Genomic DNA, 115,343 nt, shown 5'->3' on the forward strand with positions numbered 1-115,343 from the left:
AAGGGCTTGAGCGGCACAATTGACGCGACAAGACAAGCTGTCAAAATTGCTGGTAAGGATGACCAAGTTAGTTTGGTCGATTCAGAATTGACTGATCGTGCTGAAGGGTTGCAAGTTTTAGAAGCTGCCCGTGGGGCTTTGAAAGGACAGACTGTCCAAGAAATCTTAGAGCATCTAGAACATATTAAACAGACGCAGCGCCTGCGCATGATGATTGTTAATTTAGAAAATATCGTCAAGGGTGGACGACTGGGACCTGTTTCTGGTAAAATTGCTACTCTGCTGAACATTCGCCTTGAGCTGCAAATGCCAGGCGGTCATTTAAAGGTAGCTAAAAAAGGCCGCGGTAAAAAATTCTCATCAGCCTTTGATAATCGGGTGTTAGCTGATATCGAAGCTAACAAGGATAAGATTAAGGAAGTAGGTATTTCTTACGTTTCCCTTGATGGTGTGCCGCAAAAGTTAAAGGATTTTGCCCAAAAAATCAAGGAAATTAATCCTGAAATTGACGTGTTGGTACGAGAGACTAGTCCAGTGATTGCGACACATGCGGGACTGGGCGCTTATGCAATTTTGTACTATACGGAGTAATCATGGCTTATCGAGAAAGTTTTTATCGTTATTTAATGACGCAGCGCGACAGTGATTCGAATGATGAAATCGCACAATTTGCAAACAATGCTCAGAATGATCAAACTTTTCCTAAACAGGAACAAGATTACGAAAAGCTATCCGATTATCTTGAATTAAATGCCGGTTATTTATCCAGCATGAGTATTTTTGATCGGGCCTATGAGATGTATCAAGAAAAGATGGCGTATTAAGTAAAGCTCCTAACCTTTGGGGCTTTTTTAGTGTTAAAGAGGAAAAAAGATGGCGACAATTCAATGGTATCCGGGACATATGAACAAGGCGCGCAACCAGCTTGAAGATAAGATGGGGTTGATTGACGTTTTAGTTGAAGTCTTGGATGCCCGTATCCCGCAATCATCAAGAAATCCAATGATTGAGGAATTAGTGGGTAATAAACCTCACTTAATAATTTTAAATAAGGCAGACTTAGCTGATCCGGTATTAACGAAAATTTGGCAAAAGAAATTGACCGGTAAAGGCAAATTTGTCATGGCGATGGACTCACTGCATAATACCAACATGCAGGTGCTGGTTCGCATGGTCAAAAAAGCTGCTGCGGCTAAAGTTGAAAAGCTTGAAGCCAAGGGGGCTTCTAATCCGGTGATTAGAATTGCTTTAGCTGGCATCCCTAACTGTGGTAAGTCGACAATTATTAATCGTTTGGTTGGCCGCAATGTGGCTGCAGTCGGCAATAAGCCAGGCGTAACTAAGGGACAAACTTGGCTTAAAACCCAGACTAATATTCAAATTTTAGATACACCGGGAATTTTATGGCCTAAATTTGACGACCAAGAGGTTGGCTACAAGTTAGCTGCCTTTGGTGCTATTAAGGATAGTATCTTTCATGCCGATGATGTGGCGCTGTTTTTAATGAAGAATTTGCGTAAATATTATTTGGCTAATTTGGCAAAATTTGCCCGTACACCTAAGGACGAAATTGCTAAGATTAACGATACTGACCTATTGCTGGCAATGACCGAATCTTACGGGATGCGGGATGATTATGATCGCTTTTCACTTTACTTACTGCAGCGGCTGCGTAAAGGTAAAGTAGGTCGAATTACGCTGGATCGCCCATGACAATTAAAGAAATAAAAGAGCTGCTTACAACTGAGGTTAGTGAAGCAGAATTAGCTTCGTTAAGTGCTGATCCACGTGCAGGGGTCCAAAAGTTATTATCCAGTTATTACCGCCGTAAAGAAAAGCTGGCGCAAAAAAAGGCCGACTTTTTAACTAGAATGCAGTATGAACAGGAATTTTGGGCTAAAGGACAAATAGTTGCCGGTGTAGATGAAGTTGGTCGTGGCCCTTTAGCGGGACCAGTAGTTACGGCTGCCGTGATTATCGATGCCAATTTTGATCTGCTTGATGTCAATGACTCTAAAAAGCTGACGCCGCAAAAGCGCCTAGAACTATACCCGAAGATCTTGCAGGAAGCAGTCAGTGTTGCCGTGGGTGTTAAAAGTGCCCAGGTAATTGACGAAATTAATATTTATGAAGCTGACCGGCTGGCAATGGCGCAGGCAGTTATGGATCTTGACCGTAAGCCAGATGCGTTGTTGGTTGATGCGATGGATGTCCCGGTTGACTTGCCGCAGGTGCGTCTAATTAAGGGGGATGCGAAATCTAATTCTATCGCCGCTGCTTCCATTGTCGCCAAGGTCTTTCGTGATAAGTTAATGGCTGATTATGGCAAGATTTACCCGCAATACCAATTTGACCATAATTCTGGTTATGGCACTAGCGCACATCTTGCTGCGCTAAAGGAATACGGGCCAACCCCAATTCACCGTAAGACTTTTGCTCCAGTCAGCGATTTTTTTAAGTAAAAATAGAATATTTCCTCCTTTTTTACGTATTTGTAATTAGGAGGCTTTTTTTAATGGAAAAAACAAATTTTTTGTTACGCCTAAAGTTACAAAAGGGACTGGGTTACGTCAAAATGCTGCAGATTGCCAGTCAATTGGACGATGAGCAGGTAAATCTGCAAACGTTGAAAGAGATGACCTTGCCACTGGGAGTGAAAGAAGCCAGTATAGCTGCTTTTAAGTCAGAAAAATTTGGCAAAGTGATTAAACGAATTAAAAAGCAGTGTCAGGTAATCAGCTTCTTTGATGATAATTATCCTGAACAATTGCGGCAGATATATCAGCCGCCTCTAATTTTGTTTGCTCGCGGAAACATTGCCTTGCTCCAAAAAAGAATTGTGACTATTGTTGGCTCACGGCAGGCAACGGTCTATAGTCAGCAAGTTTTGGCGCAACTTGTGCCTGATTTGGTTAAGCATGACATTGTAATTGCTAGTGGCTTAGCTAAAGGCGTTGATGTTTTAGCACATCAGGCAACTTTGCAAAATCAGGGCCAGACAATTGCCGTTGTCGGTAACGGCTTGAATCATTATTACCCGATGATTAACCACAACACGCAAGAAAAAATTGTCCAGCAGGGGCTAATTTTGAGTGAATATTTACCTGACACACCGCCGCGGCCCTTTCGCTTTCCTGAGCGCAATCGCATTTTAGCTGGTATAGCCGAAAGTGTCGTAGTCACGGAGGCAAAGGAAAAGTCAGGTTCCCTGATTACGGCTAATTTGGCTTTGCAAGAAAATCGCAATGTTTATGCGGTGCCAGGTCCGATTACTAGTCCATTATCGGCAGGTCCCAACAAGCTGATTGCAGTTGGCGCTAACCCAATTACTGACTTTAAATTAAATGAAAGATTTGACAACTAGCCATTAAATATTCTATTCTCAGAATAGTATTTTTTAAAAATAGAATTTTAATGAGGAGGCATTTGATGCCTACTAAGTCAAAGAAACGTAAAAGTAAAAAAACATTAGTTATAGTAGAATCGCCGGCAAAGGCCAAGACGATTGAAAAATATTTAGGTCGTAATTATCGTGTAATTGCTTCTAAAGGACATATTCGCGATTTGCCCAAGTCACAAATGGGCATTGATTTTGACAATGATTACAAGCCAAAATATATTTCGATTCGCGGCAAAGGCGACACAATTAAGGAATTAAAGTCGGAAGCTAAGAAGGCCAAAGATGTGTATCTGGCATCCGACCCCGATCGTGAAGGAGAAGCAATCGCGTGGCATGTTGCTCATGCGTTAAACTTAGACGATACGGCCAAGAACCGGGTAACTTTTAATGAGGTTACCAAGGATGCCGTTAAGGAAAGCTTTAAGCATCCCCGGGCAATTGATATGGATACGGTTAATGCCCAGCAGGCACGGCGGATTCTTGACCGAATAGTGGGTTATTCACTATCCCCGATTTTATGGGATAAGGTTAAGAAGGGCTTGAGTGCTGGCCGGGTACAGTCAGTTGCCTTAAAATTGGTAATTGACCGCGAAAAGGAAATCAAGAACTTCAAGCCGGAAGAGTATTGGACAATTGATGCCGAATTTAAAAAGGATCAGAAAGCTTTCAAGTCACAATTTTGGGGTGTTGACGGCAAAAAGAAGGAACTGCCAAATAATGAGGCCGTTCAGGACGTTTTAGCCAAAATCGATAAGAAACAGCCGTTTAATGTCATTAAAGTCGTTGCCCGTGAACGGCGCCGGCAGCCTGCTGCACCATTTACAACTTCGACAATGCAGCAGGAAGCCAATAAGCGGCTTAATTACCGGACAAGACGGACAATGAGTATTGCCCAACAGCTCTATGAAGGAATTAGCTTGGGTAAAGAAGGAACAGTTGGTTTAATTACCTATATGAGAACCGACTCTAAGCGGACATCACCGATTGCGCAAGCTGAGGCATCCAAGTTTTTAAATGAAAAATATGGTAAGGAATATGCCGCAAAGGGTCAGCGGCACTTCAAGAATGCTCAAGATGCCCAAGATGCCCATGAGGCAATTAGACCTACCAGTATTTATCGGACACCGGAATCGCTTAAAGATGTTTTAACCACTGAGCAATACCGGCTGTATAAGTTAATTTGGTCACGCTTTTTGGCTAGTGAAATGACACCAGCTGTTTATGACACAGTCAGAGCTGATATTGAGCAAAATGGTGTTACTTTCAGAACAACTGGTTCGAAGATGAAGTTTCCTGGATTTACCAAGGTTTACGATAATCAACAGGAAAACAATGTCGAATTGCCAGATTTAAATGAAGGCGATCAAGTTAAGTTAGTTAAGTCGGATAACAAGCAGCACTTTACGTTGCCGCCAGCACGATACACTGAAGCTAGCTTGGTTCGTTCACTTGAAGAGAATGGCGTCGGCCGGCCATCGACATACGCACCAACCATTGATACGATTCAAAGACGCTATTATGTCAAACTTGAGGGTAAGGCAATTGTCCCAACAGAATTAGGTGAAATTGTTGATGACTTAATTGAGAAGTTCTTCCCTGACATTGTTAACGTTGATTTTACCGCGCAATTGGAAAATGACCTCGATAGTGTCGAAGAGGGTAAGAAAGATTGGGTCAAGGTCATTGACGAGTATTACCACCCATTCAAAAAGGAGCTTGATAAGGCAGATGCCGATATTAAGAAGGTTCAGATTAAGGATGAACCGGCTGGTTTTAACTGCGACATCTGCGGGGCACCAATGGTCATTAAGATGGGCCGGTACGGTAAGTTCTATGCTTGCTCGCGCTTCCCTGATTGCCGTAATACCAAGGCAATTGTGAAGAAGATTGGTGTCACTTGTCCGAAATGTGGCAAGGGGGATGTTGTCGAAAAGAAATCTAAGCGTAACCGTAAATTCTTTGGCTGTTCCCGTTATCCAGAATGTGACTTTGTCTCATGGGATAAACCGATAAACCGCAATTGTCCTAATGATGGTCACTTTTTGGTTGAAAAGAAAAACAAAAAAGGCCTGGTTGTTCTTTGTCCTAACGGCGACTATAAGGAAGAGCCTAAGGATGAAGGCGCTGTAAAAGAAAGTTAAATTTAAGTTAATATCATCAAGTCAGACATGGTTTGATGATATTCTTGTATTTAGAAAAATATTTTTTAGAAAAGGAATATCTTAGAATGCCTAAAAATGTAACAGTAATTGGTGGTGGACTTGCCGGTAGTGAGGCAACCTGGCAGTTAGCAAAGCGTGGAATCCAGGTTGACCTGTACGAAATGCGACCTACAAAGTTAACGCCAGCACATAAGACTGGCAACTTTGCGGAATTAGTCTGCACCAACTCGATGCGGTCCAACCAGTTGTCAAATGCCGTTGGCTTGTTAAAAGAAGAAATGCGGCAGTTAGACTCACTTATTTTGGAAGCTGCTGACAAGACACAGGTTCCTGCTGGCGGTGCATTAGCCGTTGATCGGGATAAATTTAGCGAGTATGTCACTGAAAAGTTACACTCACTGCCTAATGTGACCTTTCATGATGAAGAAATCACGGCTATTCCTCAAGATGGAATTACAGTGATTGCAACAGGACCACTAACAAGTGATGCTTTAGCTGGTCAAATTCAGCAATTTTCTGGAACTGACAGCCTGCACTTTTTTGATGCGGCAGCACCAATTGTGGCTGCTGATTCGATCGATCAAGACATTGTTTATAAAAAGTCACGCTATGACCGCGGGGAAGCTGCTTATCTGAACTGCCCAATGACTAAAGAAGAATATGATCGCTTTGCTCAAGAATTGGTTAATGCGGAAACTGCGGAAATGCACGGCTTTGAAAATAGTGATGTGTTTGAGGGCTGTATGCCAATAGAGGTTATGGCTGCTCGGGGAAGCAAAACCATGTTGTTCGGTCCTTTGAAGCCAGTTGGTCTGGAAGACCCGCATACTGGTAAGACACCATATGCTGTTGTTCAATTGCGGCAAGATAATGCTTCTGCTTCGATGTATAATATTGTTGGCTTTCAAACTCACTTAAAATACGGTGAGCAAAAGCGGGTCTTTTCAATGATTCCGGGATTAGCCGATGCGCGGTTTGTCCGTTATGGTAAAATGCACCGCAATACTTATATGGCTTCACCAGAGGTCTTAACTGCCAGTTACGAAGCTAAAAAGCAACCGGGGTTGTTCTTTGCCGGTCAAATGACTGGGGTTGAAGGCTATGTTGAAAGTGCCGGCAGTGGTTTGGTTGCTGGAATTAATGCCGCTAGACGGGCGATGAGTGAAGATACTGTTGCCTTTCCTAAAGTGACAGCACTTGGTTCAATGGCTAATTACGTCACTACAACTAGTGCGAAGCATTTTCAGCCAATGAATGCCAGCTTTGCCCTTATTCCGGGGCTTGAAGGTAAAAAAATCCGGAATAAGCGTGAACGGCACGAAAAGATTAGTGAACGTGGTTTAGCAAGTTTGGCTAAATTTAAAGAGGAAGTCTTGGGTTAAATGTCAACGCAGGATCAAGAATTGCAAAGCTTTATTTCTTATTTGCAAAATGAGCGGCATTACAGCAGCAAAACGATTAAGTCTTACCAAACTGATTTGCTTGAGGCAAAGGCATTTTGGCAGGCTAATGGTGGTTTTGTGTCGTGGCAAAAGATTAGTGAACGTGATGTTGAGATTTTTTTACAAAGTCTTGCAGAGCGAAACTTAACGCGAACGACACAAGCGCGGAAGATGTCTAGCTTACGGTCATTTTATCGTTTTTTAGTGCGACGTAAGGTTGTCAAGGTTAATCCAACACAGACGATTACGCTGCGCAAAAAGAACCGTAAGCTGCCACAATTTTTCTATACTCCGGAAATGAAGCAGGTTTTTGCGACTTTAACGGCGACTGATCCACTAACGGAGCGCAACCTTGCAATGTTTGAATTGTTTTATACAACTGGCATGCGGGTAAGCGAAGTTAGTGAATTAAAAATCGGGCAGCTGGATTTGGACCTAAAAGTTATTCTGGTTCATGGTAAAGGCAATAAGGATCGTTATGTGGCCTTTGATGAGCAAACCAAAACAGCTTTGGTGCAGTATCTCACAGATGCACGGCCGCAGCTTCTTGGTCAGCAAGATGATACCCAGACAGTCTTTTTAAATAATCAGGGTCACCCAATTACGCCGCGGGGAATTGAATATGTCATGCAAAAAGTATTTAATAAGGCGGGGGTTAGCGGTAAGGTGCATCCCCACGAATTGCGGCACTCATTTGCGACGGCAATGCTTAATAATGGCGCCGACTTACGCAGTGTGCAAGAATTACTGGGGCATGCCAATTTATCGACAACTCAAATATATACCCATGTTACAATGAGCCACTTACAGGCTAATTACGAGCAGTTTTTTACTCGTAATAATCAGAAAGATGAGGCAAAATAATGACAACAATTTGTTCAGTAAAATTTAATGGTAAAACAGCAATTGCCGGTGACGGTCAAGTTACCTTGGGTGAAAAGGTAATCGCCAAGGCAACAGCTAAAAAGATTCGCCGGATCTATCATGACCGCGTTGTAATCGGCTTTGCCGGCGGTGTAGCTGATGCCGTTAGTCTGCAGGACATGTTGGAAGGCAAACTCGAAGCTTTTGGCGGTGATCTGCGCCGGGCAGCTGTTGAGATGGCACAATCATGGCGTAAGGATGCAACATTGCAAAAGTTAGATGCGATGCTCATTGCGTTTGATGAAAAAGACTTATTATTGATTTCTGGAAACGGTGAAGTGCTGGAACCAGATGAAAACGTTGTTGCCATCGGTTCTGGTGGTAACTTTGCGCAAGCTGCCGCAATTGCTTTAACGAGACATTCGTCGGGGATGTCAGCAGAAGAAATTGCCCATGAAGCCGTTGAAATTGCTTCGGGAATTGATATTTTTACTGATAATCAAATTATTACGGATGAACTCTAATTAGGAGAAAAATTCATGGAAATAAAAACGCCAAAGCAAATTGTAAATTTGCTAAATGAATACATTATTGGGCAAGATGAAGCTAAAAAGTCGGTTGCGATTGCACTTTATAACCGTTACCGCCGCATGCAATTGCCAAAGAAAATGCAGGAGGATATTACTCCGAAGAACTTGCTGATGGCTGGTCCAACTGGTGTTGGTAAGACCGAAATTGCACGGCGGCTAGCCGCAATTGTCGATGCACCTTTTGTTAAGGTTGAAGCAACTAAGTTTACCGAAGTTGGTTATGTCGGCCGCGATGTTGAATCAATGGTGCGTGACTTAGTTAATGAAGCTGTGCGGATGGAAGAAAAAGATCAATTTGACCATGTGCGCGCTCAAGCAGCTAAAGAAGTTAATAAGACTTTGGTACGGTTATTAGTACCCGGCATTAAGCATGAAAAACATCAAAATCAGATGCAGGAAATGCAAAATATGATGTCAATGTTAATGGGCAGCGGACAAGACGATCAGCATTCTAAAGATGCCGACCAAGAAGAAGTAACTGATGAAATTCGCAACCAACGGTTAACGGTCGCTGAACAATTAAGCAAGGGGCTATTAGAAGACCGTGAAGTTACGATTGAGGTCGAACAGGCACCAAAAGTTAACCCAATGGGTGACATGATGGGACAAATGGGTATTGATATGAGTTCCATGCTAAGCGATTTGGTACCTAAGAAGAAGGTTAAGCGAACTTTACCGGTAAAAGATGCCCGTGAAGTCTTAATTCAAGAAGAATCACATAAGTTGATTGACTACGACACGCTTTACCAAAAGGCCATTGAGCGGACTACCAACAACGGGATTATCTTTATTGATGAAATTGATAAGATTACTTCCGGTAATAAGAAAAATTCTGGTGAAGTTTCCCGTGAAGGTGTCCAACGTGACATTCTGCCAATAGTTGAAGGTTCAACCGTGCAGACAAAGTATGGCCCAGTTTCAACCGACCATATTCTCTTTATTGCCGCAGGAGCATTCGCTGAAACTAAGCCAAGCGATTTAATTCCTGAATTGCAAGGACGGTTTCCAATTAGAGTGGAACTGAATGCTTTGTCTAAGGATGACTTCGTTAAAATTCTTAAGGATCCGGAAGACTCGCTCTTAGAGCAGTATGTAGCTTTATTAAAGGCTGACGGAATTAAATTAATCTTTACACAAGAAGCTGTTGAACGGATTGCCCAGATTGCCTTCGATGTTAACCAAGGTACAGATAATATTGGTGCTAGACGACTGTCGACAATCCTTGAAAAATTGCTTGAAGACGTTTTGTATGAAGGCCCAGACATGGAAATGGGTGAAATTACGGTAACTGAAGCATATGTTAATGGAAAACTTAGTGATATAATAACAAATAAAGATTTAACTAAGTTTATTCTTTAACAAAGGATGATGAGTGAGATGGACTACATTATCAAAAATACAATTTTAAAAGTTGTTATTTCAAGTAAGGGTGCTGAACTGCAAAGCGTTAAGAGCCAGCATAGCGGCTATGAATACCTCTGGCAGGCAGATCCTAATGTCTGGGGACGCCATGCGCCGGTATTATTTCCAATCGTTGGCCGGCTTAAAAATGATGAGTATACCTACCAGGGTAAGACTTATCATATGACGCAGCATGGCTTTGCTCGTGACATGGAGTTTAGCGTTGAACAGCAGACGGCAGAGAGTATTACCTTTTTGCTTAAGGATACTCCCGAAACAAGAAAGATTTATCCGTTTAAGTTTGAATTGCGGGTCAATTACAATTTGTTAAATAACTTGCTTGAAGAGAACTTTAGCGTGACGAATAAGTCAGCTGGAGAAATGATTTTTGGTATTGGTGGCCATCCGGGATTTAATATTCCAACGACTAACTCAATTACTAAAGAAGATTACTACTTTAGTACCAAGCCTTCGATTGCAAGAGTGCAAATTCCGTTAAAGGGTTCCTATTTAGACTGGGATAATCGCTCGCTAGCCTCAACCAACAGTCTGATTACGTTAAGCGATCACTTATTTAAGAATGACGCGTTGATTTTTCAGATGAAGGGCCATGACAATAAGGTCTCACTTAGAACGGAGACGAGTGATTTTCATGTTAATGTCTGGCTGCGGGATGCACCATTTGTCGGTGTTTGGTCACAATATCCGCAAACAGCCGACTATGTTTGTATTGAACCCTGGTGGGGAATTGCGGATCTAAGTGATACGAATGGTAAGTTAGAAGAAAAGTACGGCATGAACCATCTGGCTCAAGAAGATACTTTTACAGCAGGTTTTGGCATGGCTTTTCATGATCAAAATTAAGCAAAAAAGAGACACTAACGTGTCTCTTTTTACTTATAATTAACGCTTGCGAACAATTGTTCGAATAGCTATAATATAAAAGCCAGTAAACTAAGGTTTAACTGGCTGTATTTATTTCTAGTTTATAATTTGTGGTGCCGCTTTTTATACCAATAAAGCAAACCGAACGGGATGATATTCTCACTGTGGTGCTCAAGGCGCTTAATGTTATCGCGATGTCTTGTAAAAAGAATAATGAGCATCACGCCCGCAATAATGGTTAAGAAAATATCGTGAAAGAAAAATGACGCGATAAATATTGCTGTAATTGCGATTAGGCTTGATAAGCTAACGTACGATGTGATAAAGACAAGCGGTAAAAAGATTGCCGCACAAACACCAAAGAATTGGAGATTGTAGCCTAAGAAGACACCGGCGCTGGTGGCTACTGCCTTTCCGCCCTTAAATTTAAGGAAGATCGAGAAGGTATGGCCTAAAACGGCTAACCCACCGCAAATTAGTAAAACATACTTAGGGTACGGTAAATGAAAGATGCGTGGCAGACAGGTTGCAAGTGTTCCCTTGAGAACATCGACAACTAGTACGAAGCTGCCCGCAACCGGTCCAAACACTCGAAATGAGTTGGTGGTACCGATATTTCCCGACCCGTATTTACGGATGTCCTCATGGAAGAATAATTTGCCGACAATTACCCCCGTCGGGAAGGATCCTATTAAGTATGCTAGAATAAATACCAGTAATAATTTCAAATTTATCATTTAAATCCTGCTCTCTTAGTGTATTAAAGCTATTTTAGCAAAAATTATCCAAGTTGGCGGTGAATTTTTAAATGATTTAATAACTGGAGGAGTTTATTTGGTTAAAACAAATAAAAAAACAAGTTCTTACGATGACTCGTCAATTCAGATTCTTCACGGTTTAGAAGCAGTCAGAAAACGGCCGGGGATGTATATCGGGTCAACTGACATCCATGGTCTAAATCAATTGGTTTACGAAATTGTCGATAACTCAGTTGATGAGGCAATGGCTGGCTATGGTAAAGAAATTGATGTGACAATTCATCAGGATAATAGCGTGACTGTGCGCGATTTTGGTCGAGGAATGCCAACAGGGATGCATAAGTCAGGAAAGCCGACGATTGAGGTTATCCTGACTGTTTTGCATGCCGGTGGTAAGTTTACTGAACAAAATTATAAGACATCAGGTGGTCTTCACGGTGTTGGTTCTTCTGTTGTTAATGCTTTATCCAGTTATCTAAAAGTTAGGGTTGTCCGTGACGGTAAAGCTTATGAAGAAGAGTTTGCTGACGGCGGTCATCCAGTAGGAACTTTGAAGTCACTGGGTAAGACTAAGGAAAAAACTGGAACAACAATTACGTTTAAGCCTGATGAAACTATTTTTTCAACGGTTAAGTATAAGTATGAAACGATTCAGGAACGTATTCGTGAGTCGGCATTCTTGTTAAAGGGTGTTCGGTTTGTTTTGACTGACGAACGTGAGCCGGAACATCATGATGATTTTAAGTACGATGACGGGATTAAGTCTTTTGTGTCTTATCTGAATGAAGGTAAAGACACTCTGAATGATGTTTTTTATTTTGAAGGCAAGCAAGACGGGATGGAAGTTGAGTTTAGTGGTCAATATAGTGACAGCTATTCAGAAAACCTAGTTTCGTTTGTTAATAATGTTCGCACCGCTGATGGTGGTACTCATGAAGTGGGTGCACGAAGTGGTTTTACGCGGGCGTTTAACGATTATGCCAAAAAGCAGGGTCTGCTGGGTAAAAAAGATAAAAATATTGATGGGTCTGACTATCGTGAAGGTCTTAGTGCCGTTCTTTCAGTAAAGATTCCGGAAGAATTGCTTGAGTTTGAAGGTCAAACTAAGGGTAAATTGGGCACACCGCAGGCACGTTCAGTGGTTGATACACTCGTTTACGAGAAGATGTCATATTACTTAATGGAAAATGGGGAGTTAGCCCAGGACTTGGTTAAGAAGGCGCAACGGGCGAGGGATGCTCGTGAAGCAGCCAAAAAGGCACGTAATGAAAGCCGTAATGGCAAAAAGCGCCGCAAGAAAGAAGTTTTGTCTGGGAAGTTAACGCCAGCGCAATCGCGTAATCCTAAAAAGAATGAATTATTCTTGGTTGAGGGTGATTCTGCCGGTGGTTCTGCTAAGCAAGGCCGAGACCGAAAGTTTCAAGCAATTTTGCCGCTGCGGGGTAAAGTTCTAAATACCCAAAAGGCTAAATTACAAGATATCTTCAAAAATGAAGAAATCAACACCATGATTTATACCATTGGTGCTGGAGTTGGTGCCGAATTTAAGGCAGAAGATTCTAATTATGACAAAGTAATTATCATGACGGATGCCGATGACGATGGTGCGCACATTCAAATTTTGCTGCTGACGTTTTTCTACCGGTACATGCGGCCAATGATTGAGCAAGGCAAGGTTTATATTGCCTTGCCGCCGCTTTATCGCCTGCAAAAGGGCCGCGGAAAAAAGGCACAAGTTAAGTATTCCTGGACCGATGAAGAATTAGCAACTGACGAAAAGAATATGGGTCGGGGCTATATGCTGCAAAGATTTAAGGGTCTGGGTGAAATGAATGCCGAACAGTTATGGCAGACAACCATGAATCCAGAATCCAGAATATTAATTCGGGTGAAGATAGATGATGCTGCCCTGGCTGAACGCCGCGTTACGACACTGATGGGTGACAAGGTTGCTGCTAGACGGAAATGGATTGAACAGAACGTTAAATTTAGAATGGGCGAGAACGCGTCAATCTTAGAAGAAGAAAATGAGTAAAGAGGTTTTTAATTAATGGCGATACAAGAACGAATTCGTGAAATGCCGCTTGAGCAGGTCATGGGTGAACGATTTGGACGATATTCCAAATACATCATTCAAGAACGGGCTCTACCGGATATTCGTGATGGCTTAAAGCCAGTGCAAAGAAGAATCCTTTACGCAATGTATCAGGATAATAACACTTACGACAAGCCGTTTAAAAAAGCAGCCAAGGCTGTAGGAAATATCATGGGTAACTTTCACCCACATGGCGACAGTTCGATTTATGGGGCGCTAGTTCACTTATCACAAGACTGGAAAATGCGCGAGCCGCTAGTTGAAATGCACGGTAACAATGGTTCAATGGATGGCGATGGTCCCGCAGCTATGCGTTATACGGAATCACGACTGAATAAGATTTCCAACATGCTGCTCCAGGATATTGATAAAGAAACCGTCAATATGGTGCTGAACTTCGATGACACGGAATATGAACCGACAGTTTTGCCAGCTAGATTTCCTAATTTACTGGTTAATGGTTCAACAGGAATTTCTTCAGGTTATGCGACTGATATTCCGCCACACAACTTGTCTGAAGTGATTGATGCCACGATATATTTATTGAAACATCCAGATGCTACGCTTGACGACCTGATGAAGTATGTTCAAGGCCCAGATTTTCCTACAGGGGCAATTGTCATGGGGCAAAAGGGACTGCGTGAAGCTTATGAAACTGGTCGCGGCCGGATCCAGGTTCGGGCTAAGACTTCAATTCAAGAAATCCGTGGCCACCGCCAAGAAATTGTGATTACCGAAATTCCATTTGCTGTCAATAAGGCCTTAATGGTTAAGAAAATGGATGAAATCCGCCTTAATAAGGAGATTGACGGGATTGCAGAAGTTCGTGATGAAACTGACCGTCACGGATTATCAATCGTTGTTGAACTTAAAAAGGATGCTGACGCGCAAAATATTTTGAATTATCTATTCAAGAATACTGAACTGCAAGTTTCTTATAACTTCAACATGGTTGCAATTGATAATATGACACCAGTTCAAGTGGGATTGAAGCATATTTTGGCTTCTTATCTTGACCACGAAAAAGATGTTGTCATCAAGCGAACTAAGTTTGACTTGAATAAGGCACAAAATCGTTTAGAAATCATTCAAGGATTAATCCACGCAATGGATATCTTAGATCAAGTGATTAAGGTTATTCGTGGATCGAAGAATAAAACTGACGCTAAGAAGAACTTGACTGCTAATTTTGACTTTACCTCAAGACAGGCAGAAGCGATTGTTTCCCTGCAACTGTATCGTATGACTAACACCGATGTTGATGCATTAGTTGCAGAACAGACGGACTTAAACGAAAAGGTCGACCAGTATCAACAATTGTTGTCTGATCCCAAGGTTTTGGACAAAGAAATTATTCGTGAATTATCAGCTGTTAAGCGTGAATTTGGCAATCCGCGGCGAACAGAAATTTCTACTGCCACTGCCAAAATTCAAATTGATGAACAAGCATTAGTGACTGATGAACAAGTTCGCGTTTTAATCAGTCGTGACGGCTATTTGAAGCGCTCGTCATTACGCTCATGGCAATCAAGTGACGATGCCGAAAACGGCTTACCAGATGGCGATGATGTTGTTTTTGAGAAGACAATCTCAACATTAGCTAGTCTGTACTTGTTTACCAACCGTGGTAATGTCATTTACCGCCCAGTCCATGAATTAGTTGAGGCCAAATGGAAAGAAACAGGGCAGCACTTGTCTCAGGAAATCGGCTTACCAAGTGATGAACAAGTAATTCGGGTTTTTGCGTTTGATAAGTTAGATAAAGAAGTCAACTTCTTGCTGGCTACCAATGATGGTTATATTAAGCAACTAGAGCTGGCTAATTTACAGCCAACGAGAACATATCGCTCTAGGGCAATGACTGCCATGAAAATGAAGTCAACAGAAAGCCAAGTGGTTCGCGTTGATGTTGTTCAGCCGGATACAAAAGCAGAAATCATTTTGTTCACGCGTGATGCTTATGCCGTTCGTTATGATGTAAGTGAAGTACCGACATCTGGCGCCAAGGCCATTGGGGTTAAATCAGTTAATTTGAAAGATGATGACTTTATCGTGTCTTACATTTTAATTGAGCCTGAATACCTGGGCTTAATTAAAGTTGGATTGATTACACAGCGTGGAGCTTTTAAGCAATTCAAGGCAGAACTAATTAACAAGGTATCACGGGCTAAGCGTGGAGTACTTGTCTTACGTGAATTAAAGACAAAGCCACACAGAATTTCTGCACTGGTATCTTATGGGCAAAATCACACTTTAAGTATTATTACTAGCAGTAAAAGAAAAGTAACATTACAAACTAATGAATATCCAGTGGGCGACCGTTATTCAAATGGTTCGTTTGTAATTGATACAATCAGTGATGGCGAGCCTGTCAGTTTACTGCTGGGTCAACCTTTATCTAATAATAATTAAAAGGCTTACAATTTATAAGCAGATTTTTAATAAAATATGTTTATAGTTGGGTTAAAAGTTTTTGAATTATACTTTGACATGAGCGTAATTTTATTTGATAATAGCATGTAAATATAAATATATTCTTGCTATGATAGAGGAAATTATTACATGCCTAAAACAGATACAATACTTTCAACTAAGTCCTTACATTATTTTTTACAATTAATTGATACGATGAATTACACGCAGGCTGCGCAAATATTGGGAATTACACAGCCGGCGTTGACGCAACAGATTAAAAAAATTGAACATGCAATTGGTACACCCTTGTTTGGTCAAATGGGTAAAAAGCTTTATTTAACTGAAGCTGGTAAGGAACTGCAGACTGGGGCAATTAAGTTATTGAACACAATTAACTCAGTTGTCAGCGGTATCCAAGAGTTTACTCAAGCTGACAAGGGTCAAGTCTCAATCGGTATCTTAGATAGCATTAACTCTGAAGTTTTGCGGCAGTTCTTGGTTGCTTTTAACCAAAAGAATCCTGATGTTACGCTTAATGTGACGTATTATGACCGCAAGAATTTGTGGTATAACTTGGACAATAACTTAATTGATATTGCAGTTATGTTCTTACCTGACAGTACCAAGAAGAGTCAGGCTGAATTACAACACCAATATGAACACTGCACGATTTATGAAGATCAATTGACGGTGTTAACTCATAAAGATACAGTTGAGGCAGGGCAGTCATACCCAATTTCTCGCTTTGCTCATCGCGAATGGGTTGCTTATCCAGATGATTTCTACTTAACACAATTAATGAAGAAAAAGCTTGGCGCTAAGACCAACGTCAAAGACTGCCTGACTGTTCCAATTAGTTTTTCAGCAACTGAGCAGTTAGTTAAGACAGCACAAGAGACTGATTACGATACGTTTGTCAGTGATGCATATTATCAAGCTCATAAAGATGAGATTACATTGACGCCAGTTCACTTAAAAGAAGTTAAACCATTTGCTGTGTCGTTAGTTTATCGTAAAGGCAAAAAAGATGTTCCGCGGATCAATAATATTTTGACCGAATTTAAAAATTTCTTGGATAAATAACGTCTATTAGCTAAAATAGAATAGAACGATTATTTTATAAAAGAAGAAAGAGGAAGATTAATGGAAAAAGAGTTAGTTTTTGGCCACCAAAATCCTGATACTGATGCGATTGGGACTGCGATAGCTTACGCATACTTACAAAACAAGTTGGGCTTTAACACCGAAGCTGTAGCATTGGGTGAACCTAACGATGAAACTGCCTATGCTTTAAAGAAGTTTGGCTTTGAAGCACCACGGGTAATTAAAACCGCTGCTAATGAAGTTGATAAGGTAATGCTTGTTGACCATAATGAGCCGCAACAGAGTGTTTCTGATATCGACCAGGTAACAGTAACTCACGTTGTTGACCACCACCGGATTATGAACTTTGACACTAGTTCACCACTGTTTTACTTAGCAGAACCTGTTGGTTGTACAAGTACAATTATGTGGAAGTTGTACAAGCACTTTGGTGTTGAAATTCCGCAAAACATTGCCGGAATTATGCTTTCCGCAATCATTTCTGACACTTTGCTGCTCAAGTCACCAACGACTACAGATGATGACAAAGAAGCTGTCGAAGCTTTGGCTAAGATTGCTGATGTTGACTACCAGACTTATGGTCTTGAAGAGTTAAAAGCTGGTACAAACATCGCTGCTAAGTCAGAAGAAGACTTAATTGATTTGGATGCTAAGAGTTTTGCTCTTAACGGCAAAAACGTCCGTGTTGCACAAATTAATGTTGTTGACTTGCCAGAAGCAATGGAACGTAAAGATGCCTTCTTAAAGACAATGCAAGAAGCATCAGCTGCTAACGGCTATGACATGTTTATGCTCTTGATTACTAATGTTCTTGATTCCGATTCAAAAGCTCTTGTAGTGGGCTCAGATGAGGCTCAAGCAGCATTTGAAAAGGCATTTGGTAAGGTTACCGATTCAGAAATCAGTTTACCAGGAGTTGTTTCGCGTAAGAAGCAAGTTGTCCCACCATTGACTGAAGCTTTTAATTAAACTTAAATATCAAAAAAGACGAAGTAGGGAATTAATCCTACTTCGTCTTTTTTGATATTTAAGTTTAAAAATTAATCTTTGTTAATTTCTTTGGCTAAAATGATGAAAGACTTGCATACGCGTTCAGCCTTTTCAGGAGCCATTTTTCTTAATTCGTTAAGAACCTTCTTGATGAATACTGGAGTATTATCTTGATGATTTTCCGCTTTAACTTCCTTAAAGCGGTAAGCGTTCATGATAATGTCCGGTGTAGTTGTGTTCAAAGCTCTGGCAATTGAGTCAAGCTTTTGAATACTAATGTTTTGGTTCTTAGTACGTTCAAGACGTGAGATAAAGTTAACTGACAAATCACTTAATTCAGCGAGATCCTCCTGTGTCAGCTTCTGTTCACGTCGACGACGGCATATTTCTTTTCCTAAATTTATACTCATGGAATAAACAACCCTTTCAAAAAATAAACTCTATCCTATATATTATAAAATAAATATATTACAAAATAAAACAATAAAATTAATAAGTGTAAGCTTTAAGTTTAACTAATAAATGTAAAACTTAAAACTCACTTTTAAAAACCCCAGATAGTATTGTAGGACATTTTGCTGAAAATTCAAATAAAAATGCACCTAGAAAAAGTCAACTTAAAATAAAAAAGGCAAAAAGTGGCAAATATTATCTTAAATGGGTAAATGGCTTGTTATATGGGAGTGTAGGATAGCAAGATTAAAGGATAGTTAATTATTAAATGTTATATATTTAAATTTAGTCAAGTAAGTGCTTTAAATTTAAATTTTTAAAGATAATTTTTATTAAATAGATAGATAAATTAAATAATTACTTGATTTAAGTGAATATTTATTAATTTTTAGTAGCCGAATTTTTCTTTCGGCAGCAATTATTTTATGAAGTTGTTTAGTGCAAATCCTTTTTTAGTGTTGTTATGTGGTGCAAGAAAAAATTAAGAGGAAAGAACTTGGGAAGGAGAATATAAAAGAGTAATTGGTAGAATTACGTAAGTAATAACTTCGTATAATATATATTATGTAAAGTAATATTGAAAAATCACTATAATTTGGAAGAGTCGCTGTTAATTGCTAGTAGTATGACAAATTGTTACTAATAAGATTATTTAGTTAATAAGCGGCAGCAAAATTAATTTTGTGAGCAGTAATCATTATTATTTATTGCTGAGATTGTAATTCTACGGTCAAATTAACTGGTTTTGCCCGATAACTGTCAAACTTAATTACCTAGTTTGGATTATTATTAAGAGTTTAAAGGCTAATAACAATAATTAATTGTAAGAGATTGGCAATTTGAAGATTGATGTTTGGTTGCTGATTGAAGCGACATATTCATGAGAGGAGTACTTGATCGAGTTTGGTGTTTGGTTAAGCTGGGTTTACTTAATAATTTTCGTATGCTATCATTAAAACTATAATTTTAATGATAGGTATAAATGGCTACATGACAGTGTTTTTAGCTAAATTAGTTTGATTAATTGAATTTATTTAATGACTTGTAGACGAATTTTATGAAATACAATTTTTGAAATTTATAGAAAATTAACTGTAAATATTGAACGTATTTTTGACAAAATCTATTTGCTGCAAAACTTATTTCATTAGCAAGAATAAGAGTTTATAGCCTTAGAATATTGATTTTTGTGACTCTTCAAGCCTGCTAGTCTCCCTCCTCTGCTCGTTTATAATACTTGCATAATCAAAAAACGAACATACATTCTAGTTTTGCTTTATAATTATTAAATGTAATCAACCTTTTAAGGAGAACAGATTTGTGGAAACTAAAAAGTATTTAGACTTAATTGAAACCGAACTTAAGGGCATGCCGGATTTTGTTAAAGAGTATAATTTCGGCACTACCCATTCTTTAACGACAACATACCAATATTTAACCGAAATTCGGCGCTTTTTTGACTGGCTGCGTCAAGAAGGAATTTCATCTGCACCAGATAATAGTCAGATTAGCGTTGACACGCTGGCTAATTTACGGCGCAATGACATTATGCTGTACATTAACTATTTGGGGCACGTGAAAAATCAACAGGGACATTTGAACTCACCGACAACGATTAATCGGTCAATTAATGCCCTACGCTCTCTATTCAAGTTTTTAACGATTACAGCTGACAATAATGATGGTCAGCCCTACTTTGAACGCAATGTCATGCTTAAAATCGACTCGCTTAATAATACTAAAACGCTGAATTACCGAGCTCATATTCTTGAGTCGCACATGTACATTGGTAAATTAAAATATCAGTTTCTTGATTTTATTGAAAATGAGTACGAGCAGCACTGCAATAAGCAGGCATTGCCAGCCTTCAAAATCAATAAAGAACGTGATATGGCAATTATTGCCTTGATTTTAGGTACAGGAATTAGAGTTTCTGAATGTGCCGGCGTTAATTTAGCAGATTTAAACCTTAAAAAAGCTACACTTGATGTAACTCGTAAAGGTGGCCAGCGTGATAGTGTTCCAATTGCCGAATGGACTTTAGACTATATCACTGAATATCAAAAAGTTAGACGTGAACGTTATTCTGCTACTAAGAAAGAAACGGCATTTTTCTTAACGCGGTGGCACCAGCAAACAAAAAGAATGACCACTAACGCAATTGAAAAAATGGTCAACAAGTATTCTGCTAGCTTCGGTCACCCGTTAACGCCACATAAATTGCGTCATACGCTTGCTTCTGAGCTCTATGGCGTGACTAAAGACCAGGTGCTTGTAGCACAGCAGCTTGGACAAAAAGGCACCTCAGCGACTGATTTGTATACGCATGTCGATCAAAAGAAACAGCGTGACGCATTAAACGAAATTTCTGAAACCGAAAATAAATAGAAATAGACAAAAAGCCCAGTTATTTGACAATAACTGGGCTTTTGATATAAAACTGCGATATTTTTTATTGATGTTTATCAAACCATTCTTTAATATCATACATTCTGTGGATTCTAAGAGACGGCAAGCCATTACGTGACACGCCGTGGAATGATTGCGGGTAGCGAATCATGTCGGTCTCTGCCCCTGCCAGTTTAACGGCAGTAAAGAACTCCTCACTTTGTGAAATTGGACAACGCATATCCCATTCACCATGGAGTAATCTAATCGGCGTTGTTACGTTTTTGGCATAAGCTAACGGAGACATTCGCCAATATTTTTCAAGGGCTTCGTCGTCGCTGAATAAGTCTGCCTGCAGTTCTTGACGGTCGAACCAATAACCGATATCTGAGGTGCCATTCATGCTGATCCAATCACTAACACAGCGCTGGGCAACCGCTGCTTTAAACCGTTTGGTGTGCCCTACAGCCCAAGTTGTCATGAAGCCGCCGTAAGAACCACCAGCGATGTATTGATGGTTCTTATCTAATTCAGGGAAATGTTCCAAGGCATAATCTAGACCAGCTAAGACGTCAGAAAAGTCGTTTTCGCCATAATGGCCGTCAACATCATTACAGAATTTTTGACCGTACGTGGTTGAGCCACGCGGGTTAACGTAAACTATTCCGTAGCCCCAACTAGCTAAAACTTGAAATTCATGGAAAAAGGTTTCACCATAAGCTGCATGTGGACCACCGTGAACATACAACAATACTGGAGACTGTTTAGGCTGGTTTGCTGCAGGCAAGTACCAGCCTTCCAGTTCTTGTGTTTTGTCTTTGGACAGATAAGTGAATTTTTGCGCCTTAAGATAACTATGAGTTTGTTCGAAGTCATGATTAGGATTATACAACTGGCTTGTGGTTTTAGTTTCAAGGTCAAAAAGTAATAATTCACTTGGCAATGCCTGTTTTGAAATTGTCAGAAGTAATTGCTGAGGACCAGCTGCACAAAAGTCAGTAATATCTTCAGCTTCATCACGAATTAATTGCACAGTATCCCGATTACCTAGGTACAATTGACTGTGACCGTGATGTAAAGCAGTAAAAGCATACTGTTCATTATCTAACCAAACTACACTGTTGCTGCATAAATTTTGGGTAAAGTCTGCAGTTAGAGCTGCTTCGTATCCTACATCAACGTCGGGCAACTGCTGAGTTAAATTAGTCAATTGTTTAGTTGCTAAAGAATACAGCCACAGATCGTTAACGGTTTGCCCTGGATAACTGTTATCATTGCCGACCAATGCTAAAGTTGTCCCGTCCGGTGAAAATGCCGCGGCAGAAAAACTCCCTTGAGCAACTTTACTAGTAATTAATTCGGTAGTACCCATCTTTTCGTTATAAAGATACACTGCCTTGGTGTAATCAATATCGGTATCAAGTTCAGGCTGGCGCCCCCTGATATAAGCAATAGTCCCTGCTTTGGCTGCTGCTAATTCAAAATCGTCCTTAGTTGTAAATAAAACTGTTGCTTCTTGCGTTAGTTTATCTACCTTAATCAGTGAAAATTCGGCATCATTTTCAAACCAGCCATAACCATCTAATCGCCCATTTAGCTTGGTTACGTGTCTAACTTCTGGGAATTTTTCCGTTTTGAATTTAGGTTTTTCTTTAGTTTTCTTAGTCTTCACATACAAAGCTTGCGTGTCATCTGAAACAACTAATTCTTGAACGGAAACGTCATCACTATCAGTTAACAAGAACGGCTGTGCACTACCGCCATCAATTGGCATCCTGTAAAGTTGCGGCTTTTCGCTGTCTTCTTGATGAAGATAATAGAGAAAATCGCCCAATACTCGCGGACTACTATTTAGCCCTCCCTGACTCCAAACGCGATAGTTTTTATCTTGATCGAGACTAACCAAATTGGCCAAATAACTGTTGCTGTCTTTTTTAATGAAATTTTCAGTAAAAAATATTTTATCATCGTAAAATCGTACTTGCGAAACTGATCTTAACTGATAAAGGTCTTCTGGTGCGATGTTTTTCGTCATAGATCTGTACTCCTTTGATTAATTATATTAAATATTATTTCATTATTTATTAATTTAATTAATCTTACTATTCTGACCTTTTTTGTCAATCCTTTTTCTAACTAATAAAAATACCCGATTGACAGTAATTTCCCGCCAATCGAGTATTTGAAGTTTTATTCAAAAGTTGTCTGCCAGTTAGGATCATGATATGCATCAAAACATGTCTTGATTTCGGCTTCACTATTGCGCTCAATTGATAACTCAGGCAAGTTTTCAAGGCTAAAATAGCGGCAGTCGCTTGTTTCAGTATTTTTAACAAACTCCCCGCCAATTTCACGACACAAGAAGAACACATTAACGACATTAATTGCTCGTTCACCGCGAATTGTATGGTTATGGTCGCAAATTGTAATCACGCGTTCAGCTTCGACATCACGTCCTGATTCCTCTTTGGCTTCCTTAATACAATTTTGGGTAACAGACATATTGGGTTCACACCAGCCGCCTGGCATTGACCAAGCGCCGTCGATAGTTTCTCTGACCAGCAAGATTTGATCGTCCTTAAAAATTGCGGCCCGTGTCCCTAATTTAGGGGTTTGGTAGCCGTCATCACTACTAAACAATGATTTGACCTGCTTTAATGGCAAGCCGGTTTTAGCAGCCATCATTTCGGTTGCGATAGCTCTAATTCGTTCATAGCGTTCCCGGTCGAATTTATCATGACCATATTCTAACCCATTTTGTGCTAAACTTTGTAATTCAATTGCCCAATTAGTAAACTGATCTTTTTTATCCATAACTTTTTCCTTTGAATACTACAGAAAAAGCAGCTATAGCAGCTGCTTTTTATTTTGTTAAATCAATTTTGTCAATATCAATCATCCAGCCAATGGCAAGTGATTTTTCACCTAAGTGTGTCGCAATTCCGGGACTAAATTTGGTGATTGAAATTGTCTTGTCTGGAAATTCTTTTAGCAAGAATTCATTGGCTTCCTTAACTTGACTTTCATCGTTTGAATCAATGATAAATAACTTGATTTTATCTTTGTATGGCAATTGACTAATTTTTTCAACCGTCAAATTTTCCATTTTGGTAAAAGCACGTTTCATTGACCGAATTTTGTCAAATGCAACAATGTCACCGTCTTTGAAAGTTAACAGTGGCTTGATATTGAGCATTGAGCCGATAAATGCACCAGCGTTACTTAACCGACCGCCGCGACTTAGATTCTTAAGGTCATTAACAACAAAAACTTCATCAATTGTTGCTCTAATCTTATCTAAATGGTCAAGGATTGTTGTTAAATCTAAACCGTTTTTAATCATCTTAGCAGCAGCCAATACTAAATTGCCTTGCAAACGCACAGTCATCTTAGTGTCAACAGGATGAAGATTGTATGCTGGATGATTTTGAGCAATATTACATAAAGTCTGATAAAAACCAGAAATACCACTAGAAAGTGTGATTGCAATAATTGCCTCGTATCCCTCATCATGCAGCTTGTCAAAAAGTGTAATCATGTCACCCATACTTGGCTGTGAGGTCTTAGGAAAATCTGCGCCCTCTCTCTGCAGCTCAAAAAGCTTGTCGGAAGTAATATCAATGCCCTCTAAGTATTCCTGATTACCAATAATAACTGGAATTGGTACAACAATAATATTATTGTCTTCAGCTTCTTGTTTAGTTATAACGCTAGTACTATCGGTAACTAATGCAATTTTCATCTAATTAACCTTTCGCTTATTAATATGTGATACAGAGAAATTATAGCATAAAAATAGGCGGTCATTCTACTACCTAGAGAGACTTTGCAGTTTCTAACTTAGTTAATAGCTGGTTAATGATAGCATTCAACTGGCTGATTTCACCTTGTGATAGGTCTTCAAAGAGCATTTGTTCAATCTGCTTTAAAGTAGCCTTTAATTCATCTGCTTTACGAACGCCAGCATCATTTAAAACAACTGACTTACTAGAATCACTCTCTGAACGAATGATTTTTACTAATGTTAACGTCTTTTTCTGCTGCAATTGCCTACTTAAAGTTGATAAAGAAATATTTAGCTTATTTGCTAAACTCCCCATTTTTAATGGCTGATTACCATTTTTATCAAAATATAGTAAAATCCTAGTTTGCGATAAGTTTAACCCACATGTACGACTGATTTCATTTTTTATTTGCGCGGCAATCGTGCTAAAAGATAAAATATCCATTCAACTAACCCTTTTCCTCTGAATAACTAAAAGATAAAATTATTTTTCATACTATAATTTTTAACAATTAAAAAGCTAAATAACATTGTTAAATGAGGTTTTATCATATCAGATAGAGTGTGAAACAACAATGGCTAGTATGCAAATAATTTTATTGTGAAACATTTTAGTATTAATTTTAACTTATAACTAATAAATACAAGTATCCATTAATATATATTACTAGTATAGCATCTTTTTGCAATGATTTGTTTAGTTAAAATTAATTTAATTAATATATTGTTAATATACGTTATTTTAAGAAAATTGCTTAAAGGACATCTTATACTTATTACGAAATAATTGGTATAATAGAGTTCGTATTTTGAGGTGATATATATGGCATTTGACGGCTTATTCATTCATAGTCTATTAAACAGTGTGACCCCTGCCCTTGTTGGCGGGCGCTTATCAAAGATTTACCAGCCTTTCAGTCAGGATTTAATTTTGACTTTTAGAAAAGAGCGTAAAAATCAGCAGTTGCTGATTTCGGCTAACGCACAATATCCACGATTTTATTTAACTAAGCAAGCGATCAGTAATCCGGATAAGGCACCCACTTTTGTAATGGTGCTGCGAAAGTATCTTGAAGGGTCAGTTTTGCAATCGATTAATCAAGTTGGTGTTGATCGCATTATCAATCTTTGCTTCAGTAATCGCAACGAACTTGGCGATCAAGTACAACTTATTCTGTCAGTTGAGTTAATGGGTCGCCACAGTAATGTGATTTTGTACGACCAGACAAGTGGCCATATTATTGATTTGTTAAAGCGCATTAATCCGGATGAAAACCGGGCACGAATTTTACTGCCAAAGGCAAAATATGAACTGCCCCCACTTAATCCGGGTTTAAATGGCTTTGACCTAACAGAAAATGACTTTAAGCAGGAAATAACTGGGTGCGAACCGGCTATTTTTGCTAAAAAGATTGGCGGCTTGGATAAAGATGACCGTAATGAATTGACTGGTTATTTGGAAGATGATTACACTTATTCATCCTTTACCACTTTTATGCAGCAATTTGATAAATCTGGTGCCTTTATTTTAAAAACGCCAAACAACAAGCGCAAAATCTTCCCTTACCTTCCCTACCACTTAGATTTGGTTCAGGAAAGTACAGATTCTGACTTGAATCATGCTCTAGATGAATTTTACCAATATCAAGCTAACCGTGATTGGGTTAAGCAAAAGGCAAGCCAAGTTGAGCGAATTGTCAAAAATGAACAAAAAAAGTTAAGCAAAAAAATTGTTAAGCTTAATAAGCAGCTCGACCAAGCAGAAAATTCCGAAGGGTATCGTATTCGGGGTGAAATTCTAAATGCGAATTTAGGTCAAGTTAAACCTGGAATGACAAAAATATCTTTACCTAATTATTATGACAATAACGAGCCGATTGAGATCAAACTTGATGCGGCTCTATCCCCAGCACGTAATGGTCAAAAATATTTTACTCGTTATAAAAAATTACGCGATTCAATTAAGCATGTTAAGCAGCAGATTGAAATCGCGCAAAATAACCTAACCTACTTTGATTCAATTCAAACGGCAATTGATAATGCGGAGCCGCAAGACATTGACCAAATTACTGATGAATTAATCAGTCAGGGTTATCTTCGCCGGCCGCAAAAGCAAAAGCGCCGTAAGAAAATTACCGAACATAATTTAAATAAGTTCAAACTTACTTCTGGCAAAACGGTTCTGGTTGGGAAAAATAATTATCAAAATGATTGGTTAACGCTAAAAAAGGCTAATAAAACTGATCTTTGGTTCCATGTCAAGAACATTCCTGGATCACATGTTATCCTGCAGGATGATTCACCAACTGAGACGGATATTGCCGAAGCCGCTGAAATTGCCGCCTACTTTTCTAAGGCAAAAGATTCAGCACACGTGCAAGTTGATTATGTTCAAGATAAGCGGGTTAAGAAACCTAATGGTGCCAAACCTGGCTTTGTTATCTATACTGGTCAGAATTCTATTGAAGTTACACCAGAAAAAGACAGTGTTTTGAATAAAAGAATCGATTAAAAAAAGCGAGAATGCAATGCATTCTCGCTTTTGCGCCTTTTAATTCAATTTTTTAAATTGGCTGTGTGGTTAGAGATAGTGATTCTAAGACATGCAGAATTAATTCCGTAGTTTCAATACTGGAAAAGACAGGAATATGCGTGTTCAAAGCCTCGTCCCTAATCTTAATTGCATCACCGCTTGCTGTATCAGAAAGATTAGTAATATTAATTACCATGACAATCTTGTGCTGGCTGATTTTTTCCAATAAATTATTTGGATCTGAATGAACCTTGCTCACCACACCAGTTGTAATTCCGGCTTCAGCGAAGGCATTGGCGGTTCCTTCAGTGGCAACAATTTTAAAGCCTAAGCGGTCAAATCGCTGTGCTAACTCTGTCACTTTTTTCTTGTCTTCATCACGAACAGAAATAAAGATTGTCCCAAAGCTTGGGATGTGTAAGCCGCTGGCTTCATAACCCTTGTAAAGAGCTTTGGCAAGTTCCGTGTCACGGCCCATTACCGAACCAGAAGATTTCATTTTCGAATCAAAAGTATTGCCACTATTGTAGTCAACATACGAAAAGACAGGCATTTTAACGTGAATAAAGTTATTTGAATGCCACAAACCCATTTTGCAGTCTAGGTCAGCTAAATCTTTGCCAGTTAATACTTCTGTGGCACAAGCTGTAATATCCTTACCCAAGGATTGTGATAAGAACGCAACATTGTGCCCGGCATACGGCTTAATTTGCAATAGATAAATGCTTTTATCAACAATTAAAAAGTGCAATGTAAAGATGCCCCGCATCTTTAACCGTTTAATTAATTCGGATGCATATTCGATTAACAGCTTCTTGCCTTGCTTAGATAAGTTTTGGGGTTTAAAGACCGCAATTGAATCCGAAGCATGTGAGCCAGATTGTTCTAGGTGCTCAATAATTCCGGGAATAGAAACATCTTTACCATCAGAAATTGCCGTAATCTCGTACTTGTTGCCTTCAATGAAATGCGACAAAGTTACTTTTGATAGTTGAGTTTCCGCGACATATTTGTCTAAAGCTGGCTGATCGTAAACAACGGCCGACTTTTGCTTAACACCTTGATTATTAAAGCCACCAATTAAAATCGGGAAATTATGTTCACTAACAAATTCTTCTGCTTCTTTTGCATCAGTAGTTGTTAACAGTGAATTTTGCTTGAGTGATTTGACTGGTGTTGCCGAAAGCTGCTTGATTTTATCAACGGGATTTTCACTATGATTGCCTAAGACGTTTAACCCACGTTGAACCAGCTTCTCCCCCATGGCATTAATTTTTTTGCCAGAGAATTGAAGCAGAACATTCTTAATGTTTTCTTTGTGAGCAACCTGAACGATGTTCTCAACCGTGACCGGTTCAAAGTAGATGCGATCGGTGTACTTATAACTGGTAGCTACCGATTCATCATTATTGGAAATCAACACAGTAGCATAATTATTTTTATGTAAAGTTTCTACCGCATGACTAACCATGTAGTCAAATTCACTGGTAACCGATACCTGTGCTGGCAGCATGCCGATAACTAATACCTTCTTATCAGCTATTAGAGGCTGAACCTCATCTTGAACGCCAAAGGAACTGTAATATGCTTGAACTTTCGGCTGATAAACACCTGCTGACCCGTCAATCTGTAAGTAAGACGGCGTCAGGTGCAATTTTTTAAGATGTTTTTGCAAGGCATCAAGATTAATACCAGTTAAGGTGGCTATCAACTCATCACGAAAGCCGCGTCTTTTTGCTTCAATTAGTAACTCATCACTTGGCTTAGTGTCATTTAACTTACGGCCGATTTCGGCAATATTCTGCAATTTTTGAAAATAAACGGGATGCAGCTGCACCAATTGCTGCAATTCTTGATAAGAAAAACCTTTGGCAATAGCTGCCAATAATCTAATCAGGTGCAGTTCATCAGGATGAAGTAGATCTTGTTTAATTTCTTCCTCGTCTTTGTCTTTTTCAGAAATGAATAGCTGTACAGCTGTATTGAGATTAACAGTTGAGGCTAGTCCTTTCAAAAATGCTGTTTCGAAATTACGGCCAATTCCGATAGCTTCACCGCCTGACTGCATCCTTTTGCCTAAAGAATAATGATTGGTTCCTAATTGTGTTAGTGACCAATACGGCATGCGGACAGCAACCTTATCTTGGGTTGGCTCGATTGCCGCATTTAATCCTGACATTGGATCAGTAATTTCATTTAAGCGATAGCCAATTGCAATTTTACAAACAACGTAACCAATACTATAAAGGTCAATTCGTTGCGACCAAATTGCACTCCTAGTTAAGCGCGGCTTAATTGTTAGAATCTTGACATCAAATTTTGTACCTTGATGCTTGACGGCAAAATGAATATTTAAAATGCCAACAATCTTTAAACTTGCCGCGATTTTCTGTGCGATTTGTCTAATCCGTTGAACTTGGTCGTTATTTAACGTTAATGCTGGCATGACCATTGCGGAATCACCAGCGTTAACTGCAACTGGTTCAATTGAATCCGCAAAGCTGGTAAACAAGACATTACCGTCATTGTCGCGAATAATGTTAACGATAACCTCTTCCCATGAAGATAAATCCTCAATTAAACGGTAATTATCACAGGAAAAGCCCTCACACTGCCGCTCTTTTTTGATATAAGTAACTAAGTCTTGGCACTTTTGAAAAATGATTTGCTTATTGGACAAGTAACGTTCTCTCTTAACCATTAAAATCGGAAAAGTAACTTTAGTATCCAATTCATGAGCTAAGTTATCACTAGAAAAGTCCGATAATTTCCAATTTTGATTAATTTCAAGACCGTTTTGCTTAAGAAAAGCAGTCATCTTCTGTTGGGAATTAATCATCAACGTTTCTTTATTTAACGTGAGCAGCTTAATACCCATCTGCTGTAAAATACCGTCATTAACCAGGTCAAGAGTTACCGATAAGCCAGTTGTTGAACCGTACGCAGGAATAATTGCATCTGGTTCTTCCATGCGAATAATTCGCTTGAGAAAGTCCAGGGTCATTGGTTCTAAATAAACAGTTACTCCTGGTCTTTTATCAGTTGAGATTGTAGCCGGATTGGGATTAACAAGAACCACATGGATGTCTTCTTCTAACAGTGCCCTGATGGCATCTGAAGTAAGTAAATCGGTCTCTGCCACACTTCCTACTAATGTCGGCCCTGACCCAATGATTAAAATTTTACCTAAATCATTTTCTAAAGGCATACTTCTACCCCATCATCTTTACAAAATCGTCAAAAATAGATAGTGCATCAAGACTGCCAGGTGCACCTTCAGCGTTGAAAGCTGTGCCGATTATCTTTTTCTGTGGATTGCAAAATCCTGCTAATAAGTCACTGTGCAGGTCAAAATATTCCTGCTTCATTTCCATTTGCACACTATCAGCTAACACCAATTGTGAGATGTTCATTGCTGTCTGCCAAATGTGATTACAATTTTGTTCGATAACCGGATAATTAGTCCCATTAAATTCTTCAGGCAGGTCAACTAATTCAAAATTGAGATAATCGCTGAGTGCTAAAAAGCCCAAACCAATACCCCAAATTGGATATTTCCCATAAAAATGGGAGAATACTGGTTCTAAAGTAGCCTTGAGTTCAGCAGCTTTTCCAGGTCCACCTGAGATAATAATGCCATCCGGTCGCAAATTATCAATGTCTGTTACGGAAGCATCAAATGGTAGTACGGTCGCATTAATCTTTCTTAAAGATAATTCGCGCAGCATTGAGTGCTTGAGCCCCAAATCCAAAACGGCAACGGTTTTGCCAACATTTGGCGCCGCATAGGCGTTCTTAGTTGAAACTGCGGCCGACTTATTTTTGGGTAAAACAAGCGCCTTAATTTGGTCAAAAGCGTGTGCATCACTGGCGTCCATAATTGACGCCTTAATTGTCTTTTCTGTAATTAATAGGTGCACTAATGCCCGTGTATCAACTGCATATAGTGCAGGGATGTTCTTTTCCTGCAAAAAAGAATTTAAATCTTGAAAGTTTTCGCTATCAGAGATGTTACGGGCAACATCGTTGGCAATAATGCCTTTAACAGTGGGGTTAATACTTTCGTAATCAATTGCATTAATCCCGTTGCCGCCAATCATTGGTGCTGTAAAGACAAGAATTTTGCCAGCATTAGTTGGATCGGTTAATGCCTCTTGATACCCAAAATTACCGGTCTGAATTGCTAATTCGCCAGTTGAAATGATTGAGGCACCAAAACTCTCACCTTCAAATGAACTGCCGTCTTCAAGAATTAAATATCGTTTCATCTAATCACTTAGTTTCTCTTAATTCGGATAGCCGCTCTAGAAAGATCTGAGGTGGGTCTACCTGAAACTCAAGCCATTTGCCACTAGATGGTTGTGAAAAGCCTAGAACTTGGGCATGTAAAAACTGACCATGACCTTCCAGAGTATGGTGTGGCCCGTATAGCGGATCGCCAGCAACGGGATGACCAATATAAGACAAATGGACACGAATTTGGTGCGTCCGACCGGTTTCTAGTTGACAGCGGATTAAACTGTAGTCCTTAAATTGTTCTAAAACTGTAAAGTGCGTGACAGCATCTTTGCCATTTTCAACAACGGCCATCTTCTTGCGGTTATAATGATTGCGTCCAATTGGCGCGTCAATCACACCGCTATTCTCACTGAAGTTGCCATGAACAATGGCTAAATATTGACGCTTGTTGGTCTTGTGGGCTAATTGATCTTCTAAACTTTCGCGAGCATTGGCATTTTTGGCAATCATTAATAGGCCTGATGTATCCTTGTCAATGCGATGGACAATTCCCGGGCGAAAACCTTCAGGGCTATCTGCCAAATCTTTTGTATGATATAAAAGTGCATTAACTAAGGTATGGTCGGGATGTCCAGCTGCTGGATGCACCACCATTCCCTGCGGTTTATTAACGACAATAACATCTCGATCTTCGTAAACAATATCTAGCGGAATATTTTCCGGAGTAACAGCCAAGGGTTTAAGTGCTGGAACAGTTACTGAAATTTGATCGCCATTCTGGACTTTATAGGACACTTTTTCAAGTTTGTTGTTAACCAATATTTGTTTATCTTGAATTAACTCTTTGATCCGTGTACGCGATAAGGTTGCAATTTGAGCTGCAATAAATTTGTCGAGCCGTCCTTGCTCACTCTTAACTTCAAGCTGATAGGTTTCAGTCATTCACGTTACCACTTTCATCAAAAAACAATAGATAAATAAAAATCAAAATAATACCAACAGTAATTGCCGAATCAGCAATATTAAAAATATTGAAATGGATAAAATCCACTTGTAACATGTCAATGACATATTTGAGGTGAATCCGGTCAACTAAATTACCGATAATTCCGCCTAAAACAAGGGCTAATCCACAATCAAACAAGCCATTTTTGTATTTGGGCTTGAATAAATAATAAAGACAAACACCAATTGCAAAGATGCTAATTAAATAAAACAGCCACATTTGTCCAGTGAGAATGTTCCAAGCAGCACCATTGTTTTGGACATAAGTAAATGATAAAACATGCGGGATAACTTGGTGAACCTCACCCAGGCTATAATTATTGCTAATAAAGGATTTAAGTCCCTGATCCGCAAAAACAATTACGAAAGAAATAATTAAATATAAAAATTGCATAAATAAATTTTAGAATAAACCGCTGATCTTACCATCGTTATCAACGTCAATATCAAGTGCTGCTGGATGCTTAGGCAAGCCTGGCATGTCTAAAACATGTCCGGTTGTAATTACGATAAAGCCAGCGCCATTTCTTAAACTTGCACCCTTAACATGTAAAGTAAAATCAGTTGGTGCTCCCAGCAATTTGGCGTTATCAGTGAATGAATATTGGGTTTTAGCAATGATAACTGGTAATTTATCTTTTCCAATCTTCTCTAATTCATGAATATCTTGCTCGGCCTTTTCGCTGTATTCAACACTTGTTGCGTGATAAATCTTTTCGGCAACTTTGCTAATTTTAGTTTTGATGTCGTCATTTTCCTGATAAGTTGGCGTTAAGTCAGCCTTTCCGGAATTGGCCAAATCAACAACAGCTTGAGCAGCTTCAATACCACCCTTGGAACCTAATTCATGGTAATCAACAACCATGGCTTCAATTCCTTGTTCGTTAACCAATTGCTTTAATAGGTCAAGTTCTGCTGGAGTATCAGTCGCAAACCGATTAATTAATACGATTACAGGAACATTATAATTACGCATGTTATTCATGTGACGTTCTAAGTTCTTAAAACCGCTGCGTAAAGCAGACAGATTTTCGGTACCTAGATTGTCAGTTGAACCTTCAGCCTGATATTTTAATGCACGAACAGTTGCCACAACAACACTGGCATCTGGCTTTTTATCAAGTTTAGTAGAGACAAAGTCCATAAACTTTTGACCGCCAAGGTCACTACCAAAGCCGGCTTCAGTTAAAGTATAGTCGCTGAGGTGTAAGGCAAGATTAGTTGCCATAATTGTGTTAGCCCCATGAGCGATATTGGCAAATGGTCCACCGTGAACTAATGCAGGTGTATGTTCAATTGTTTGCACCAAATTAGGCTTGAGTGCATTAGAAAGGAGAGCAGCAATTGCCCCTTGAAAACCAAGTTGTTTAACGTAAACGGGTTCATCATCTGTTGTATAACCAACTAGCATTTCTCCAACCCGCTTTTTCAAGTCATTAATATCTGTAGCTAAGCACAAAATGGCCATTAGTTCATTGGCAACTGTAATCGCAAAACTTGATTCGTGCTCAATACCATTGAACTTAGATCCTTGGCCAACCGTGACTTTTCGTAAACTGCGGTCATTAACATCAATTCCGCGCTTCAAGACAATCTTATCAGGATCAAGATGTAAGTCATTTCCTTGATAAATATAATTGTCAACAAGTGCTGCCAAAGTATCAATTGCGGCAGTTAACGCATGCATGTCGCCAGTGAAGTGCAAATTAATGTCTTCCATAGGAATGATCTGTGCTTGACCACCGCCAGTTGCACCACCCTTAAGACCGAAAACAGGTCCCATTGATGGTTCACGCAGAGCAATCATTGTTTTTTGGTGCAATTGGTTGTTAATGGCGTCGCCAAGACCAATCGTCATTGTTGATTTACCCTCGCCGGCTGGAGTTGGTGAAATTGAAGTCACCAAGATTAGTTTGCCTAGATGGCCGTTAGCTTGAATTCTCTTAATGGCTGGCCAGTTGATCTTAGCCTTATCATAACCGTAAGGTTCGAGGTCAGTTTTGGCTAAACCTGCCTTAGCTGCAATATCATTGATTGGTAAAGTTTGTGCTTCTTGAGCAATTTGAATATCTGTTTTCAATTAGAATTCTTCCTTCTATTTTTAAAATTAAGTTGTCATATATCTGCTTGCCTTTTCATATTAGAATTTAGGTCCCACCTTTATTTAAAATCAACTGCTATTATAACAAATTTTAGGAACATTTTCTTTATTGCAGGTTAATTTATAGATAATAAAAATAGCCAGCTTGATAGCTGGCTATTTGTTGACTTAATTTTTAGCAATTCGCAATAAATAATATTTTTCTAAATCGGCAACAGTAATTACATAAATATGCAAATAGTGCCACTGCCAGAATAATTCAGGTTGCTTGTTGCATTTCACTTTAGCTCTAAATGGCAGTTTCAGGTACTTATTATTCCAATATGAAGTTAAAAAGGTATAAATGAGCAAGATTACAAAAATTATGCCAAGAATTATTGCCGGCCAATTTTTGACGTGGGTTCCTTCATAAGCCAAGATTAAGCTGAGGAACAGAACGATAAATACCCAGCTAAAATAAACTAACCCTACACGGCCAAGAATAATAAAGTGTTTTTTATTCATTTAGCTACTCCTGATTAATATTCAACTGTAGTTTCCAAATTGCTATGATCTGTTGTGTCATACAGTGTTCTCATGTAATTGCGGAATTTAGGATGTTGTGCTTCAAGCGTTTGGTAAGCTACCGAATCATGAATTCGGTTAAGTTCTTCCTGACTAATATGATTATGACCAGTGAAATAATTATAATTCATACTGAGAAATAACTCATTTACCTGCTTGATTAATGGTGGCTGGTTTTCGGCCAAAGGGTCAGGAATAGCAGAATTGCTGCTTAAATTACGCAACTGAATCTCTTTTAAATATTGGTGAAAATGGGTCAAAGTATAATTTTGTTGCTGAACCTTAGTCAAATAGGGCTTCATGGCAAAAGTCTCCCGTTGATACGTAACTTTTTCAGGATTTACTTGGACAACACCGTATGCTTGATCGTAAGAACAAAAGCTCGAAGTCACAACTTCAATTGTAGGTGTCTTACCAACCGGTCCAGCAATGTTTTGGGCGTGAATATGACCGGAAAAGGCCATTTTGATATCAAACTCTTTGCATATTTGTCTAAGCATTGGCGCATTATTTAAGACAAACCCGCGATTAACTGCAGGGTTATGGACATAAAGCGTGTGATGCATAAAGAGCAGCGGCCGCAAGTGCTGTTTGCGCGCGTTGATTAATTGCTTCTCAAGCCAGACAAACTGGTCATCACTAATCTGCCCTGCAGTAATTGGTGAAGTGAAATTTTCTTGAGTGCCATAAATATTTGAATCCAGCATTATCAATAGATATTGCGGATTTAGCTGCACACTGTATGCCAGTGAATGTGGGTCTTGACTTAAACTGCAATCGTATGTCGATTTAAAGATCTGCCGCCAAGCTGCGGGCCCAACTTGCGGAGTAAGAATTTGTTTTTCACCTTTAAAGCTGCGGGCCCAACCATCATAAATATCATGATTACCAGGCAAAACTAATAGTTTAGTTTCGGTTAAACTACTAAAAATTTCTTGAAACTTCTGCGTGGAAATTAATTCCCCGTTAAAAGTAACATCACCAGTTACAATAATTGCGGCAGGCTTTTTTTCTTGGGCCATTTTACAAAAAGCACTCAAAGCTACTTCTTGATACACCAAGTCCTTACCTTGACTGGTGTTTTGCATGCGCACAAAAGCTGGACCATTGTCGTGAAGACTGTCCGCAATTAAATGTGTATCTGTAATTATCCAAAATTCAGTGTTTAACTTATCTGTAATCATTTTTTATTTGCCCAGTATTGGTAGAAGTCTACGCGCAGGTTACCGTTAAATAATTTACGCTTTTTGGTTGCGCGTGCACCAAAACATTTTTCAAAATCAGGATCACCAACCAAGTAATATTGACTAAAGCTATCATACTTATGAAAAACTTCGCCCATTTGCTTATAGAGAGCTTCGGCAGATTCCTTATCCTTCAAACGTTTACCGTATGGCGGGTTAGCGATAATGATGCCGTTTTCTAAATCCGTCGCAAAGTCCTTAACTGCCACCTGCTTGAAATTAATATCTTGCAGCACCCCAGCATTGTGGGCATTTAACTTGGCAATTTCCAAAATTGATTGGTCAATATCACTCGCCCAGATTGGCTGCTCTAATGGTCGAACCAGTGTTTTGGCTTCTGCTAAAGCTGTTTCGTGTAAGCTAGTATCAAACCAGTCAAAACCGTCAAAGGCAAACTTCCGCCAAGTACCTGGTGCAATATTTTTGGCAATTAATGCTGCTTCAATTGCCAGCGTTCCCGACCCTGTCATTGGGTCAATTAGTGGATGAGTGCCATCATAAGGGGTTAATTTAATTAAACTCGCCGCAAAGTTTTCTTTTAAAGGCGCGCCACCGTGTTCAATTCTGTAGCCACGCTTAAAGAGACTGGCGCCAGTTGTATCTAATGAAATCCGTGCCGTATCTTTATAAATGTGAATGTCGAGCGGATATTCATTACCACTTTCTGGCAAAAAGCCGCGCCGGTGATACTGGTCAGACATTTTGTTAACAATTGCCTTTTTGACAATTGACTGAATACCTGGTTCAGAATGCAATTTTGATCTAACAGAACGGCCTTGAACCGGAAACTTAGCATCAATCGGCAACAATTCAGCCCAGTCAATATCATAGACTTGGTTATAAAGCGTCTCAAAATCAGTCGCCTTAAACTCCTTCAATAGAATTTTAACGCGGTCTGCGGTCCGTAGCCAGAGGTTAGTTTTAACGATGTCTGCTTGATTCCCCTTAAAGAAAACCCGACCATTTTCTGTTTTAGTTTCATAACCAAGTGCTTGCAATTCTTTGGCAACGACGCTTTCAAAGCCCGCGCCCATTGTTGTATAAAGTTGGTATTGTTTCATAAATAATCCTTTTCATTTCTTAAAAAAAGCGTTGAGCCCTTCGAAAAGCTCAACGCTGCCAGTGCAAATATTTATAAGCCACGTTCTGTTCCAGTAATTTTGGCAAAATCACCTTCAGCAGCCATCTATCTTTACTATAAAGTAATCCAACCTTTAGTTCAATTTCTTAGGTTGAGACGCCCCCACCAAATTTGGGTTGCACGCTCGCAGGGTTTACCTCGTTCCACCAGCAGCGTTTCCACTGCTGCTTCGTCACTGTGGCACTTTTCAGGATAGTCATGCATATCAAAGACTTAGCACTTTTTCCGCCGTAATTAAAAATTCTTTAGCTTATTGAGCTAAATACGAACACTACAAGCATCGCAGCTCGTGCGTGCGTGGACTTTCCTCAGCTCGGCATAAAGCCAAACCGCGACTGCTCAAAATTCACACTAAGAAAGATTATACCAAAAGAAATTACTTTTGTAACCCATAAACTTGTCTTTCCAAGTTATAAACCTTGCGTTCAAGTGCCGAAATGCGTTGAATTATCGCCATGTTAGTCGAATTTTCGGTTTCTTGATCGTTATCTGCAAAAGAGTTAAAGGTGCTTGATTGACTACTTGGAGTATACGTCCGAACAGTATCTTCGGTTGGTTCAGTTGGCACAACGCGGCGTGATTTTGGCTTTTCTGCGGTTTTTTCTTTTTGTTGGTCATTGATTAATTTTCCTTGCAAATCACCAATTTGACCATAAAGATCCTCGATAATTTGTTCAAAAGTGTCATAATCAGCAATTACCTTGTCTAAAAAGGCGTCAACTTCGTCTGGGTCAATCCCCTTAACTTTAGTTCTGAATTGCTTTTTTAAAATATCCTGTGTGGATAATTGAATATCATTTAAATCTGGCATAGTGACGACAACTCCTTTATCATACCCTTTTATTTTAGCAAAAAGAGTGCGTGCTTAAAACCGCAAATTTAACTTTAAACAAACTTTTAAGTTATTCTGAACGCTTTTTTCTGTAAGACTTTCTTGATATTCTTCTGCCACATCTTGTAAATCATAAAAATCGATTAATTCTAAGGGATAATCCTTGGTTTCTTGGTGTTTTTTGATTAAATTATAATCAAATTTCGGTTTACCCGGATTTTCAGGATCATAGATCATTAGTGCTTGATCTGTATGCATCAACATAAAATTTTGGTAGTTGCGCAGTTGGACTGGACTTTGATATGGATGACTTGACGTTGAGGCATAAAAATCAACTTGATTTTTTAAATTGAGAAATTTGCCTTGGTTGGTTTCATTCCAGCGACCGGCAAATTCTTCATATGGCGTAATCATTGAAACGCGTAAAGGATAGCGGTCACGTAAGCTGATTGCAACCTCACTGGCCCATTGCTCAACGCCCAGGTTAGCACCAGTAATTACCCAATCAAGCTGGCCATCTTCTAGTCGCTTTATCATGCATTTTTCCAGAACAAGCTTGATAATTTTAATCTTGGGATCTTTATCGCCAAAGGTACTTAACTCGTAATTTCTGTAACCGGTAACCCATAGTCGTTGCATAGTGAAACAGATAGCTCCTTGTTCAAAATTTTTTTCTTTATTGCTATAATGCTAGCAGGAGTGAGATTGATGGTCAAATATCCAAGCGGCAGTTTAGCCGCATTTCGTAAATCAACTGAAGAACCCAAAATCCGCACAAATTTTCAGCACCGTAAAAATGTCAGTTTTTCGGGACGTGGGATGACTTTGGAACAAATGATTAACGAATCAAATAAATATTATCGTCTAAAGGAAATGGCCGTTGTTCACAAAAAGCCAACGCCAGTGCAGATTGTGAAGGTAGATTATCCTAAGCGGTCAAGAGCAGTAATTCGCGAAGCATATTTTCGCCAAGAGTCAACAACGGACTATAATGGAGTATATAAAGGTTATTATTTAGACTTTGAAGCTAAAGAAACCAAAAATAAGACGAACTTCCCGCTAAAAAATTTCCATGAACACCAAATTGTCCATTTAGAAGAATGCTTGAAGCAGCAGGGAATTTGTTTTACAATTATTGGCTTTACAAGCTTAAAACGGTATTTTGTCACTCCTGCTAGTTTTATTATTAAAGCTTGGTGGACTAAAGATAAAAGTTCAGTGACTTTATCCGAGGTAGAAAAGTGGTCAGTTGAAATTAAAAGTGGTTTTCAGCCTACGCTGCCCTATTTAATTGCTGTCGATCATTTTATTACAGATAGGAATATGAATAATGGCAAACAATAAATCTAGTTCAAATAATCAGCGCCAGTCGCGCCAAGAATATCGGCAAAAACAGCCCAAACCGTTGTGGCGGCGGATAGTTAAGTGGTGTCTGATAGCTGCGTTACTGCTAATTGTTTCGGGAATTGGTCTTTTTGCATATTATGCAAAAGATGCACCTAATATTAGCCAGGCACAGCTTGAAAGCGGCGGTTCATCCGGCTTTTATACAACTAATGGCAAGTTTCTCTTATCGCTTGGTTCAGAAAAGCGTATCTACGTTAAGGACAGCCCTAAATTGCAGCTGCTTAAGGATGCAATTGTATCAGTTGAGGATAAACGCTTCTATAAAGATAAGTTAGGTGTTGACCCAATCAGAATTGCTGGTTCAATGTTAACTAATGCTCAAAGCAAAAGCATTGCCGCTGGTGGGTCGACAATTACCCAGCAGTTAGTTAAATTGACCGTCTTTTCTACTGATGCTTCGCAAAGAACGTTGCGCCGTAAAGCCCAAGAGGCTTGGCTGGCAATGAAAGTTCAACGCGAATATACACATGACCAAATTCTGGAATTTTATATTAATAAGGTTTACATGAATTATGGTAATTATGGAATTGGGACTGCTGCCAATTATTATTATGGTAAGAGTATTGGTAAGCTTGACTTAGCCCAAACAGCATTACTTGCTGGGATGCCTAACAGACCAACTGCTTATAATCCATATACTTACCCAAAATATGCTAAGTATCGCCGAGATATTGTCTTGGGTGCAATGCTTGATAATAAGAAAATCACGCAGGCGCAATACGATCAGGCGCGCAAAGAGAGCGTTAAAAAAGGTCTTAAGTATCATAGTCAAAAGGCGCAAACTAATTTGCGTAAAATTGACGACCCATATATTAAGGAAGCAATCGCTGAAGTACAAGCCAAGGGCTTTGACCCCTACCGTGATAACCTCAAGATTACAGTGAATATTGACCAAAAAGCTCAGAACAAACTTTATGAGCTTGCTAATAATGGTCAAGTGCCGTTTACCAGCGACCAAATGCAAGTTGGAGCTACCGTAGTTGATCCTAGCAGCGGCCATATTGTTGCGATTATCGGTGGCCGCCACTTACCTCCTGTCCAGTTAGGTCTTGATCGTGCTGTTCAGACTAGCCGTTCAACTGGGTCTTCAATTAAACCGGTCTTGGACTATGGTCCAGCAATTCAGTATCTAAATTGGTCAACCGCTAAGATGCTTGATGATAGTAAATACTATTACCCTGGTACCAATGTTCAGCTTTATGATTGGGATAACAAGTATGATGGCATGATGACCATGCGTCATGCCTTGGAGCAATCACGTAATGTCCCTGCTGTTAGGACTTTAAAACAGGTCGGTGTTCCGCGAGCTGCTGCTTTTGCCCAAAAATTAGGAATTAATGTTCCTAAGTCTTCCGGCTTGTCAGTAGCGATTGGGGCAAATGCTTCAAGTATGCAGATGGCTGGTGCCTTTAGTGCTTTTGCGACAATGGGTGTTTACCACAAACCGCAGTTTGTTTCTAAAATTGAAACTCCAGATGGTTTAACAAGAAACTATGATTCCGCTGGTGTTCGGGTAATGAGCAAGTCAACCGCTTATATGATTACTGACATGCTTAAGGGAGTAATTAAAACTGGTTCAGGTACTAGTGCTAAAATTGACGGCCTGCACCAAGCTGGTAAAACTGGTTCGGTTAAGTATTCCGATCAAGACCTAGCTCGCTACCCTGGCTATGCTTCAACGCCTAAAGATTCTTGGTTTGTTGGTTATACGCAAAGCTACGTCATGGGTGTTTGGACCGGCTATGATAATCTAAAAGACGGGACAATATCTGGTATTGGTCAGCAATCCGCCCAATTATTGTATAAGAGCATGATGTCGTATCTGATGCAGAACAAGGCCAATGTTGATTGGCAAAAGCCGGATTCAGTTATTCGGGCAAGAATTGCTAAAAACTCTAACCCACCTGAAGTTTCTACAAGTGGACAGTGGCAATTATTTGTTCGCGGTCATGCGCCGAATGGAATTGTTGACGATAGCAGCAGTTATGATGAAGATGATGAGAAAGCTGATACAAATAGTTCTAGCTCAACGACTAATACGCAGGAAAACCATGCTGTAAATCAGCACCAGCAGCAAAATGGTTCTACTACACAGTCCCATGATAGTCAGCACCATACCAATACACATCAGAATAACCAAAATAACAATAATCAATCTGAACATCATCAGTCTAACTCTAATAATTCCTCATCAAGTTCAACGACTAATGAAGGATCATCAACGACAACGACTGAAAATAATTCAACTGCTAATAAGCAGCATCATTAAGTCAGATTAATAATTAAAGAAAACCTCACGGGTTAGTTACCGTGAGGTTTTTATTTTATTTAGCTAACTGGTTTAACTTTTGGGTAATTGCTGCTATTTCTTTAAGTTCGACAGTCGGATCGGCAATCATCTGGTCTCGTTTAAACTTGAGTAGTGCAATTTCCTCTTCCTTGTTATCACCGTTTGCTTGCAGATAAGCACCATTAAGCAATTGCCCACTTTGAATTTGCCATTTAGGCAAGTTGAGTTCGGCAATAAACTGCTGGTCATGTGACACAATGATTAACGCAAACGGATAATTATTGATAAAGTCAGTTAGTGCCGCAATTGAACTAATATCTAAGAAATTAGTCGGCTCATCAAGCAAAAGCAGATTATGTCGACCTAACAAGATATGAGCTAAGTTAAAACAAACTAATTGCCCACCACTTAATTGTTTAATTGGTTCATTAAAAGCTGGCTCCAAATTCAAGTCTCCCAATAACTGCATTGTTGTGCTGCGAGTGAAAATTGATTCGTGTAATAACTTATCTAATACAGTCTCATTAGTTAATGAAGTTGTTAAGTCTTGGTTGAATAGCCCACTATTTAATTGCTGATGATAAACGCCAGACAGTTGCTGCTGGGCCAACTTTTTCAAAAAAACTGACTTACCGCTGCCATTAGGTCCAACCAAAGCAATTTTACTATTAGTTTGCAGTTTCAATTCATGATTAATTGTAAAAAATTTTTGCCGTTGCCAGCAAATAATCTGCGGCTTAATGGTCACTAAGTTAGCTTTATTTGGCAGCTGCAAATCACTTAAATGAATTGCAATATTTTTCAATGTAATTTGTTGTCGCTTGTGGGGATACTTAATTGCCGCATTTTCCGCTGCTATTTTCTTTGTTAGAATGCGGCTTTGCCTTAGTAGTTTTCGCTGTGTACCACTGGCGTCACCACGGGACTTCCAATCAGCAACTGAGATACCAGCTTTACGTTTGCGTGCGGTGTGACCCTGAGCTTGCTTATGTTGATATTCTTTTTGCAGTCGCTTGCGTTTTAATTCGTGTTGGTGGTCTTGAGCCTCTTGATGCGCCTTTTTCTGAGCTGAAAATTTTTCATAAGCCGCAAAATTGCCGTTAAAGACTGTGACTTTTTGCCCCTTCAATTCCCAAGTGCAATTAGTAACACTATTCAATAATTGTCGATCATGACTAATTACTAGCATAGGACAGCGTAATTGCTGCAGCTGGTCAGTTAACCAGACTTGCCCAGCTTCATCTAAGTTAGAGCTAGGCTCATCAAGTAATAGTATCCTATTTTTCTGTCCCTTTAACTGCTGAAAAGCATGTTTAAGTGCAGTTTTTTCCTTTTCACCACCACTTTGGTCTGTTTGCGGTAATAATTGTGGTACATAAATGGGGGAACAATTTTTAATAACTTGGCCGTGTGCTTCTTCGGGTAATTGCAAGATCGCCCGCATTAAGGTCGTTTTGCCAACACCATTTGCTCCAATTAATCCGACTTTTTCATTGGTAGTAATTTTTAAATTAGGGATAGTAAATAGCTTTATACCCTGATAACTAATTGTAAGATCAATAATTTTAATAAATTCCATAACTATCACACCTTAGTAATAATATTTTTAAATTATGGAATTTGTCCTAACAAAAGTTGATCTTTAATTAAAAATTGCTCTTGTTAGGCAACTTCCATCATATTTTGATTGACTAGTAAACTTCTCATCAGAATCACTTCCTTGTAAACGGATTTGTCTTACGACATCGTGATATTTTTAATAATTTTATCATTAATTGCCAAAATAAAAAAGACATAGCTATGCTATGTCTTTTTAAGTTATCGTTGATACTTATTCTTTAATGTTTTACCGACCTGGCGTACAAACCAATTGGCAATACTTGGAGTGTCATCATTGTGTCGCCCAGGAAAGCCTTTAGAGAGTAAGTGAACTTGCGGATTGCGTTTAACCAAAAATTCCCTAAGCTCTGCAAAGGCATTGGGATCGTAGTCGTCGTTTTCCATGTAGCCCAATGCAAAGGTCGTATTAGTAAAGCAGCTATTGGAAAGTTTGCGCCACATGTGGTCGTTCATTCGCTTCTGGGCTTCTTTGTCATTAGCACCTTCATTGATTAAAACCAGGTCACTGGCACATCTAAAATCTTCTGGTCGCTCAATACTAATATTTCCCGCAATGGTGCCAATATTTAGCAAAATTTTGGCAATCACAATTGCACCGGGATTTAATTGTGACCCATAATACATTGCACCATAGGTACCCATTGACATTCCCGACAATACTAGGTCTTGATTAGTAAAGTTCAGCTTTTTCAAGTAGCTCTTAATAACGGCAAGTACTTTTTGCTCGAAATGATCGGAACCAATATAAAAGCCGCCGCCTTCATAACGCAAATCACTAATTAATAAAAACGGTGCCTGCAAGTTCTTCATCATTCGATAACCTTCAAATGATTCGGCTGTATGATAACCGCTGAAAATAACATTTAATGGTGGCTTCAAGTCGCCAGCATTAAACAAGTAGGCAATGTCTCCGCTCAAATGGCGGTCATCGTTTACTGTCTTAGCTCCAAGTACAATATTGCCGTACTTACCAAGTGAACGTCTAATATGGATATAGCCTAGGTGTAATTTACCTTCACCGCGAACATAAAATTGGAGAATAAAATAGGTTGCTTCTTTTAATCCGGCAATAACTAACTTGCCGTCATGTAATTCTTTGCCGCTCTTACTAAATCTCCCAATTATTTTATTTTGATTGAGTGAAAAACACAGGGCTTCAACTTTTAATTCAACCGATCCTAATTGTTGAAATTCAATAATTATGTCTTCATCCATTTCAAGGGGCAAGTAGACACTGTGACGTAGTTCTGCCAGCTTGGTCCATCCATTAGTTGCGGCAACTTTGAGGTCATAATAATTGTTACCGACTAACTTGGCATTAGCCATAAATTGTTTTTGCAAGACGAATTCAGATAAAGTGATGCGGTACCCTTCGCCGCGACCGTAAAAATAATGATTGAGGGTAAACTGTAAGTTGCTTAAGTCAGCACCAAAATCGAGCTTAAAAGCACCACGTAAATCCAATAATTGTTGCACTTTACCGGATAATTTTGCTTGACTGCTATAGATTATCTGATTGGCGGGCAATTGCTTTAACAATTCATAATTTGTCAGCCACGAAGAAGTCTCATCTAACAGAAAAAAGGCGTCAGAATAATCTTCATTGAACTCTGATTTGTCAAAAATGGGTTCTAAATCATTCTTGTGCAAATTAAATGGCTCAGCCCAAACATAAGTAAAAGTTGTTAAAAATTTATCGGTTAAGTTATAGGACTGTTGACCACTGTGGAATAGGTATCGTTTTGCTTTTTTCATTTAAATCAGCCCTTTCCATTCCTCAACTAACTTTTCTGCTGAAAATTGCTCGATTAGTTTAACATCTTCAATTGCCGCATCATTCCAAGCCGAAAATTCACTCAAAAACGGCTCAAGTTGTTGCACTAACTCAGTTGACTGCTTGATGCAATAACCGTTAACCCCTTCGTGCACCATGCCATTAGCCTGCTTGACTATCTGAGGAATACCGGCAGTAATAGCCTCTAGTTGTAAGGAAAAGCAAGTATTGTCTCCAGTATCTAAGTATAGCCGAACCTGCCGTAATAATTTTTTTCTAGCTTGATAATCGGCTAACTCCTTAAAGGTAATTCGCTTAATTGCCGCAATTCGTTCGGTAATCTTTTTAGCAGCTGCTTCATTACGCAGTTTTTGCTTGTCCAAGTTGCTAAATTCTTGGTTAAATTGCTTGATTAAGATTTTAATTAATGCTTTTAAAAATTGACCGTGGACTAGGTCACTATCTGTAACAACAGTTACGCTCGGATATGTGACTAGCAGGTCGAGTAATTGATACAAAATCTTGGTAATTGTGTCGTAGCTACTGTGTCCAACACGCCAATAAATCAGTTGCTCGGCTAAATAATTGCTGTTGCTAAATGAAAAATCAGGGAAATACGGTGCGATAATTCGAGTTTGCTCTTGGCTGACGGGATAATTAGCTAGGAAGTTATCTTTGACACTATCGTTAGGAAAAATGTAAGTGGCATTAACTGCGGCTGTAGAAAACTGCGTTGTGTCTTCCACCAAAAAGTAAAAACGCTGGTCCACTAATTGATCTTGTAAATTGATGCTAGTATTCCAGGCATCAGCAATGACTGGCTCGGCAGGATTAAGGTGCGGCTGGACAAATTCAGCGATTATTTCAGCTAAATTAGCATACTTTTTTTTCTTAAACCGATTTTTATGTGCTTTAGCAATTAAAATCTCTTTATCAGTAGCTGTCATTACCAATTCGTTCTGACAGTTAAACCATTCTTTTTTAAATGGCTTTTTTTGCTCTGCGGTTGAAAAATAACTGCGACTACTGCGAAAACCGCGAATATCATATTGGTCGCTAATTGATGATGAACCACTTATCTGCGTAACCGTGTCAACGCAACCGTTTTTGGTCAACTTGACCTGCAATGCTGGCTGATTATCACGGTAATATGTCACAATGCCGCTTTGGCTGTCGCCATAGGAAGGAACGTAAGCAGACGAAAGGTTTAAATCTGTCAAAAACATGGGACTACCAGGAGCATCAATTCCCTGAATTTCATCAAAAATTGCACAATAATGCTGGCGAGTAATACCTGCCTGCTTAAACAGTAATTCAGAATCAGGAAATTCATCAATTAAGAGCAATTGGCAAGATAATTTTGCCTTAGTAAAATTCGAATACAAGTTTAAAATACTGTTTTCTTGGTAAAAATCATTTGTTACCCGTAAATTAGGAATTAAAGTTATCATTTTTCCACCTAATCATTAGTTCTTGGCCCACATGTTAATGACGTACTTACGTTCATTATTGAGAGTTTGGTATTCTTGCTTAGCGGCATAGACAATCGTAATAATAATGAATGCATTACCGATAAACGGTGTCAAGTTGGCTAATTGGTGCCATTTCAGTCCCAATATCAGTGGCCATACACTAATTAAAATTAAAAACAAGCTGCTAATCCAAGTTAATCTGATAAAGTGTTGCAGTAAAAAGCTTTCCGTGTCAGCCCCAGCAACTGTTTCGTAAAAATAACAACCGGATTCTTTTAGCTCTCTTGCCTTAACACTTGGCTGCAGCGAGATAATACCAAAGATAAAGTTCAAAATTATGATTATCAGTATATAGAACAGAATACCGCTTACTTGGTTGAGCAACGTTAGACTAAGAACGATATTTTTGAATTTTTTAATATTGCCTGATAGCATTCGCGGCAGCATAAAGAGCGTGTTGGAAAACATAAAGGGCATGGCACCACCTAGCAGTAAGCGCATCGGAAAGAATGATTCCGCAAAGTTACTGGTTAACATTGGGTTGCGTAAAGGAAGCCGTTCCTCAGCTCTAGTTAGGATTAGTCCACACGGAATTAATAGTATAACGACTGCAAAAACAATAATTAGGTTGTTGGTTGTAAATTTGTAAGTTCCGTTGCCCCAGCCATGCTTGAGAATTGTCGGCAATGACACCAACAGCTGCGGTAACATCAACATTGCCGAGCCGCCAATTCCTTTTTCTGAATTAAGGTTAGCTAAGAAGACAGCAATCATTGCTCCTGCAATTAAAACGATAGTTGTTAGTAAAAAGCTGACATTATGACCAAAAAAGCCAATGTAAATCAGCGCCGGGCGTAAATTGTAGGCATACATAATTCCCTGCAAAATTCCGAAAAATAAACTTAAAAAGTTAATTAAAATCCCGGTGTCGTGAGCAGACATGTTTCTTAACTTAGCAATATCTAGTGAAGTTATTGCCTGTAAAACAATGTTGGCAGACATATAGGGGCCAATGCCTAGCATTAATAGCGAGGGCCGATTAGTTTGCGCCCCAGTGTACATCCCGATTACCCGTAAAAGTGTGTTCCTCCTTAAATAATGTTCCGCAATTTTAGTAGACACGAATGGAATAATGATAAACTGTCCCAAACAATAAACTGCCACCAAAAAAAGCAACCACAGAATTCGTTTTTGTAAAGTTCGCTTTTTCATCGGTGCATTGCCCTCCTATTTCTATTCTTTACCCAAGTTACTGTCACTATGCAAAATAAATCTGCATCCCTTCATCAGAGCTTCCATCAGTGTCCGAACATAAGACGTTTCTCATTACCCGCTGAGCAATATCCTGCCGCATCTTAATAAAACTGTTTAACGCATCTGTCTGATACTGATACATCGGATTACTTTGTCCTGTAGTTTTTTGTTCGGTTTCTACCCGTAAAGTCTCCAGTGTATCTACCTGCGTAACCCAGGAATCATCAATTGCCTTTAGAATTGTCAACTTCTCATAATAATGCCAAGCTTCCTGATTTTTAAATTGCTTTTTCTTCTTATCTAAAGCAGCAAGCATGATCTTTTTAAGCTCCTGCCGATAGCTAGATGAATGACTAATGTTAATCTGTGTCACAAATTCCGGATCAATATTCTCTAATAGATAATCCATAATAGTTGCTGTCTGCAAATTGTCTTCGACCACAAAATTATCAATTGCCTGCTCACTGTTCGTAATTACTAATTCATCAAGGTCCTGATATTCTTCCATAACTTGTGTACGTGCATGATAAACAGCCTCTCGCTGCAGACGCATAATCTCACCATACTGCAACGTCATAAACCGCGAAGATTCATTTTGGTGGGCAACATTCTTTTGCAAATTATCAAATAAATGCTGGTACCGTAAATGTCCGGTAATTTGTTGAACGGACTGCTTTTCGTGGCGTCTAATTGCCTTACTAATTCTGGAAGATGGAAACTTATTAACTAGTTGATCCTGCAGAGAAGTATAAAAAATCGTCGTTCCCGGTTGTCCTTGCCGACCAGCACGCCCTCTTAATTGGTTGTCAATTCGCTTGATGCTCATTCGCTCGGTACCAATAACTAACAGACCGCCTAATTTTTTAGCTTCGTCAGACAAAACAATATCAGTCCCGCGACCAGCCATTGATGTTGAGACAGTTACCATTCCCACTTGTCCTGCGACCGCAATCATCGCTGATTCTTGAACAACACTACGTGCGTTTAGCAAATTATGAGGTATGTGCTCACGAAACAATAAGTCAGAATATAGGTTAGATAGTTCCAAAGAACCGGTTTCGATTAATATTGGTCGTCCTTTTTCATGGTTCTGCTTTACTAGTTTTAACGAGCTTAGTAGCTTCGCCTTATTAGTGAAAAATATCTGGTCGGGTTTATCTTCCCGAATACTTTCTTTATTAGTCGGTACCTGAACAACGGCTAGGTTATAGATACGCATTAATTCACTGCGATCAGTTGATGCCGTCCCGGTCATTCCCGCTAAACTTGTAAACATACGGAATAGGTTTTGATAGGTAATTGTCGCAATTGCTTGCTGCTGGGGAGTGACCTCTAGTCCTTCCTTAACCTCAATTGCTTGATGAAGACCTGCCTGCAATTGCATACCGTTCATCTTGCGACCATTATTATCATCAATCAGGACAATTTTACCGTCATCTACCAAGTAGTCTTGATCGCGTTTTAAAACATAATTAGCCTTAAGTGCTAAATATAAATAACGATAGATGTCAGCGTATTTTTGCGCTAGGATATTAGGCACCCCATAAAACTCACTAGCTCGCTTAATCCCTGTCTTCAAAAACCAGACTTTCTTCCGGTCTTTGCTGTAGGCAAAATCGCGCTTTTCTTTTGCCGTCTTAATAAAGGTATCTGCCAACTTAGGATAATTTGATTGTCCCTTAGGCCGACCAGAAATTACTAACGGTGTTGAGGCAAGATCTAGTAAAACCGCGTCAACTTCATCAATTAGGGCAAACTTAAAGGGCGGCATAAATTGCTTTTCGGTTGTTGACACGAGGTTATTGGTTAAATAATCAAAGCCAAAGGTGCCGCTGTCAGTGTAAACAATATCAGCTTGGTAAATTTCTTGCTTTTGCTCGTTATCAGTCGCGTCTTCACTATTGTAGCTAACAGTTAAGCCTAGCCAGCGATATACTCGACCCATATTGGTTGCGTCACGTTTTGCCAGGTAGGAATTAGCCGTAACTAAAAAGTTCCCGGGACCTGTCAAGCCATGCAAAAACATTACCATCGTTGCGGTAAGTGTCTTGCCTTCGCCGGTTTTCATCTCGATGACATTATTGTAGTGCATTGCCACGGCACCAAAAATTTGCACCTTAAACGGCCGTAACCCCAGCACCCGTTCATCTGCAACGCAGACTAAGGCGTAAGCTTGCACTAACAGTGAATTAAGTGAAGTGCCTTGCTGGTACTGCCGCTGCAGTTTCTTTGTTTTAGCCTTAATTTCGTCATCACTTAACTCAGCAAATTGATCGCGCAATTTCATAATTTGGGTTGTCTTTTGCCAGTAGCGGTGATTTTTTAAATATGACTTCATGTTTTTTCTCAGATTATCTAACTAATAGTTGAATTAACGGATAAACCGCGCCAATAATAATTCCCAGTCCTAACAGTAAACTAACCAAGATAGTTAATTTTTCTGTTTTTGTCTTGTGGTTCTTTTTAACTATTGGATATTTATTTTCTTCATTCCCAAACTGCTTTTGAATTTTTTCATCAAGTGGACTTTTCATCAAATCAGCCTCCTTGTTAATAAGATAAAGCTTTATTGTGTCTCAGAAACAGACTTTAGCTGGGCAACAATAGTTTTTGTTATGTCATCATGTGCCGGTTGCTTAATGAGCTGACGCAACCCCGCATTAGTCAATAGCTGTGACAATTCATTAACTAGCTGTGTTAAATCAGCAGCACTCAATACAAATTGTCCATTTTGGTCAAGCGGCAACGTGATGAACACATGATTGTAGTTTTTGTTAAAGTTCAATCGCTGCACTACATCTGCCTTGGACTGAATGTGTAATACAAACGGCTTATTGCTGAGCTTCTTAGTTTGAATTTTAATTAAGCGAAACGCTGCATGGCAGTTTAACTGGATGTCCCATTTGCTCATTGTTTTAGTTTTGACAAGGATAACAGCGGTAAATTCAAACTTATGGTTGTTTAAATTAATCAGATCGAGTTGATAGTTCTTTGTTTCTGGTAAGACAGTGAATACGCCGCCCTTTTGCTCAAAAACATCATGCTTAAGCTGACCATTATCATCATCAAACTGGGTAACAGCTAGTGACAATGAATTATGAGGTTCTTCAGTACTATTAATTAAAAATTGGTATCTTTGATTAGCTTCAAGTATTGGTAAATACATACTTGGAATTTCATCAAGAGCCAACTGCGCATTACGCCAAGTTATTAATGGCTGTCCCGGCGACAAAATGGCATTTTCATAACTAATTTTATCGTCGCCAAAATTAATCTTAGCCCCGTAAGTATAGAGATAGAACAAATTTAAGGGACAAAAAAAGAGATAGACATTTCCCACAATCTTAGACCTCATAATTATTAAATAAACTAATGAACGATAACTATAATATTCATTGATATACTAAGATTATTATAACATAAACCGCCTACATTTATTATAAAATCTGAATATATAAAAACACCCAATGTCTATCTTAAATTCGATAAATATTGGGATGTTTTAACTAATATTCTTAATGATTAGAATTAAATATTACCTGCGGCAACATAGATACCATTACCAATGTAGACGAAGTCTCTGCCTCTAATTCGTTTGATAGTGTATACCTTGACTAACTTGCCTTTCTTCATTACCTTTCTGTTCATTCTGTGCCCTTTCTTATTGTAGTAGAAGGCATTGTGAACTAAGCGTCTCTTAATTCCGGCAATATTACCTGCAGCAACGTATCTACCTTTACCGATGCTGTAGAATTTCCGACCTTTAATTACTTTAACGCCGTAAATTCTGATGGTCTTTCTTCTTCTTAAGACCTTCTTACCAACACGCTTGCCCTTCTTGTTGTAGATGTAAGCATTGTGGATAAGAAGCTTATCTTCAGGAGCGTAGCTGTTACTACCGCTGTTTGAAGCTGAATTGCTTGCGGAATTAGATGCCGAAGTGCTGGTTGAACCAGGATTTGAAGTCGAGGTTGAGTTGCTCGATTGCGACATAGTCGTACTGGTTGAAGTAGATACACTTGCACTAGTAGAACCAGACAGACTAACTGAAGTTGATGAAAGACTAGCTAAACTGTCACTAGTTGATAGTGAAGCAGATTGGCTAACTGATTGACTGATGACAGCTAAACTACTTGAAGCAGAAGCACTTACTGAACTTAAACTGCTTGATGCTGACGTGGATGCACTAGATAGGCTTTCAGAAGCACTCTTTTCAATTAGACTTACACTATTTGAAAGTGACTCTGAAGTACTACCTGATGCCTGTTCACTATTCTCGACACTAGTTGAAGTTGCTGCGCTCTCACTAGCTAAACTTGCACTTAATGAAGCACTTAATGAACTTAAACTTGTTGAAACTGATGCTGAAGCACTAACTAAGGCAGAAGATGCTGCACTTTCAGCGGTACTTTCACTATTTGAAACTAATTCAGAAGTGCTGGTTGAAGCATTTTCACTATTTTCAACACTAGTTGAAGTTGAAGCACTTGCACTAGCTAAACTCTCGCTAAGTGATTCACTTGCTGCACTTGCACTAAGTGAAGCTTCAGCTGATTCGCTGACCAATGTAGAAGTTGCTTCACTTTCAGCGGTACTTAAACTAGCTGAGATTACTTTTGAAGTACTTGTTGATGTGCTTTCGCTATCAGCAACGCTACTTGAAGTTGAGTTGCTTGCATCAATTAAGCTTTGACTATGTGAAGCACTTACTTCGGCTAAACTGCTTGAAGCTGATGATGATGCATTAGCTAAACTTTCAGCAAGGCTACTTGAAGCGGTACTTAAACTAGCTGAAAGTTCTTCTGAAGTACTGGTTGATGCGTTTTCGCTATCGGCAATGCTGGTTGAGATTGAGTTACTTGCATCAATTAAGCTTTGACTAAGCGATTCACTTACTTCGGCTAAACTACTTGAAGCTGATGATGATGCATTAGCTAAACTTTCAGCAAGGCTACTTGAAGCGGTACTTAAACTAGTTGAAAGTTCTTCTGAAGTACTATGTGATACATTTTGGCTATCAGCAATGCTAGTTGAGATTGAGTTACTTGCATCAGTTAAACTTTGACTAGTTGATGAACTAGCTGAAGCTAAACTATCTGATATAGATGTACTTGCACTAACTGAGTTAGTTTGACTAGTTGCAAGCGAAGAAGCTGCACTTTCTGAAGTTGATGATAATGCTGACAATTGCTCTGATGTGTAGCTAGAGTTAGCATCAGAAAGTGAAGAACTTTCATTAATAGAAGTACTTTCACTAGCAGCAACACTACTTTCGAGTGCAGTTGATGCAGAAGTAGACGCACTATCTAGGCTTTCAGAAATACTACTTGAAACTGAATTTGCACTATTTGAAAGTGACTCTGAAGTAATGCTTGATGCATGTTCACTATTAACAATGCTAGTTGAAGCTGATGCTGATGCATCAATTAAGCTTTGACTATGTGATGCACTTACTTCAGCTAAACTACTTGATGCTGCTGATGATGCACTAGCTAAACTAGAAGAGATGCTGTTTTCAACTGAATTTACACTAATTGACAGTGACTCTGAAGTAATGTTTGATACACTTTCGCTGTCAGCAATGCTAGTTGAAGTAGATTCACTTGCACTAGCTAAATTATCGCTAAGTGATGCACTTACTTCGGCTAAACTACTTGATGCTGCTGATGATGCACTAGCTAAACTAGAAGCAAGGCTACTTTCAGCTGAACTTGCACTATTAACAAGTGAGGCAGCCGTACTGATTGACGCACTTATATTGTCAGCAATGCTGGTTGAAGTAGATGCACTTACTGAAGTACTCTCACTAGCTAAGCTTGCACTAGTAGATGCACTTGCTGAAGATAGGCTGACCGAAGCTGAAGCTGATTCAGCTGCCAAACTAGAAGCAGCTTCACTAGCACTAGTCAAAAGTGACATTGCCGTACTGATTGATTCACTTACACTATTAACAATGCTATTTGAAATTATTTGACTAGCTGACTCACTTATACTTGCTAAATGTTGACTAGTAGATACACTTGCTGACTCTAAGCTTGCTGAAAGTTCTTCTGAAGCACTGATTAAACCAGAAGCAACTTTGCTTGCAGCTGTACTTGCACTTTCTGAAAGTGACACTGAAGTGCTGGTTGAAGTACTTACACTCTCGCTAAGGCTTGATGAAGCTGATTCACTAATTGAAGTACTTACACTAGATAAACTTTGACTGAGTTCTTCACTTGCAGAAGCTAAACTAGCTGAAGTTGAAGTAGATGCACTAGACAAACTGGTAGAAATACTATTTGCAACCAAGCTTGCACTTTCTGCAACTGACTGAACAATACTTGCTAACTGGCTTTCACTACCTGATACACTTTGTGATTCAGATACTGAAGTTGACATGAACTTACTAATCGAAGTTGAAATTGATGTGCTAGCATAGCTTAAACTTTGCTCAGCAGATAAGCTGTAACTTGCTTGAGCACTGTATACTTCCTGTAATGAAGTTGAAGCACTTGTTGATATGGAAACGCTGAGGCTATTTAAGCTTGCTGAAATTGATTCACTAGCAGAAATCAAACTAGTTGATGCAGATTCACTAAGACTAGTTACAGTACTAATGCTTGCAGAAACTGCACTTGATAAACTGGTCGAAGCTGATGCAAGTTCACTTGAAGTGTATTCACTATTAGCGTTAGACATTGATGTACTTAAACTTGCTGAAGTGCTGTCGCTAAGTGAAGCAAGTGTTGAAGCTGCAAGTGATGCACTAGTTGAAATTGATTCAAGGGTGCTGGTAGCAGTACTTAAGCTTTCTGAAGCGGAATCTTCCAAACTAGTTGAAATTGAGCTAGCGAAGCTTTCAAGATTACTGATACTGGTTGACAGTGAATTTTCTAAACTAGTTGATAGTGAATTAATACCACTTTCAGCGATACTTTCACTGGTTGAAAGTGATGTTTCCAAACTAGCTGAAGTACTTTCACTGACAACAGCTGATACGCTAGCAAGCGTACTTTGCAATACACTTAAACTTTGTGAGAGTGATGATGCAGTACTTGCTGATTCACTAGCCAAAGTTGAAGCTGATTCAGAAACAACTGCCGATAAGCTATCGCTTGCACTACTTAATGATGTTGAAATTGAAGTCGAAGCTGAATTGTAAGCATCAAGTAAACTCTGTGAAGTTGATGCACTTACACTAGCAATACTTTCTGAAAGAGAAACACTGGCTGCTTCTAAGCTTTCGCTTTGTTCAGATAAGCTAGTTGACAATGAAGCTGACAGACTGCTTAAACTGGCTGAAGTTGAAGCTACAGTACTTAAACTAGTTGAAGCTATAGTACTTAGACTAGCTGACACGTATTCACTTGCTGAAATAACAGTAGAAAGGCTTGCTGATAGACTTGATAATTGTTCTGAATTATATTCTTCAGCTGCATTATATCTAGAAACACTTTCACTAACACTAGTTGATTCACTTGCAGAAATTAAGGTCGACAAACTAGCAGAAAGTGATACAGAATCAAGACTTTCTTGACTGGTACTGAGTGAGAACAGTTTAGAAAAACTAGTTGACAGTGACTCAAGAGTGCTGGCAAGTATGCTGGCACTAGTTGAGGTTGAACTTAATAGACTGGCTGAAACCGAATTAGCATAACTTACGGCTGTTGACAAACTAGTCGAAGCTGAGTCAACTAAACTGATTGATAATGATGCAGCTTGACTTTCTACCAAACTTTGCTGAGTAGATTGTGAAGCAACCAAACTGTCTGAAATTGACGTTGCGGTACTTGTCGCAATGCTCAAACTAGTTGAAGCTGAATTAATCAAACTGGTTGAGTATGACGAAAGTTGACTAGCTGATGTACTTAAACTGTTAATCATTGAAGTTTGTACACTAGTTGAAAGAGAAGCAGCAAGACTAGCTGCAGTGCTTAGACTAGTTGAAGCAGAACCAGATAAACTGTTAGAAAGTGAAGCTGCAGCACTTGCCGCTGTACTAGCAACAACACTCAAGCTGGCTGAATTTGAAGCCGAAGTTGAAGCTGCAGCTGAAGCAATATCGGAAAAAATATCCTTAGTTAATGAAGTTGATTGAGACTTCTTAACTGTTATTGATTCAGAGAGTCCATCGCTTTGTGAATCAGTAGTTGAATTACTTGTACTTGACTGACTAACTGATTGAGCAGTTGCTTCTGATTCTGAAGTACTTGAAGAATTAGAGTTAGAATTAGTCGTACTCTGTGATGAAGCACTTTGGGAAGCTGGAATTGCTGCTGACTTGGCATTTGCCAAGACATCATCAGTAGTTGTTACCTTACCTGTCGTTACACTTGCAGCATGAGTAACACTTGGTGATACAGCAAGACCGCCGAGAACACCACCAATTGTTGCAGTACCAGCTGCAACAATATTTCTAGTTATCTTATGGACTTTATTTTTATGTTTTTTATTTAAGAGACTTTGTTTCTTTTTATGATTAGAGCTCATTATAAACCTCTCCTTAATAATAAATTTATTATATAGTATATATATTTATACCACTTTCATTATATAGCCAAATATCACTATATTGCCAAAAAAGTCGATTAAATAACAGCATAAAATAAAGCGCATACATAGTTTTAGAATATACAAAATGTCGATATAAAAATGATATGATAACTTTTAGAAAAACAAATTAAAAAACACTGCGTATGTAAAAACAAAGCAGTGTTTTTTGCGAAAATAATTTCGCTTTCAAGTTTTACTATATTACTTTAAATATGTATACGGATCGTCTTTATCCCGCGCCGTCATTGAGTAACGGCCAAACAAAATCATGGCGTGGTGCGTATGAATCCATTCGTCAGGTGGCAAAATCTCTTCCAGTCTTTTTTCAATTTCAAGCGGTTTAGCATTCTGTGGGACAATATGAAATCTCTTAGAAATACGCGAAACATGGGTATCAACCGCAATTGCTGGTACACCAAAGCCATCTGCTAGAACAACATTAGCAGTTTTGACGCCAACTCCTGGTAAGGTTACCAAGGTCTTCTTATCCTCGGGAATTTGGCAGTCATATTTGTCAACTAAAATTTGTGCTGTTTCCTTGAGGTGTTTGGCTTTAGAATGATACAAGCCAATCTTAGAAATATGATCTTCAATATCTGCAATTGTTGCCTGTGCCAGTTCAACTGGGGTTGGATAATCGGCAATGAACTTGGGCATTACCCGATTCACCATTTTATCAGTTGTTTGGGCACTCATCAGGACTGCACAAAGCAAGTGGAAATTATTGTCCCAAATCAATTCACTTTTGGCATCAGGATACATCTTATTAATCGTACGCAATACTTTGCGTGCTTCTTCAGTGCTTAACAATTCTTCTTGTGACATTAACGGTTCCTTTGTAAAAATTTTTGAACTTGCGCGACGGTTTTGAGATTATGTCTTTGCCAATTTAACAAAATTCTGTCAACATATTTTAAGCTGTATGCTTGCGACAAAACCGCTTCTCGCAATGCTAATTTAATAATTTCTGGGTCATAGTGGTCAACACTAAGCCAAGCAGCAATTTCTTCGCGCTCAATTGGACTTAAATAGCGCCCAAACTCAATTTCAAACTGCCGCGCAAGTGTATTAAGCGGATTATTATCTAAACTATCACTAACTTTTTCGGTGTGGTCCTGATGACTTTTAATCATTACGTTAGTGGTTAAAAAGTCATCAAGCTGTTGGTAAAGATTAGCCAAGTTATAAAAATTTCCAATTCGTCCCTGGTTATCAGTTAATTGGTCAATTGTTAAATAATTTTGGTCAATCAGCTGTTGGATAATACTTGCCACCTCACCAGTTGAGAGATTAGTATTAGCTGCAATTTGTTCATTTGTTGGGAAGTTTTCTCCTTTTTGAGCAAAGGCTTCTAACTGAATGATTAGAATTAATTCAGGATCACTGATTTTGAGCTGTGGGTAATAAGCAATTAGACCATTCTGAAGTGTAGTAAAACCTAATTTGCGAAAATCATTGTAGTGCAATTAAATTCTCCCCTTTAAAAAAGTTGAACTAAAAATTTTAGTTCAACTTTTAATTATATTCTATTAGTAACTCTATGGCTCAATGCGGTTAATCATTCTTGGGAATGGAATAGCTTCACGAACATGGTCTAATTTACAAATCCAAGCAATTACCCGTTCAAAGCCCATGCCAAAGCCAGAGTGCGGTACACTACCATACTTACGTAAATCAAGGTACCAGCTGTAGTCATCTTCGTTTAAGCCGGCTTCAGCGATTTGCTTCTTCAAGATTTCATAGTCGCTTTCACGCTCTGAACCACCCATGATTTCACCATAACCTTCAGGTGCCAAAACATCGGCACATAGGTATTCTTTAGGGTTTTCTGGGTTCTTCTTCATGTAAAATGGCTTAATAACCGTTGGATAATTTACGATAAAGAATGGTCGGTCAAATTTTTCGGAAATGAAAGCTTCGTCAGGAGAACCAAAGTCATCGCCCCACTTGAAGTCACGACCAGCTTCTTGCAGCATCTTAACAGCATCATCGTATGACAAACGAGTGTAGTTGCCTTCTGCAGCTGGTTCAAGCTTCTTAGGATCACGACCTAAAATTTCCAGTTCATATTGGCAGTTATCAAGAACTTGTTTAACAACATAAGACAAGAATCTTTCTTGAATATCAAGTGACTCATCTTGATGCATCCATGCCATTTCTGGTTCCATCATCCAAAATTCTGTCAAATGACGTCTAGTCTTAGATTCTTCAGCTCTAAATGTTGGACCAAAGGTGAAGATTTTACCAAAAGCTTCAGCACCAACTTCGCCGTATAATTGACCTGATTGTGACAAGTAAGCATCCCCACCAAAGTATTCTGTATGGAATAATTCAGTAGTGCCTTCTGGTGCAGAATGCATGAAAATTGGCGCATCAAATTTGACGAAGCCTTCATTTTCAAAGAAGTCAACTGTTGCTTTGAAAATGATGTTTCTAATGCGCATAATTGCAAATGGACGCCGACTTCTTAACCATAAGTGACGGTGATCGAGTAAGAAGTCGATTCCGTGTTCCTTGTTTGTTATTGGGTAGCCTTCGTTGTTAGTGACTACTTTTAAGTCCGAAATTTGAATTTCGTAGCCAAAGTGTGACCGTTCATCTTGATGAACAGTACCTTTAATGTAGAAGCTAGCTTCTTGGTGCAATGATTTTGCGGCTTCAAATACTTCGTCGGAAACGTCATTTTTCCGGATAACTCCTTGGAAAAACGCGGTACCATCACGCAATTGCAAGAAAACAATTTTTCCACTTGAACGTTTGTCTGTCAGCCAAACATGCATCTCAACTTCTTCGTCAACATGCTTGGAACAGTCTCTAATTGAAATTAATTCTGTCATAAATTCTTATTCCACTTTCCTTATTGTATCAACTTAATCATACCAAAGTTTTACCTTTTGCGCGACTTAACCGATAAATTTTCCGGTTTTAAATTCATATAATTTGTAACTATAATCACCTGCCGCATTTTTAGCAGTTACTTCCCAAACTGGCTTATTCTGGTACCAGCCTAAGTTAACCTCATTAATCTTACCACCAGTATGCTTTTGATTAAATTCTGCTCTAATCTTAGTTTCACTAACGCCCTTTTTAGCATGATAAAGGTAACCCTTCTTGGACCCAGGCAAATAAATAAAATAGTACTTACCATTTTTCTTACTAATGCCCTTGACGGCATAGCTATTAACTCCGCGGTCGAGATGATAATGTGCTTCTACCAGCGTAATTGGCGTCTTACTGGTTGCGATCTGCTTAACATTCTGGGTTTCGTTGCGTTCTGGTTGACCTGCTTGGTAAAAAAGGGCCACAAATGCAAAGTAGAGCAATACTACAATGATTACCACCCAAGTAACGAACTTAATTGTTTGTCTTGTATCATCTTTAATCATAATTAGCCAACTTATCTCGTAACTCCTTTAAACTGACTTTCTGTGTTTTAACCGGAATTGCATCCAGAAATACTTTACCATAATCTCGCTGCCAAATGCGCGAATCTAAAATAACAAATTGTCCACGGTCTTCCTCGCCGCGAATTAACCGACCCATTCCCTGTCGAAAGCGAATAACAGCGCGCGGCATTGTATCAGTTTGAAAGACATTGAGCCCTTGGTCCTGCAGCCTTTTTTGGCGCAACTTTACTTCTGGCTGATCCGGCGATTCGAACGGTAATTTAGCAACAATTACCAGGTCAATTCCACATTGGTGGAAGTCAATGCCCTCCCAAAAGCTGTCGGCACCAAGAATAATCGCTTGGTTAGCAATCGCGAACCTTTTGGCAATTCTATTGTTGGATCCCGATAGTCCTTGAGCTAAAATCTCAAAGTCCTGCAGGTTGGGTGAGTTTAAAATCGCAGTAAAGACTTCTTTAATCTGGTCTAAGTTGGTCATTAGCACCAGCACATGCTTTTTCTTACCCAAATCATTGGTCAAAATATCTGCCAGTAGTTCATTATATTGATTATCGGCAAAATCCGGCATGTCTTTAACCGATAAGACCTCAAGGTGCTTGGCCAATTTGAATGTACTTTTACCAATGTACTCCTTAGGCATTAAATCGGCTAAGGCCAGCTGGTTGATTGCAAAGGCAAAACTATTCTCACTGGTTAAAGTTGCACTGACAAACAATAGGTGGTCAAAGCGGGCATAAATTTGCTTTAACTCGCTACTGGCATCTAGCATTAGCCAACTAATATTGGCACTAAGTGGATCTTGTGGATTAGTCAAGGTAACAATGAACCCTTCCTGCTGCAAATTTGCTTGATCGTGCAGCAGGTCAGACAGCTGGTAGCTCTTTTCAATGTAAAAGTCGAGCCGGTCAAGCTGCGCCGTAATCTCTCCTAAAAGCGCATCTTCATCATTGGTAGTGTCGCCAGCTTCCTTATCCAGTTTAAACAAAATTTGGTTAAGTTCTTGGCGGACACTTTCCAGCCGCCGTTGAAATTCACTCAATCGCGCCCTAAAGTCTCCTTTTTTGGGGAATAAGTCTGTCCCTTGAAAACTAAGGAGCAATTTTCCATTTGCCAGTAAGTTCTGATTCAGTGCCTGCTCTTTTTGCCCATACAACATTTTCTGCAGACTATTCATCGCGTGAATTAAGTCGAGTAGTTCCGGATTTAACTTTTCTAGTAAAAAGTTAAGCTGTGAGTCATTACCGTATTGATTTAAAATGCTGTCATCAGCGTAATACAGTAAGTTGCGAATATGACTAAGCACACCCCAAAGTGATTCAAACTGAAATGAATCATTACGTGAAGTAATCACATTGTCGACAAATCTGTGAGCCTCATCAACTACTAAGTAAGGGTTCTGCCCCCAGATTGAATCATTATAATGGTTAGCCAAGTAAGCGTGGTTAGTTACCAAGATATCGGCTTGTTCCTGGCGTTGTCTTGCCAAATTCCAAAAGTCAACGGCCGCAAAATTACTGCCCACACGAGCATCCCCAGGATGCGTCACTTCTGTAAATAATGGCGCACGATAATTGGTCAACTGTAACTCATCTAAGTCCCCTGTTTTGGTTTGTGTTAACCATACCAAAATCCGCATCTGCAAAATCAAGGTCGGCTTGTTTTGCGTTCCCTGATAGAGACTTTGATAAAAGCCGTCGAGGTCAAGGTAGTGGCTGCTTGACTTAACCACTTCCGCAGTTAGGTCAAGCTTAGTAACTGCCAGCATTTGCGGAATTTCCTGACTGATAACCTGATTTTGCAACACCTTGGTCGGCGTTGCAATGACTAGCTTTCGGCTGGAATACAGCTGGTAGGCATAAGCAAATAAGTAAGAAAAAGTTTTCCCAGTACCATTAGGGGCCTCAACCAGCATTGCGCGCTGCTTACCGTCGCGTAAAAAGCCATTAATCTGGTTAATCAGGTCAACCTGCGGCTGGCGATAATTAATTTTGCCCTTAAATAACTTATGTTTAACTTCATTATTAATCGGAAACTTTGCCTTACTGCTTCGCGGATTACTAGTAGGATTAACCTGCTGCTTCTGCAGAACAATATTGCGTACCTGCATGCGGTCTTTACTTAATGGTCGCTTTTGCTGGCGGGCATTTTCCGCAATTGTTGTAAAAATCCACGAAGTATCACGAATTAAGCCGTGAGCTAGTGAGCTCAAAGTGTTTAGTGTTGCTTGAGGCAGGGCTTCAAGCTCATGAATAATTTTAATCAATAATACCGCGGTCCCATAGGCATCAGAGTCAGCCTTGTGCGGATTTAAATGCTTGATATTTAATTGGGCTGTTAAGTCGCCAAGCTTATATGATGGCAAGGTTGGAAAGGCAATCTTCGCTAATTCAACCGTGTCAATCGCCTTGTTGGGCAACTCATCAAAGCCATGACTGACTAGTTCATAATTTAAAAATGGCAAATCAAAATTAACATTATGCGCAACAAAAACCGTTCCCTTAAGGATTTCAATGATTTTAGGAGCGTAGTAAGTAAAGTCTTTCTGCTTTGCGACATCCTCATTATGAATATGGGTCAGATTTTGGACTGCCAAGGGAATTTCACGGTGTGGATTAATCATGAATGAATAAGTTTTAACAACCTGCAGATTTTTAATAATTGCGCAGCCAAACTGAATAATATGATTATCGTCTTCACGCTGCGTCCCGGTTGTTTCCAAATCGACCACCGCAAAAGTATCTTTAGCAAATGATGTCATGTTCTGCCCTCCTGTTCTCTTCTATTTAACTTCTACTGCCCTTTTTGCGTCAAGCAGAATTAGATATTTGTGGGTTACTTTTTGGCTGGCAAAAGAATTAAGCGCCTGTTCGTATAGCCTGAGCTGTCCCGTGTATTTTTGCTTAATCTTAGCAATTGCCGCGTCCAGATTAGTCGGATCAACATGATCGGTCTTATAATCGAACAGAATAATCCCGTCGTCAGCTTCAAAATAGCCGTCAATTGTTCCGTGTACCAGGATCTTGGCATCAGGATCACTAAATTGCTTAAACAGTGTTGTCGCCGCAATTAAGCTAGAAAAGTCGACTTCACGCTTTAACTTATCTGGCTTTTGCCAAAATTCACGAGCAAAATCGCTGTGAACAAACCAGTCAATCTCATCTTTTTTAAGACTGGCAACAATTTGCGGATTTAGCTTCTTTTGCTTGACCAATTCTTGAATTTCGTTATCTAACTGGTCATCATCACCACTGCCGCGATAATCATAATACTGCAAGACTAGGTGGGTTGCGGTACCGATTTCTGCACCCGTAAATTTTGATTCAAATAGAAAATTCGGCTTGGTGTCGATTGGCTGCAGATAGCGGTTGGTAGATGATAAAAGGTGGGCATTTTCCAGTTCGGTATCAATTGGGTCATTGAAGGCCTTCTTGATTTCGGAAACAGCCTGGTAGGCTGTCGTTTGACTAGCATCGCTAAATGGATAAACAAAGTCATATAACTTCTGAGCAGTCTGATTAAGCAAAGTTAAATCCTGCTTTTCTTGCTGTTGGGCTTTTTGAGCGGGTGCGGCTGTGACTTGTTCTTCGTCATACTTAATGATTAACAAGTCTTGACTTTGATCTAATTCACTCGTTACGTCACTGATCTTTTGAGTGGGATGTTCATCAAAACGAATTGCCGGCCCAATAAAATTCATTGGGCTTGTAGCCGTTAACTTATCGGCCAAAGCTAGCTGACCTTTACTATTCAGTTGAAGATGCCAAGCCGCGACTTTTTTCGGGAAACTCGGAATATCCGCTACTAAAATGAGCTTCTGCTTGGCCCGCGTCAGGCCAACGTACAAAATTCGCGCTTCTTCTTCCAATAATTGCTGCTTTTGCTTAATATTATCAATCGACTTGACTAGTGAATCAGCCCGATAGTGTTTGCGCCGTAAAGTCAAGCCAACATTATCGGCGTTGATGATGTAATTACCACTTAAATCACGCATTTGAAAGCGATGCTGCAGGCCAACATAGAACACAATCGGAAATTCTAGTCCCTTGGAGCCATGAACCGTCATTAGCCGAACGGCATCGCCAGCCTCTTTGGTTAACAGTGGCTGTGCTAGGTCTTTTTGGCTGCGGCGCATACGTTCAATAAAGTTAATGAACTGGTACAGCCCCTTGAAGCCGGCACTTTCATAAGAACTTGCTCGTTCATAGAGAGCTTCAAGATTAACCCGGCGCTGTTCACCGTTAGGCAGTCCAGTCATAATTTCTAAAAGACTAGTCCGTTCGTAAATACTCCAGATTAATTCCGAAATTCGGTGATTAGTCGCAAACTGCCGTAAGTCATCTAATTGATTTAAGAAGGCTTTAATGCGACCGCTTAATTGGTCACCGACTACGACATAAGAGGTCAGTGCACTGTAAAAACTGGCATTTTTACTATGAATTCGAATTTTGGCAAGGTCGGGCTCTTTAAAGTTAAACAGCGGGGAACGCAAAACCGTGACTAGCGGGATGTCCTGATCCGGATTATCAATGATTTTTAAATAATTCATAATCACCGTTAATTCCAGGGTCTGAAAGTAATTCTTGGCATCAGTCACAAATAATGGCAGCTGGTTCTTGGCAAACTCCTGCATAATTGTTAAGTTATCGCTGCGGCTTCGGGTTAAGATAGCAATATCACTATATTTAAAGGGCCGCTGATGTCCCAAATGAGCATCATAAACCATTAAATGTTCTTTCTTAAATTGCTGGATTCGGTTAATGACCATCGTGATTTCGCTGGCATCAATATCCGGCTCAATTTCATCTTGATTTGTTTGCGTTTCTTTTTCATGATAAAGAATTTCACTAGCTGTTGGCAAATTAGACGGATAGTATTGCGCTCCAAATATTAGCTGACCTTCACGAGAATAATCAATTCCCCCAAAGTCAGTACTTAAAATGCTATCAAATACTTGGTTAACCAGCTTCACAACGGGCTTAGCAGACCGGAAATTGGCTGATAATAAGATTCGTTCCTGATTCTTATTATCAGCTTGTGCTGCGTCATGATATTTATGCAAAAACAGACTGGGCTCAGCTTGCCGAAAGCCATAAATCGACTGCTTAACATCTCCCACCATAAAGAGGTTGTTCTGCCCGTCCTTTTTCAATAATTGCAAGATTCGTTCTTGTAAGGCATTAATATCCTGATACTCATCGACCAGAATTTCCTTAAATTTATTGCGATAAAAGTCACGGGCCAACTGGGAGTTTGACGTGTCCTGACTAAGGATTTGGTAAGCTAATTGCTCCATATCACTATAGTCGAGCAGATTTTCAGCGCGCTTTAACTGGTTAAAACGGTCAATCAAAGCCAGTTCAGCCTTGGTAATTGCCGTCATAATTTGCTTGCCCTGCTTTAACAAGTCAAGCTGCTCTGGTTCATCTGTCACGTAAAAGGAAGTATACGTTGAAAAAATCTGGTTTTTAGCTTCTTCTTTTAAAGTCTGACTTTCTTGATAAACGTCAAGCAGGTCCTCGTCCCATTTGCTGGATTTGCGGTAAGTTCCAGTGAAAATGCAGCTGCGTAAATATGCACGTTGCGTTTCATAATCTTCATCTTCTGCCAAACTTTTACGATAATTTGCTAACGCCTGATGAAATTGGGTAAAGCTTGCCTGCACCTTACTTAATTCCTTAGTTTCAAGCTGACTGCTAGCCAGCAGCCGCTCAATTTTTTCATTAAGACTTGCAAAAGTATTCGCTAAGTACGGCTTAATCTGTTCCTGCCATAGAGAAGACTTAATAATACTATCGCCGACTTCATATTGACGACTTAATTGCTTGAGCCAATCGCGATAATCGGGCTTGGCCATGGCAAAGTCATATAAGTCCAGCAGCAATCCTTGAGCAGAATCGGCATCCCGATCACCGGCAAAGTTATCATAAAAGGCAATGAAGTCATTATCCTTTGCCTCTAAAAATTCGGCTTCAATTTCGTGCAGTGCCCGCTCACGCAGCAGTGCCGCTTGCGTTTCATCTGTCAAGACACTGAAGCTGGGATCAATGTCAATTACATAGTAAAAACGATGAATTACATCCAAACAAAAGGCGTCAATTGTTGAAATATTCGCCGTGTCAACTTGATTCAGCTGCTGGCGCAGGTAACGCTTATTTGCTGCCGATTCTAATTGCTGTTCCAATACCTGCTTAATCCGCGTCTTCATTTCTTGCGCGGCTGCCTTGGTAAAGGTCACAACTAATAGCTGGTCAACACCTGTGCCCGCTAAAATTTCCTGCATGACCCGTTCGACTAAGACCGTGGTCTTGCCGCTACCAGCTGATGCGGAGACCAAAATATCCTGCCCACGATCATTAACCGCTTGTTGTTGCTCTTTAGTAAATTGGGGCATTATTTAGTCACTCTCTCCTAATTTTTCTTTGATTTTCTTGAGCAGCTCTTTTTTGCTTAAATTACTGATTTGATGATATTTGTTTTCTTTAAGCATGGAGTCAAAAAAGAAGACATCACGATAGTCGGAATAAGTTAAGGCATTTTTGCTCTTACCATACTTATAAGGATTAAGCTTAACCTGCCCAGACAAAATCTGACTGGAAGCTTCCTTGATTAGGTCTTCGTCATACTTTAACAACAGGTTGATTTCATCTTCAGTAAAATCATTCTTACTGCTGAAACTAAAGCCGCCCTTTGCCTTAGTCTTAACACCAGTATACAGCTCCGAAACTTGGCCTTTTTCTCCAAGCAACGGCTCTGCCTTTAATAGTAAGTCGGGGTCATTATTAATTAGTCCCGTGTATTTTAGCCGTGTCTGCCCATCAAGCGACGGCTGTTTAAGAAGCAAATCCGTACCGATTAAATCTTTGCCGTTGAGCCGCTCAATCTGCCGGGTAACTGTTTGATAAAAGGCTCCGAGTAGCGATAAGGAATTGCTGCCGGTAAAAAAGTCTTGATTTTGTGCTAAGACATCAAGGTAGGACACCATTTGCAGAGAAATTCCGTTATAAAATAAACCAAGATTGAATTTTTTCGCCGATGACTTGTAGTCAATGACCTGAGCTAAGAATTCCTGCTGGTCAGAAATTTGAGCAAGGTCGACCCGATCCATCTTACCGCGCAAATTAACGTGGTGGTCTCCTGCTAAATTAGGAATGGCAAAGTTTAGTCCCTTAACTTGTTCGCCTAAACCAAAGCTTAATTCCGAATATTGCGCCCGCAAAGGAGTTTTTTGCAGTGAACGGTGCCAATTAGCGGCCACCTTAGTTGTTGTCTGGTCTAAACACCGGAACAGATACTTATTAAACGGATCATTCATCAACTGTTGGTATTTGGTCTCATCCTGCATCTTTGCTCGGGCTACTTCAAGCAGTCTTTGCAAGGTTGTCTGGTCAATCTCAGCTAAGTCCAATTTATGCTGGTTTAATTCCTTAACTAAGCGGTCAAACGTTTCGTGGAAATAATTCCCAGCTTGGATAACATCAAGTTCGTTTTCAAAGCGTTTGCGCAATCTTAAGCCATAATTCAAAAAGTATTCGTAGGAATTTTCGTAAAAGGTCTCTAGTTGTGAGACCGAAGAATTAAGGTTCTCACCGTATAACTTTTGCGCTAATTCTGGGCCAATGTCTTCCGGTTGATTATCGAATTGGCTGGATTCAAGCACCATTGTTGTCTTTTGCGGCAAATATTTTTGTGTTAACGTCAGCAGCTTTTCGACATGAGGCTCTGGCTGATTTTGACTTAAATACGTCAGATAACCAAGGCTGGCCTCGGGATTAGTCAAAAATGACAACAAATTCTGTAATTTATCCGGCAGGTTATGTTGACTAAATTCGGGCGCACCAGCCTGTTTCAGCCGTTCATAGTAAATTGACGGTTCTAATTCTTCGTTAGCCGCATTTAACACCGGATAAGAAAGGTAAACCTTATCTTGCGCTAAGGCAAGAGACAGACCAAATTGGTAATTTTGGTCTAAATTGCTGAGCTCTTGGTGGTCTTCCAAATATGAATCCTCGCCAAATGCCTGGCTTAATTTGTCTAAGTTTTCCGTACTTAAAAAGCCCGGAATGTTTTGAATTGACGGCAAGTTATTACTGGTTGCCCCAATAATAAAGACCTGCTTGTAGCCGCTGGTTTGGATCATACCCATTTCGGACAAGTTAACTGCATCTAAAGTCGAAGGAATTTGCGAAAAAGTTGCTTCCTTAAAACCATTGGTTAACACATAAAAAAAGCTGTCAATATCGAACTTATCAGGATTAATTAACAGATAATCGTGAAGTAAATTAATCAATAGGTCCCATACCTGCTCAGGCTGCTGGGCTTGCTGCAATTCACCCTGTTCTTGGGCATCTTCACGCCACTTTTCTAAGCGCTTGGGAACACCATTTTGCGTTAAAAAGTTAAAGAAGATGGTGACAGCCTTTTGACTGTCTGTTTCTTCTTTCATCTCGGCTAGTAAGTCAGAAATCCGACTGACAAAGTAATCTTTGAGCTTACTAATCTTAGCTACTTCATCTGGAATCTTGTCTAGTCTAATAACTTCGGCAGCTACATAATCAGTAAAGTCACGCCGCCACAAGTTATGGTTAATCCCGTGCGCCAAGACAAAGTTTTCTAGTTCATCGACGTCGTGAACATAGGCAGCTTCATCCTGATACCAATCGGGAATTAACAAACGTGTTTTTAAAATCGCCAGTAAATTGCTGGTTTGCAGGGGGCGTTCAAGTAGTTGGGCAATATTTTCAATTAGCACTACTAAGGGATGATATTTCATCTCCTGCTGCAAGTCATTAAAAAACGGGATCTTATTTTGCCGCAAAATTGGTGTTAAGTAGGTCTCATATTCGTGCAGATTAGGTGTTAAGACCAAAAAATCACGGTAACGATACTTACTCAGAGCTACTTGCTGGTAAATTGTGCGTGCGACAAAATACGCTTCAGCGTAACGTGAATCAGCCCGCACCAGCTGCACCTGCTGCAATTCTTCCGGCGGTGTAATTGTTCCCGTCCAATATTCGTTTAATAATTCGCGATTTGATGGTTTAGGTGCAATCGGCGTGGCAGTAACTTGATAATCTAAGTTATGGTCATCCAGATAATGTGTCAGTTGACTAATTGTTTTTTGAATGACGTAATCATAGTCGCCAGCCTCGGCATCGGGATCAATTTGCCCTAATTTGGTCTTGAAGGCCAAGGTAACGCTACCGGCATGCATCATTAACAGCTTAATAGTTAAGCATTCTTGTAATGAAAAATGTGAAAAATCGCTAAAGTAAAAATCGGTTTTACCTAAGTCTTTCTTACTGGCCAAGATTTCGTTTAACTGCAATTGCACTTCATTTTTGGTTGAAAATTTGCCCGCGATTTCCGTGATAAAGGCATCATAAATCACACGTAAATCAGCAATCTTGTTCTTCGTTTCCAAATCTAAATTGCTGTCATCGAGTTCATCCAGATCAATATTACCAGCTCGCACCTGCAAAATGGTATCGTAAAGCTGCTTAACTAAACCGGAATTAACGCTGACGTTCTTAAATAAATACAGCTGGTCGCGCTTTTCTTCAATAATCTTCGCTAATAGCATTGCGGCAGCCGCATCGTCTAATTGCGTGGGTAATCCTTCCTCGGCATCCTTTAAAAAGTACCAGGCCAGTCGCGAAAATGACAGAACCTGCAAATTCTTCACGGACTGTTCTACCTGCTTTTGACTCACAGCAAGCTTATTTATTGCCCTAATTTCTGTGGTAAACTTAATATGATTAGGTACAATAATAAAAGTTTCATGTTCTGGCTGCTTTTGATAATTTTCAATTGCTAGTTGCAGAATTTTTTCTTGCAAAGGATCTGTCTGCCGACCGACTAGAATCTTGATCATTTGTTCACTTCTCCTTAGCTATTATTTTAGCATAGGAGCCACAATTTTTTACTAACATTAAGGATCTTAAATAAAATGAAATGTAGTTATTTAGCACATGGCAAAGTCATCTTAATTGGCGAACATGCGGTTGTTTATGGTTATGATGCGTTAGCTCTGCCGATTATGTCCCTGCAGATTAAGGCGACCGTTGAACCTAGCTCGCAAATGTGGTTAGACACCACCCGTTACCACGGCCCTTTTTTTACCGCTCCAAATGAATACGACGGCTTAAAGTACGTTGTCAAAACAATGCAGGCTAAGGCTAACAGTAGCGAACTGCTTAAAATCACTTACACAGGAGAAATCCCGACTGAACGCGGCTTGGGTTCGAGTGCAACAGTTGCTTTGGCAACAACTAGAGCCTTAAACCAGTATTTTGCCTTAAACTTAGCAGAAGAGGAAATCATGGCAATTACCAATCATGCCGAAACCATTAATCATGGCAAAGCCTCTGGTCTTGATGCGGCAACCGTTAATTCAACTAGTTTGGTCTTTTTTAACCAAAAAATGGGCCCAAAAACTCTCAATGCACAATTGGGAGCAACCCTGCTTATCATGGATACTGGCGAATTAGGCAGCACCAAAGAAGCTGTTAATCAGGTACATACCCAAATGGAGCAAGACTCCACTAAAAAGCAAATGATTGCGCAATTGGGACAACTAGCCACGGCGACTAAGACGGCGTGGCTTAACCAGCAGCAAGTCGAAGTCGGGCACATTTTTAACCAGGCGCAAGCAATCTTGCAAGCCTTTGGCCTAGCAACCACTAAAATCAACCAATTACAAAAATTAGCCCTAGCTAACGGAGCGTTGGGCTTTAAGTTATCTGGCAGTGGTCTTGGCGGAATTGTCATTGCCCTGTGCCCTAATCGGGAAGCAGCAGAAAAAATCATTGCCGCAAGTCAAGCACTAATCGCAAATTCATGGATCGAGGAAATTTAATGGCTAAAACAGTCCGCGCGCACACAAATATCGCATTAATTAAATATTGGGGCAAAGCTGACGACGAGCTGCGCCTGCCGCTTATGTCTAGCTTGTCAATGACTTTGGATCAATTTTATACGGATACGAAAATCACAGCGAGTACAACTGGCGACCATTTTTTCTTAAATAATATTGAACAAACGGGAAAAAGTGCCCAGCGCGTTTTTGCTTATCTAAAAAAATTACAACAGCGTTTTAACGTCACAGGTGCATTGTCCGTTCATTCGACCAATCACGTGCCGACAGCTGCAGGACTAGCTTCATCTAGTTCGGCTTTTGCGGCCTTAGCCGGGGCTTTTTGCTCATATTATGAATTAGATGTTACACGTAAAGAACTTTCCTACTTAGCGCGACTTGGCTCGGGCTCTGCCTCCAGGTCAATTTATGGCGGGTTTGCGGTTTGGCAAAAAGGTACGGATGATGCCAGTTCTTATGCCTATGCTTTGGATGAAAAGCCGCAAATGGATCTGCACCTTTTGGCAATTGAGTTAAACCAGCAACCGAAAAAGTTATCATCAACTGGTGGGATGAAGCAAGCCCAATCCTCACCCTTTTTTGAACCGTGGCTAACGCGTAATGAACAAGAAATGGCGGCAATGATTGCCGCGATCAAGGAAAATGATTTTACTAAATTAGGACAATTAGCTGAACTTAATGCTAGTGAGATGCATGCAATTAACCTGACTGCCCAACCTGGCTTTACTTACTTTGAGCCGGACACCATTCGTGCGATTAAATTAGTTGCGCAATTGCGGGCTCGTGGAATTGAATGTTACTACACGATCGATGCTGGGCCTAATGTTAAAGTTCTCTGCCAGTTAAGAAATGTAAAAGATGTGACCAATTCATTTGAGTCTGTATTTAAGAATGCTAAGATAGTAAATGCAAGTTTTGGTCCAGGTATTTCATGCCTGGACTAATTAATGTAATTTAATTGATTAGGAGATTAATTAATTGATCACAGAGCAAGCACCCGGGAAATTATATATTGCTGGTGAATATGCCGTCTTAGAACAAGATTGCCCGGCAATCTTAGTTGCGGTTAACCAGTTTATTCGGGTTTCAATTACTAAAAGTAAATCAACAACGGGCTTAATCCATTCTAAGCAATATTCACAGGATTCGATTCACTGGGTACGTAAAGGTACCAAAATGGTAATTGATAACCGTGATAATCCCTTTGAATATATCCTAGCAGCAATTTCATATACGGAACGTTATTGTATTGAACAAAACGTTACCATGGAAGTCTATGACTTGTACGTTAATTCAGATTTAGATTCAGCTGATGGCAAAAAGTATGGTTTGGGCTCCAGTGCGGCGGTAACAGTCGCAACTGTTAAGGCGATTCTGCACTTTTATAATGTACCTTTTAGCAATGAATTAGTTTATAAATTGTCCGCCATCTCTCACTATTCAGTTCAGGGTAATGGGTCTGCTGGTGATATTGCTGCCAGTGTTTATGGCGGCTGGCTGGCTTACCAAACCTTTGATAAGTCGTGGCTGACTAGTGAATTAACCAGCAAGACATTATCAGAAATCGTTAACGAGGCGTGGCCGGGATTGAAAATCCAATTATTAACGCCACCGGAAGGGATGCACCTAATGATTGGCTGGAGCCAAAAGCCGGCTTCGACATCACGGCTAGTTGATGAAACTAACGCGAATCGTGCTGCTTTAAATGGTAAATATCAAGAATTTTTGCGGGCATCACGCGAATGTGTGTTAAAAATGATTACCGGATTTGAACAAAAAAATATTGAATTGATTAAAAAACAAATCCGGGTCAATCGTGGTTTATTGCAGCATTTTGCCCAAATTAACCAAATTGCAATTGAAATTCCGCGCCTGTCTAAGTTAATCAATATTGCAGAGAGCTTTGGCGGTGCAGCTAAGACTTCTGGCGCTGGTAACGGTGACTGCGGCATTGTAATTGCAGACGGAGCAACCAATGTCGCTGCCTTAGAAAGTCAGTGGCAGGAAAACGGAATTCAACCCCTCAACTTTCACGTGCACCAAGTTAAACTTGCCCAATAGGAGAAAAAATGTCAATCAGATCTAAACGTAAAGAAGAACATTTAGTTTTAGCACAAACTTTTTTTCAATCCGAAAAAGCCAATAGTTTTGACCAGCTGCATTTATTGCGGCCGGCATTACCTGAAACCAAAGTTGACTTAGCTGCAATTAAAACAACAATGTTTGGTAAAGAAATCAATGCTCCCTTCTTCATTAACGCAATGACTGGTGGTTCACCTAAGTCACTGACAATTAATAAAGAACTCGGCAAGATTGCTAATCAAACTAAGATGGGGCTGGCTTTAGGTTCTGCTAGTATCTTAGTCAAAGAGCACGCACAGCTTGATAGTTTTTTGGTTGCCCGTGAGGCCAATCCTGATGGCGTGATTATTGCTAATGTCAATGCTAAGACGGCTCCAAAAGATGCACAAAAAATCGTTGACGAATTGCAAGCTGATGCTTTGCAAATCCATTTAAATACGGTTCAGGAAATCGCCATGCCTGAAGGTGAACGTGACTTTCACTGGTTAGATAATCTTAAAAATCTGCGCCAAGAAATTACCGTTCCAATTATTATTAAAGAAGTTGGCTTCGGCCTTGACCAAGCAACCATTCGGTTATTGAAAAATGAAGGCTTTGAATGGTTTGACGTTGCCGGCAGCGGCGGCACCAATTTTGCCCAAATTGAAAATGCTCGTAACCAGAATGACCTCTCTTATTTAGAAGATTTAGGTTTGCCAACAGTTATCGCGGCAATGATGGCTCAAAAAGAAGAAGTTAACCTAATTGTTTCTGGTGGTGTCCGCAATCCTCTCGATGTATTCAAGGGATTATGCCTAGGCGGTCAATATGTCGGTATTTCTAATGTCTTTTTACAAGCAATGGAACAAAATTCACCGGAATTTTTGTTGCAAATGATTCAGAATTGGCAGCATGAATTAGCTGGTCTATTAGCAATTTATGGTCAAAAAGATTTGACTAACTTAACAAGTATTAAGCAATATTTTGACCTGCCCTTGCAAGACTTGATTATGCAGTTAAGTTAAATACTTTACATAATCAAAATTATGACAGATTATTAAATTTAGGACTAGCTTCCAATATTTTATTGAAGGCTAGTCCTTTTTAGATTAGTAATTGGGCATAAAAAAGAAGTTCTAAATTAGAACTTCTTTTTTTCTATTTAGCTTTATTTAGTGCATCTTTGACGGCGTCTTTTAAACCGCGGCTTGTATTAGAGGCACCCGAAACTGCATCAACATCCACAGAATTTTCTTGAACCATTTTTTGTGGTAATTCTTTGATTGCCTTTAAGCCGTAATCATCGGATTCTGCTTGTTTCAAAACTTCAACATTCTTTAAATTCTTTTCCTTGTCGACAGTCACTCTGACAACAATCTCGTCCCCCATACCTTGTATGGATTTGCCAATATATTGGTTAGGTCCTGTTGGGTAATCTTCCTTTTTTATATCAGAAATTAATGATTTAGGTGTTCGTGGCTTATTTAATTTATCAGCAACACAAATTCCATCACAATTACCATTATCATCCTTGGGATGAGCCGCATTTTGACCTGCAATTTTGCCAAAGATCAAGCAGTCACCAAGGTCAGAACCACCTTGGTATAAGTTAGACATGTTGCTGCCTAATTCACCTGCACCATATAAATGTGGAATTGGCTTATGTTCAGGATCAAGAATTTCTGCTCGCGCATTTCTTCTTGGACCAGCTTCTGACCAGCCAATTGTTTGAACAAGTGGCACTGCATAATATGGACCTGTCTTATCAAATGCAGTCAAGGTTTCTGGGGCGCGATGGAAAGCATAATCATATTGCTTTTCCGCAAATAGATTAAACTCATCAATTGTCTGCTGTAATTTTTCAAAAGTTACCCCCATTTTATCTGCCAATTCAGAGACAGTATCACCTTTCACAACTGAATTAAGCGCCTTATTATCAGGGAATGTATCAATCTTGCTAATCTGGTCATATTGCTTTTGGTCAAAGACAAAGTATGGGTGAATTGGATTCAACGGCTTATACCATGACCCATGGTTTTCAATATAACCTTCACGTGCTGCTTGATCTTCTTTAAAGTAACGCGTACCATCATCACCCACAGTAAAGATACTACCAGTAAAGAAAATTGGGTTGCCCATGTAAAATGGTGCACGTTTCATACCTAGTTCGTAAAATGCAAATGATTGTTGCATTCCTCCACCGGCATACATTGACATATGCCACATATCTGCTCCAACTTCGTGGGCGAGGTCAATTCCCTTACCTTTGTTATACAGTGTTCCCAAAGGAACTAGTTTATTCGAGCCGATATAATCTTGAATCTTTTGCGGATTATTTTCGATCCCACCTGTTGCCAATACAACACCATTTTTAGCATAAATGTTTAGCAAAACATGATCGCGCTCAATTTGCGCACCAACTACTTTTTTATTTGGCAATTGCAATAAGTGCTTCACAGGTGACGAATACCATACGTCAATCTGATCGCTGCGATCTAAAACATTTTGTCTTAAAGCATTCCATAATGAAGCATTAAAAATCCCCGGCTTCAAGGTAATCATGTCATAGCTCTTAGCACCCGGAAGATCAGGATGATCCGCAATTACAGCATCTTCAGGAAGTCCTAAAATCGTCTTATAACTAACGGGATTAGCAACACCCAAATATTTTTGGAAATATTCTTTCATGTGAGTAATTCCATGCACAACTGTATTTTCAATTTCGGGATCAATTTCAAAGTGTTGTGCTAAATGCTCATAATAATTACGATAATCAGCTTCATTGCTGCTATAACCAACTAGTTCAGCTGCATATCTAGTATTGCCGCCTTCATGACCTTCTGGAGCTGAATCAACAATTAAAACCTTTGCACCACTATCTGCAGCAAACCGAGCAGCAGTCGCACCGGCACCACCAAAGCCTAAAACAACTACATCATAGCTGGCATCGTAATATGTATTTTTATTTACAATCATTATTTTTTACCTCAATTACTTATTAAAGTGCCGTATTTTTAGCATAACTTGCCGCATTATTACCAGCAATTCTGCCGAACACAGTACAAGTAGTAAGCATTGTTCCCGTTGAAGGATAAGTATGAACAAAAATTTGTCCAGTAGCAGATTCACCAGCTGCATAAACTCCAGCAATTGGCTTATTAGAAACATCCAATACTTGAGCATTTGTATTAATCTTTAGACCGCCAAACCCAGCAACAGTTGTTGGGTAGCCTTCGATTACGTAATATGGTCCTTCTTGGGCAATCGGCTTAATATCATCTCTACCAAAATCCGAATCTTCTTTACCAGCAAAGGAATTATAGCGAGAGACTGTCTCTTTAATCACTTGCTTATCACAACCAACTACTTGAGCAACATCGTCCAGTGAAGTACATTTTTTTGCTTCCGGCAAGTTAGCAGCTACCTTATAGGATTCATTATCTTTATCAAATATCCAGAAAAACCTGTTGCCATCAGATTTAAGAGCATCATTATACATTAAAGAATAATGTTGTCCTTCTTTAGTGAAACGCTTGCCCAAATTATTTACTGCTAATGTTCTGCCTAAGACAACTAATGAATTAGCTGCACCACCAACTGATAGATAATTAGCAGTCATGATTCCCATTACACCGTCTTTAAATTCTGAAGCAGCGTGTAAATTTTCGGTAAGCTTAAGATAATCAGCATCATTGTATGGTGTTGACATTGAACGAGTACCCTTAGCACTTGGTGCATATTTATCACGAGTTTTTCTCGAACCATCAAAACCGCCAACTGCAATTACTACAGACTTGCATGTAATATTATAATCATCATATTTACCTACAGTAACTACACCTGTGATTTGTTGATTGTCAGTTTTAATTTCTTCAGAACTTTGATCGTATAAGACAGGTATCTGCAATTCTTCGATGCGTTTAAGAAGTGGTGCCATAATTGCTACAGGTCCTAGCTTAAAATTGATATGTGTCCGTGGCTTCTTAGAAATTCCTAGCGGCATTGCTGAAAATTCCACACCATATTTATCAGCATAATAATCAACCGCAGCTCCTGAATTATCAGCTATTGTTTTAACTAAATCATGATCGATTTCGCCACCATCTTTTTGCGCGAAGTCCTCATAAAACTGCAGTAAATTTTCAGGATCATTATCTTGTTCCTTATTAAATTTACTACCAGTAGCGTACATGAAGCCGCCTGAAACAACGGAATTACCGCCCAAGCGTCCCGTCTTTTCAATTAAAACAACATCTGCTCCCTTTTCTTTAGCTGTGATGGCCGCATTTAATCCTGCCAGTCCTGAACCCAAAACGACTACATCTGTATTAATTTCATGTTCTTTCTTAGTGATTTTTTCTGGAGTAGAATAATCAGTTGTTTCTGCTCCGGCATCAGTTAAAGCAGCTCTAGTCGCATTTAAAATACCGTTTGAAGTAAAAGTTGCACCAGTTATTGCATCAACTGCAGTTGACTGATTAGCAACAATTTTTTCAGGAATTAATTTTAGCGCATTATCTGAAAGCAGTGCTGTTTCTTGATGATCAGTCACTTTGATTGCTGATATTTGGCTATTCTTTACAGAAACTGTTACTTCGATATTAGCATTATGCCCCTGGGCACTTCCTTGATATGTTCCGTCTTTGATCATTATAATCTCCTGTTTCTATGCTTGATATTGGTCATCAAAAACAATAATTGGTTTAATTGTAGTACCTGCAACTGAATCTTTAATTGCTTGGTTAATTTCTTCTGGCTTATAAAACTTAACAATCTTATCAATTGGAAATTTACCTGAACGGTACAAATCAATCATTTCCGGAATAAATTCTTGCGGGACAGAGTCTCCCTCAATAACACCGGTAATGCTCTTTGAAAACGATAGAATATCAATCATTGGACTAAGTTCTTTAATTGTCTTGGTTCCCATTGCCACCACTGCAAATTGTCCCTTAATTGTTAAAGCGGTCAAGCCTGCCTTCATAACATCAGGTTCACCAGTGGTATCAATTACATAATTCAATCCTTCAGAGCCAACTATTTTTTGAATTTCTTCAATCATATTCTCTTTAGTATTGTTGATTGTCTCTGTTGCACCAAATTCCTTAGCCATTTCTAAGCGCATGTCGTTCTTGTCAATTGCAATTACGTGCTTACAATTAGAAACAGCCGCACCCATTACGGCTGATAATCCTACTGAGCCTGTCCCTAGTACTGCTAAGTTAGAACCAACTTCTGGCTTTAAGGAATTCAATACTGTTCCCGCACCAGTCATATAGCCACAACCGAGAGGGCCAGCAATTCTTAAGTCCAAGTCATCGGGAACTTTAACTAAATTGTTAACGTTAGCTACTATATGATCGCCAAATGAGGATTGACCAAAGAAATTACCAATATCCTGCCCATCCTGCTTGTGTAAACGATAGGTGCCATCGCCCATTGCACCACCACTAGTGTTAAGCTTGTTAAAGTTAACACATGATCCGGGCAAGCCACTACGGCAAAACTTACATGTACCGTCTGATGCAAAGCCGACCGCAACATGATCGCCCTTCTTAAAAGCGGTCACATTAGGTCCTACTTTTTCAACAATTCCCGCACCTTCATGTCCCAAAATCACTGGTAATTGGATTGGAAAGCCACCATCTTGAAATTCAATATCACTATGACAAATTCCTGATGCAACGGTCTTAATTAAGACTTCATTACTCTTGGGATCATCTAAAACAACATTTTCTAAATCTAAATCTTTTGTTTGCTCATTTAAAACAGCCGCTTTAATTTGCATAATACATGCCTCTTCTAAACTAAAACTATATTTAATAAGTATTAACAAGTTTACTTTATCACATAAGCGCTTACAATTGAATAAGATTTTACATAAAATTAATTTTTATCGAAATATTTTTTTATTTAGCACAATAAAACAGGCATTTTTTCAATGTCTGTTAAGTGTAATGCAAATGACCTAAATTATGACATTAAAAAAGAACAAGCATATTTGCTTGTTCTTTTTCTATTTCAATTCAAAACCTTGTTTTTGCAAAAATGCCCCCACATCAGGCCTTCTTACCTCGCTAAAGAAATCAATATTCTTCTGCAGCCAGTCGGTTTGCTGCTGGTTACTATTCCGAGCAGCATAATATTCAGCAGTCACCTGCTGATAATTACTTAAATCAGTGAACTTTGTTTTGTCGTAGATATTTTGGGCAACTTTTTGCTCGAGTGCCATTCGCGGCTTGACCTCATTCTTCTTAGTCGGAACGCCGATTGTCATCCCTAAAATAGGCACAGTAAACTCTGGTAATTCTAGGATTTCACTGACTTGTTCCAAATCATTCCGAATCCCCCCGATATAACAAATTCCCAAATCAAGTCCTTCAGCTGCAACTGCCATATTCTGTGCTGCAATCGTTGCATCAACTACACTGACTAACAGTGCTTCCATATTTTTAATGCCTGCCAGTGATAGCTTGGCTTGTTCTAAAAGACACTTTTGCCGGTACAAATCCGCAACGAAAACGTAAAAGGCACCACTGTGCACCACATATTCTGGACAATTGGCAATTTCACCTAATCGTTGGCGTTTTTGCTCGTCCGTAATTTCAATGATTGAAAATGCCTGGACAAAATTCGACGATGATGCACTATTAGCAGCCTTGAGTAGCTCTTGTTTAGTTGCAGCTGGCAAAGCTTCATCGACAAATGAACGGACGGATACATGTTGTGTCATTTTTTGAATAAAATCATTCACTATTCTTAATTCCTTCTTAAAATGTTAAGTTAATTCAATAGGTGCCAAATTTCTTTTTGGACAGCACTGTCATTACTGGAACCAATAATTCGGTCTGCGGCACTTTTAGCACTTGGCAAAGCTGTGCCAGTCGCGTAACCACGACCAACATATTTAAGCATGCCAACATCGTTGCCACTGTCACCAAACGCAATCATCTCACGCGGATTAATCCCGAGTTTCTTACTTAAATACTGTAAGCCGACAGCTTTATTCATACCTTTAGTTGACATGTCAATCGAACCGGCAGAACCGGAAACAAAGCCCAGATTAGGATAATTGCGTTTCAGTTCGGCTAACATTTGTGGCATTTTGGCTTCAGCGACATCAAAAGTAACTTTAAAGACCTGATCGTCTAAGTGCTCAAAGTCTTTTACTAGGGTAATTTTGTGATAGTACTTGCGCAATTCTTCAATCGATTCAGGATCTAGTACGTATGCACTGAGCAATCCAGAAACAACGGCTTTTTCTTTATATTGGTGCGTAATCTGCAAAATTGTCCGCAAATCACTATCAGATAAGCTATCGGTATGAATTACTTGCTTACCTTTAGCAACCAGTGCCCCATTTTCAGCGACAAAATAAATTTGATTCGCTACTTCAGGAAAGCGAGTTACTAGATTTTCATACTGATTACCACTCGCAACTACAAATTTAATATCACGTTCCTGCATAATCTTAAATTCGCGCAAAAACAGGTCGACGTCATAGGTCTTGGCATCAGTCAGCCAAGTACCATCCATATCTGTTGCAATTAACTTAATCATTTTAATTAACCTTTCTTGAGTGTTCGTAAACCCTTAGGATAAAAATTCTTGAGGACACCGTTGCCGGTAACCTTGCCAAAACTAAAAATTAACTGGTGCGCGCTAACCAAGACAAAGCCGCGTAAGTCCGTTTTTACCCGCACTGTTTCGCCGTGTAAATAAGCTACATAGTCATCGTCATTTAAATCAACTATCCGTTCCTGCTTAACTTGGCTTAGTGCCATTGCTAATTGGTGTCCCGGCTCAAAACGGTTCTTCTTTAATACGCCTAATTCAAGTCCATTATTAATTATCTTGAGGTGCAGGTTAGAAGTTTTGAGTGCAGGAATAAAAACATGATCTTGGCTAACGCGCACTTCCTCACGCCAGTTTAATAATGCTTGTGGCAAATCAAATTCAGCCAAAACTGAAGCTGCTAGTTCAGTCTGTTCTTTTGTTAAAAGTAATTTCGAGCGGTGCTTTTTATGCTTTTTTTCTTTAACTGGACGCTGTTCAATACTACCAGGTAATTTTAGCTTGGCTGCAAACTGCCCTTCACCTAAATCGTCCTGCGGCCAAAAGCGAAGGGTCTCCTTCAAGGCTGGCTGATTATCGCCCCATTCAGGTCGACCGTGACTTATCTTAGCAGAATGTAAATTCGTCGCCTCTACGGAAAAGCCAAATTCTGTCATTAACCAGCTGACAATCTGTTCATCTTCTTCTGGAGCGTAGGTACAAGTCGAATAAACTAACTCCCCACCCGGCTTAAGCATCTTAACGGCTTGGGTCAAAATTTCTTGTTGGCGCTTTTGACAAACCAGCACATAATCCTGTGACCAATAATTAACCGCATCCGGATTCTTACGAAACATGCCTTCGCCGCTGCACGGGGCATCAACTAAGATTTTGTCAAAAAACTGCGGGAATTGTGGTGCCAAATCTGCTGGATCCTCACTGGTAATTAAGCAATTGGTGATACCCCAGCGCTCAATATTTTCCCGCAAAATCTTAGCCCGCGTCGCTGAAATTTCGTTAGCAACTAATAAACCTGAGCCGGCCAACTGCTCCCCTAAAGCAGTGCTTTTTCCACCTGGAGCAGCACATAGGTCGAGCACCTTGTCGCCTGGCTTAACTGCCATGAGACTAGCTGGGAACATTGCTGACGGATCCTGCGAGTATACCGTGCCGCTGACCCACTCTGGATCATTGCCGGCAACTTGGCCATAATAAGCATTCTCAATCTCAGGCACGGGCTCTTCACAATTATATGAAACTTTTTGCGAAAACTTCAGTGGGTTAAGGCGAAAGGCCTTCTTACTTGGCTGTGCCATTGCTTCAAACATGATGGCTGCTTGCTCTTTGCCAAGTAACTTTTGATATTTAAGTGTAAATTCTGCGGGTAAGTTAAGCACGACGCCGTTCCTTTCGTGATAGGTAAAAAATATTAAGAATATAAGCCCAAATGATGACAAACCAGCTGAGTGCTAGTAGCCATAACAGATGATCGGGTTTAGAATAAAATGCTCGCCAACATAAAAAGAAGTAGGCACCTACGGTGGCTAATAATTCAGTTAAAATTAGTCTGATACCGCGGTTAATCAGCCAATTACGTAATAAATTACCGGTAAGGCTCGTCTGTTTGACTGTTTGCCAATCAATTAAGGCAAGCAGCAGATTACAAATCGCCGCAATCAAACCGAAAAGAGCAATCAGTAAAATCTCCCGAATAACTGAAAAACGGTGGATTTGATGTCTTTTTACAAATAATGGCGTTCTGACCTTGCCGCCATAATGTGCCGCAATTTTATGAATAACCTTATCTGAAGCGTCAATAATAATTTGGTAATTGTTTAGCTTAAATTGGCCTGTTGGCTGCTTAGGACCAGTCGACAAGTAATAGCCGTCTTGTTTCATTTGGCGATAGTGCTTGAACGTTCCAATTACCGAATAGTACCTATGGTGCAGGACAACATACTGGTTGCCTTGTGTTTTTAACGTTTTAACCTTGGCATTTAGTCCCAGCACGGCAAAAGAAACTTGCCCCTTAAAGTCATCCGCTGAAAAGTAGCGCCCTGATTCAGTTGGCAAACTGATAATCGTGTGGTTAGCCCAAATTAACGTCTGGTGATCTTTATCTTGATGATCAAGATGCACCTGAATTTTGTTCTTGGGGTATTTTTTAGTTAAGTATCGTAAAAAAGTGCTGACTTTTTGCTGGCTATTAATATCAATGTAGCGCGTACTATTGCTTAAGCCATAGGCTTCCAGCAACTGGTTGGCCTCACGTGACTGTACGTTAGATAGCATGCTGCCAATTCCTAACAGTGCCAAGAAAAAAACTATAATTAATCCGAATTTTTTAAATTTCATGTTCTATCTCAAATATTTGTTCATTAATAAAGTCGTAACTTTGAAACGATTGGTTAATCTTTCTCAGTTGTGGTGAATGGTGCAGGTTCATTGTTTGCCAAAAAGCAGGCGAATTAGTTGCACCGTTTTTTTCGCCGACAAAGAGAAGGTGGCTCTTAGGATTATACTTTTTCCATGCTGCAACTGCCAATAAGTCACTCTCAGTAAAGTTAGGTGCCCATGAGCAAATAACCAAATCAACATTTGCAAACTGCTTGATTGCTTGTGCTGCATCTAAGTCTACTACATCAAAGGCTGGTTTACTTCCCGTTGCCGAAGTCTTAGACCATTCTAAAGAATCAGTCGCAATTGTCTTGATTTGCACCTCGGCCAAAGCCTTTGACCAGTATGCGTTACCTGCCATAATTTCTAGTGCAGTTGTCACATGCAATTGTTCTTTAATTAAGCGCGCCGTTGTTAGATTGGGCAATGACCAGAGACCATACCTAATTGATAAAAATTGCCGCAAGCTGTTCAGTAATTGGTTTAATACTTTGAGATTTGCGTCCTGCTCCTGCCCCACTTGCTGCAAAACTGCTTCAACTTCATCGGGCAACAAGCCTAATTTGGCAGGAGCCGTTTCTAACACTTGGTGCTGGTCTAACTTATTGATAATTTGGTTAATTTCTGCAACCTGCTGATTGACTGCTGGATGCTTAATTTGCCTGTTTAATTGGTTAATTTTGTCTAAAAAATTTGTCATACTTCAATCCCTCTATTGATTTTACCATTCAAACAGACAGATTTCAGTTATAATAAAAGATAATAAACAAAGGAGAAGTTTTATGGCAAAAAAAGGAAATAAACAAAACGAAGAAGAAAGTTTAGGGAAATTTATCCTTGACGTTGTAGTAATGATGGTTGTCATTTTAGGTATCTTTTGGCTGGTCTTCACCTATGCTCTGTCAAACGATAGTGTATCTGGTCCGTCAATGCAGCCAACGTTTGAAAATAATGACCGTTTGATATCTGTGCGGCACTTTGAACCTAAGCGCAATGATGTTGTTGTTTTAAAAGCACCTAAAGCCGCACAAGATGTCCCGGGCGCTCTTTACATCAAACGGGTTATTGGTCTACCTGGTGATAAATTAGTTTCCAAAAATGACAAAATGTACATCAATGGCAAGTTATTTAAAGAACCATATTTAGATAATAGTCTTAAAAAGGCTGACAACGACGCCGGACAAACCTACACAAACAATTTCACTTATACAGTTCCTAAGGGTTACTACTGGGTCATGGGCGATCACCGCGACATTTCCAAAGATTCACACATCTTTGGTCCTGTTAAAAGAAGTGCCCTGGTTAGCAAAGTTGTCTTTCGTTACTGGCCATTTAACAAAATTCAAGGATTTTAATATAGTTTCTCTTTGAATTTAACGGATTTTTCGTTAAAATGAAATTGTAAAGGAGGATAATTATGAATCATCAATTAGAAGAACTATCCGATGCGATTATTGATTATCAAGTACAACATCACGTCACGGATACTGATTTAGCTTTTGCCAGCCACTTATCAGTTGAAAAAATTCATGCAATGAAAACTGGCGAGGGTGAATTCACTCCTGAAGAAATTAATCAGCTTTACGATTACATGGCAGCTAGCCATTAAGTCTAACTTAATAAAAGACCTTCAAGTTAATCCTTGAAGGTCTTTTATTGCGCTAAACGTGTTTTACAGTCAGTCATGTTCCTATCTAATCCAACTTATGACATTGCAAATTATGGATACAACAGAAACGATTAAAAATGTTTCCTCAGATTTTTTCATTTGAAAACTCCTTGAGTTTTGCTATACTTAAGACAAAGGGACAAGCATTAGCCCGTCCCCTTGTCGGTTATTTAACGGTTCAATGAATAAATAGCCGAATCAAGTTAACAAGATTAGAAACAAAGCTTACAATGATGCTTAACTTTTTGAAAGTAAACTAGTTGAGAGCTTTTTTCTTTTGCTTGCGGTACTCTTTTCGAGTCATGGAATTCACTTCCCGCTTATAAATTGTTAGCTATTTCAGCTAACAATCATATTATACATATTCAAATATATAATAAAAGATGCTTTTGCAATTTTTTGAAAATAAAATTACATGCAAAAAGTGCTCCTAATTGTGTTAGGAGCACTTTTTTAATATCAATTATTAGCTTTTGCTTCAACAACTTTATTAATTAAGTAAAGATTAATTGCTAGAAGCAGGATACCTATTAGCAGTAAAAAGCTAACTGTACTATGCACACTAGTCAAATATTGACCAGCAATAAAATTTAGCGGGTAATTCAATGCTTTGGGCAAAAAATTTAGCGTTGTCAGCAGTGGCCGATAAATGCCAGATAAAAATAACAGCCAGAGTAGCATTAATATTACGCCATTGGACTTGCCATTAAAAGCCGCGCTAATAATTTGCCAGCAGAAACAAATTAAATTAATTTAATTACCAAAAGACTAACAATCACCAGCAATAGAACTAGTCCAATTAGTTCAACAAGTCTAGTAGCAGCATCTCCATTCCAGCTAATAATTTGGCTGGCTTGACGAAATTCTTGCAAAAAGTCATTATGAAAACTGCTGCTGGTCATAAAAGAAAGACCAAAAATACAAATTAAACCAAGTAATTGCAAAACTGCCAGATAAATCATGCTAACGAGTGCACTTAGTAGATTAACTAAATAAAAATTAGTGTCACTAACAGGAATTAACCGCCAAGTTTGGCTAGTACAATTCTGCTGCATTTGAAAGATAATTATTGTGGCCAAAATTAACTGGCACAAAAAACTCAAAGCAATCGTAAAAATCCCCCACTGTGGTAAAAAGTCAGTCATCGCTAAATGGTAAAAATAAACCTGCATTCCATTATGGCTAAACCAATTGCCAACAGCAATTACCAATGCTGCCAATAACTGAATTCCAAATAGTAAGTAGATTGATTTTCTCTTTTGCTTGAGTATTACATCAAATAACTTAGTACAATTAGTCATTTTTACGCCTTCTTGCTACTGCAGCAACTATTTATTAGCCTTTGCCTCAAATGTTTTATTGATTAAGAACAGATCGATTGCCCCAACAAATAAATTAAAGATTACCAAGGCAGTAATTCCGCCTAGTAATTGAAGCTTTGCGGCACCCAGAAACATTAATTGGAACGGCAATTTTAAAATTGGTAAAACAATATTAGCAGCACCAACACTCAGCCAGTAAACTAACAAAAAGATAATGAACCTAGTAACCTTTAATCCTAATTTTCCTGAAAAGTTTGGCAAAAAGTCAACAATCGTCTGACTGCTGAAATTTAAAAAGCTAACGGTAAGGTAAACAGCTAAAGTTATTAAAAGTAATACCACTACAATTTGGCACCACTTGAACCAGCCAATCTTCGCCATATCATTAAAGAAATCCATTACCATTGACCACTGCCCGCTAATTGAATAGTGCAATAGCATCGGCCCAATTCCGCAAAGAAACTCTAGCAGGACTAAAATCACAAATGAAACAAGTGAACTGGTAATGTTGCTCAAATAAATGGTATTTTCGGTAGCTGGAACCAGCCGCCAAGTTTGACTATGGTTGATTTTTTCTACGTCAGAGATAGTCGCAAAGAGGCTGCCCAAGACGGCTATGAACCCAGTCCACGTAACAATCCTTGCTAAATTTAACAAAAAGCTGCGAATCATATTCATATAAGGATTACCTGGCGTTGCAATTGCCTTAAAAGTCATTACTCCCGCCAAAATCATGGCAGCAACTAATTGGATGGCAATGACTTGCAACAACTTTTTGCTCTTATTTTTAAATAATTCTCCAAATAACTGTCTGAAACTTATCATTGCAGTGCCTCCTACTTCAGTTACTTATTCTGTTCGGCCTCGAAAAACTTGTTAATTAAAAGCATATTGGCCAACAATAATCCAATATCAATTACCAAAAAGAGAAAAATAATTCCGTTTAAAGTAATATTAATATCACCAAATAAAAAGTTTGTCGGTGATAAGATTACGTTGCTAAATAATTCAAAAATCTTCTCTAATAACTTAGCGATAACAATAATCAATACTAGTCTAAGTATGGTAACTGCGGCTTTGCTTGACATTCCAGGTAAATAATCAACGATTGCACGAGTAGAAAAATTCAAGAAGCTAACAATTAGATATGTAAACAGACTAATCAGAATAGTTAAACAGATAACCTGTAATACGTTGCCGAAAGCTACATTATAGTTAGCACCAGAAAAGCCATTCATCAAGCCTTTAAAGGCATCATTAAGATTTTCATTAAACAGCACAAAACTAATCCCAGTTAAAATCGCAATAATTATATTTTGAATAATCAGCAGATAAATAACCGAAATAAATGAACTTAACGTGTTATCCAGATAAAACATTTCATCACTTATTGGTGCTAAACGCCAAGTTTGACTGCGATTAACGTGCTCATTTTTATAACAAGTAACAACCAAATAAATTGGCAAGGCAATAATGCTAGTTACTGCAAATAAGAAAGTGAACATTGGCAGCACCATTTTCCAATATTCAGCCTCATACCTGCCTTCTGCCACAAAACTAATGATTGTTATCGCTAACGCAGAAATCAACTGAATAATAACTACTGCATTAGCATTGCGATTCTTTTGCTTAAATAATTCTTTAAATAGATGATTAAAAACTGTCATTTTTCTGCTGCTCTACTTATTTTGCTTTGCTTCAAAGAACTTACTAATTAAAAACATGTTAACGGCTGCTAAAACTACATCGATGATGGTGAATAATCCTACTGCTGGCCAAAGTTCTAACTCTTTTTCACCGAGTAAATAGCTTAACGGCGAAGCCACAATCGGCTTAACAAATAGGTAAACTCTGGTTAACAGCCACATAATCGCAATAATCAAAATTAAGCGAATGATTGTAACGATAAATTTACTTGAAACTGCCGGCAAAAAATCGACAATTGCCTGACTAGTAAAGTTTAAAAAGCTGATAACTAAGTAAACTAATAATCCAAGCAAAATTGCAATCAAGACAATACCAAGTAGGTCAGTAAGCGTTGCCCGACTTTGATTACCTTTTCTGATTGCCGCAAGCATTTCATCCCAGCCATTCTTAGTCTGCTTATTGAATAAGTAACTGAGCCCAAATAGGAATATTGAGCCAAGTGTCTGCAATAAAGCCAAGTAGATAAAGTTAACAAATGAACTTAACATGTTATCCAAATAAATGTTGTCGTCACTCATTGGAGCTAAGCGCCAAGTCTGACTATGATTAATCCGCTCATTCTGCAAGCTGGTTACAATTAAGTAAATTGGCAAAAACAAAAAGCTAAATAGGAAAAAGATCACAAATAAAAATGTTAAAAAGCCATTTTCTTTTTGCAAAACGAATTTCATTTCGCCGGTACTTTCGAAATAATTAAAAATAGTAGTGACTAAGGCAGATACAAACTGCAACATAATCATTAAGTGGGCTTTCTTAGACTTTTGCTTGAATAATTCGGTAAATAAACGTTCAAAAACAGCCATTAATCTTCCTCTTCTCCATCGTAAAGGCCTTCATAATACTGCTCGATACTCTCATGATTATTACGAATTTCATCAGCTGATTTGTGAGCAAAAATAGTTTGGTCCTTGATAACGACTACTTCATCAAGCAGCGATGCAATTTCATTAACAAAATGGTCGGAAATCAAGATTGTTGCGTCGTCATTCTTCCAAAGAATAATCGAATTAATAATCTTTTTACGCGCCATTGCATCAATCCCACCAAATGGCTCATCAAGCAAATATAAGTCAGCCTTACGAGCAAAAGTCAGGGCAATTACCAGTTTTTCGCGCATTCCCCGTGACAACTGACTCAAGCGCATCTCAGGGTCAAGCTTCATGAACTTACGCAATTGCTCAAATTCGTCCTTGTCAAAATCTTGGTAGACAACTTCGTAAAAGTCAACGACCGCCTTAATTTTGGTTGAATCACTGAAGCCCGTTAAACCATCAGTAAATGATAAATGTGCTTTTTTCTCGGCGTCCTTGTCAAAGCCATCAATTTTCACACTGCCACGGTAATTTTTGGCCATGCCACTGATAATCCGCATCAGCGTAGTTTTACCAGCACCGTTTTCCCCAAGAAGAGCAACGATTTTACCGGGTTGCAAAGTTAAATTGACATCTTTTAAAATCAATTTTTGATTCTTCTTATAAGTTACATCCTTGATTTCAAGTACATTTTTCATTACAAAACTCCTTACTTCAAATAATTAGCTAGAATTGAACTAAGTTGATCGTTGGTTACTCCTAAAGCATTCATACTCTGAACAAACTTGTCCAACTCATTATTAATTAAATTTTGCTTAGTTTGCGTCAGTAAAGCGGTATCTTCTGTCACAAAATTACCTTCACCACGCTTGGTATATAGAATTCCTTCATCATTCATCTGTTGCAGAGCACGCTGCACCGTATTAACATTAACCGTTAATTGCAATGCCAAGTTCCGAACTGACGGGATCTTTTCTCCGGCTTGCAGTTTACCTACGGCAATTTCTCGGTAAAGATATTGCTTGATCTGCAGATAAATAGGAATATTATCTTTAAATTCCAAAAGGTCACCTTCCATTTTCACTGTACTATTTTCCTAGCACACCTATATAGTAAACTATTTTAGGTGTGAGTGCAATCTTTTTAAGTTACTTCCCATGTTTCACGAAAATGTTTTTGTGCTTTTGTGCAAATTAAAAAGTCCATTAAAGTTGTTATATCAGCTTAAAAATGGGCTTTTTAAAATTATTAAGTTATTTGTGCATAACTTTTTTAAATTAAGCAAAAAGCTATTTTACTTAGAAACACAAGACTTTATTGTCCTCAAATAATTTTAATAAAATACTGAATTATTATGAATTTTGTTCCACTACTAATGGTTAGCGGCATTCAATTCTGCCATCTTAACCATTACGTCAACAGCCTTATACATTGATTCCAAAACGGCATATTCATAACGGCCGTGCATGTTTTCTTCACCGGCAAAAAGATTAGGGCATGGCAAACCCATATAAGTTAATTGCGAGCCGTCTGTACCCCCACGAACAGGATCTTCATCAATTGTAAGTCCTTCTGCCTTGTAAGCTTCACGGGCCAAATTAACAATATCCATGTGTTTAGCCAGTTCATCGGCCATGTTATAATATTGATCCCACATCTTGAGCTTAATCCGCTCAGCGCCAAATTCATCGTTCATCTTAGCGACAATTGACTTAACCAAATCCTTGCGCTTTTCAAGACCATCACGCTCAAAGTCACGGATAATATAATCCAAATGAGCATTATCAACAGTACCCGTAAAGTTCATTAAATGATAAAACCCTTGCTTACCATCTGTTTCTTCTGGTACTTCATCTTGTGGCAATTGATTTTGGAAATTAATTCCAACTTGAACAGCGTTAATCATTTGTCCTTTGGCAACAGCTGGGTGCACATTAACTCCTTGAATATCAAGGCTAAATTGAGCTGCAGAAAAAGTTCCCCAGTCGAGCTTGCCGGGAGCTTCACCGTCGACAGTAAAGGCAAAATCAGCACCAAATTCAGGAACATCAAAGTGTTCGGCTCCCGTACCGATTTCTTCATCAGGCGTAAAGGCAAGCCGAATCTTGCCGTGCTTAATTTCCGGATGAGCAAGCAAATATTCCGCAAAAGTCACTAATTCAGAGACACCACACTTATCATCACCGCCAAGCAACGTATCACCGGAAGCAGTAATAATTGTTTGTCCTTGATAATTTTTTAAATGCGGAAAAACTTCTGGGTCCAAATAAAATTCGGAGTCACCCAATTGAATTTTGGAATGACCATCATAATTTTCATGGATTTGCGGCTTGACGTTTTCCGAATTAAAGTCTGCGGTATCACTGTGAGCCAAAAAGCCCATGACAGGTACATCCTTAGTAATATTAGCTGGAATTTCAGCGATTACACAGCCAGACTTTTGGTTATAATGAACGTCACTTAATCCCAATTCCTGCAGGTCCTTCATAATTACCTGCTTTTGAAAATCTTCTTCTCTTTTCGTTGATGGAAAACGAGTTGAATGCTCATCAGAGCGTGAATTAACCTGTACATACTTTAAAAATCGTGGTAACAAATTTGGATATTCCATTTTTACTCCTTAAATTAAATCTTGAAACGGATTAGTAGAAACCTGAGAAACGGCAACTTGTACTTGCCAATTTAGCTCAGTATTCCATTTTTGCAGCAAGTCAAAGACCCGATACTTAAATAATTTTTCAGTATAATGCCCCGGATCAACTACCGTTAACCCTGCAGAAATCATATCGTGGCCAGTATGATAATAAACGTCGCCTGTAATAAAGGCATCTAGCCCTTCATCAACTGCTTGGTGCCAGTATTTACCGCCATCACCACAAATAAAGCCAACTGTAGAAATCAGCTGCTGGTTATCAGCAGTAATTAGCCGTGCCATTTTGATATTCATTTTTTGCTTGACATAATAAGCAAAATTATAAGCAGTCATTGCTTGCGGCAGTTTGCCTTTGCGGCCAATGGCAATCCCATCATCGTCCAAGCAGAACGGTTCAACATCAGTTAATCCCAGTTCTGCTGCCTGCCAATCACTGGAACCATTTTGCGCCTTATCAGAATTAGTATGAATTGAATAAACAGTAATGCCATGTGCAATAATCTGACCGTACATGGCATTTTGTGGATCCGCAAAGTCTAAATTCCGTGCTGGGTGAAACATTAACGGATGGTGGCTAATAATCAAATTAGCTCCTTGATTAATTGCCTCAGTAACAACTTGCGGCCGCACGTCAAGTGTAGTCAGTACCTTGGTAACTGGTTGCTCGAGCGAGCCAATCTGTAGTCCGACTGGGTCACCCTGACTAGCAATTTCTTCGGGAAAGTCTTGCCGCAAACGAGCAACAATATCTTTAACTTTGGTCATTTAGTTCCTCCTCAATCATTGTAATTTCTTGTTCAATTTGTTTAATATGCTCTGTATCCTTGTTTTTTGCCTTGTTTAAATTGACTAATAGCTTTTGATGATAAGCAAGTTGCCCCTGCCATTTTTGGTAAAAAACAGGGTTCTTGGTTTGTAAAATTAAGGGGCCGAAGAAAATTTCCGCCTTGCTCAACTTAACTGGTGTTTCTACCTGAATGGCCTTAATGAGTTCATAAGTATGACCAGCTTCTTCAATCAAGTCTTCTGCCACAACTTGATAATTATGGTCTACGAGCCACTTACGCACGCCAGGCTCACCAACATTAGGCTCAAGCACCAGCGTTTTAAATTGAAAGTCATTCTGCCAAGCAGCAGTCAAAATCTCTACCATTAACTTGCCGCCCATGCCTGCAATTACAACTGTATCAATCTTATCTTCATGCGTAATAGTCACTAGACCAGCGCCCAAACGGACGTCAATTTGCTTTTCAAGGCCAGCCTGAGCAATGTCATCTCGAGCATTATCCAGTGGCCCTTGAGCAATATCACTAGCAATTGCGTAATCAATTTTGCCAGATTGGACTAATGCAATCGGCAAGTACGCGTGGTCGGTGCCAATGTCAGCTACCCGCGCTCCCCGATCGACCATTTGCGCTAAAGTATTTAACCGTAAATTCATTTTCATTCCTCTGCTCTCTAGGTATCACTCAAATTTTAACATAATAAAATTATTAGTTGGAGCCAGTAAAATAAAAATTACCGACTATTTATTATTTTGGTCTAATAATGGCCCAAGAGCCGATTTTTATGGAGGCTAGTTAAGTGGTAAGATTGTAGAGAAATTCAAATTAAAATCAGGATTAGGAGTAATTATGGATCGAACCGAACGTGTTACGTTAACCAATATGTGTATGATAACTAAAGACGACAAGATTTTAGTCTTAAACCGCAATGACCCCACGTGGCCTGGGCTAACCTTCCCTGGCGGTCACGTGGAGGCACACGAATCATTCCACGATTCAGTTGTCCGTGAAGTTAAAGAAGAAACAAACTTAACAATTACTAAGCCGCGTTTAGCTGGAATTAAGCAATTTTATGATGATAATAGTGACCGCTACATTGTATTGTTTTATATCGCCAATAATTTTACTGGTAATGTTAAAGCTTCAAACGAAGGTGCTCTAACTTGGATGACCAAGGATGAATTAATGAGCCACCAACTTGCCTACAACTTTGATCGGGATTTACAAGTTTACTTTAATGAGCAAACTTATGAGCACTTGCTCGACGGTGACCGTGACGAATTATTTTAAACCAAAAAGGATGATGATATCGTATTGATATTCATCATCCTTTTTTATTAATCTAAAAAGTCACGTAATTGGTTAGAACGGCTAGGATGACGCAACTTGCGCAAAGCCTTAGCCTCAATCTGACGAATCCGTTCACGGGTAACGCCAAAGACTTTGCCAACTTCCTCAAGTGTGCGTGTCCGGCCATCATCAAGACCAAACCGCAACCGCAAAACATTTTCTTCACGGTCAGTCAAGGTATCAAGGACTTCTTCCAATTGCTCTTTGAGCATTTCGTAAGAAGCATGTTGTTCAGGACTAGTGGCATCCTTATCCTTGATGAAGTCACCTAAGTGTGAATCGTCTTCTTCACCAATCGGTGTTTCAAGAGATACCGGCTCCTGTGCAATCTTCAAGATATCGCGCACCTTACTTGTTGGCATGTCCATTTCGGCACCAATTTCTTCAGGTACTGGTTCACGACCCAAGTCTTGCAATAATTGCCGCTGAATCCGAATCAATTTGTTAATGGTTTCAACCATGTGAACTGGGATTCTGATTGTCCGTGCTTGATCGGCAATCGCACGCGTAATTGCTTGTCTAATCCACCAAGTTGCATAGGTTGAAAACTTAAATCCAAGGCTATAATCGAATTTGTCAACAGCCTTCATTAAGCCCATGTTACCTTCTTGAATTAAATCAAGAAACGACATTCCTCGGCCGACATAACGTTTAGCAATGGAAACAACTAACCGCAAGTTAGCTTCTGCTAATTCTTGCTTAGCTTCTTCGTCGCCCTTTTCAATTCTCTTAGCCAAAGAAATTTCTTGGTCAGCATTAAGAAGTGGTACCCGACCAATTTCTTTCAGATACATCCGAACCGGGTCGTTCATGCGCACACTTGATGGTGCAGACATGTCTTTCAATTCAGCCTTTTCAACATCTTTTTGCTTTTTCAAGGCTAATTTTGAAGGTTCGCCCTTTTCATCAACGATACTGATACCGTTGTCCTCGAACTCTTGTACCAATTGATCGACTGCCTTACCCTGCAGTTTATACGGCTTAATTAACTGCTTAGTAAATTCTTCTTCGGTAATTGCCTTGTCTTTTTTAACTTCTTTGACAATTTTTTTAACTACCTTGTCTAATGATAGTTCTTCTTCTTGGTTAGTGTTTTTCTTTTCTACCACTAAAAGGCCCCCCTTTGACCCTGAATCCTCTTTAACTGCAAAATTTTCTGAGTAATGGCAATAATTTCATTTGTGTCTGTTTTGCGTTTGGCATCCTGCAACTGATTTTCTAAATCTTTCAGTTGGGCATTAATTTTACGCATCTCAAGTGCAGCCATCTGCTCTTCAAGCTCGCGGTCAGAAAAATCCTGGGGCATATCTGTCATTTCAGTACTTACTATTATACCTTGAAGTTCGTCAGGAATAAAATCTAAGAAACTATTTATTGTTGGATTTTCATGTTCTTCACTAAATTTTAACCATAATTCAGCCAAATCTGCATATTTTTCATCTGGAAATAAAAAATTATTTTCAAGTAAAAAATCACGAGCATGTTCTGAATGCATAAATAAATACAATAATCTGGTTTGAATCGGATCAATTTTGGTAGTTTGTTCGGCTTCAATAATTGGTGTCGAGTCATCCTCCAAAATAGGACCAACTGGACCACCACTATTTTTATGTCGTTGGGCTGCATTATTAATCCGGCGCTGCCTTAGCAGGTTGACCTTAAGTGAATCCTTAGAGACATTCTGCGCCTGCGCAATCCGCTCCAAATATAGGTCTTGCTCAACAGGATTAGACAGTTCAGCAATTTCCTTGACGGCATCGTTAAGATAAGCGATTTTTTCGCGGTCATTAGCCAAATTATACTTTTGTGCTAAGCGTTTTAAGAAAAAGTCAGTCGGCGTTAATGCACCCTTAATTTCATCGCGATATTTAGCAGCACCGTATTTTTTAACATATTCATCGGGATCCAATTTTTCTGGTAAAACGACAATCCCAATATTAAACCCGCCAGCCTTATCGAACATTTTAGCAGCTCGCTCTTCGGCATGAACACCAGGATCATCCCCATCATAATTGATGACAATATTTTTTGTAATTCGCCGCAGCATATAGACCTGCTGGTCCGTCAGACTTGTTCCCATTGAGGCAATGCCAGACTTAATGCCCGCCTTGTATGCCGCAATTACATCCATGTAGCCTTCATATAAGACTAAATGACCTTCTTCACGAGCTGCTTTTTTAGCTTCCGCAAAGTGAAACAATAACTTAGATTTGGTGAAAATTGGCGTCTCTGGACTATTAATATATTTCGCTTCTGTCTTATCCGTCGACAAACGTCTGCCGGAAAAGCCAATAACGTAATCACTCTCGTTACTTAGCGGAAACATCAACCGATCACGAAAACGGTCAAAGAGCTCACCATCTTGGGTTTGTACAAACAAACCACTAGCGGCCAACTCATCATTTGAATAACCATGTCCTCTTAGGTACGTTAACAATAAATTGTTTTGCTTTGGCGCGTAACCAATCTTGAAGTGAGCAATAATTTCATCGTCAAGTTCTCGCGATTGCGCATATTCTAGCCCCCGCTTACCAGCGTTAGTTGAAGTCAACACCCGCTGATAAAAGTCGCAAGCATCTTGGTGCATTTTAATTAGTGGGTTACTAGTTTGACTGCTTTGTCCTGTTTCACCAATATCAATATGGGCAAAATCAGCAACCTTGCGCACACTTTCGGGAAAAGTTAAATTATCCTTCTCCATCAAGAACTTAAAGACATTGCCACCCTTGCCGCAGCCAAAACATTTAAAAAACTGCTTCTCTTCATTAACGGTAAACGATGGCGTTTTTTCTTCATGAAAAGGGCAAAGACCAATATAGTCTTTGCCTTTCTTTTCAAGTGAGACATACTGGCTGATTACATTGACAATGTTAACATTATTGCGCACCTTGGCAATTGTTTCTTCTGGAATCAAACCAGCCATTCATATCACCTATTCCTGATTAACTTATTTAATAACTAATTTACTTAAATCCCCTAAACGCTCAGCCAAATCGCCAACTGCACTTAATTGTGCTAGTCGGTTGTTCTTAACAGCTTCGTCCTTAGCCATAATCATGTTAGTGTCAAAGTAACGGTCAATAACCGGTTGTAATTTAACGAAACCATTATAGAGTTCGGTTAAATCAGTCAACTCTTGTAAGTTTTGAACACCAGCATAAAGTTCAGTTTCAGTTGCATCGTCAAATAAGTCTGGATTAATCGCAATCTGTCCCTTAAACTTAGCTTTCTTCAGAATATTATTGATTCTTGTCAAACTTTCAACAACCGGCTTAAATTGCTCGTCATCATGGTGTGACTGCAGAACTGTTGCGGCAGTTAAAATCTGAATTGGGTCTTGTTGACTGGAAGCAAGAACTGCATCAATAATATCGTACTTAAACTTATTCTTTTGCAAGTATTGGTTAATCCGATCACGAATGAAGGAAGCAATCTCTTCATCTTGACTCTCTGATTTTGGCATTTTGGCAGCCGTTTTACCGTCAAGCAAGCTGACAATTTGTGGTAAGACCTGGTTAAATGGCAATGACCACTCTTGGTTAAGCAAAATGCGGACAATTCCATAAGCATACCGCCGCAAAGCATACGGATCATTAGATGAAGTTGGAATCATACCAGCAGCAAAGAAAGTAATGATGGTATCAAGCTTATCAGCAACTGATAATAATGCACCAACAGTTGTTTGCGGCAGTTGGCCTTCAGCTGATAATGGCATGTAGTGTTCCTTAATAGCAACAGCAACATCTTCATTTTCGCCAGCAAGGCGAGCATAATGCATCCCCATTATTCCTTGTAATTCCGCAAATTCACCAACCATTTGCGTAACCAAATCGAATTTGTATAATTCACTGGCACGATCAAAGTCAGTTACTGTTTGCTTATCCAAGTTCCATTTTTCAGCTAAAAAGTCACCAATAATTCGAACCCGTTGCGTCTTTTCGGCCATCGAACCAATCTTATCGTGGAAGGAGACATTGTTTAATCTTTGAACAAAATGACTTAACGGATACTTGCGATCCTCATCATAGAAGAATTGAGCATCATCAAGCCGGGCAACTAATACCTTTTCGTTACCGGAAATAACATTATCCAGGTAGTCTTTATTACCATTACGAACAGCAATAAAGTGGTTAATCAATTGACCTTGCTTGTCGTAAACTTCAAAGTAACGTTGGTTATCCTTCATTGAAGTAATTAAAACTTCTTGAGGCATTTCTAAGTACTTTTCGTCAAAAGTACCAGCAAAGACCGTTGGATATTCAACCAAATTAGTAACTTCTTCAAGTAAGTTCTTATCCAGTTTAATCTGCCAGTCGTTCTTTTCAACCAAATCATTCATCTGTTGAACGATCATTTCTTTACGTTCGTCAGCGTCAACAATTACGAATTGATCCTTTAGTGCTTCTTCATAATCATCTGCACTAGCCAAAACAACAGAATCGCCTAAGAAACGGTGACCTTCAGTCTTACGACCAGCAGTAATATCTAAAATTTTAACGGGAATAACGTCACTACCGAATAATGAAACGAGCCAGTGAATTGGCCGTACAAATTCGAAGTCATGAGAGTCCCAGCGCATCTTAGTTGGGAACGTCATTGACTTAATAATGTCGCTCATTCCCAGCAAAATATCACTTGCTTGTTTACCTTCTTGCTTGACATGAACATAAGCATATTTGGTACCTTTGAGTTCTTCAAAGTAAATATCGTCAGTTGTCATGCCTTGACCGCGGGCAAAGCCTTGAGCTGCCTTAGTCCAGTTGCCGTCAGCATCCTGAGCAATCTTCTTAGCTGGCCCCTTTTTAATTTCGTCAATATCAACTTGCTTTTCAGCTAATTCTTCTACAACAATCGTCAATCTGCGCGGTGTTGAATAAGTCTTGATATTTTTGAACTTTAAGCCGTTTTCTTTTAAAAATTTGCTGGTTCTGTCAGCTAGTTGCTTCACACTTTTTGAAACAACGTGTGCTGGCATTTCTTCAATTCCAATTTCAAACAAATAGTTTTTAGTCATTTTCAAGCCCCGCCTTCTTGTCTTCTGCATTTTTTAATAATGGAAAGCCGCGCTTTTCACGTTCTTGAACAAAGCAAACAGCTACTTCATGGGCTAAATTACGGATTCGCGCCAAATAACCTGCACGTTCAGTAACCGAAACGGCACCGCGCGCATCAAGCAAGTTAAAGGTATGCGAACACTTCAAAATGTAATCATAAGCAGGTTGAACTAAGTTTTGACTTAACAAGCGTTTTGCCGTTTTTTCGTAAACATCGAAGGATTTTAACAAATTCTCTTGGTTTGATTCTTCAAAGGCATACTTAGAATGTTCATATTCTGCTTCTTTAAAGATGTCACGATAAAGTACGCCATTGCCCCATTCGAGGTCAAAAACGGAATTAACGTCTTGAATATAAGAAGCAAGTCGTTCAACCCCATAAGTAATTTCACTCATAGTTGGCTTAACGTCAAGTTCACCGACAGTTTGGAAGTAAGTAAATTGACTAACTTCCATCCCGTCAAGCCAAACTTCCCAACCAACACCGGCACAACCCATTGATGGGTTCTCCCAGTTATCTTCAACGAAGCGAATATCGTGTTCTAAGGGATTAATGCCTAATACCTTCAAGCTATCCAGATAGTATTGTTGGATATTTTCCGGAGCTGGCTTAATTACTGCTTGGAATTGATGGTGTTGGAACAATCGGTTAGGGTTATCACCATAACGGCCATCTGCTGGTCGTCTTGATGGTTCAACATAACATGCTGCCCATGGCTCAGGACCTACTGCTCGTAAAAAAGTATATGGGCTCATTGTTCCGGCCCCTTTTTCAACATCGTATGACGGCATAATCATACAACCCTTGGAAGACCAAAATTCTTCCAATTTAAAAATCATTTCTTGAATTGTTAATTTTTTCTTTGCCATATTAATTCCTCCCTGCATGAGGCCATAAAAAAAGCCTATGCAAAACTTGCATAGGGACGAGATTTAATCGCGGTTCCACCCTAATTCAGAGAATATCTTCTCTGCTCTTAATTGAATTGGCTAGAGGTGCCTGTTTCCCAGATGTCCTTGCACTACCGACACTCGCTTGGCTGGTACTTTTTAAAATCCTCATTATTACCAAAGTACATTGGTATTTTACCATAATCACGGATGTAAACAAAAGATTTAATCAAAATAATTTTAATTCATCTAAGAACTTCTTCGTCTTTAGATTTAGATCAACAGTTTCTTGATAAATGCGGTCAATGGCTTTGCGAGTTGCTCTTTTAGTTGCATCATTAACTGCAATTGATCCTAAGCGTTCAATCGGCAGTAAGCCAATTGTTCGTAAAACTGCTGTTTCTTTCGGCTCTAAATGCATACGACTGGTTTCTTGATAAAAATGGTCACTGCAAATAATGCCGCCGCGCTTAATTGAATAATCAAAAACGCCGCGCTTTTTGCCGCAAATAACGCAACTACGTAATTCTGGGGCAACCCCATAAGCGTCCAAAAGCTGCATTTGACAAATTTGCGTAATCATTTCTGGATCAATACCAGCGTTAATCTTCTGCAAGGCAAATTCGGTCAATGAATAATACTTACCAAGAGGCTGATATTCCACAAAAGCATGGTCAACCAAGTCTAAAATAAAAGAAGCATAAGCATTCTTGGTTAAATCGTTAAATAACCCATCAAATTGCTTTACTTCTTTATAAGTGCGCAAATTACTTAAGCCTTGGCCACTCGTATAAATAATATACGTTCCGTAAGAAAAATTGAGTAGGGCTGCCCCTAATTTTGATTTAGGTCGCAATGCTCCACGAGCAATCATCGTAATAATGCCATTTTCTTTGGTAATGATCTTGGCTAGTAAATCTGCTTCTTTAAATTTTTGGCGCTTAAAAATAATGCCTTGAACTTCTTTAAGTTCACGTGTCATTTATGAGAGTGCCTTCTTGTCATAACCGATTTGCTTCAAAAAGCTTGGGTCAGACCGCCAATTACGTTGCACTTTAACCCATAAATGTAAATTAACCTTTTCACCGAGCAAATTTTCGATTTGACGGCGGGAATTAATACCAATTTGCTTGAGCATTTTACCGCCCTTGCCAATAATAATTCCCTTTTGCCCATCTTTTTCAACATAAATCGTTGCTTCGATTTGCAATTTGCCCTTCTCGTGCTGGTTCATCCGTTCAACCCAAACGGCTGCAGCGTGCGGTACTTCTTCAGCGGTTAACTTCAGAATTTGTTCACGCACTAATTCTGCAACCATAAAGTATTCGGGACGATCAGTAATCTGTTCAGGATCATAATAATCGGGACCTTCAGGTAAATATTGGTGTAAAGTAGCAATCAAGTCGGTAATACCAACTCCTTGAGTTGCGGAAATTGGTAAAAATTCCTTGAACAAATCAAGTTTGCGATAAGAATCAATAATTGGCAGTAAGTTATTCGGATTAACTTGGTCGACCTTGTTGATTACCAAAAAGACAGGTACCTTAACTTGTTTTAACAAGTCGATGATATATTCGTCACCCTTACCCATTTTTTCGGGTTCAACCATAAATAATACTAGGTCAACATCGTTTAAACTAGAAACGCTGGCTTTATCCATGTAATCATCCAGTTTAAGATGCGGCTTAAAGATCCCTGGTGTATCAACAAAGACAACTTGCATGTCATCTGTTGTATAAATACCAGAAATCTTATCCCGGGTAGTCTGCGGCTTATTAGAAGTAATTGCCACCTTTTGACCAACCAAATTATTCATTAAAGTTGATTTACCAACGTTTGGTCGCCCGACTAATGCAACAAAACCAGATTTATTTTTCTTATTTTCAGTCATTATTTTCCTCTGCCTTCATCTAATTGGTCAGGATACAGTGGTAAGCCGTATTCTTCAAGTACTTTGCCTTGGATACCAAACATTTCTTTTGCTTCATCAAGCTCAATATGGTCGTAACCATTAAGATGCAAAAAGCCGTGAACTAAGGTATAACCAAATTCACGGTCCCAGCCCGTTCCGTATTCCTTACTGTGACGTTTAATCACGCTCGGACACATAAACAAGTCGCCGATATCTTCTTGAAAGTCTGGATCTGCAGTAAAAGCTGCAAGATTTAGATCATCTTCACCATCTTCAATTGCAAACGAAATAACATCAGTTGGTCGATCTTTTTCACGATATTGCTTGTTAATTGCATGACTACGTTCTTCATCAACAAAATTGATACTCATTGCCAAGTTATTTTCTTTAGCAATTGCCTTTTTGGCAAGTAACAACAACTTCGCAATCCAATCCTGCCAATCACGATCAGCATTTTCTAAAAAGCCAACCTCATCATTATAGGTAATTTCAATCGACGTCATTAATGTCTTTCGTCCTCTTTCTCATAAGCATTAATAATTTTAGCAACCACTGGGTGACGAACGACATCATTAGCGGTAAAGCGAATAAATTTGATTTGGTCAATATCTTTTAAAATTCGTTGAGCGTCAATCAGTCCACTGCGCTGGCGACCCGGTAAGTCAACCTGCGTCATATCCCCATTGACAATCATCTTTGAATTAAAGCCTAACCGTGTCAAAAACATCTTCATCTGCGCATCGGTTGTATTTTGGGCTTCATCCAAAATGACAAAGGCATCATCAAGTGTTCTCCCCCGCATATATGCCAGGGGAGCAACTTCAATTACGCCCCGTTCCATCAACCGATCAGTTGTATTAGTCCCCAAAATTGCATAGAGCGAATCATAAATTGGCCGTAAATACGGATCAACTTTTTCCTTTAAATCTCCCGGTAAAAATCCTAAAGATTCGCCAGCTTCAACAGCTGGTCTAGTCAGAACAATTCGCGAAACCTCACCCTTTTTAAAGGCTGCAATGGCACAAACGACAGCCAAAAATGTTTTACCGGTACCGGCAGGTCCGATTCCAAATACAACATCACTTTTTTTAATGACTTCAACATAGCGTTTTTGTCCCATATTTTTAACTCTAATCGGTTTACCTTTAGCATCCCGAATTAAAATCTCTTTATATAGGTCAGCAAAATACTCTGTTGTCCCCTTATCTGCCATTTTCATTGCGCTGACAACATCAGGCGCGCCGATGTTAACACCAGTGCTCACAACATTGTCCAAAGCCTTCAGGACTGCGATTACTTTACGCGTGTTTTCAACGTCACCGTCAACAACAATTTGGTTGCCGGTATCAGTTACGCTTAGATCGTAACCTTCAGCTAACAAGTTAAGATTACCATCATTAATTCCAACTAATTTTTGGATATTCTCTGGATTTTTAGGAATAAAATTGGTTCGAGCCAAAAACTTCGCTCCTTTTCTTGCTTAATTTAGATGATTACGCACTGCGCTGGAAGCTGCTTTACCATCAGCCTTGCCCTTGATCTTAGGCATCAAAGCCTTCATCACTTTACCAAAATCAGACTTACCTTTGGCGTCAACTTCGGCAATTGTCTCAGTGACAATTTGCTCTAACTCATCTTGGGACAATTGCTTCGGCATGTAACTTTCCACAACTGCCAATTCCTGTTTAGTTTCATCAGCTAAATCAGTTCTAGCAGCCTTAGTAAATTCTTCAATTGATTCTTCGCGTTGCTTCTTTTCCCGATTCAAAACGGTCAATTCCTCGTCTGAACTAAGTTCATGACCTGCCTTGATTTTTTCATTCATCAGGGCTGATTTAATCATCCGCACTGTATTCAATTTAACTTTATCGCGTGCTTTCATGGCTTCCTTCATGTCAGCCATAATTTGTTCTGATAAACTCACAAGTACTCCTTCTTTCTAAATATAGAATCTAATTAAATTATAGCAAATCTAGTCCGTGGTAGAAAACAATTAATCAAATTTATCTGCAAAAAAAACGGCTCCTATCAACAGATAGAAGTCGCTTCTTTATATATTAATAATGTCTACGTTTCCGTGCTGCTTCAGATTTAAGCTTTCTACGTACACTAGGTTTTTCGTAGAATTCGCGTTTGCGGTATTCTTGCAAGGTACCACTTCTTGAAACGGAACGTTTGAAACGACGAAGAGCATCATCAATAGACTCGTTTTCGTGAACGACTGTCTTGGCCATGTGTGATCCCTCCTTCCATTTCTTGACGTTACCGTCATACATTTATTTAAATTATATCAAACCTCACGCAAGGGTCAATACATACATGCAATATTTTTAAAAAAGTTTTTTGGCAGTATTATTTTAACTAAATCTGTTAAAAAACTTTTAAAAATGTATAATTAATTAAAAAGGAGTTAATAATGAGCGAAGAAACACTTAAAAAAGAAGTTAACATCATAATTATTTCTGATTCTGCTGGTGATACTGCTTTTAACAATGCCATTGCCGCGGCCGCACAATTCCCTGATGCGCAAGTTAATTATCGGCGTTATCCATTTATTACCGATAATAACAAACTTGATGCTGTGTTTGATGAAATTGAACAATATCCCAATATAATTATTATTTATAGTCTGGTTAAAGATGAAATGCAAATTCCAGTAATCAGATTTGTCCGTGAACATAAGGTTCAGAGTGTCGATATTTTGTCCCCTGCCCTAGAGGCTTTGCAAAAGGTGACGGGCAAGAGACCATTAGAAAAAATCGGTGCCCAACACAAAATGAACCAGCATTACTTTGACCGGATTTCAGCGATGGAATTTGCGGTTATGTATGATGATGGTAAAGACCCCAAAGGCTTTTTGGAAGCTGACGTGGTTTTATTAGGGGTTTCGCGAACTTCTAAAACACCATTATCCTTATTCTTAGCCAATAAGAACCTAAAGGTTGCTAACCTGCCGCTTGTACCCGATACACACATTCCAAAAGAAATTTATAAAATTAATCCGAAAAAGATTATCGGCTTAACCAATGACCTCTCAGTGCTAAACGAAATTAGACGGGAAAGAATGATCTCTTATGGCTTGAGTCCAGATACAACGTATTCGAATACCGATTCAATTAAGGCTGAACTTGATTCCGCGCAAAAGCTTTATGATAAGCTCGGATGTTACGTTATCAATGTTGCTCACCGTTCAATTGAAGAAACTGCGGCTTTAATTATGGATCACTTAGGGGTTGAGCAGCTATAATTAATAAGTAAGTACTTAATTTATGCTTTAAGCTAAAAATATTTGGAGATAACTGATTATGAACAAACAAGAAGATACTGCAATCTTTGCCGGCGGCTGCTTTTGGTGCATGGTTAAGCCCTTTGACAGTTTACCCGGCGTTGAAAAAGTAGTTTCTGGTTACACTGGCGGGCATGTTGCTAATCCAACATACGAGCAAGTTTGTGCCGGAACTACTGGTCACACCGAAGCCGTTAAAATAACTTTTAATCCAGAACTAATGCCGTATGAAAAATTACTGCAATATTACTGGCAGGTAACTGACCCGACCGATGCTTCAGGCCAATTTCAAGATCGTGGAGATAATTACAGACCCGTGATCTTTTATAATTCTCCTGAACAAAAGGCTGCTGCTGAAAAGTCAAAGGCAGAATTAGCAAACAGTGGTAAATTTGATAAACCAATTGTTACCCAGATTGAACCTGCTGTTCCTTTTTATGATGCTGAAGATTATCATCAGGATTTCTATAAGAAGGACCCACTGAGATATTCTTTAGAAGAATCCGGCGGCCGCGATAACTTTATTAAAGAACACTGGTCTAAATAAAGTTACAGTTAAACACTTAATAGTGAATTGATGCTATTATGTAGATGTGGACGTTGATATTGAGGTATATGATATACTAAAATAACAATAATTATACTATCTAGAGATTTAATTTTACTTTGTTAAGCGTCCATAAAAGCCATCAGATTAACTGATGGCTTTTTCAATGCTTTTAAAAACAATAATTTTTAATATTAATACAAAGGCAAAAAAGAAAAATAATGCTACAATGGAAAACGAATTGCGTAAGTTTTCAGGATGATTGGGAGATAATTATCGCAACCATCCTAATTTCTTTATTTATAAGGAGCTATTACTAACCATATGGATCAATTGGATAAGTTTAATAGGCGCTACAATTTACTTTCCAAAATTTCGGCGTCATTCTTTTACTCGCTGGCAGTTGCCGTTGCGTTGAATTTCTTCTGGACACCAGGCCACATGTACTCATCTGGAATAACTGGCTTTGCCCAACTGATTAACACATTGAGTGAGCGCTTTTTACCGTTTACATTAACAACTTCTGTCATGTATTTTGCGCTTAACGTCCCGTTGTTCTTACTAGGTTGGTTTAAGATTGGGCATAAGTTTACCTACTTTACCATAATTACGGTTGTCTTAGGCACAATCATGATGCACGTAGTTAACCCAGTCAATATGCATGTCGATCCGTTAGTTTGTGCTATCTTTGGCGGCATGATAAATGGCTTAGGAACTGGCTTTGCTCTTAAAAACGGGATTTCAACTGGTGGACTTGATATTATCGGGATTGTCATTAGGAAAAAAACGGGCGCCAGCTACGGCAAAGTCAATATTATGATTAACTTGATAATCATTGCTGCTGCCGGATTTGCCTTCGGCTGGAACCGTGCACTTTATTCTGCCTTAACTATCTTTATTAATGGCCGAGTAATTGATGCGGTTTATACGCAGCACCAAAAGCTGCAGGTTACGATTGTAACTGAACATGCCCAAACAATTATTGATGGCATTCAAGACAAGATGCATCGCGGAATTACCATTTATCACGATGTCGAAGGTGCATACAGTCATGATGAAAAGACCGTTTTAGTCACAGTTATTGACCGTTATGACATGTATGATATTTTACAAATTATTAAAAAGAGTGATCCTTATGCCTTTATGAGTGTCAGTGAAGTTGAGCACGTTTATGGGCGGTTTAGGGAACAAGAAATTGTTTAAACTAAAAGAGTGTTAGAAACTTTCTAACACTCTTTTTCATATCCTAAAATTAAGCAAATAATTTTCGATATTCGCCATACCCTGCTTGCTCGAGCTCGTCATAAGGAATGAACTTTAATGCCGAAGAATTAATGCAGTACCTTAATCCGCCCTTGTCACTTGGTCCATCAGTAAAAACATGTCCCAAATGTGAGTCAGCATCCGGACTTTTTACCTCTGTTCGCTCCATATTATGTGATTGATCGCGATGATAAGTTAGTTTTTTAATTGGCTTAGTGAAACTAGGCCAACCGCAGCCAGCATCATACTTGTCTTCGCTGGAAAATAACGGCTCCCCCGACACAATATCTACATAAATTCCGCGCTGATAAAAGTCGTCATACTTGCCGCTAAAGGGATAATCAGTTGCCGCATTTTGCGTTGATGCATACTGGTCTTGTGTCAATTCTTTTAATCGTGCTTCTTTTTTTGCTTGATCCATAAAAATACACCATCTTTCTCCCTAACTATAACAAAAATTTGATTATTGGGTTACATTTAAAGACTTATTAAATTTTTTGATTTATAATTCCACTATTGCCGTATGGTTTATAATTAAAAGGTAAAATAATTAACAGAAAGGATTTTTTAATTATGCCGCATCTAGCAAAAAGTTTGTCTAGAACTATCAATACCAAAATCGCGCAATTATCTGATTCAGAGATAACTACGTTTAATAACCAAACATCCAAAATCCCTGGGATTATTAAGTTAACAATCGGTGAACCTGATGTTAATACCCCTGAGCACGTTAAACGAGCCGCGATTACCGCTATTGAGAACGATGATTCTCATTATGCTCCAGAAGCTGGTAAGCCGGAATTATTAAGTGCGATTAGTGACTATTTAAATGATAGTTTAGGTGTTTTTTTTGATCCTGACACTGAAATTTGTGCAACTGTTGGTGCAACTGAAGCGTTAAATGTTGCTTTCATGACCCTGCTTAATCCTGGTGACAAAATTTTAGTACCTACTCCAGTTTGGGGTGTCTACTTTGGCATTATCGAAATGACCGGTGCGATCCCAGTAGAAGTTGATACTTCCCAAGACGATTTTCTCTTAACTGCAGATCATCTAAAAGAAGTATTGGCAAATGAAGGAAAAGGCGCAAAGGCTGTTGTTTTAACAGATCCGTCTAACCCTACTGGTCGGGTTTATAGTAAAGAAGACCTGCTGGAGTTAGCCCAAGTTATTACAGATAACAACCTCTTTGCCATCACTGACGAAATATACGCTGAATTAATTTATAACAACAAAAAGCACTATTCATTAACTCAGATTATCCCTGAACGGACATTGCTCTTATCTGGTCTATCCAAGAGCTTTGCGATGACTGGGTGGCGCCTTGGTTATATTGCTGGGCCTAAAGAAATCATGAAGTCGGTCATTAAAGTTAACTCATTTTTAATTACTGCTGTTACTGATAACGTGCAGGCAGCCGCAACTGAAGCTCTAGTTAATGGTGCCGCCGACTACCCGATTGCCCGCACTACTTATCAAAGCCGTCTAGAAATTATCGAAACGGGTTTACGCAAATGCGGCTTTAGTATGGCCACTCCTGAAGGTGCGTTTTACATTTTCGCTAAAATTCCTACTAAATTTGGACAAGATGATGTTAAATTTGCGACCGATTTAGCTAATAAAGCAAAAGTTGCACTAATGCCCGGCAGTTACTTTGGTCAAGGTGGTCAAGGCTACGTACGTTTATCTTACGCCGCTTCAACAGAAGACTTAAAAGAAGCTGTCCGCCGGATTACCGACTACGTTAATAACGACTTATAATCAGTAAGCAAAGTAGACGTAATTCCGCGTACTTTATAGTAAAATTAAATAGATAAACGATTTATCAAAATAGAAAACAGTTAAACGAAGGGATTTTATTATGAAAATTACAAGATTAAATGAGCCTCTATATACTAACGGTGAACCACCAAAGGTTGGCGACAAGTTGCCAGATTTTACTGTTGTTAGAGCTGACGGCAGTAAAGCTACTAAGGCTGACTTATTATCTAAGCCAACTTTGATTAGTGTTGTTCCTGACCTTAACACTAGTGTCTGCAGCATTTCAACTAAACGTTTCAACAACGAAGTTGATAAATTTGACGGCATTAACTTCTACACTATTTCTACTAACACTCTCGATGACCAAAAGAATTGGTGTGCTGCTGAAGGCGTTAAAAATATGGAAATTTTATCAGATGAAAACCACAACTTCGGTGAAGAAATGGGTCTTTACCTTGAAAGCGGCGTAGATTCAAGAAGTGTTTGGATTATTTCTGCTGAAGGCAAAGTTTTGTACCAAGAATTGGTTTACGAAATGACCGATGAACCAGATTACGATGCTGCATTAACATTTTTAAGCAACTTAAAATAATTAAGTGTTAATATCAAAAAAAGATAACCAGTAATGGTTATCTTTTTTTAATATACAGATTTAGTTAATACTGGCCATGTCGCAAAAGTTTGGTCGGCCGGATTAAATTGATAATTATTCTGAATAAACTCTTTGGCTTTTAGAACTAAGAGTGACGAATTATCCCAAGTAAGCTGCGCCAATGACATAGCAGTAGCCCCAAGAGAATCCTGTCCGGCAAATTGGTTAACTGTTTCCTGTAATTCTCCCTGCCACTTCTTAACTTGGTAAAAGACGCAGAGATGTTGATTGTAATGCCAATTTTGATAATCCCAAGGATAACGAAAAGAAGTAATTCCTAATTGAACTGCTTCAAGAGTAGTTAGTCCTGTTTCTTCTTGAATTTCACGTCCAATTGCATCTGTGAGCTTTTCGCCATCCTCAAGGCTGCCTCCTGGCAGATCATAACGATTAGTATAGGGTCCGCCATGTTTTTTGATAACAATTAACTTTTCTTGTTGCTGCATAATGCCGTACACACCAAATGCGCGATGATACTTATCAGGCATTTTAAGAACCTCCTTACTTATAATTTTCAATAAAAAAACGATGTGAATTTATTCTATCACATCGTTTTTTGCTGGTTTATTTATTATTCATCCCAAGTTGCGTTTTGATCCGCATCTTTTTGAGCTTCTTCTTCTAAGCGTGCTTCTGTTTGCGCAACACTTTCTTGATATTGTTCTTCAACTTCAATGCCCAAGTCAGTTAATTGTTGCTCGGCAACTGGGGCTGGAGCGTGCATCATTGGCTCTGAAGCACTGGCATTCTTTGGAAAGGCCAAGACATCACGGATATTATCCTTCTCTGCCAACAACATGGCAAAACGATCAAGTCCGATCGCTAACCCAGCGTGTGGCGGGAAGCCCATGTCAAGAGCATCAAGTAGGTAACCAAATTGTTCATATGCGCGTTTCTTAGTAAAGCCAAGTGCCTTAAGCATTTTTTCTTGGATTGAACGCTTGTGGATTCTGATTGAACCTCCACCAAGTTCATCCCCATTCATGACAATGTCATAACTGCGAGCATGAGCCTTGTGTGGATCAGTATCAAGCAGCTTAATTCCTTCATCATCAGGCATTGTGAATGGGTGGTGGGCAGCAATCCAGCGGCCAAAGCCTTCATCGTATTCAAATAATGGCCAGTCAACAACCCAGACAAAGTCAAAGACATGCTTAGGGATAATGTCGGTTTCTTTAGCAAATTCACGTCGTAAATGATCTAAGGAATCACAACAAACTTTCCATTTGTCAGCAACAAAGACAATTAACTCGCCGCCCTCAAGACCAAATTCCTTGATTAAAGCTGCCTGATTGTCATCTGTTAAGAAGCGGCTAACAGGACCAGAAAATTCGCCATCCTCAAACTTAACCCAAGCCAAGCCTTTAGCATGGTAACGTTTGATGTAGTCTTGCTTTTTCTCAATTTGCTTACGTGAATATGCCTTAGCACCATTCTTAACGGCAATTCCCTTAACAAAACCACCATCTTGAATTGCATTTGCAAAGACCTTAAAGTCACTATCGGCAAAAATATCGTTTAAATTATGAATTAACATATCAAAACGTGTATCAGGCTTGTCTGTACCGTAATTATTCATTGAGTCAGTCCAAGAAATCCGAGCAATTGGTGTCTTTAGGTCAATACCCATAACGTCCTTCATGATTTTCTTGAGCAGGCCTTCAGTATAATCTTGCACTTGTTGTTCATCAGTGAATGAAGTTTCCATATCAATTTGAGTAAACTCAGGTTGACGATCGCCTCGCAAGTCTTCATCACGGAAACATCTTGCAAGTTGGTAGTACTTATCAAAGCCTGCACCCATTAATAATTGCTTAAACAATTGTGGTGATTGTGGCAAAGCGTAAAAACTTCCGGGATAAATTCTTGATGGTACAAGGTAATCACGGGCACCTTCTGGAGAAGACTTTCCTAAAATAGGCGTTTCAATGTTAATAAAGCCATTTTCATCAAAGTATTCGTGAGTTGCACGCAAAATCTTTGACCGTAAAATAATTGCTTGTTGCAAATTTGGCCGACGCAAGTCAAGGTAGCGGTACTTTAATCTAGTTTGTTCGCCGACCTCAATGTCATTTTTAATTTCAAAAGGTGGAGTCTGAGACTTATTTAAAATCTTAATTGCAGAAGCTTCAATTTCAACTTCCCCAGTTTTCATTTCTGGATTGACGCTTGAACGCTTAACAACTTGTCCCTTAACTTGAACAACATACTCACTCCCAAGTGATTCAGCTGTTGCCATCAATTCTTCCCCAGAATCGTGGTTGACAACGACTTGCACTAATCCTTCACGGTCACGCAAATCAATAAACAATAAATTCCCTAAATTGCGGACACGTTGCACCCAACCATACAAATTAACTTCTTGGTCAAGATATGCAGTAGTGATATTGCCGCAGTAGTCTGTTCTTTTTTCCATTTGTTCCATAATTAATCCTTTAATTGTTCCATAACTGTTTTCATGTCGTCAACGTCTTCAAGCTGCAAGTCGATTGTTTTACCATCAGCTAGTCGTTTAACGTTTAGAGTGCCGTTAGCCAATTCCTTGGCACCAAGAGTAATCACGAACTTAGCGTGAACACGATCGGCCTTCTTAAATTGCGCCTTAAGCTTCTTTTGGTCAACATCATACTGCGCTCTAAAGCCTTGCTTACGTAATGAGCGGGCGATTTCAACGGCTTTGATTCCAGTTCCTTCACCAATATTAGTAATGAAGAAGTCAATTCCTTGATCGGCAAATAAAGTTGGATTTTGTTTTTGCAAAACAAGCATTAGTCGTTCTTCACCAATCCCAAAACCAACGGCTGGTGTCTCTGGGCCATCAAACTCTTGTACTAAATGATCGTAACGACCACCACCCAAAATGGTAGTTGCTGATTCCCACAAACTCTTATCTTCAACCATAAATTCGAAAATAATTCCGGTGTAGTAGTCAAGTCCGCGAACTAAATCATTATCAATAACGTATTTAATCTCTAATTGATCGAGGATGCCAGTAATCTCATCAAAGTTAGCCTTAGAATCTGCATCCAAGTAATCAATAATCTTAGGTGCATCTGGCAAAAATTGCTTATCCTGCTCATCTTTAGAATCCAAAATTCTGAGTGGGTTCTTTTCCAAGCGACGCTTAGAATCATCAGACAACTTGTCTTTTAGCGGTGTGAAGTAATTGACCAAGGCATCATGATAATCTTGGCGCACTTGCGCGTTGCCTAAGGTATTAATATGCAATTCGTAATTCTGTACACCAAGTTTGGCAAGTAAGTCATGAGCTAAGACAATCGTTTCAACATCTGCTAGCGGATTGCTGGAGCCAAAACTCTCAACCCCAATTTGGTGGAACTCACGTTGACGGCCTGCTTGCGGGCGCTCATAACGAAAAGTTGATTCGATATAGTAAACGTTAAATGGCTTGACTACTTCTGGAGCATACATTTTGTCTTCAACATAAGCCCGAACGACACCAGCTGTTCCTTCTGGACGCAAGGCAATATGCCGACCACCCTTATCGTTAAAGTCGTACATTTCCTTTTCAACGACGTCAGAAGTTTCACCACTTGAACGTGAGAAGACCTCATAATTTTCAAAACTTGGTGTTCTAATTTCTCGATAATTGGCTTGCTTAAAGAAGTCACGGACAGTTTGTTCGACCTTTTCCCATGAACCAGATTGTTCAGGTAAAATATCGACTGTTCCTTTTGGTTTTTGAACTCTCATTTAATCATCCTTTTAAATATAAAAAAGCGTCCTTGAAAAAATCAAGGGCGCTAAATTTCGCACGGTACCACCTTTTGCCTGCTGCGAATAACGCTCGCGACGCGCATATTATCTGCTAAAGGGGTCACAGTCAGCTTTCTATCCGCCTTTCACACCAATCAAGCGGTCTCTGTCATAGAAATTGCTAATCTTCAATCTTTGTCATTGATAATTCTTGTTTTAGCTTATAGTTTTAAGGGTCAAAAGTCAACCTAGAATGCAAAATTCTGCTGTTTTTTATAAATCCAGCACAATCGTAAACGGGCCATCGTTTTCAAGATCAACCTTCATGTCAGCGCCAAATTCGCCAGTTTCGACATGCAATCCAGCATTAACTAATTCTTGATTAAAATCTTCCCATAATTCCTTTGACTTAGGTGGTCTCATAGCCTCAATAAAACTAGGGCGATTGCCCTTCTTGGTATCAGCCAGCAATGTAAATTGACTGACACTCAAAATTTCACCGCCAACATCCTTGATTGCTAAGTTAGTCTTGCCGTCTTCATCTTCAAAAATCCGCATTTTGGCTATTTTAGCTGCCGCTTTTTGAACAACTGCGAGGTCATCGCCTTCTTTAATCCCAACCAAGAGAAGCAGACCGCGTTTAATCTGACCAACAGTCTCACCGTCAATGTTTACTTGGGCATGGTTAACCCGTTGAATTACTACCCGCATTTAATTATCTGCCCTTCGTGTTTCATAGATGTCCGGGACATCACGTAATTTGCTCAAGATTTTGTCCAGTTGGGCGGCATTTTTAACTGCCACTGTAGCATAAATGTGGGCAATATTATTTTCGTTTACTTTACCCGACAAATTATTAATATTCGTCGTAACAGTATTTAATTTGGTAATCACATCGCTTAACAGACGTTCACGATTATAGCCAAAGACTTCAATGTCAGCATTAAAGGTTTGTTTAGAACCATCAGCACTATCGTCAACATTTTCCCATTGCACATCAATTAGTCGTCCTTGACTAGCTGCATCATTGGTAATATTGCGGCAATCTGCACGGTGAATTGTTACACCACGTCCCTTAGTGACATAACCAACTATCTTATCACCAGGAACTGGATTACAACACTTGGCCAAATGCAGCATTAAATCACTAATGCCTTGGATCATCACACCATTCTTGTGCTTAATCTTCATTGGTGAACCAGCTGATTTGTTAGGCTGAGTTGATGAAGCGGCTTTTTGCCCCGAATTTAGGATCTCTTCTTCAAGCTGCTTTTGCCGTTTTTCTTCTTCTTGGCGCCGCAAGTCTTGGGTAAGTCGATTAACAACACTGATCGCAGAAAGATCACCAAAGCCGACAGAAGCAAACATTTCATCAGCAGTATGGTAATTAAACTGATCGAGAACTTTTTCAAGGTGATCCTTGTCCATAAATTCTTTGGGAGCTAAGTCTTGTTCGCGCAGCTGATCGGCAACCATTTGTTCACCCTGCTCAATGCTTTTTTCTCGATCTAAATTACGGAAATAGCGGCGAATTTTATTTCGTGCCCGCGAAGTCTTAACAATATCCATCCAGTCACGTGACGGTGTCGCATTTGACTGGGTCATAATATCAATTACATCGCCGTTTTTCAGTTTGTAATCAAGGGGCACTAATTTGCCGTTAACCTTGGCACCAACGGCATGACTGCCAACCTGCGTGTGAATTTGATAGGCAAAGTCAAGTGTCACCGCACCTTTAGGCAACTCGTAAACTTCGCCCTTAGGTGTGAAAACATAAACGCGGTCAGAAAAGATTTCACTTTTGACACTCTTCATAAATTCGCCGGCATCTTGAGTCTCATCTTTTAATTCTAAGATTTCACGAACCATGTCCAATTTCTCATTTGAACTGGTTTCTTCAACACCAGTGAAGTTTCCTTGCTTATATGCCCAGTGAGCAGCAACCCCGTATTCAGCAACTTCATGCATTTGTTCAGTTCTAATCTGAATTTCTAATGGGCGACCGCCGGGACCAATAATTGTTGTATGCAGCGATTGATAACCGTTAACCTTCGGAACAGCAATATAATCCTTAAAGCGGCCAGGCATTGGCTTCCACTTAGTATGAACTGCACCTAAAACGGCATAACAATCTTTAACAGTCTCAACAATTACCCGAACAGCAGACAAATCGTAAATTTCATCGAAGTCCTTGTGCTTATCGATCATCTTTTTATAAATAGAATAAATATGCTTCGGCCGACCATAAATTTCGTATTTAATCCCTAAACTGTCAAGACTATTTTCAAGTGTATCAATCGCATCCTGGATGTATTTTTCACGCTGACTGCGCTTCAAGCTCATCATATTGACAATTTGATAATAAGCTTCGGGATTTAGATAATGAAAACTCATGTCTTCTAATTCCCACTTAATCGTCCCGATACCTAAACGATCTGCCAGTGGTGCATAAATGTCCATTGTCTCTGAAGAAATTCGCCGCTGCTTATCTGGGCGCAAATGCTGCAGAGTGTGCATGTTATGTAGTCTGTCAGCTAACTTAACCATAATGACACGAATATCTTTGGCCATTGCAATTAACATTTTACGGTGATTTTCAGCCAAAAACTCTTGGTGTGACTTATATTCATATTTGTTAAGTTTGGTCACACCATCAACAATAAAGGCAACATCCTTGCCAAATTTTTCCTTGATATCATCGTTAGTGACAGGCGTATCTTCAACAGTATCATGTAAAAAGCCGGCAGCAACTGTATCTGGATCAAGACCTAAGTTTGCTAAAGTTCCAGCTACTTGAGTTGGATGAACAATATAAGGCTGTCCTGAAGCGCGCTTTTGCTCCTTATGTGCATTATTCGCAAATTCATAAGCTTCTTCGACAAAGGCAATTTGCTTGTCATTCATATATTTTTTACAGGCTGCTATTAC

At 39.3% G+C, this 115,343-nt stretch carries 95 protein-coding genes and 1 other RNA gene (2 of these 96 running past the window's edge); 31 read left to right on the forward strand and 65 right to left on the reverse strand.

Features of this window, described 5'->3' with window-relative positions:
• The 11 genes from OZX58_RS03985 to OZX58_RS04035 form a co-directional block, all read left to right on the forward strand.
• A protein-coding gene (locus OZX58_RS03985; RefSeq protein WP_277141637.1) for a DegV family protein crosses the window boundary here: on the forward strand, nt 1-591 show its 3' portion. The gene continues 270 nt to the left of window position 1, outside the view; the window shows 591 of its 861 coding nt (coding positions 271-861); the start codon falls outside the window, past its left edge; its stop codon occupies nt 589-591.
• A 2-nt stretch (nt 592-593) separates the two neighbouring features.
• The gene (locus tag OZX58_RS03990; RefSeq protein ID WP_277129674.1) at nt 594-824 is read left to right on the forward strand and encodes a YozE family protein; all 231 of its coding nucleotides are present in this window, start codon (nt 594-596) and stop codon (nt 822-824) included.
• Between the two features lie 49 nt (nt 825-873).
• Nucleotides 874-1,713, forward strand: a complete 840-nt coding sequence (gene ylqF, locus OZX58_RS03995; protein ID WP_277129673.1) for a ribosome biogenesis GTPase YlqF — start codon at nt 874-876, stop codon at nt 1,711-1,713.
• Nucleotides 1,710-2,462 (forward strand): ribonuclease HII, encoded by a 753-nt coding sequence (locus OZX58_RS04000; protein ID WP_277141638.1) that lies wholly within the window; start codon nt 1,710-1,712, stop codon nt 2,460-2,462. The genes ylqF and OZX58_RS04000 overlap by 4 nt, the downstream gene beginning before the upstream one ends.
• A 53-nt stretch (nt 2,463-2,515) precedes the next feature.
• Nucleotides 2,516-3,364, forward strand: a complete 849-nt coding sequence (gene dprA / locus OZX58_RS04005) for a DNA-processing protein DprA (protein ID WP_277141640.1) — start codon at nt 2,516-2,518, stop codon at nt 3,362-3,364.
• 65 nt (nt 3,365-3,429) lie between these two features.
• Nucleotides 3,430-5,541 (forward strand): type I DNA topoisomerase, encoded by a 2,112-nt coding sequence (topA, locus tag OZX58_RS04010; RefSeq protein WP_277141642.1) that lies wholly within the window; start codon nt 3,430-3,432, stop codon nt 5,539-5,541.
• A gap of 86 nt (nt 5,542-5,627) precedes the next feature.
• Nucleotides 5,628-6,944 (forward strand): methylenetetrahydrofolate--tRNA-(uracil(54)-C(5))-methyltransferase (FADH(2)-oxidizing) TrmFO, encoded by a 1,317-nt coding sequence (gene trmFO, locus OZX58_RS04015; RefSeq protein WP_277141644.1) that lies wholly within the window; start codon nt 5,628-5,630, stop codon nt 6,942-6,944.
• On the forward strand, nt 6,945-7,868 hold the full coding sequence (gene xerC, locus OZX58_RS04020) for a tyrosine recombinase XerC (RefSeq protein WP_277141646.1): 924 nt from the start codon (nt 6,945-6,947) through the stop codon (nt 7,866-7,868).
• Nucleotides 7,868-8,392: an HslU--HslV peptidase proteolytic subunit gene (hslV, locus tag OZX58_RS04025; RefSeq protein ID WP_277129667.1), complete on the forward strand. Its 525-nt coding sequence runs from the start codon at nt 7,868-7,870 to the stop codon at nt 8,390-8,392. The genes xerC and hslV overlap by 1 nt, the downstream gene beginning before the upstream one ends.
• Before the next feature lie 15 nt (nt 8,393-8,407).
• Entirely contained in the window at nt 8,408-9,817 is a 1,410-nt protein-coding gene (hslU, locus tag OZX58_RS04030; protein ID WP_277141647.1) for an ATP-dependent protease ATPase subunit HslU, read from the forward strand.
• 18 nt (nt 9,818-9,835) lie between these two features.
• Nucleotides 9,836-10,723, forward strand: a complete 888-nt coding sequence (locus tag OZX58_RS04035; protein WP_277129665.1) for an aldose 1-epimerase family protein — start codon at nt 9,836-9,838, stop codon at nt 10,721-10,723.
• A gap of 122 nt (nt 10,724-10,845) precedes the next feature.
• Here OZX58_RS04035 and plsY read toward each other — a convergent pair whose 3' ends face one another.
• Nucleotides 10,846-11,481, reverse strand: coding sequence for a glycerol-3-phosphate 1-O-acyltransferase PlsY (gene plsY / locus OZX58_RS04040; RefSeq protein ID WP_277141649.1), 636 nt, complete (start codon nt 11,479-11,481; stop codon nt 10,846-10,848).
• A 97-nt stretch (nt 11,482-11,578) separates the two neighbouring features.
• Here plsY and parE point away from each other — a divergent pair, with 97 nt between their 5' ends.
• From parE to OZX58_RS04060, 4 genes are all read left to right on the forward strand, one after another.
• Nucleotides 11,579-13,537, forward strand: coding sequence for a DNA topoisomerase IV subunit B (parE, locus tag OZX58_RS04045; protein ID WP_277141651.1), 1,959 nt, complete (start codon nt 11,579-11,581; stop codon nt 13,535-13,537).
• A gap of 15 nt (nt 13,538-13,552) precedes the next feature.
• The gene (gene parC, locus OZX58_RS04050) at nt 13,553-16,009 is read left to right on the forward strand and encodes a DNA topoisomerase IV subunit A (protein WP_277141653.1); all 2,457 of its coding nucleotides are present in this window, start codon (nt 13,553-13,555) and stop codon (nt 16,007-16,009) included.
• A 150-nt stretch (nt 16,010-16,159) separates the two neighbouring features.
• Complete coding sequence (locus tag OZX58_RS04055; RefSeq protein ID WP_277141655.1) at nt 16,160-17,095, forward strand: LysR family transcriptional regulator; 936 nt, start codon at nt 16,160-16,162, stop codon at nt 17,093-17,095.
• A gap of 60 nt (nt 17,096-17,155) precedes the next feature.
• A complete protein-coding gene (locus tag OZX58_RS04060; protein ID WP_277141657.1) occupies nt 17,156-18,085 on the forward strand; it encodes a manganese-dependent inorganic pyrophosphatase in 930 nt (309 codons plus the stop codon).
• A 71-nt stretch (nt 18,086-18,156) separates the two neighbouring features.
• Here OZX58_RS04060 and OZX58_RS04065 read toward each other — a convergent pair whose 3' ends face one another.
• Complete coding sequence (locus tag OZX58_RS04065) at nt 18,157-18,516, reverse strand: helix-turn-helix transcriptional regulator (RefSeq protein ID WP_122018189.1); 360 nt, start codon at nt 18,514-18,516, stop codon at nt 18,157-18,159.
• Nucleotides 18,517-19,879: 1,363 nt separating this feature from the next.
• Between OZX58_RS04065 and xerS the strand changes: the two genes are divergently transcribed.
• Nucleotides 19,880-20,947 carry a tyrosine recombinase XerS gene (xerS, locus tag OZX58_RS04070; RefSeq protein WP_277129659.1) on the forward strand — a complete coding sequence of 356 codons (1,068 nt, stop codon included), beginning with the start codon at nt 19,880-19,882 and terminating at the stop codon, nt 20,945-20,947.
• Between the two features lie 64 nt (nt 20,948-21,011).
• Here xerS and OZX58_RS04075 read toward each other — a convergent pair whose 3' ends face one another.
• From OZX58_RS04075 to OZX58_RS04090, 4 genes are all read right to left on the reverse strand, one after another.
• The gene (locus OZX58_RS04075; protein ID WP_277141659.1) at nt 21,012-22,982 is read right to left on the reverse strand and encodes a S9 family peptidase; all 1,971 of its coding nucleotides are present in this window, start codon (nt 22,980-22,982) and stop codon (nt 21,012-21,014) included.
• A gap of 155 nt (nt 22,983-23,137) precedes the next feature.
• On the reverse strand, nt 23,138-23,761 hold the full coding sequence (locus OZX58_RS04080; protein WP_277141660.1) for an NUDIX hydrolase: 624 nt from the start codon (nt 23,759-23,761) through the stop codon (nt 23,138-23,140).
• 49 nt (nt 23,762-23,810) lie between these two features.
• Nucleotides 23,811-24,689, reverse strand: coding sequence for a DegV family protein (locus OZX58_RS04085; RefSeq protein ID WP_277129656.1), 879 nt, complete (start codon nt 24,687-24,689; stop codon nt 23,811-23,813).
• A gap of 73 nt (nt 24,690-24,762) precedes the next feature.
• The gene (locus tag OZX58_RS04090; RefSeq protein ID WP_277141662.1) at nt 24,763-25,176 is read right to left on the reverse strand and encodes a MarR family winged helix-turn-helix transcriptional regulator; all 414 of its coding nucleotides are present in this window, start codon (nt 25,174-25,176) and stop codon (nt 24,763-24,765) included.
• Nucleotides 25,177-25,554: 378 nt separating this feature from the next.
• Here OZX58_RS04090 and OZX58_RS04095 point away from each other — a divergent pair, with 378 nt between their 5' ends.
• Nucleotides 25,555-27,243 (forward strand): NFACT RNA binding domain-containing protein, encoded by a 1,689-nt coding sequence (locus tag OZX58_RS04095; RefSeq protein WP_277141664.1) that lies wholly within the window; start codon nt 25,555-25,557, stop codon nt 27,241-27,243.
• A gap of 52 nt (nt 27,244-27,295) precedes the next feature.
• On the opposite strand, the gene OZX58_RS04100 is transcribed toward OZX58_RS04095, so the two are convergent.
• The 11 genes from OZX58_RS04100 to OZX58_RS04150 all read right to left on the reverse strand — a co-directional run bounded on the left by OZX58_RS04100 (nt 27,296) and on the right by OZX58_RS04150 (nt 39,029).
• Nucleotides 27,296-30,472, reverse strand: coding sequence for a carbamoyl phosphate synthase large subunit (locus OZX58_RS04100; protein WP_277141666.1), 3,177 nt, complete (start codon nt 30,470-30,472; stop codon nt 27,296-27,298).
• Between the two features lie 4 nt (nt 30,473-30,476).
• Nucleotides 30,477-31,532: a carbamoyl phosphate synthase small subunit gene (locus OZX58_RS04105; RefSeq protein WP_277141668.1), complete on the reverse strand. Its 1,056-nt coding sequence runs from the start codon at nt 31,530-31,532 to the stop codon at nt 30,477-30,479.
• A gap of 4 nt (nt 31,533-31,536) precedes the next feature.
• The gene (locus tag OZX58_RS04110; protein WP_277141670.1) at nt 31,537-32,445 is read right to left on the reverse strand and encodes an RluA family pseudouridine synthase; all 909 of its coding nucleotides are present in this window, start codon (nt 32,443-32,445) and stop codon (nt 31,537-31,539) included.
• Nucleotides 32,438-32,902, reverse strand: coding sequence for a signal peptidase II (gene lspA, locus OZX58_RS04115; protein ID WP_277141672.1), 465 nt, complete (start codon nt 32,900-32,902; stop codon nt 32,438-32,440). The genes OZX58_RS04110 and lspA overlap by 8 nt, the downstream gene beginning before the upstream one ends.
• Nucleotides 32,903-32,911: 9 nt before the next feature.
• Entirely contained in the window at nt 32,912-34,588 is a 1,677-nt protein-coding gene (locus OZX58_RS04120) for a formate--tetrahydrofolate ligase (RefSeq protein WP_277129649.1), read from the reverse strand.
• A 189-nt stretch (nt 34,589-34,777) separates the two neighbouring features.
• Nucleotides 34,778-35,113, reverse strand: a complete 336-nt coding sequence (locus OZX58_RS04125; protein WP_277141673.1) for an acyltransferase — start codon at nt 35,111-35,113, stop codon at nt 34,778-34,780.
• 14 nt (nt 35,114-35,127) lie between these two features.
• On the reverse strand, nt 35,128-36,357 hold the full coding sequence (locus tag OZX58_RS04130) for a metallophosphoesterase (protein ID WP_277141675.1): 1,230 nt from the start codon (nt 36,355-36,357) through the stop codon (nt 35,128-35,130).
• Nucleotides 36,354-37,478, reverse strand: a complete 1,125-nt coding sequence (locus OZX58_RS04135; protein WP_277141677.1) for a class I SAM-dependent RNA methyltransferase — start codon at nt 37,476-37,478, stop codon at nt 36,354-36,356. The genes OZX58_RS04130 and OZX58_RS04135 overlap by 4 nt, the downstream gene beginning before the upstream one ends.
• Nucleotides 37,479-37,547: 69 nt before the next feature.
• Nucleotides 37,548-37,905: RNase P RNA component class B (gene rnpB, locus OZX58_RS04140), an RNA gene on the reverse strand.
• A gap of 29 nt (nt 37,906-37,934) precedes the next feature.
• Complete coding sequence (locus tag OZX58_RS04145; RefSeq protein ID WP_277141679.1) at nt 37,935-38,369, reverse strand: DivIVA domain-containing protein; 435 nt, start codon at nt 38,367-38,369, stop codon at nt 37,935-37,937.
• A 54-nt stretch (nt 38,370-38,423) separates the two neighbouring features.
• Nucleotides 38,424-39,029: a DUF1273 domain-containing protein gene (locus OZX58_RS04150; protein WP_277141680.1), complete on the reverse strand. Its 606-nt coding sequence runs from the start codon at nt 39,027-39,029 to the stop codon at nt 38,424-38,426.
• 69 nt (nt 39,030-39,098) lie between these two features.
• On the opposite strand from OZX58_RS04150, the gene recU reads away from it, so the two are divergent.
• Complete coding sequence (gene recU, locus OZX58_RS04155) at nt 39,099-39,734, forward strand: Holliday junction resolvase RecU (protein WP_277141683.1); 636 nt, start codon at nt 39,099-39,101, stop codon at nt 39,732-39,734.
• Nucleotides 39,721-42,066 (forward strand): transglycosylase domain-containing protein, encoded by a 2,346-nt coding sequence (locus OZX58_RS04160; protein WP_277141685.1) that lies wholly within the window; start codon nt 39,721-39,723, stop codon nt 42,064-42,066. Before recU ends, OZX58_RS04160 begins: the two co-directional genes overlap by 14 nt.
• A 55-nt stretch (nt 42,067-42,121) precedes the next feature.
• Here the strand turns inward: OZX58_RS04160 and OZX58_RS04165 are convergent, their stop codons facing one another.
• The 15 genes from OZX58_RS04165 to OZX58_RS04235 form a co-directional block, all read right to left on the reverse strand.
• On the reverse strand, nt 42,122-43,666 hold the full coding sequence (locus OZX58_RS04165) for an ATP-binding cassette domain-containing protein (protein ID WP_277141687.1): 1,545 nt from the start codon (nt 43,664-43,666) through the stop codon (nt 42,122-42,124).
• A 239-nt stretch (nt 43,667-43,905) separates the two neighbouring features.
• Entirely contained in the window at nt 43,906-45,462 is a 1,557-nt protein-coding gene (asp2, locus tag OZX58_RS04170; RefSeq protein WP_277141689.1) for an accessory Sec system protein Asp2, read from the reverse strand.
• The gene (gene asp1, locus OZX58_RS04175) at nt 45,463-46,932 is read right to left on the reverse strand and encodes an accessory Sec system glycosyltransferase Asp1 (protein ID WP_277141691.1); all 1,470 of its coding nucleotides are present in this window, start codon (nt 46,930-46,932) and stop codon (nt 45,463-45,465) included. It abuts the gene before it with no gap.
• Nucleotides 46,933-46,947: 15 nt separating this feature from the next.
• Nucleotides 46,948-48,165: a hypothetical protein gene (locus tag OZX58_RS04180; RefSeq protein ID WP_277141693.1), complete on the reverse strand. Its 1,218-nt coding sequence runs from the start codon at nt 48,163-48,165 to the stop codon at nt 46,948-46,950.
• A 46-nt stretch (nt 48,166-48,211) separates the two neighbouring features.
• Entirely contained in the window at nt 48,212-50,545 is a 2,334-nt protein-coding gene (gene secA / locus OZX58_RS04185; protein WP_277140390.1) for a preprotein translocase subunit SecA, read from the reverse strand.
• A 13-nt stretch (nt 50,546-50,558) separates the two neighbouring features.
• Nucleotides 50,559-50,741: a hypothetical protein gene (locus tag OZX58_RS04190; RefSeq protein WP_277140391.1), complete on the reverse strand. Its 183-nt coding sequence runs from the start codon at nt 50,739-50,741 to the stop codon at nt 50,559-50,561.
• Between the two features lie 32 nt (nt 50,742-50,773).
• On the reverse strand, nt 50,774-51,547 hold the full coding sequence (locus OZX58_RS04195; protein WP_277140392.1) for an accessory Sec system protein Asp3: 774 nt from the start codon (nt 51,545-51,547) through the stop codon (nt 50,774-50,776).
• Between the two features lie 188 nt (nt 51,548-51,735).
• Nucleotides 51,736-56,679 (reverse strand): SLAP domain-containing protein, encoded by a 4,944-nt coding sequence (locus tag OZX58_RS04200; RefSeq protein WP_277140393.1) that lies wholly within the window; start codon nt 56,677-56,679, stop codon nt 51,736-51,738.
• Between the two features lie 264 nt (nt 56,680-56,943).
• Complete coding sequence (nth, locus tag OZX58_RS04205) at nt 56,944-57,567, reverse strand: endonuclease III (RefSeq protein WP_277140394.1); 624 nt, start codon at nt 57,565-57,567, stop codon at nt 56,944-56,946.
• Nucleotides 57,567-58,208, reverse strand: coding sequence for a DnaD domain protein (locus OZX58_RS04210; RefSeq protein ID WP_277129632.1), 642 nt, complete (start codon nt 58,206-58,208; stop codon nt 57,567-57,569). Before OZX58_RS04210 ends, nth begins: the two co-directional genes overlap by 1 nt.
• Before the next feature lie 72 nt (nt 58,209-58,280).
• Nucleotides 58,281-59,579 (reverse strand): asparagine--tRNA ligase, encoded by a 1,299-nt coding sequence (gene asnS, locus OZX58_RS04215; protein ID WP_277140396.1) that lies wholly within the window; start codon nt 59,577-59,579, stop codon nt 58,281-58,283.
• Nucleotides 59,580-59,645: 66 nt separating this feature from the next.
• Nucleotides 59,646-60,128 carry a hypothetical protein gene (locus tag OZX58_RS04220; protein ID WP_277140397.1) on the reverse strand — a complete coding sequence of 161 codons (483 nt, stop codon included), beginning with the start codon at nt 60,126-60,128 and terminating at the stop codon, nt 59,646-59,648.
• Nucleotides 60,121-62,907: a helicase C-terminal domain-containing protein gene (locus OZX58_RS04225; protein ID WP_277129629.1), complete on the reverse strand. Its 2,787-nt coding sequence runs from the start codon at nt 62,905-62,907 to the stop codon at nt 60,121-60,123. Before OZX58_RS04225 ends, OZX58_RS04220 begins: the two co-directional genes overlap by 8 nt.
• A gap of 21 nt (nt 62,908-62,928) precedes the next feature.
• Nucleotides 62,929-66,540, reverse strand: a complete 3,612-nt coding sequence (gene addA, locus OZX58_RS04230; RefSeq protein ID WP_277140398.1) for a helicase-exonuclease AddAB subunit AddA — start codon at nt 66,538-66,540, stop codon at nt 62,929-62,931.
• Between the two features lie 3 nt (nt 66,541-66,543).
• The gene (locus OZX58_RS04235) at nt 66,544-70,020 is read right to left on the reverse strand and encodes a PD-(D/E)XK nuclease family protein (RefSeq protein WP_277140400.1); all 3,477 of its coding nucleotides are present in this window, start codon (nt 70,018-70,020) and stop codon (nt 66,544-66,546) included.
• Nucleotides 70,021-70,095: 75 nt separating this feature from the next.
• Between OZX58_RS04235 and mvk the strand changes: the two genes are divergently transcribed.
• Genes mvk through fni form a run of 4 tightly spaced genes read left to right on the forward strand, consistent with a single transcriptional unit; the run spans nt 70,096 to nt 74,108 of the window.
• Nucleotides 70,096-71,004, forward strand: coding sequence for a mevalonate kinase (gene mvk, locus OZX58_RS04240; protein ID WP_277140401.1), 909 nt, complete (start codon nt 70,096-70,098; stop codon nt 71,002-71,004).
• Nucleotides 71,004-71,966, forward strand: a complete 963-nt coding sequence (gene mvaD / locus OZX58_RS04245; RefSeq protein ID WP_277140402.1) for a diphosphomevalonate decarboxylase — start codon at nt 71,004-71,006, stop codon at nt 71,964-71,966. Before mvk ends, mvaD begins: the two co-directional genes overlap by 1 nt.
• A 34-nt stretch (nt 71,967-72,000) precedes the next feature.
• A complete protein-coding gene (locus OZX58_RS04250) occupies nt 72,001-73,083 on the forward strand; it encodes a phosphomevalonate kinase (RefSeq protein WP_277140403.1) in 1,083 nt (360 codons plus the stop codon).
• A gap of 8 nt (nt 73,084-73,091) precedes the next feature.
• The gene (fni, locus tag OZX58_RS04255; RefSeq protein WP_277140404.1) at nt 73,092-74,108 is read left to right on the forward strand and encodes a type 2 isopentenyl-diphosphate Delta-isomerase; all 1,017 of its coding nucleotides are present in this window, start codon (nt 73,092-73,094) and stop codon (nt 74,106-74,108) included.
• Nucleotides 74,109-74,241: 133 nt separating this feature from the next.
• Here the strand turns inward: fni and OZX58_RS04260 are convergent, their stop codons facing one another.
• From OZX58_RS04260 to OZX58_RS04295, 8 genes are all read right to left on the reverse strand, one after another.
• Entirely contained in the window at nt 74,242-76,059 is a 1,818-nt protein-coding gene (locus OZX58_RS04260; RefSeq protein ID WP_277140406.1) for an FAD-binding protein, read from the reverse strand.
• 22 nt (nt 76,060-76,081) lie between these two features.
• Nucleotides 76,082-77,734: an FAD-dependent oxidoreductase gene (locus tag OZX58_RS04265; RefSeq protein ID WP_277140407.1), complete on the reverse strand. Its 1,653-nt coding sequence runs from the start codon at nt 77,732-77,734 to the stop codon at nt 76,082-76,084.
• 15 nt (nt 77,735-77,749) lie between these two features.
• Nucleotides 77,750-78,871 carry an NAD(P)-dependent alcohol dehydrogenase gene (locus tag OZX58_RS04270; protein ID WP_277140408.1) on the reverse strand — a complete coding sequence of 374 codons (1,122 nt, stop codon included), beginning with the start codon at nt 78,869-78,871 and terminating at the stop codon, nt 77,750-77,752.
• 228 nt (nt 78,872-79,099) lie between these two features.
• Complete coding sequence (locus OZX58_RS04275) at nt 79,100-79,837, reverse strand: NADPH-dependent oxidoreductase (RefSeq protein WP_277140409.1); 738 nt, start codon at nt 79,835-79,837, stop codon at nt 79,100-79,102.
• A gap of 29 nt (nt 79,838-79,866) precedes the next feature.
• Nucleotides 79,867-80,643 carry an HAD family hydrolase gene (locus OZX58_RS04280; protein ID WP_277140410.1) on the reverse strand — a complete coding sequence of 259 codons (777 nt, stop codon included), beginning with the start codon at nt 80,641-80,643 and terminating at the stop codon, nt 79,867-79,869.
• Nucleotides 80,644-80,648: 5 nt separating this feature from the next.
• On the reverse strand, nt 80,649-82,034 hold the full coding sequence (locus OZX58_RS04285) for an RsmB/NOP family class I SAM-dependent RNA methyltransferase (protein WP_277140412.1): 1,386 nt from the start codon (nt 82,032-82,034) through the stop codon (nt 80,649-80,651).
• Nucleotides 82,027-82,992, reverse strand: coding sequence for a hypothetical protein (locus tag OZX58_RS04290; protein ID WP_277140413.1), 966 nt, complete (start codon nt 82,990-82,992; stop codon nt 82,027-82,029). The genes OZX58_RS04285 and OZX58_RS04290 overlap by 8 nt, the downstream gene beginning before the upstream one ends.
• Nucleotides 82,982-83,734 carry an SAM-dependent methyltransferase gene (locus tag OZX58_RS04295; protein WP_277140414.1) on the reverse strand — a complete coding sequence of 251 codons (753 nt, stop codon included), beginning with the start codon at nt 83,732-83,734 and terminating at the stop codon, nt 82,982-82,984. Before OZX58_RS04295 ends, OZX58_RS04290 begins: the two co-directional genes overlap by 11 nt.
• Nucleotides 83,735-83,816: 82 nt before the next feature.
• Between OZX58_RS04295 and lepB the strand changes: the two genes are divergently transcribed.
• On the forward strand, nt 83,817-84,389 hold the full coding sequence (gene lepB, locus OZX58_RS04300; RefSeq protein WP_277140415.1) for a signal peptidase I: 573 nt from the start codon (nt 83,817-83,819) through the stop codon (nt 84,387-84,389).
• A 62-nt stretch (nt 84,390-84,451) separates the two neighbouring features.
• Nucleotides 84,452-84,643 (forward strand): LBP_cg2779 family protein, encoded by a 192-nt coding sequence (locus OZX58_RS04305; protein ID WP_277129613.1) that lies wholly within the window; start codon nt 84,452-84,454, stop codon nt 84,641-84,643.
• Nucleotides 84,644-85,446: 803 nt separating this feature from the next.
• Here OZX58_RS04305 and OZX58_RS04310 read toward each other — a convergent pair.
• From OZX58_RS04310 to OZX58_RS04350, 9 genes are all read right to left on the reverse strand, one after another.
• Nucleotides 85,447-86,004 (reverse strand): hypothetical protein, encoded by a 558-nt coding sequence (locus tag OZX58_RS04310; protein WP_277140416.1) that lies wholly within the window; start codon nt 86,002-86,004, stop codon nt 85,447-85,449.
• 27 nt (nt 86,005-86,031) lie between these two features.
• Nucleotides 86,032-86,850, reverse strand: a complete 819-nt coding sequence (locus tag OZX58_RS04315) for a hypothetical protein (protein ID WP_277140417.1) — start codon at nt 86,848-86,850, stop codon at nt 86,032-86,034.
• A gap of 20 nt (nt 86,851-86,870) precedes the next feature.
• Complete coding sequence (locus OZX58_RS04320; RefSeq protein WP_277140418.1) at nt 86,871-87,692, reverse strand: hypothetical protein; 822 nt, start codon at nt 87,690-87,692, stop codon at nt 86,871-86,873.
• 12 nt (nt 87,693-87,704) lie between these two features.
• Complete coding sequence (locus OZX58_RS04325; RefSeq protein WP_277140419.1) at nt 87,705-88,535, reverse strand: hypothetical protein; 831 nt, start codon at nt 88,533-88,535, stop codon at nt 87,705-87,707.
• Nucleotides 88,535-89,242 (reverse strand): ABC transporter ATP-binding protein, encoded by a 708-nt coding sequence (locus OZX58_RS04330; RefSeq protein ID WP_277140420.1) that lies wholly within the window; start codon nt 89,240-89,242, stop codon nt 88,535-88,537. Before OZX58_RS04330 ends, OZX58_RS04325 begins: the two co-directional genes overlap by 1 nt.
• A gap of 11 nt (nt 89,243-89,253) precedes the next feature.
• Nucleotides 89,254-89,607, reverse strand: a complete 354-nt coding sequence (locus OZX58_RS04335) for a GntR family transcriptional regulator (protein ID WP_277140421.1) — start codon at nt 89,605-89,607, stop codon at nt 89,254-89,256.
• A 309-nt stretch (nt 89,608-89,916) separates the two neighbouring features.
• Nucleotides 89,917-91,155, reverse strand: a complete 1,239-nt coding sequence (gene pepT, locus OZX58_RS04340; RefSeq protein WP_277140423.1) for a peptidase T — start codon at nt 91,153-91,155, stop codon at nt 89,917-89,919.
• Nucleotides 91,156-91,164: 9 nt separating this feature from the next.
• Complete coding sequence (locus tag OZX58_RS04345; RefSeq protein WP_277140425.1) at nt 91,165-91,962, reverse strand: Nif3-like dinuclear metal center hexameric protein; 798 nt, start codon at nt 91,960-91,962, stop codon at nt 91,165-91,167.
• Nucleotides 91,949-92,638, reverse strand: coding sequence for a class I SAM-dependent methyltransferase (locus tag OZX58_RS04350; protein WP_277141742.1), 690 nt, complete (start codon nt 92,636-92,638; stop codon nt 91,949-91,951). Before OZX58_RS04350 ends, OZX58_RS04345 begins: the two co-directional genes overlap by 14 nt.
• 193 nt (nt 92,639-92,831) lie before the next feature.
• Here OZX58_RS04350 and OZX58_RS04355 point away from each other — a divergent pair, with 193 nt between their 5' ends.
• Nucleotides 92,832-93,272: an 8-oxo-dGTP diphosphatase gene (locus tag OZX58_RS04355; RefSeq protein ID WP_277129603.1), complete on the forward strand. Its 441-nt coding sequence runs from the start codon at nt 92,832-92,834 to the stop codon at nt 93,270-93,272.
• 47 nt (nt 93,273-93,319) lie between these two features.
• On the opposite strand, the gene rpoD is transcribed toward OZX58_RS04355, so the two are convergent.
• The 10 genes from rpoD to rpsU all read right to left on the reverse strand — a co-directional run bounded on the left by rpoD (nt 93,320) and on the right by rpsU (nt 103,423).
• Nucleotides 93,320-94,441 carry an RNA polymerase sigma factor RpoD gene (rpoD, locus tag OZX58_RS04360; protein WP_277129602.1) on the reverse strand — a complete coding sequence of 374 codons (1,122 nt, stop codon included), beginning with the start codon at nt 94,439-94,441 and terminating at the stop codon, nt 93,320-93,322.
• A complete protein-coding gene (dnaG, locus tag OZX58_RS04365; RefSeq protein WP_277140427.1) occupies nt 94,441-96,255 on the reverse strand; it encodes a DNA primase in 1,815 nt (604 codons plus the stop codon). The genes rpoD and dnaG overlap by 1 nt, the downstream gene beginning before the upstream one ends.
• A gap of 24 nt (nt 96,256-96,279) precedes the next feature.
• Nucleotides 96,280-98,346 (reverse strand): glycine--tRNA ligase subunit beta, encoded by a 2,067-nt coding sequence (gene glyS / locus OZX58_RS04370; protein WP_277140429.1) that lies wholly within the window; start codon nt 98,344-98,346, stop codon nt 96,280-96,282.
• The gene (gene glyQ, locus OZX58_RS04375) at nt 98,339-99,256 is read right to left on the reverse strand and encodes a glycine--tRNA ligase subunit alpha (protein WP_277129599.1); all 918 of its coding nucleotides are present in this window, start codon (nt 99,254-99,256) and stop codon (nt 98,339-98,341) included. Before glyQ ends, glyS begins: the two co-directional genes overlap by 8 nt.
• A gap of 250 nt (nt 99,257-99,506) precedes the next feature.
• The gene (gene recO, locus OZX58_RS04380; RefSeq protein ID WP_277140430.1) at nt 99,507-100,259 is read right to left on the reverse strand and encodes a DNA repair protein RecO; all 753 of its coding nucleotides are present in this window, start codon (nt 100,257-100,259) and stop codon (nt 99,507-99,509) included.
• Nucleotides 100,260-101,168, reverse strand: coding sequence for a GTPase Era (gene era / locus OZX58_RS04385; protein ID WP_277129597.1), 909 nt, complete (start codon nt 101,166-101,168; stop codon nt 100,260-100,262).
• Nucleotides 101,168-101,692 (reverse strand): rRNA maturation RNase YbeY, encoded by a 525-nt coding sequence (gene ybeY, locus OZX58_RS04390; RefSeq protein WP_277140431.1) that lies wholly within the window; start codon nt 101,690-101,692, stop codon nt 101,168-101,170. Before ybeY ends, era begins: the two co-directional genes overlap by 1 nt.
• Nucleotides 101,692-102,648: a PhoH family protein gene (locus OZX58_RS04395; RefSeq protein WP_277140432.1), complete on the reverse strand. Its 957-nt coding sequence runs from the start codon at nt 102,646-102,648 to the stop codon at nt 101,692-101,694. Before OZX58_RS04395 ends, ybeY begins: the two co-directional genes overlap by 1 nt.
• Nucleotides 102,649-102,669: 21 nt before the next feature.
• Nucleotides 102,670-103,113 carry a GatB/YqeY domain-containing protein gene (locus tag OZX58_RS04400; protein WP_277140433.1) on the reverse strand — a complete coding sequence of 148 codons (444 nt, stop codon included), beginning with the start codon at nt 103,111-103,113 and terminating at the stop codon, nt 102,670-102,672.
• 133 nt (nt 103,114-103,246) lie between these two features.
• Entirely contained in the window at nt 103,247-103,423 is a 177-nt protein-coding gene (rpsU, locus tag OZX58_RS04405) for a 30S ribosomal protein S21 (RefSeq protein ID WP_009560161.1), read from the reverse strand.
• Between the two features lie 182 nt (nt 103,424-103,605).
• Between rpsU and OZX58_RS04410 the strand changes: the two genes are divergently transcribed.
• The 3 genes from OZX58_RS04410 to OZX58_RS04420 all read left to right on the forward strand — a co-directional run bounded on the left by OZX58_RS04410 (nt 103,606) and on the right by OZX58_RS04420 (nt 106,225).
• Entirely contained in the window at nt 103,606-104,436 is an 831-nt protein-coding gene (locus OZX58_RS04410; protein ID WP_277129593.1) for a pyruvate, water dikinase regulatory protein, read from the forward strand.
• 58 nt (nt 104,437-104,494) lie between these two features.
• A complete protein-coding gene (gene msrA / locus OZX58_RS04415) occupies nt 104,495-105,022 on the forward strand; it encodes a peptide-methionine (S)-S-oxide reductase MsrA (RefSeq protein WP_277140434.1) in 528 nt (175 codons plus the stop codon).
• 324 nt (nt 105,023-105,346) lie between these two features.
• Entirely contained in the window at nt 105,347-106,225 is an 879-nt protein-coding gene (locus OZX58_RS04420; protein ID WP_277140435.1) for a YitT family protein, read from the forward strand.
• Nucleotides 106,226-106,274: 49 nt separating this feature from the next.
• On the opposite strand, the gene msrB is transcribed toward OZX58_RS04420, so the two are convergent.
• Nucleotides 106,275-106,712 carry a peptide-methionine (R)-S-oxide reductase MsrB gene (gene msrB / locus OZX58_RS04425; protein ID WP_277141743.1) on the reverse strand — a complete coding sequence of 146 codons (438 nt, stop codon included), beginning with the start codon at nt 106,710-106,712 and terminating at the stop codon, nt 106,275-106,277.
• A gap of 146 nt (nt 106,713-106,858) precedes the next feature.
• Here msrB and OZX58_RS04430 point away from each other — a divergent pair, with 146 nt between their 5' ends.
• Both OZX58_RS04430 and tpx read left to right on the forward strand, forming a co-directional pair.
• On the forward strand, nt 106,859-108,046 hold the full coding sequence (locus OZX58_RS04430) for an aminotransferase class I/II-fold pyridoxal phosphate-dependent enzyme (RefSeq protein WP_277140436.1): 1,188 nt from the start codon (nt 106,859-106,861) through the stop codon (nt 108,044-108,046).
• A 100-nt stretch (nt 108,047-108,146) separates the two neighbouring features.
• Nucleotides 108,147-108,638, forward strand: a complete 492-nt coding sequence (gene tpx, locus OZX58_RS04435) for a thiol peroxidase (RefSeq protein WP_277140437.1) — start codon at nt 108,147-108,149, stop codon at nt 108,636-108,638.
• Between the two features lie 47 nt (nt 108,639-108,685).
• Here tpx and OZX58_RS04440 read toward each other — a convergent pair whose 3' ends face one another.
• The 5 genes from OZX58_RS04440 to OZX58_RS04460 all read right to left on the reverse strand — a co-directional run.
• Nucleotides 108,686-109,186 carry an NUDIX hydrolase gene (locus OZX58_RS04440; RefSeq protein WP_277140438.1) on the reverse strand — a complete coding sequence of 167 codons (501 nt, stop codon included), beginning with the start codon at nt 109,184-109,186 and terminating at the stop codon, nt 108,686-108,688.
• Between the two features lie 83 nt (nt 109,187-109,269).
• Nucleotides 109,270-111,123, reverse strand: a complete 1,854-nt coding sequence (gene aspS, locus OZX58_RS04445; RefSeq protein ID WP_277140439.1) for an aspartate--tRNA ligase — start codon at nt 111,121-111,123, stop codon at nt 109,270-109,272.
• 2 nt (nt 111,124-111,125) lie between these two features.
• Nucleotides 111,126-112,412, reverse strand: a complete 1,287-nt coding sequence (gene hisS / locus OZX58_RS04450) for a histidine--tRNA ligase (protein WP_277140440.1) — start codon at nt 112,410-112,412, stop codon at nt 111,126-111,128.
• Between the two features lie 276 nt (nt 112,413-112,688).
• A complete protein-coding gene (gene dtd, locus OZX58_RS04455) occupies nt 112,689-113,126 on the reverse strand; it encodes a D-aminoacyl-tRNA deacylase (protein ID WP_277140441.1) in 438 nt (145 codons plus the stop codon).
• Nucleotides 113,127-115,343: the 3' portion of a bifunctional (p)ppGpp synthetase/guanosine-3',5'-bis(diphosphate) 3'-pyrophosphohydrolase gene (locus OZX58_RS04460; protein WP_277140442.1), read on the reverse strand. 33 nt of this gene lie beyond the right edge of the window; 2,217 of the gene's 2,250 nt are visible here — the last part of the coding sequence; its start codon lies beyond the right edge, outside the window; the stop codon is at nt 113,127-113,129. It lies immediately after the preceding gene.

This window comes from Lactobacillus sp. ESL0680, assembly GCF_029392855.1.
Taxonomy (GTDB): domain Bacteria; phylum Bacillota; class Bacilli; order Lactobacillales; family Lactobacillaceae; genus Lactobacillus.

Excerpts from the sequence above, each read along its gene's own strand:
- ylqF (WP_277129673.1), top strand. The coding sequence starts at position 874 with ATGGCGACAATTCAATGGTATCCGGGACATATGAACAAGGCGCGCAAC.
- secA (WP_277140390.1), bottom strand. The coding sequence starts at position 50,545 with ATGAAGTCATATTTAAAAAATCACCGCTACTGGCAAAAGACAACCCAA.
- plsY (WP_277141649.1), bottom strand. The coding sequence starts at position 11,481 with ATGATAAATTTGAAATTATTACTGGTATTTATTCTAGCATACTTAATA.
- OZX58_RS04355 (WP_277129603.1), top strand. The coding sequence starts at position 92,832 with ATGGATCGAACCGAACGTGTTACGTTAACCAATATGTGTATGATAACT.
- OZX58_RS04430 (WP_277140436.1), top strand. The coding sequence starts at position 106,859 with ATGCCGCATCTAGCAAAAAGTTTGTCTAGAACTATCAATACCAAAATC.
- OZX58_RS04110 (WP_277141670.1), bottom strand. The coding sequence starts at position 32,445 with ATGACTGAAACCTATCAGCTTGAAGTTAAGAGTGAGCAAGGACGGCTC.
- mvaD (WP_277140402.1), top strand. The coding sequence starts at position 71,004 with ATGGCTAAAACAGTCCGCGCGCACACAAATATCGCATTAATTAAATAT.
- OZX58_RS04320 (WP_277140418.1), bottom strand. The coding sequence starts at position 87,692 with ATGACAGTTTTTAATCATCTATTTAAAGAATTATTTAAGCAAAAGAAT.
- ybeY (WP_277140431.1), bottom strand. The coding sequence starts at position 101,692 with ATGACGTCGATTGAAATTACCTATAATGATGAGGTTGGCTTTTTAGAA.
- glyS (WP_277140429.1), bottom strand. The coding sequence starts at position 98,346 with ATGACTAAAAACTATTTGTTTGAAATTGGAATTGAAGAAATGCCAGCA.
- OZX58_RS04440 (WP_277140438.1), bottom strand. The coding sequence starts at position 109,186 with ATGCCTGATAAGTATCATCGCGCATTTGGTGTGTACGGCATTATGCAG.
- OZX58_RS04410 (WP_277129593.1), top strand. The coding sequence starts at position 103,606 with ATGAGCGAAGAAACACTTAAAAAAGAAGTTAACATCATAATTATTTCT.
- pepT (WP_277140423.1), bottom strand. The coding sequence starts at position 91,155 with ATGGAATATCCAAATTTGTTACCACGATTTTTAAAGTATGTACAGGTT.
- OZX58_RS04125 (WP_277141673.1), bottom strand. The coding sequence starts at position 35,113 with ATGAATAAAAAACACTTTATTATTCTTGGCCGTGTAGGGTTAGTTTAT.
- OZX58_RS04310 (WP_277140416.1), bottom strand. The coding sequence starts at position 86,004 with ATGACTAATTGTACTAAGTTATTTGATGTAATACTCAAGCAAAAGAGA.
- OZX58_RS04305 (WP_277129613.1), top strand. The coding sequence starts at position 84,452 with ATGAATCATCAATTAGAAGAACTATCCGATGCGATTATTGATTATCAA.
- OZX58_RS04315 (WP_277140417.1), bottom strand. The coding sequence starts at position 86,850 with ATGATAAGTTTCAGACAGTTATTTGGAGAATTATTTAAAAATAAGAGC.
- recU (WP_277141683.1), top strand. The coding sequence starts at position 39,099 with ATGGTCAAATATCCAAGCGGCAGTTTAGCCGCATTTCGTAAATCAACT.
- dtd (WP_277140441.1), bottom strand. The coding sequence starts at position 113,126 with ATGCGGGTAGTAATTCAACGGGTTAACCATGCCCAAGTAAACATTGAC.
- OZX58_RS04160 (WP_277141685.1), top strand. The coding sequence starts at position 39,721 with ATGGCAAACAATAAATCTAGTTCAAATAATCAGCGCCAGTCGCGCCAA.
- OZX58_RS04090 (WP_277141662.1), bottom strand. The coding sequence starts at position 25,176 with ATGGATATTTTATCTTTTAGCACGATTGCCGCGCAAATAAAAAATGAA.
- OZX58_RS04080 (WP_277141660.1), bottom strand. The coding sequence starts at position 23,761 with ATGGATAAAAAAGATCAGTTTACTAATTGGGCAATTGAATTACAAAGT.
- OZX58_RS04270 (WP_277140408.1), bottom strand. The coding sequence starts at position 78,871 with ATGCAAATTAAAGCGGCTGTTTTAAATGAGCAAACAAAAGATTTAGAT.
- OZX58_RS04350 (WP_277141742.1), bottom strand. The coding sequence starts at position 92,638 with ATGAATTTACGGTTAAATACTTTAGCGCAAATGGTCGATCGGGGAGCG.
- hslV (WP_277129667.1), top strand. The coding sequence starts at position 7,868 with ATGACAACAATTTGTTCAGTAAAATTTAATGGTAAAACAGCAATTGCC.
- xerC (WP_277141646.1), top strand. The coding sequence starts at position 6,945 with ATGTCAACGCAGGATCAAGAATTGCAAAGCTTTATTTCTTATTTGCAA.
- hisS (WP_277140440.1), bottom strand. The coding sequence starts at position 112,412 with ATGAGAGTTCAAAAACCAAAAGGAACAGTCGATATTTTACCTGAACAA.
- OZX58_RS04060 (WP_277141657.1), top strand. The coding sequence starts at position 17,156 with ATGGAAAAAGAGTTAGTTTTTGGCCACCAAAATCCTGATACTGATGCG.
- OZX58_RS04095 (WP_277141664.1), top strand. The coding sequence starts at position 25,555 with ATGGCATTTGACGGCTTATTCATTCATAGTCTATTAAACAGTGTGACC.
- rpsU (WP_009560161.1), bottom strand. The coding sequence starts at position 103,423 with ATGGCCAAGACAGTCGTTCACGAAAACGAGTCTATTGATGATGCTCTT.
- OZX58_RS04105 (WP_277141668.1), bottom strand. The coding sequence starts at position 31,532 with ATGAAACGATATTTAATTCTTGAAGACGGCAGTTCATTTGAAGGTGAG.
- OZX58_RS04280 (WP_277140410.1), bottom strand. The coding sequence starts at position 80,643 with ATGATTAAGTTAATTGCAACAGATATGGATGGTACTTGGCTGACTGAT.
- OZX58_RS04190 (WP_277140391.1), bottom strand. The coding sequence starts at position 50,741 with ATGAAAAGTCCACTTGATGAAAAAATTCAAAAGCAGTTTGGGAATGAA.
- OZX58_RS04220 (WP_277140397.1), bottom strand. The coding sequence starts at position 60,128 with ATGATTAAAGATGATACAAGACAAACAATTAAGTTCGTTACTTGGGTG.
- msrA (WP_277140434.1), top strand. The coding sequence starts at position 104,495 with ATGAACAAACAAGAAGATACTGCAATCTTTGCCGGCGGCTGCTTTTGG.
- OZX58_RS04135 (WP_277141677.1), bottom strand. The coding sequence starts at position 37,478 with ATGAAACAATACCAACTTTATACAACAATGGGCGCGGGCTTTGAAAGC.
- asnS (WP_277140396.1), bottom strand. The coding sequence starts at position 59,579 with ATGACAGAATTAATTTCAATTAGAGACTGTTCCAAGCATGTTGACGAA.
- OZX58_RS04065 (WP_122018189.1), bottom strand. The coding sequence starts at position 18,516 with ATGAGTATAAATTTAGGAAAAGAAATATGCCGTCGTCGACGTGAACAG.
- OZX58_RS04295 (WP_277140414.1), bottom strand. The coding sequence starts at position 83,734 with ATGACAAATTTTTTAGACAAAATTAACCAATTAAACAGGCAAATTAAG.
- trmFO (WP_277141644.1), top strand. The coding sequence starts at position 5,628 with ATGCCTAAAAATGTAACAGTAATTGGTGGTGGACTTGCCGGTAGTGAG.
- OZX58_RS04180 (WP_277141693.1), bottom strand. The coding sequence starts at position 48,165 with ATGAAAAAGCGAACTTTACAAAAACGAATTCTGTGGTTGCTTTTTTTG.
- OZX58_RS03990 (WP_277129674.1), top strand. The coding sequence starts at position 594 with ATGGCTTATCGAGAAAGTTTTTATCGTTATTTAATGACGCAGCGCGAC.
- fni (WP_277140404.1), top strand. The coding sequence starts at position 73,092 with ATGTCAATCAGATCTAAACGTAAAGAAGAACATTTAGTTTTAGCACAA.
- OZX58_RS04085 (WP_277129656.1), bottom strand. The coding sequence starts at position 24,689 with ATGAAAATTGCATTAGTTACCGATAGTACTAGCGTTATAACTAAACAA.
- topA (WP_277141642.1), top strand. The coding sequence starts at position 3,430 with ATGCCTACTAAGTCAAAGAAACGTAAAAGTAAAAAAACATTAGTTATA.
- asp2 (WP_277141689.1), bottom strand. The coding sequence starts at position 45,462 with ATGAAAAAAGCAAAACGATACCTATTCCACAGTGGTCAACAGTCCTAT.
- lepB (WP_277140415.1), top strand. The coding sequence starts at position 83,817 with ATGGCAAAAAAAGGAAATAAACAAAACGAAGAAGAAAGTTTAGGGAAA.
- OZX58_RS04130 (WP_277141675.1), bottom strand. The coding sequence starts at position 36,357 with ATGATTACAGATAAGTTAAACACTGAATTTTGGATAATTACAGATACA.
- OZX58_RS04145 (WP_277141679.1), bottom strand. The coding sequence starts at position 38,369 with ATGCCAGATTTAAATGATATTCAATTATCCACACAGGATATTTTAAAA.
- OZX58_RS04420 (WP_277140435.1), top strand. The coding sequence starts at position 105,347 with ATGGATCAATTGGATAAGTTTAATAGGCGCTACAATTTACTTTCCAAA.
- asp1 (WP_277141691.1), bottom strand. The coding sequence starts at position 46,932 with ATGATAACTTTAATTCCTAATTTACGGGTAACAAATGATTTTTACCAA.
- OZX58_RS04345 (WP_277140425.1), bottom strand. The coding sequence starts at position 91,962 with ATGACCAAAGTTAAAGATATTGTTGCTCGTTTGCGGCAAGACTTTCCC.
- OZX58_RS04035 (WP_277129665.1), top strand. The coding sequence starts at position 9,836 with ATGGACTACATTATCAAAAATACAATTTTAAAAGTTGTTATTTCAAGT.
- recO (WP_277140430.1), bottom strand. The coding sequence starts at position 100,259 with ATGACACGTGAACTTAAAGAAGTTCAAGGCATTATTTTTAAGCGCCAA.
- hslU (WP_277141647.1), top strand. The coding sequence starts at position 8,408 with ATGGAAATAAAAACGCCAAAGCAAATTGTAAATTTGCTAAATGAATAC.
- addA (WP_277140398.1), bottom strand. The coding sequence starts at position 66,540 with ATGCCCCAATTTACTAAAGAGCAACAACAAGCGGTTAATGATCGTGGG.
- parC (WP_277141653.1), top strand. The coding sequence starts at position 13,553 with ATGGCGATACAAGAACGAATTCGTGAAATGCCGCTTGAGCAGGTCATG.
- OZX58_RS04330 (WP_277140420.1), bottom strand. The coding sequence starts at position 89,242 with ATGAAAAATGTACTTGAAATCAAGGATGTAACTTATAAGAAGAATCAA.
- aspS (WP_277140439.1), bottom strand. The coding sequence starts at position 111,123 with ATGGAACAAATGGAAAAAAGAACAGACTACTGCGGCAATATCACTACT.
- era (WP_277129597.1), bottom strand. The coding sequence starts at position 101,168 with ATGACTGAAAATAAGAAAAATAAATCTGGTTTTGTTGCATTAGTCGGG.
- OZX58_RS04075 (WP_277141659.1), bottom strand. The coding sequence starts at position 22,982 with ATGACGAAAAACATCGCACCAGAAGACCTTTATCAGTTAAGATCAGTT.
- OZX58_RS04100 (WP_277141666.1), bottom strand. The coding sequence starts at position 30,472 with ATGCCTTTAGAAAATGATTTAGGTAAAATTTTAATCATTGGGTCAGGG.
- OZX58_RS04325 (WP_277140419.1), bottom strand. The coding sequence starts at position 88,535 with ATGGCTGTTTTTGAACGTTTATTTACCGAATTATTCAAGCAAAAGTCT.
- OZX58_RS04000 (WP_277141638.1), top strand. The coding sequence starts at position 1,710 with ATGACAATTAAAGAAATAAAAGAGCTGCTTACAACTGAGGTTAGTGAA.
- OZX58_RS04200 (WP_277140393.1), bottom strand. The coding sequence starts at position 56,679 with ATGAGCTCTAATCATAAAAAGAAACAAAGTCTCTTAAATAAAAAACAT.
- OZX58_RS04150 (WP_277141680.1), bottom strand. The coding sequence starts at position 39,029 with ATGCAACGACTATGGGTTACCGGTTACAGAAATTACGAGTTAAGTACC.
- OZX58_RS04235 (WP_277140400.1), bottom strand. The coding sequence starts at position 70,020 with ATGATCAAGATTCTAGTCGGTCGGCAGACAGATCCTTTGCAAGAAAAA.
- dprA (WP_277141640.1), top strand. The coding sequence starts at position 2,516 with ATGGAAAAAACAAATTTTTTGTTACGCCTAAAGTTACAAAAGGGACTG.
- OZX58_RS04225 (WP_277129629.1), bottom strand. The coding sequence starts at position 62,907 with ATGACATCATTTGCTAAAGATACTTTTGCGGTGGTCGATTTGGAAACA.
- OZX58_RS04165 (WP_277141687.1), bottom strand. The coding sequence starts at position 43,666 with ATGGAATTTATTAAAATTATTGATCTTACAATTAGTTATCAGGGTATA.
- OZX58_RS04260 (WP_277140406.1), bottom strand. The coding sequence starts at position 76,059 with ATGATTGTAAATAAAAATACATATTACGATGCCAGCTATGATGTAGTT.
- mvk (WP_277140401.1), top strand. The coding sequence starts at position 70,096 with ATGAAATGTAGTTATTTAGCACATGGCAAAGTCATCTTAATTGGCGAA.
- dnaG (WP_277140427.1), bottom strand. The coding sequence starts at position 96,255 with ATGGCTGGTTTGATTCCAGAAGAAACAATTGCCAAGGTGCGCAATAAT.
- OZX58_RS04290 (WP_277140413.1), bottom strand. The coding sequence starts at position 82,992 with ATGAAATTTAAAAAATTCGGATTAATTATAGTTTTTTTCTTGGCACTG.
- glyQ (WP_277129599.1), bottom strand. The coding sequence starts at position 99,256 with ATGGCAAAGAAAAAATTAACAATTCAAGAAATGATTTTTAAATTGGAA.
- lspA (WP_277141672.1), bottom strand. The coding sequence starts at position 32,902 with ATGCAATTTTTATATTTAATTATTTCTTTCGTAATTGTTTTTGCGGAT.
- OZX58_RS04265 (WP_277140407.1), bottom strand. The coding sequence starts at position 77,734 with ATGATCAAAGACGGAACATATCAAGGAAGTGCCCAGGGGCATAATGCT.
- OZX58_RS04055 (WP_277141655.1), top strand. The coding sequence starts at position 16,160 with ATGCCTAAAACAGATACAATACTTTCAACTAAGTCCTTACATTATTTT.
- nth (WP_277140394.1), bottom strand. The coding sequence starts at position 57,567 with ATGTCACAAGAAGAATTGTTAAGCACTGAAGAAGCACGCAAAGTATTG.
- tpx (WP_277140437.1), top strand. The coding sequence starts at position 108,147 with ATGAAAATTACAAGATTAAATGAGCCTCTATATACTAACGGTGAACCA.